Annotated in this window: 113 protein-coding genes (2 of these 113 only partly in view); 72 read left to right on the top strand and 41 right to left on the bottom strand. The window is 68.7% G+C overall.

All coding sequences use genetic code 11. The annotated features are described in order from the left end of the window. Both N177_RS02890 and N177_RS02895 read left to right on the top strand, forming a co-directional pair. Positions 1–851: the final stretch of a cation:proton antiporter domain-containing protein gene (locus N177_RS02890; RefSeq protein ID WP_023430728.1), read on the top strand. 871 nt of this gene lie to the left of the window's left edge; the window shows 851 of its 1722 coding nt (coding positions 872–1722); the start codon falls outside the window, past its left edge; the stop codon is at positions 849–851. A 175-nt stretch (positions 852–1026) separates the two neighbouring features. Next, entirely contained in the window at positions 1027–2013 is a 987-nt protein-coding gene (locus tag N177_RS02895; protein ID WP_023430729.1) for a DUF808 domain-containing protein, read from the top strand. Here the strand turns inward: N177_RS02895 and N177_RS02900 are convergent. Both N177_RS02900 and N177_RS02905 read right to left on the bottom strand, forming a co-directional pair. Continuing rightward, positions 2008–3858 (bottom strand): SLC13 family permease, encoded by a 1851-nt coding sequence (locus tag N177_RS02900; protein WP_023430730.1) that lies wholly within the window; start codon positions 3856–3858, stop codon positions 2008–2010. The genes N177_RS02895 and N177_RS02900 overlap by 6 nt on opposite strands. A gap of 175 nt (positions 3859–4033) precedes the next feature. Beyond that, a complete protein-coding gene (locus N177_RS02905; protein ID WP_023430731.1) occupies positions 4034–5161 on the bottom strand; it encodes a branched-chain amino acid ABC transporter substrate-binding protein in 1128 nt (375 codons plus the stop codon). Between the two features lie 309 nt (positions 5162–5470). On the opposite strand from N177_RS02905, the gene N177_RS02910 reads away from it, so the two are divergent. The 10 genes from N177_RS02910 (at position 5471) to N177_RS02955 (ending at position 14284) form a co-directional block, all read left to right on the top strand. Then, positions 5471–6388 carry a branched-chain amino acid ABC transporter permease gene (locus tag N177_RS02910; protein ID WP_023430732.1) on the top strand — a complete coding sequence of 306 codons (918 nt, stop codon included), beginning with the start codon at positions 5471–5473 and terminating at the stop codon, positions 6386–6388. 2 nt (positions 6389–6390) lie between these two features. Further along, positions 6391–7572 (top strand): branched-chain amino acid ABC transporter permease, encoded by a 1182-nt coding sequence (locus tag N177_RS02915; RefSeq protein WP_023430733.1) that lies wholly within the window; start codon positions 6391–6393, stop codon positions 7570–7572. Between the two features lies 1 nt (position 7573). After that, positions 7574–8368: an ABC transporter ATP-binding protein gene (locus N177_RS02920; RefSeq protein WP_040485033.1), complete on the top strand. Its 795-nt coding sequence runs from the start codon at positions 7574–7576 to the stop codon at positions 8366–8368. After that, on the top strand, positions 8361–9059 hold the full coding sequence (locus N177_RS02925; protein ID WP_023430735.1) for an ABC transporter ATP-binding protein: 699 nt from the start codon (positions 8361–8363) through the stop codon (positions 9057–9059). The genes N177_RS02920 and N177_RS02925 overlap by 8 nt, the downstream gene beginning before the upstream one ends. Positions 9060–9072: 13 nt before the next feature. Beyond that, positions 9073–10227, top strand: coding sequence for an acetylornithine deacetylase (gene argE, locus N177_RS02930; protein WP_023430736.1), 1155 nt, complete (start codon positions 9073–9075; stop codon positions 10225–10227). A 170-nt stretch (positions 10228–10397) separates the two neighbouring features. Beyond that, positions 10398–11696 (top strand): flavin-containing monooxygenase, encoded by a 1299-nt coding sequence (locus N177_RS02935; protein WP_051402222.1) that lies wholly within the window; start codon positions 10398–10400, stop codon positions 11694–11696. 45 nt (positions 11697–11741) lie between these two features. After that, positions 11742–12164: a RidA family protein gene (locus N177_RS02940; protein WP_023430738.1), complete on the top strand. Its 423-nt coding sequence runs from the start codon at positions 11742–11744 to the stop codon at positions 12162–12164. Next, on the top strand, positions 12161–12835 hold the full coding sequence (locus N177_RS02945; RefSeq protein WP_023430739.1) for a DUF1028 domain-containing protein: 675 nt from the start codon (positions 12161–12163) through the stop codon (positions 12833–12835). The genes N177_RS02940 and N177_RS02945 overlap by 4 nt, the downstream gene beginning before the upstream one ends. Before the next feature lie 48 nt (positions 12836–12883). Continuing rightward, entirely contained in the window at positions 12884–13828 is a 945-nt protein-coding gene (locus N177_RS02950) for a LysR family transcriptional regulator (protein WP_040485072.1), read from the top strand. A gap of 135 nt (positions 13829–13963) precedes the next feature. Further along, entirely contained in the window at positions 13964–14284 is a 321-nt protein-coding gene (locus tag N177_RS02955; RefSeq protein WP_023430741.1) for a DMT family transporter, read from the top strand. Positions 14285–14324: 40 nt separating this feature from the next. Here N177_RS02955 and N177_RS21270 read toward each other — a convergent pair whose 3' ends face one another. Both N177_RS21270 and N177_RS02965 read right to left on the bottom strand, forming a co-directional pair. After that, on the bottom strand, positions 14325–14603 hold the full coding sequence (locus tag N177_RS21270) for a DUF6894 family protein (protein ID WP_023430742.1): 279 nt from the start codon (positions 14601–14603) through the stop codon (positions 14325–14327). 161 nt (positions 14604–14764) lie between these two features. Continuing rightward, complete coding sequence (locus N177_RS02965; RefSeq protein ID WP_023430743.1) at positions 14765–15250, bottom strand: hypothetical protein; 486 nt, start codon at positions 15248–15250, stop codon at positions 14765–14767. Between the two features lie 162 nt (positions 15251–15412). Here N177_RS02965 and N177_RS02970 point away from each other — a divergent pair, with 162 nt between their 5' ends. Next, positions 15413–15784 carry a DUF6152 family protein gene (locus tag N177_RS02970; protein ID WP_023430744.1) on the top strand — a complete coding sequence of 124 codons (372 nt, stop codon included), beginning with the start codon at positions 15413–15415 and terminating at the stop codon, positions 15782–15784. 155 nt (positions 15785–15939) lie between these two features. Next, positions 15940–16362: a globin family protein gene (locus tag N177_RS02975; protein ID WP_023430745.1), complete on the top strand. Its 423-nt coding sequence runs from the start codon at positions 15940–15942 to the stop codon at positions 16360–16362. Positions 16363–16440: 78 nt separating this feature from the next. Here the strand turns inward: N177_RS02975 and N177_RS02980 are convergent, their stop codons facing one another. Continuing rightward, positions 16441–17652, bottom strand: coding sequence for an NADP-dependent isocitrate dehydrogenase (locus N177_RS02980; protein WP_023430746.1), 1212 nt, complete (start codon positions 17650–17652; stop codon positions 16441–16443). Positions 17653–17905: 253 nt separating this feature from the next. Here N177_RS02980 and N177_RS02985 point away from each other — a divergent pair, with 253 nt between their 5' ends. Both N177_RS02985 and murI read left to right on the top strand, forming a co-directional pair. Continuing rightward, a complete protein-coding gene (locus N177_RS02985) occupies positions 17906–18661 on the top strand; it encodes an RNA methyltransferase (RefSeq protein WP_023430747.1) in 756 nt (251 codons plus the stop codon). After that, the gene (murI, locus tag N177_RS02990; protein ID WP_023430748.1) at positions 18654–19475 is read left to right on the top strand and encodes a glutamate racemase; all 822 of its coding nucleotides are present in this window, start codon (positions 18654–18656) and stop codon (positions 19473–19475) included. The genes N177_RS02985 and murI overlap by 8 nt, the downstream gene beginning before the upstream one ends. On the opposite strand, the gene N177_RS02995 is transcribed toward murI, so the two are convergent. The 4 genes from N177_RS02995 to N177_RS03010 form a co-directional block, all read right to left on the bottom strand. Then, positions 19472–20323 (bottom strand): metal ABC transporter permease, encoded by an 852-nt coding sequence (locus N177_RS02995; protein WP_023430749.1) that lies wholly within the window; start codon positions 20321–20323, stop codon positions 19472–19474. The genes murI and N177_RS02995 overlap by 4 nt on opposite strands. After that, entirely contained in the window at positions 20320–21216 is an 897-nt protein-coding gene (locus tag N177_RS03000) for a metal ABC transporter permease (protein ID WP_023430750.1), read from the bottom strand. The genes N177_RS02995 and N177_RS03000 overlap by 4 nt, the downstream gene beginning before the upstream one ends. Next, complete coding sequence (locus N177_RS03005; protein WP_040485075.1) at positions 21213–22112, bottom strand: manganese/iron ABC transporter ATP-binding protein; 900 nt, start codon at positions 22110–22112, stop codon at positions 21213–21215. Before N177_RS03005 ends, N177_RS03000 begins: the two co-directional genes overlap by 4 nt. Positions 22113–22191: 79 nt before the next feature. Continuing rightward, positions 22192–23106, bottom strand: coding sequence for a metal ABC transporter substrate-binding protein (locus tag N177_RS03010; protein WP_023430752.1), 915 nt, complete (start codon positions 23104–23106; stop codon positions 22192–22194). Between the two features lie 185 nt (positions 23107–23291). On the opposite strand from N177_RS03010, the gene N177_RS03015 reads away from it, so the two are divergent. The 9 genes from N177_RS03015 to N177_RS03055 all read left to right on the top strand — a co-directional run bounded on the left by N177_RS03015 (position 23292) and on the right by N177_RS03055 (position 34921). Continuing rightward, the gene (locus N177_RS03015) at positions 23292–23723 is read left to right on the top strand and encodes a Fur family transcriptional regulator (RefSeq protein WP_023430753.1); all 432 of its coding nucleotides are present in this window, start codon (positions 23292–23294) and stop codon (positions 23721–23723) included. Positions 23724–23751: 28 nt separating this feature from the next. Continuing rightward, positions 23752–24108 (top strand): CidA/LrgA family protein, encoded by a 357-nt coding sequence (locus N177_RS03020; protein WP_023430754.1) that lies wholly within the window; start codon positions 23752–23754, stop codon positions 24106–24108. Beyond that, positions 24108–24833, top strand: a complete 726-nt coding sequence (locus N177_RS03025) for an LrgB family protein (RefSeq protein WP_023430755.1) — start codon at positions 24108–24110, stop codon at positions 24831–24833. Before N177_RS03020 ends, N177_RS03025 begins: the two co-directional genes overlap by 1 nt. Before the next feature lie 100 nt (positions 24834–24933). Continuing rightward, positions 24934–25335, top strand: coding sequence for a four-helix bundle copper-binding protein (locus N177_RS03030; RefSeq protein WP_023430756.1), 402 nt, complete (start codon positions 24934–24936; stop codon positions 25333–25335). 132 nt (positions 25336–25467) lie between these two features. Continuing rightward, positions 25468–26958, top strand: coding sequence for an efflux RND transporter periplasmic adaptor subunit (locus N177_RS03035; protein ID WP_023430757.1), 1491 nt, complete (start codon positions 25468–25470; stop codon positions 26956–26958). Beyond that, positions 26955–30113 (top strand): efflux RND transporter permease subunit, encoded by a 3159-nt coding sequence (locus N177_RS03040; protein ID WP_023430758.1) that lies wholly within the window; start codon positions 26955–26957, stop codon positions 30111–30113. The genes N177_RS03035 and N177_RS03040 overlap by 4 nt, the downstream gene beginning before the upstream one ends. Before the next feature lie 57 nt (positions 30114–30170). Beyond that, positions 30171–32453 (top strand): penicillin acylase family protein, encoded by a 2283-nt coding sequence (locus N177_RS03045; protein WP_023430759.1) that lies wholly within the window; start codon positions 30171–30173, stop codon positions 32451–32453. Between the two features lies 1 nt (position 32454). Next, positions 32455–33999 (top strand): GH3 family acyl-acid amido synthetase, encoded by a 1545-nt coding sequence (locus tag N177_RS03050; RefSeq protein WP_023430760.1) that lies wholly within the window; start codon positions 32455–32457, stop codon positions 33997–33999. A gap of 22 nt (positions 34000–34021) precedes the next feature. Continuing rightward, positions 34022–34921: a dienelactone hydrolase family protein gene (locus tag N177_RS03055; RefSeq protein ID WP_023430761.1), complete on the top strand. Its 900-nt coding sequence runs from the start codon at positions 34022–34024 to the stop codon at positions 34919–34921. Here the strand turns inward: N177_RS03055 and N177_RS03060 are convergent, their stop codons facing one another. From N177_RS03060 to N177_RS03085, 6 genes are all read right to left on the bottom strand, one after another. After that, positions 34922–35251, bottom strand: a complete 330-nt coding sequence (locus N177_RS03060) for a c-type cytochrome (protein ID WP_023430762.1) — start codon at positions 35249–35251, stop codon at positions 34922–34924. 53 nt (positions 35252–35304) lie between these two features. Further along, positions 35305–36561, bottom strand: coding sequence for a PQQ-dependent sugar dehydrogenase (locus N177_RS03065; protein ID WP_040485079.1), 1257 nt, complete (start codon positions 36559–36561; stop codon positions 35305–35307). Between the two features lie 207 nt (positions 36562–36768). Next, positions 36769–38337: a GMC family oxidoreductase gene (locus tag N177_RS03070; RefSeq protein WP_023430764.1), complete on the bottom strand. Its 1569-nt coding sequence runs from the start codon at positions 38335–38337 to the stop codon at positions 36769–36771. A gap of 104 nt (positions 38338–38441) precedes the next feature. After that, a complete protein-coding gene (locus N177_RS03075; RefSeq protein ID WP_023430765.1) occupies positions 38442–38975 on the bottom strand; it encodes a Tat (Twin-arginine translocation) pathway signal sequence domain protein in 534 nt (177 codons plus the stop codon). Between the two features lie 131 nt (positions 38976–39106). Continuing rightward, positions 39107–39502, bottom strand: a complete 396-nt coding sequence (locus N177_RS03080) for a VOC family protein (RefSeq protein WP_023430766.1) — start codon at positions 39500–39502, stop codon at positions 39107–39109. A 225-nt stretch (positions 39503–39727) separates the two neighbouring features. Continuing rightward, a complete protein-coding gene (locus N177_RS03085; protein ID WP_023430767.1) occupies positions 39728–40072 on the bottom strand; it encodes a ribbon-helix-helix domain-containing protein in 345 nt (114 codons plus the stop codon). A gap of 228 nt (positions 40073–40300) precedes the next feature. Between N177_RS03085 and N177_RS03090 the strand changes: the two genes are divergently transcribed. Continuing rightward, positions 40301–40939: a hypothetical protein gene (locus N177_RS03090; RefSeq protein WP_023430768.1), complete on the top strand. Its 639-nt coding sequence runs from the start codon at positions 40301–40303 to the stop codon at positions 40937–40939. Between the two features lie 25 nt (positions 40940–40964). On the opposite strand, the gene N177_RS03095 is transcribed toward N177_RS03090, so the two are convergent. Further along, positions 40965–42134, bottom strand: a complete 1170-nt coding sequence (locus tag N177_RS03095) for a CaiB/BaiF CoA transferase family protein (RefSeq protein ID WP_023430769.1) — start codon at positions 42132–42134, stop codon at positions 40965–40967. A 267-nt stretch (positions 42135–42401) separates the two neighbouring features. Here N177_RS03095 and N177_RS03100 point away from each other — a divergent pair, with 267 nt between their 5' ends. Next, positions 42402–43796, top strand: a complete 1395-nt coding sequence (locus N177_RS03100) for an ethanolamine ammonia-lyase subunit EutB (protein WP_023430770.1) — start codon at positions 42402–42404, stop codon at positions 43794–43796. Next, positions 43796–44533, top strand: coding sequence for an ethanolamine ammonia-lyase subunit EutC (gene eutC, locus N177_RS03105; protein ID WP_040485034.1), 738 nt, complete (start codon positions 43796–43798; stop codon positions 44531–44533). The genes N177_RS03100 and eutC overlap by 1 nt, the downstream gene beginning before the upstream one ends. A gap of 18 nt (positions 44534–44551) precedes the next feature. On the opposite strand, the gene N177_RS03110 is transcribed toward eutC, so the two are convergent. The 5 genes from N177_RS03110 to N177_RS03130 all read right to left on the bottom strand — a co-directional run bounded on the left by N177_RS03110 (position 44552) and on the right by N177_RS03130 (position 49164). Next, complete coding sequence (locus tag N177_RS03110) at positions 44552–45250, bottom strand: ABC transporter ATP-binding protein (protein ID WP_023430772.1); 699 nt, start codon at positions 45248–45250, stop codon at positions 44552–44554. Then, a complete protein-coding gene (locus tag N177_RS03115; protein WP_023430773.1) occupies positions 45250–46002 on the bottom strand; it encodes an ABC transporter ATP-binding protein in 753 nt (250 codons plus the stop codon). The genes N177_RS03110 and N177_RS03115 overlap by 1 nt, the downstream gene beginning before the upstream one ends. Continuing rightward, entirely contained in the window at positions 45999–46991 is a 993-nt protein-coding gene (locus N177_RS03120; protein ID WP_023430774.1) for a branched-chain amino acid ABC transporter permease, read from the bottom strand. Before N177_RS03120 ends, N177_RS03115 begins: the two co-directional genes overlap by 4 nt. An 8-nt stretch (positions 46992–46999) precedes the next feature. Next, positions 47000–47920: a branched-chain amino acid ABC transporter permease gene (locus tag N177_RS03125; protein WP_023430775.1), complete on the bottom strand. Its 921-nt coding sequence runs from the start codon at positions 47918–47920 to the stop codon at positions 47000–47002. A 74-nt stretch (positions 47921–47994) separates the two neighbouring features. Continuing rightward, complete coding sequence (locus tag N177_RS03130; RefSeq protein ID WP_023430776.1) at positions 47995–49164, bottom strand: ABC transporter substrate-binding protein; 1170 nt, start codon at positions 49162–49164, stop codon at positions 47995–47997. A gap of 194 nt (positions 49165–49358) precedes the next feature. On the opposite strand from N177_RS03130, the gene N177_RS03135 reads away from it, so the two are divergent. Beyond that, positions 49359–50195, top strand: a complete 837-nt coding sequence (locus N177_RS03135; RefSeq protein WP_023430777.1) for an alpha/beta hydrolase — start codon at positions 49359–49361, stop codon at positions 50193–50195. A gap of 17 nt (positions 50196–50212) precedes the next feature. Here the strand turns inward: N177_RS03135 and N177_RS03140 are convergent, their stop codons facing one another. Further along, positions 50213–51589, bottom strand: a complete 1377-nt coding sequence (locus tag N177_RS03140; RefSeq protein ID WP_023430778.1) for an aminotransferase-like domain-containing protein — start codon at positions 51587–51589, stop codon at positions 50213–50215. Between the two features lie 281 nt (positions 51590–51870). Here N177_RS03140 and N177_RS03145 point away from each other — a divergent pair, with 281 nt between their 5' ends. The 12 genes from N177_RS03145 (at position 51871) to N177_RS03200 (ending at position 63687) form a co-directional block, all read left to right on the top strand. After that, the gene (locus N177_RS03145; protein WP_023430779.1) at positions 51871–52191 is read left to right on the top strand and encodes an NIPSNAP family protein; all 321 of its coding nucleotides are present in this window, start codon (positions 51871–51873) and stop codon (positions 52189–52191) included. A gap of 58 nt (positions 52192–52249) precedes the next feature. Further along, positions 52250–53122, top strand: a complete 873-nt coding sequence (locus N177_RS03150) for an FAD binding domain-containing protein (protein ID WP_023430780.1) — start codon at positions 52250–52252, stop codon at positions 53120–53122. Then, positions 53119–53628 (top strand): (2Fe-2S)-binding protein, encoded by a 510-nt coding sequence (locus N177_RS03155; RefSeq protein WP_023430781.1) that lies wholly within the window; start codon positions 53119–53121, stop codon positions 53626–53628. Before N177_RS03150 ends, N177_RS03155 begins: the two co-directional genes overlap by 4 nt. Further along, a complete protein-coding gene (locus tag N177_RS03160) occupies positions 53625–56027 on the top strand; it encodes a xanthine dehydrogenase family protein molybdopterin-binding subunit (protein WP_023430782.1) in 2403 nt (800 codons plus the stop codon). The genes N177_RS03155 and N177_RS03160 overlap by 4 nt, the downstream gene beginning before the upstream one ends. Further along, positions 56024–57004 (top strand): amidohydrolase family protein, encoded by a 981-nt coding sequence (locus N177_RS03165; RefSeq protein WP_023430783.1) that lies wholly within the window; start codon positions 56024–56026, stop codon positions 57002–57004. Before N177_RS03160 ends, N177_RS03165 begins: the two co-directional genes overlap by 4 nt. A gap of 16 nt (positions 57005–57020) precedes the next feature. Continuing rightward, positions 57021–57488 (top strand): SRPBCC family protein, encoded by a 468-nt coding sequence (locus N177_RS03170; RefSeq protein ID WP_023430784.1) that lies wholly within the window; start codon positions 57021–57023, stop codon positions 57486–57488. Position 57489: 1 nt separating this feature from the next. Continuing rightward, the gene (locus tag N177_RS03175) at positions 57490–58302 is read left to right on the top strand and encodes an alpha/beta fold hydrolase (protein WP_023430785.1); all 813 of its coding nucleotides are present in this window, start codon (positions 57490–57492) and stop codon (positions 58300–58302) included. Beyond that, entirely contained in the window at positions 58295–58906 is a 612-nt protein-coding gene (locus tag N177_RS03180; RefSeq protein WP_023430786.1) for a UbiX family flavin prenyltransferase, read from the top strand. Before N177_RS03175 ends, N177_RS03180 begins: the two co-directional genes overlap by 8 nt. 30 nt (positions 58907–58936) lie before the next feature. Beyond that, the gene (locus N177_RS03185; RefSeq protein ID WP_023430787.1) at positions 58937–60580 is read left to right on the top strand and encodes a UbiD family decarboxylase; all 1644 of its coding nucleotides are present in this window, start codon (positions 58937–58939) and stop codon (positions 60578–60580) included. A gap of 101 nt (positions 60581–60681) precedes the next feature. Next, entirely contained in the window at positions 60682–61659 is a 978-nt protein-coding gene (locus N177_RS03190; protein ID WP_023430788.1) for a tripartite tricarboxylate transporter substrate binding protein, read from the top strand. A gap of 76 nt (positions 61660–61735) precedes the next feature. Continuing rightward, positions 61736–62176 (top strand): tripartite tricarboxylate transporter TctB family protein, encoded by a 441-nt coding sequence (locus N177_RS20430; RefSeq protein ID WP_023430789.1) that lies wholly within the window; start codon positions 61736–61738, stop codon positions 62174–62176. Continuing rightward, on the top strand, positions 62167–63687 hold the full coding sequence (locus N177_RS03200; protein ID WP_023430790.1) for a tripartite tricarboxylate transporter permease: 1521 nt from the start codon (positions 62167–62169) through the stop codon (positions 63685–63687). The genes N177_RS20430 and N177_RS03200 overlap by 10 nt, the downstream gene beginning before the upstream one ends. A gap of 7 nt (positions 63688–63694) precedes the next feature. On the opposite strand, the gene N177_RS03205 is transcribed toward N177_RS03200, so the two are convergent. Both N177_RS03205 and N177_RS03210 read right to left on the bottom strand, forming a co-directional pair. Further along, positions 63695–64198, bottom strand: coding sequence for a TIGR02444 family protein (locus tag N177_RS03205; protein WP_023430791.1), 504 nt, complete (start codon positions 64196–64198; stop codon positions 63695–63697). A gap of 17 nt (positions 64199–64215) precedes the next feature. Continuing rightward, a complete protein-coding gene (locus N177_RS03210; RefSeq protein ID WP_040485035.1) occupies positions 64216–65016 on the bottom strand; it encodes a sulfite exporter TauE/SafE family protein in 801 nt (266 codons plus the stop codon). Between the two features lie 326 nt (positions 65017–65342). Here N177_RS03210 and N177_RS03215 point away from each other — a divergent pair, with 326 nt between their 5' ends. From N177_RS03215 to N177_RS03245, 7 genes are all read left to right on the top strand, one after another. Further along, on the top strand, positions 65343–66332 hold the full coding sequence (locus tag N177_RS03215) for an ABC transporter substrate-binding protein (protein WP_023430793.1): 990 nt from the start codon (positions 65343–65345) through the stop codon (positions 66330–66332). Next, complete coding sequence (locus tag N177_RS03220; RefSeq protein ID WP_023430794.1) at positions 66329–67138, top strand: ABC transporter permease; 810 nt, start codon at positions 66329–66331, stop codon at positions 67136–67138. Before N177_RS03215 ends, N177_RS03220 begins: the two co-directional genes overlap by 4 nt. 26 nt (positions 67139–67164) lie before the next feature. Further along, positions 67165–67929: an ABC transporter ATP-binding protein gene (locus tag N177_RS03225; RefSeq protein ID WP_040485086.1), complete on the top strand. Its 765-nt coding sequence runs from the start codon at positions 67165–67167 to the stop codon at positions 67927–67929. A 161-nt stretch (positions 67930–68090) separates the two neighbouring features. Then, on the top strand, positions 68091–69782 hold the full coding sequence (locus N177_RS03230; protein WP_023430796.1) for an FAD-dependent oxidoreductase: 1692 nt from the start codon (positions 68091–68093) through the stop codon (positions 69780–69782). Positions 69783–69804: 22 nt separating this feature from the next. Continuing rightward, positions 69805–71589 carry a thiamine pyrophosphate-binding protein gene (locus N177_RS03235; protein ID WP_023430797.1) on the top strand — a complete coding sequence of 595 codons (1785 nt, stop codon included), beginning with the start codon at positions 69805–69807 and terminating at the stop codon, positions 71587–71589. Positions 71590–71624: 35 nt separating this feature from the next. After that, positions 71625–71993 (top strand): cupin domain-containing protein, encoded by a 369-nt coding sequence (locus N177_RS03240; protein WP_023430798.1) that lies wholly within the window; start codon positions 71625–71627, stop codon positions 71991–71993. Positions 71994–72055: 62 nt separating this feature from the next. Beyond that, positions 72056–72880 carry an IclR family transcriptional regulator gene (locus tag N177_RS03245; RefSeq protein WP_023430799.1) on the top strand — a complete coding sequence of 275 codons (825 nt, stop codon included), beginning with the start codon at positions 72056–72058 and terminating at the stop codon, positions 72878–72880. Here N177_RS03245 and N177_RS03250 read toward each other — a convergent pair whose 3' ends face one another. Beyond that, a complete protein-coding gene (locus N177_RS03250) occupies positions 72881–73852 on the bottom strand; it encodes a LysR substrate-binding domain-containing protein (protein WP_040485088.1) in 972 nt (323 codons plus the stop codon). It lies immediately after the preceding gene. 173 nt (positions 73853–74025) lie between these two features. On the opposite strand from N177_RS03250, the gene N177_RS03255 reads away from it, so the two are divergent. From N177_RS03255 to N177_RS03275, 5 genes are all read left to right on the top strand, one after another. Beyond that, the gene (locus N177_RS03255) at positions 74026–75297 is read left to right on the top strand and encodes an ABC transporter substrate-binding protein (RefSeq protein WP_023430801.1); all 1272 of its coding nucleotides are present in this window, start codon (positions 74026–74028) and stop codon (positions 75295–75297) included. A gap of 101 nt (positions 75298–75398) precedes the next feature. Continuing rightward, positions 75399–76277, top strand: a complete 879-nt coding sequence (locus N177_RS03260; RefSeq protein WP_023430802.1) for a branched-chain amino acid ABC transporter permease — start codon at positions 75399–75401, stop codon at positions 76275–76277. Then, the gene (locus N177_RS03265; protein WP_023430803.1) at positions 76274–78808 is read left to right on the top strand and encodes a branched-chain amino acid ABC transporter ATP-binding protein/permease; all 2535 of its coding nucleotides are present in this window, start codon (positions 76274–76276) and stop codon (positions 78806–78808) included. The genes N177_RS03260 and N177_RS03265 overlap by 4 nt, the downstream gene beginning before the upstream one ends. Before the next feature lie 21 nt (positions 78809–78829). Further along, the gene (locus N177_RS03270; protein ID WP_244444226.1) at positions 78830–80290 is read left to right on the top strand and encodes an aldehyde dehydrogenase family protein; all 1461 of its coding nucleotides are present in this window, start codon (positions 78830–78832) and stop codon (positions 80288–80290) included. A gap of 51 nt (positions 80291–80341) precedes the next feature. After that, the gene (locus N177_RS03275; RefSeq protein WP_023430805.1) at positions 80342–81058 is read left to right on the top strand and encodes an SDR family oxidoreductase; all 717 of its coding nucleotides are present in this window, start codon (positions 80342–80344) and stop codon (positions 81056–81058) included. A gap of 23 nt (positions 81059–81081) precedes the next feature. Here N177_RS03275 and aroQ read toward each other — a convergent pair whose 3' ends face one another. Next, on the bottom strand, positions 81082–81525 hold the full coding sequence (aroQ, locus tag N177_RS03280) for a type II 3-dehydroquinate dehydratase (protein WP_023430806.1): 444 nt from the start codon (positions 81523–81525) through the stop codon (positions 81082–81084). A gap of 179 nt (positions 81526–81704) precedes the next feature. Here aroQ and N177_RS03285 point away from each other — a divergent pair, with 179 nt between their 5' ends. Further along, on the top strand, positions 81705–82463 hold the full coding sequence (locus N177_RS03285; protein ID WP_023430807.1) for a transporter substrate-binding domain-containing protein: 759 nt from the start codon (positions 81705–81707) through the stop codon (positions 82461–82463). Positions 82464–82473: 10 nt separating this feature from the next. Here N177_RS03285 and N177_RS03290 read toward each other — a convergent pair whose 3' ends face one another. Next, positions 82474–83106, bottom strand: a complete 633-nt coding sequence (locus N177_RS03290) for a response regulator transcription factor (RefSeq protein ID WP_023430808.1) — start codon at positions 83104–83106, stop codon at positions 82474–82476. Next, a complete protein-coding gene (locus N177_RS03295; RefSeq protein WP_160170906.1) occupies positions 83103–84653 on the bottom strand; it encodes an ATP-binding protein in 1551 nt (516 codons plus the stop codon). The genes N177_RS03290 and N177_RS03295 overlap by 4 nt, the downstream gene beginning before the upstream one ends. A gap of 231 nt (positions 84654–84884) precedes the next feature. Here N177_RS03295 and N177_RS21545 point away from each other — a divergent pair, with 231 nt between their 5' ends. The 9 genes from N177_RS21545 (at position 84885) to N177_RS03340 (ending at position 92407) form a co-directional block, all read left to right on the top strand. Next, the gene (locus N177_RS21545; RefSeq protein WP_040485037.1) at positions 84885–85085 is read left to right on the top strand and encodes a hypothetical protein; all 201 of its coding nucleotides are present in this window, start codon (positions 84885–84887) and stop codon (positions 85083–85085) included. Between the two features lie 115 nt (positions 85086–85200). Then, positions 85201–88092 carry a monovalent cation/H+ antiporter subunit A gene (locus N177_RS03305; RefSeq protein WP_023430811.1) on the top strand — a complete coding sequence of 964 codons (2892 nt, stop codon included), beginning with the start codon at positions 85201–85203 and terminating at the stop codon, positions 88090–88092. Then, complete coding sequence (locus tag N177_RS03310; RefSeq protein WP_023430812.1) at positions 88092–88463, top strand: Na+/H+ antiporter subunit C; 372 nt, start codon at positions 88092–88094, stop codon at positions 88461–88463. Before N177_RS03305 ends, N177_RS03310 begins: the two co-directional genes overlap by 1 nt. After that, positions 88457–89995, top strand: a complete 1539-nt coding sequence (locus N177_RS03315; protein ID WP_023430813.1) for a monovalent cation/H+ antiporter subunit D — start codon at positions 88457–88459, stop codon at positions 89993–89995. The genes N177_RS03310 and N177_RS03315 overlap by 7 nt, the downstream gene beginning before the upstream one ends. A gap of 1 nt (position 89996) precedes the next feature. Next, positions 89997–90488, top strand: coding sequence for a Na+/H+ antiporter subunit E (locus tag N177_RS03320; protein WP_023430814.1), 492 nt, complete (start codon positions 89997–89999; stop codon positions 90486–90488). Next, complete coding sequence (locus N177_RS03325; protein ID WP_023430815.1) at positions 90485–90754, top strand: K+/H+ antiporter subunit F; 270 nt, start codon at positions 90485–90487, stop codon at positions 90752–90754. Before N177_RS03320 ends, N177_RS03325 begins: the two co-directional genes overlap by 4 nt. A 4-nt stretch (positions 90755–90758) precedes the next feature. Next, positions 90759–91115: a Na+/H+ antiporter subunit G gene (locus N177_RS03330; protein WP_023430816.1), complete on the top strand. Its 357-nt coding sequence runs from the start codon at positions 90759–90761 to the stop codon at positions 91113–91115. A 34-nt stretch (positions 91116–91149) separates the two neighbouring features. Then, the gene (gene pncA, locus N177_RS03335; protein WP_023430817.1) at positions 91150–91788 is read left to right on the top strand and encodes a bifunctional nicotinamidase/pyrazinamidase; all 639 of its coding nucleotides are present in this window, start codon (positions 91150–91152) and stop codon (positions 91786–91788) included. A 64-nt stretch (positions 91789–91852) separates the two neighbouring features. Next, positions 91853–92407, top strand: a complete 555-nt coding sequence (locus N177_RS03340) for a methylated-DNA--[protein]-cysteine S-methyltransferase (protein WP_023430818.1) — start codon at positions 91853–91855, stop codon at positions 92405–92407. Positions 92408–92411: 4 nt separating this feature from the next. Here the strand turns inward: N177_RS03340 and N177_RS03345 are convergent, their stop codons facing one another. Both N177_RS03345 and N177_RS03350 read right to left on the bottom strand, forming a co-directional pair. Continuing rightward, on the bottom strand, positions 92412–93251 hold the full coding sequence (locus N177_RS03345) for an aldo/keto reductase (RefSeq protein ID WP_023430819.1): 840 nt from the start codon (positions 93249–93251) through the stop codon (positions 92412–92414). Further along, entirely contained in the window at positions 93248–93934 is a 687-nt protein-coding gene (locus tag N177_RS03350; RefSeq protein ID WP_040485094.1) for an SDR family oxidoreductase, read from the bottom strand. The genes N177_RS03345 and N177_RS03350 overlap by 4 nt, the downstream gene beginning before the upstream one ends. A 565-nt stretch (positions 93935–94499) precedes the next feature. Between N177_RS03350 and N177_RS03355 the strand changes: the two genes are divergently transcribed. Next, positions 94500–95276 (top strand): outer membrane protein, encoded by a 777-nt coding sequence (locus tag N177_RS03355; protein WP_023430821.1) that lies wholly within the window; start codon positions 94500–94502, stop codon positions 95274–95276. Between the two features lie 108 nt (positions 95277–95384). Here N177_RS03355 and N177_RS03360 read toward each other — a convergent pair whose 3' ends face one another. From N177_RS03360 to N177_RS03380, 5 genes are all read right to left on the bottom strand, one after another. Then, positions 95385–95891 (bottom strand): SH3 domain-containing protein, encoded by a 507-nt coding sequence (locus N177_RS03360; RefSeq protein ID WP_023430822.1) that lies wholly within the window; start codon positions 95889–95891, stop codon positions 95385–95387. Positions 95892–96025: 134 nt separating this feature from the next. Next, positions 96026–96499: a DUF992 domain-containing protein gene (locus tag N177_RS03365; protein ID WP_023430823.1), complete on the bottom strand. Its 474-nt coding sequence runs from the start codon at positions 96497–96499 to the stop codon at positions 96026–96028. A 103-nt stretch (positions 96500–96602) separates the two neighbouring features. Then, positions 96603–97394, bottom strand: coding sequence for an SDR family NAD(P)-dependent oxidoreductase (locus N177_RS03370; RefSeq protein WP_023430824.1), 792 nt, complete (start codon positions 97392–97394; stop codon positions 96603–96605). 12 nt (positions 97395–97406) lie between these two features. After that, positions 97407–98609 (bottom strand): pyridoxal phosphate-dependent aminotransferase, encoded by a 1203-nt coding sequence (locus tag N177_RS03375; protein WP_023430825.1) that lies wholly within the window; start codon positions 98607–98609, stop codon positions 97407–97409. A gap of 366 nt (positions 98610–98975) precedes the next feature. Continuing rightward, the gene (locus N177_RS03380; protein WP_040485038.1) at positions 98976–99464 is read right to left on the bottom strand and encodes a YciE/YciF ferroxidase family protein; all 489 of its coding nucleotides are present in this window, start codon (positions 99462–99464) and stop codon (positions 98976–98978) included. A gap of 241 nt (positions 99465–99705) precedes the next feature. Here N177_RS03380 and N177_RS03385 point away from each other — a divergent pair, with 241 nt between their 5' ends. The 3 genes from N177_RS03385 (at position 99706) to N177_RS03390 (ending at position 100628) form a co-directional block, all read left to right on the top strand. Further along, entirely contained in the window at positions 99706–100035 is a 330-nt protein-coding gene (locus N177_RS03385; protein WP_023430827.1) for a hypothetical protein, read from the top strand. 8 nt (positions 100036–100043) lie between these two features. Then, the gene (locus N177_RS21550; protein WP_210163423.1) at positions 100044–100199 is read left to right on the top strand and encodes a hypothetical protein; all 156 of its coding nucleotides are present in this window, start codon (positions 100044–100046) and stop codon (positions 100197–100199) included. A 78-nt stretch (positions 100200–100277) separates the two neighbouring features. Beyond that, entirely contained in the window at positions 100278–100628 is a 351-nt protein-coding gene (locus tag N177_RS03390; protein ID WP_210163424.1) for a hypothetical protein, read from the top strand. Positions 100629–100633: 5 nt separating this feature from the next. Here the strand turns inward: N177_RS03390 and N177_RS03395 are convergent, their stop codons facing one another. Next, positions 100634–101230, bottom strand: coding sequence for a glutathione S-transferase (locus N177_RS03395; RefSeq protein WP_023430830.1), 597 nt, complete (start codon positions 101228–101230; stop codon positions 100634–100636). 137 nt (positions 101231–101367) lie between these two features. Between N177_RS03395 and N177_RS03400 the strand changes: the two genes are divergently transcribed. Then, positions 101368–102255 carry a DMT family transporter gene (locus tag N177_RS03400; RefSeq protein ID WP_023430831.1) on the top strand — a complete coding sequence of 296 codons (888 nt, stop codon included), beginning with the start codon at positions 101368–101370 and terminating at the stop codon, positions 102253–102255. Between the two features lie 145 nt (positions 102256–102400). Then, the gene (locus tag N177_RS03405; RefSeq protein ID WP_023430832.1) at positions 102401–104452 is read left to right on the top strand and encodes an elongation factor G; all 2052 of its coding nucleotides are present in this window, start codon (positions 102401–102403) and stop codon (positions 104450–104452) included. 329 nt (positions 104453–104781) lie between these two features. Here the strand turns inward: N177_RS03405 and N177_RS03410 are convergent, their stop codons facing one another. From N177_RS03410 to N177_RS03420, 3 genes are read right to left on the bottom strand one after another with little or no spacing between them, the layout of a single operon-like run. Continuing rightward, positions 104782–105675 carry a LysR family transcriptional regulator gene (locus tag N177_RS03410; protein WP_040485039.1) on the bottom strand — a complete coding sequence of 298 codons (894 nt, stop codon included), beginning with the start codon at positions 105673–105675 and terminating at the stop codon, positions 104782–104784. Between the two features lie 47 nt (positions 105676–105722). Next, positions 105723–106682 (bottom strand): thioredoxin-disulfide reductase, encoded by a 960-nt coding sequence (trxB, locus tag N177_RS03415; protein WP_023430834.1) that lies wholly within the window; start codon positions 106680–106682, stop codon positions 105723–105725. A 43-nt stretch (positions 106683–106725) separates the two neighbouring features. After that, complete coding sequence (locus N177_RS03420) at positions 106726–107679, bottom strand: mitochondrial fission ELM1 family protein (RefSeq protein ID WP_023430835.1); 954 nt, start codon at positions 107677–107679, stop codon at positions 106726–106728. A gap of 118 nt (positions 107680–107797) precedes the next feature. On the opposite strand from N177_RS03420, the gene N177_RS03425 reads away from it, so the two are divergent. Then, complete coding sequence (locus tag N177_RS03425) at positions 107798–108133, top strand: hypothetical protein (protein ID WP_023430836.1); 336 nt, start codon at positions 107798–107800, stop codon at positions 108131–108133. Between the two features lie 8 nt (positions 108134–108141). Here N177_RS03425 and N177_RS03430 read toward each other — a convergent pair whose 3' ends face one another. After that, complete coding sequence (locus tag N177_RS03430) at positions 108142–109047, bottom strand: DMT family transporter (RefSeq protein WP_023430837.1); 906 nt, start codon at positions 109045–109047, stop codon at positions 108142–108144. Further along, positions 109044–109955, bottom strand: coding sequence for a bifunctional helix-turn-helix transcriptional regulator/GNAT family N-acetyltransferase (locus N177_RS03435; protein ID WP_023430838.1), 912 nt, complete (start codon positions 109953–109955; stop codon positions 109044–109046). The genes N177_RS03430 and N177_RS03435 overlap by 4 nt, the downstream gene beginning before the upstream one ends. 158 nt (positions 109956–110113) lie before the next feature. Here N177_RS03435 and N177_RS03440 point away from each other — a divergent pair, with 158 nt between their 5' ends. Together N177_RS03440 and N177_RS03445 are read left to right on the top strand one after the other, a co-directional pair. Next, positions 110114–110578, top strand: coding sequence for an Lrp/AsnC family transcriptional regulator (locus N177_RS03440; protein WP_023430839.1), 465 nt, complete (start codon positions 110114–110116; stop codon positions 110576–110578). 21 nt (positions 110579–110599) lie between these two features. Beyond that, positions 110600–110853, top strand: the start of a protein-coding gene (locus N177_RS03445; protein ID WP_023430840.1) for a LysE family translocator. 391 nt of this gene lie beyond the right edge of the window; only the first 254 of its 645 coding nucleotides appear in the window; the start codon lies at positions 110600–110602; its stop codon lies beyond the right edge, outside the window.

The following is a 110853-nucleotide window of genomic DNA, read 5'->3' on the forward strand; positions in this document are numbered from 1 at the left end:
CGGTGGGCATGACGATCGACCTCGGCTTCGTGGTCGAGCATCTTCTGCCGATCGTCGCCTCGGTCGCCGTGATCCTCCTCGTCAAGGTCGCGGTGCTTTTCGGCGCGGCGCGGCTCTTCGCCGTGGGCCTCGCGGCATCGGCCGACACGGCGATCCTGCTGTCGCAGGCCGGCGAGTTCGGCTTCGTCGTCATCAGCCTCGCGCGCGGCAACGGGATCGTCGACATCGAGCTCGCGCAGTTCGTGTTCGTCGTCATCGGCGTCACGATGGCGCTGACGCCGCTTCTCGCCCGAGGAGGGTCGATGGTGGCCGCGCGGCTCGAGCCGCTCGACCACAAGGGCGACACGATCCAGGACCAGCTCTCGGAGCTCTCCGATCACGTCATTATCGGCGGGTTCGGCCGCGTCGGCCAGACGGTGGCGCGGCTCCTCGACGAGCAGAACGTGCCCTATGTCGCGCTCGACCAGGACGCCGTCACGGTGGGACGCCATCGCCGGGAGGGTCGTCTCGTCTTCTACGGAGATGCCGGCCGCCCGGAGATCCTCGACAGGGCCGGCGCCGAGAATGCCCGCGCCTTCGTGGTGACGCTCGACGATCCCGGGACCGCCGAGCGGATGGTGAAGGCGGCCCGCGAGAAGCGGCCGGAGGCCACCGTGTACGCCCGCGCCCGCGACGCCGCCCACGCGCAGGCGCTCGCGAGGCTCGGCGCGGTCAGCGCCATTCCCGAGACGGTCGAGGGCAGCCTGCAACTCGCCGGAGAGGTGCTCGTCGGCCTCGACATCCCGGACGACGTGGTCGGCCGCCAGATCGAGGCGGAGCGCGAGCGCGCGCGGTCGCTGATGGGCATCTGAGCGCCAGCGCCCGCTTCCGGAGCCGGAGCAGGAGGAACGGCAGCCCGCGGCTGCGTGTTCTTGCAGTTCGGGCTTCCGGATCTGGCGGAGCGACGGACATGGCGGGACGGACTGAAGCGGTGGCCGAGGCGGCGCGGACGCGATCAGCGACGCAGCGGGGAGGGGCCTTCCCGACATGAGCACGGGGCTTCTCGCTCTTCTCGACGACGTCGCGGGCATCGCCAAGGTGGCGGCCGCGTCGCTCGACGACATCGCCGGCCAGACGGTGAAGGCGGGCGCGAAGGCGGCGGGCGTGGTCGTCGACGACACCGCCGTCACGCCGCGGTACCTCGTCGGCTTCGCCGCCGAGCGCGAGCTGCCGATCGTCCGCCGCATCGCGATAGGCTCGCTGCGCAACAAGCTCGTCTTCCTCCTCCCGGCGGCCCTGGCGCTGAGCGCCTTCCTGCCGTGGCTCATCACGCCGCTTCTGATGATCGGCGGCATCTATCTCTGCTACGAGGGCGCGGAGAAGCTGCTCGAGGCGGTCCGGCCGCATGCGGCGCACGGGCACGAGAAGAGCACGGGGCAGGCGCCAGCCGACCCCAAGGCGCTGGAAGACCAGAAGGTCGCGGGTGCCATCCGCACCGATTTCATCCTGTCGGCCGAGGTGATGGCGATCGCCCTCGCATCCCTGCCGGAGGGTGCCTTCATCACGCAGGCCGTCGTCCTGGCGCTCGTGGGCATCGCCATCACGGCGCTGGTCTACGGCGCCGTCGCGCTGATCGTGAAGGCGGACGACGCGGGGCTCGCGATGGCGAATGGCAGTTTCGGCTCGCCGGGCCTGACGCGGGCATGGCGGGCGACCGGCCGCGGGATCGTGCGCTTCATGCCGGCCTTCATGAAGCTCCTCGCGGCGATCGGCACGGCGGCAATGCTCTGGGTCGGCGGCGGAATCGTCCTCCACGGGCTGGAGGAACTGGGCTTCCCGGCGCCCTACGACATCGTCCACCTTGCCGCCGAGGCGGCCGCGCATGCGCTCGCCGTGCTGCCCCACGTGGTCGAATGGCTCGTCGGCGCGTTCGGCGCCGGGGTCGCGGGCATCCTCATCGGCGGCGCCGTCATCCCGGTCGCGACCCTCGTTGGCGCAGCGTTCTCCGGGCCGGAGACCGAGCCCGGCCTATAGCGGCCACATGAGGAGCAGCATCGGGATGCTGACGGCCACGACGAGGATCTCGAGCGGCAGCCCGAGCCGCCAGTAATCGCCGAAGCGGAAGCCGCCGGGGCCGAGGATCAGCGTGTTGTTCTGGTGGCCGATCGGCGTGAGGAAGGCGCAGGACGCGCCGACGGCGACGGCCATCAGGAAGGAATCGGCGTCGACGCCGAGGGCCGAGGCGGTGCCGATCGCGATGGGGCACATGACGGCGGCGGTCGCGGCGTTGTTCATCACGTCGGAGAGGAACATCGTCACGACCAGGATCAGCGTCAGCCCCGCCACCGCATGGCCCTGCGCCACGGTTTCGAGCAGGAAGCGGGCGACGAGGTCCGCCGCGCCCGTCGATTCCATCGCGCCCGCGACCGGCATCAGCGCCGCGAGCAGCACGACGACGGGCCAGTCGATCGCGTCGTAGACGCGCCGGGGCGGCACGGTGGCGAAGGCCATCGACGCGAGCGCGCCCATGGAGAAGGAGACGGCGGCGGGGACGAGGCCCAGCGCGGCGCCGGCGACGGCGAGGACCATGATCGCCGTCGCGATCATCGCCTTGCGGGGATCCGGTATGCGCAGCTCCCGCTCGGCCAGCGGCACGCAGCCCGCGTCGGCCGCGAACTCGGCCAACTCCTCGGGAAGCCCCTGCATCAGCAGGAGGTCGCCCGGCGCGATCGTGAGGGTCCGCAGGCGCGTCATCTCCCGCACGCCCTTGCGGGATACGGCGAGGAGGTTCAGGCCGTAGCGCGTGCGCAGGTGCATGTCCCGCGCGGAGCGGCCGGCGATCGTCGCCTGGGGAAGAACGACGAGCTCCCTCAGCACCACCTCGTCAGCGACACCGTTGCGTTCCTTCGCCTTCTCCTCTCCAGCCTCCTCCGGATCGCGCTCCGTCCCGGTCGCCGCGTCCTCGTCGTCCTCCTCCCCGCGCTCCGCGGGCCTCTCGGCCTCGAGCTTCAGGTCGAAGGTCGAGAGAAGGTCGGGCAGGGCGTCGACATCGGCCTCGAGCACGAGGATGTCGCCGGCGGCCACCCGCCTCCGGCCATGCGGCGCGATCATCCGCACCTCGTTGCGCACGAGGCCGACGACCTGCGCCTGCGAATCCCCCAGCTCGGCCTCGACCTCGCGCAACGTCATGCCGACCGCCTTGCTCGCCTCGGAGACCCGGGCCTCCGTCAGGTAGGCGCCGGACTCGAAGCCCTCGTCCGCCTGCTTCCGGTTCGCCGGCACGAGCCGCCAGCCGAGTAGGACGATGAAGCCGATGCCGGCGACCGCGACGGCGAGGCCGACGGGGGTGAAGTCGAACATCGCGAAGCCCGAGGTCTCCGCCCGTGCGCGGAAGCCGGCGACGATCAGGTTCGGCGGCGTGCCGATCAGCGTCGTCATGCCGCCGAGGATCGTGCCGAAGGCGAGAGGCATCAGCACGCGCCCCGGCGCGATCCCGAGCCGCGCCGCGAGCTGCACGGCGACGGGCATCAGGAGCGCCATCGCGCCGACATTGTTCATGAAGCCCGACAGCGCCGCCCCGAGCCCGACGAGCGCGGCGAGGCTCACGGTGGGCCCGGCCTCCTTCGGCAGGGCGCGGCGGGCGATCGCATCGACCGCCCCGGTGTTCTGCAGCCCCTGGCTGAGCACCAGCACGCAGGCGACGGTGATGACGGCCGGATGCCCGAAGCCCGCGAACGCCGCGCCGGGATCGACAAGCCCCGCGACCACGCAGGCGAGGAGGGCGCCGAGCGCCACCATGTCGTGGCGCCACCGCCCCCAGAGGAACATCGCGACGGTGGCGAGGAGTATGGAGAGGATCAGGATCTGCTCGGTGCTCATCGCTGCTCTTGATCATCAAGCGCGGCGGCTGGCAAGCAGGGATCGCGCGGCTTTCCGGCCGAAAGAGCGGTCCGGAGCCCGGCGAGCGGCCGGGAAACGACGAAAAAGTGCCCCGCCGTGACGGGGCCCTCGAGGCAGTTGGAAGGGGTGGCCGGTCGCCGGCGCCTGTTCTCGTTCAGTGCTCCAGGGTCTCCCACTGGCCGTTCCGGACGACCCGGAGCTCGAGGTCGACCGGCAGCTTCGTCTGGCCGTTCTCGTCGAAGGAGGTGTGGCCCATGGCGCCGTCATACTCCATCGCCCGGATCGCCTCGCCGACGGCGGCGCGGTCGGTGCCGGCCTCTTCGATCGCCGCGATGATGATGTTGGCCGCGTCGTAGGCGTTCTTCGTGTACGTGCCGACCGGCTCGGCGAAGCCCGCAGCCGCGTAGGCCTCGTTCATCTCGACGAGCTTCTCGTTCTCCGTCTCCTTCATGATGCCGGAGATCGTGCCTTCCGCGGCATCGCCGGCGATCTTGATGAACTCGGGGTCGTGGAAGCCGTCGACGCCGATCATCGGCACGTCGAGGCCGACTTCCTTCATCTGCTGCCGCACCAGGCCCGCCTCTGTGACGACGCCGCCGAAATAGATGGCGTCGGGGTTGTCGCTCTTGATCTTCGTCAGGGTGGCGCGGAAGTCGGTGGTGCCGACCGGCGCGGTCTCGACCGAGGTGATCGTGCCGCCGGCTTCCTCGAAGGGCTTCCGGAACGCCGCGACGTTCGCCATGCCGTAGTCGCTCGTGTCGGAGACGATGGCGATGTTCTGGCCGATCTCCTCCGCGGCCCATGCGGCGAGCGGCTCGTTCGTGTTCACGAGGGTCGGCACGACGCGCGCGAGGAGCGGGTTGTTCGTCTCCGTGATCTTCGGGCTGATCGCGCCCCAGATCACGAAGGGAATGCCGGCGCGCGTGATGACCGGTGCCGTCGCGAGCGCCACGGGGCTGTTCCAGTGGCCGGTGACGGCGATGACGGCGGGATCGTTCGTCAGCTTCAGCGCGGCGGAAACGCCCGTCTGCGGGTTCGAGGCATCGTCCTGAATGACGCCTTCGATCTTGAAGCCCAGATCCTCACGCGCATTCGCCTGGTCGATGGCGAGCTGGAAGCCGTTGCGGGCCGTCAGGCCCTGCTGCGAGTTGCCGCCGCTCAGCGGTCCGATGAAGCCGATCTTCACCGTCTCCTGAGCGTCGGCGGCACCGGTGGCGACCACGGCGGCCAGTGCGATGGCCGCGACGCGTGCTCCGCGCCAGAAGCCCCTCTGGTTTCTCATTGACTTAAACTCCCTGGAAGGTGACGGCGCCCCCGCCGTCGTCAGGCCCGTGCACGGGCGGTGCGGAAGTCTGCGGCGGCAACCGGGCGAAGCAAAATCGGATATGCGGATGTTGCGCTTAGCTTTTCCTGAAGCGACGCGACGGCCACCTCGACCCTCCGCCTCAACACAACCGAGCCGAGGCATCGGAAAAAACGATTCAAAGCCGCAGCCGACGCCGTGCTTTAGCGTAGGAGCCCGGTCCCGAACCAGACGGCCGCGGCACAAGGCCCGGAACGGAGGAGGGACCCGGACCCATGGGGAGGGACGATGGCTGACCTGCTGCTTCAACAGCTGCTGAACTGGATCGTTCTGGGGAGTATCTACGCCCTGATCGCCGTGGGGTTCAGCCTCCTGTTCGGCGTCCTGAACATCATCCACTTCTCTCACGGCGACGTGTCGTTCGTCGCGCCCTTCGTGGCGCTCGGCGCGGTGCAGGTGATGGTGGCGAGCCTGCCCGTCGCGGCGACACCGGGCATCCTGCTCCTGTGCATCCTCCTGGCGCTCCTCCTCACCGGCATCCTCGGCGTCGTCCTGGAGGTGCTCGTCATCAGGCGGTTCCGGAACGCCCCGGCGATGATGGCGCTCGTCGCAACGGTGGCGCTCGGCATCGTGCTCCGCGAGCTCATCCGGCACCTCTACCCCAACGGCAGCAACCCGCATCCCTTCCCGCGCTTCGTCAGCGGCGAGATCGCGATCGGCGGCGTCAACGTCTCGCTCTTCGCCGTCGTCGCCGTCGTCTGCTCCGTCGCGGCGGTCGTCGGGCTCTTCGCGCTCCTCAACCACACGCGGCTCGGCCTTCATATCCGGGCGGTGTCGCAGGACCGGGACGCCGCGCGCCTGATGTCGATCAGCCCGACGCGCATATTCCGCGCCACCTTCTTCGTCGCCTCCGCGATCGGGGCGGTCGGCGCGGTCTTCTTCGCCGGCTACGCGAATCTCATCCGCTTCGACTTCAGCATCGACGTCGGCCTCATCGGCTTCTCCGCGGCCGTGCTCGGCGGCCTCGGCTCGATGGCGGGCGCGATCGTCGGCAGCCTCCTCATCGCCGGTCTCGACACCTTCGTGCAGGCGGTGGTGCCGAACGGCGCCTCCTACAGGCTCGTCTTCGTCTTCCTGCTCGTCATCGCCGTCCTCGTGTTCAAGCCTGCCGGCCTGTTCGGCCGCACGGTCGTCGAGAAGGTCTGATCATGAGCACGCAGTCGATCTCCACCGCCTCCGCGGGCGCCTTCTCCGTGTCGGGCCTCATGATCGTCGTGGCGAGCGAGCTCGCCGGCGCCGCCTTCCTGCGGGAGTTCCTGCTGGCCGAGGACTGGCGCTACGTGGTGGCGCTGCTCGCCGCCTTCGGCGTCGCGCTCGTCGTCATGCAGAGCGTGCCGGCGATCGAGCGGCGCATCGAGAACGCCTTCGCCGCGCAGCGCCGCGCGGCCACGATCGTCGCGGTGCTCCTCGTCTTCGCCTTCCCGTTCGCGCTCGGCGGAAACACCTACGCGCTCCATCTCTGCGTCATCGCGCAGCTCTATGCGGTGCTGGCGCTCGCCCTGAACTTCCAGCTCGGCAGCGCCAACATCCCGAACTTCGCCACCGGCGCCTCCTACGGCATCGGCGCCTACGCCTCGGCGCTCCTCGCGCTGAACTTCGGGGTCAGCTTCTGGCTCGCCCTGCCGGCGGCCGCGATCGTCGCGACCCTGTCGGGCTTCCTGCTCGGCCTGCCGTCGATGCGCACCCGCGACAGCTACCTCGCGCTCGTCACGATCGCCTTCGGCGTCGTCGTCCACCAGCTCCTGAACAATCTCGAGTTCACCGGCGGCCCGAACGGCCTCGTCGGCATCCCGGTGCCGGAGCTCTTCGGCCACTCCTTCGCCTCGCCGCTCGTGATCTTCGGCGTCCAGCTGCCCTCGCAGGCGAACTTCTACTACCTGTCCGCCGTGCTGGTCGCGATCTCGATCCTGTTCGCCGGCCGTCTTCACAATTCGCGCGTCGGCCTCGCCTGGAACGCGCTGCGCGCCGACGATCTCGCCGCCCGCTGCCAGGGCATCAACACAACCTGGTACAAGGTGCTGGCCTTCGCGGTCGACGCCTTCCTCGCGGGCTTCGCCGGCACGATCTACGCCTTCTACGTCGGCTACATCTCGCCCGACAACTTCACCTTCCTCGTCTCCGTCACGATCATGACGATGGTCATCGCCGGCGGCATGGACAACATCCTCGGCGTGATCGTCGGCGCCTTCCTGCTGACGCTCCTGCCCGAGAAGCTGCGCGCCTTCTCCGACTACCGGATCCTGTTCTTCGGCGTCACCGTCATCGCCTTCCTGATGATCCGTCCGCAGGGCATCTTCCCGCAGCGCCTGCGCCGCTACGGGGGGCACTGAGATGGAGGCTCCGGTCGTGCTGTCGGGCGAAGGCCTGACCATGCGCTTCGGCGGCATCGTCGCCATGGCGGAGGTGAGCTTCGAGCTCAGGCGGGGCGAGATCCTCGGCATCATCGGCCCGAACGGCGCCGGCAAGTCGACGCTCCTGAACATCGTCACCGGGATCTACCGCCCGAGCTCGGGCGAGGTGTGGCTCGAGGGCGAGCGGCTGAACGGCATCCCGTCGCACAGGATCGTGTCGCGCGGCATCGCGCGGACGTTTCAGTCGAGCCGCCTCTTCACCGACTTGAGCGTGCTCGACAACGTGATCATCGGCCGGCACTCCCGGACGAGGTCGGGCGTCTTCGACGCGATCTTCCGCCGCGGCCGCGCCGACCGGGAGCTCGCGGAATCGGCCGCCATCGCCGAGGAGCTTCTCAAGGGCGTCTCGCGCGACCTCTTCGACCAGCGCCACAGGGCGGCGGGCGAGCTGCCGCAGGCGGACCGGCGCCGCCTCGAGATCGCGCGGGCGCTGGCCAGCGAGCCGAAGGTCCTGCTTCTCGACGAGCCGTCCTCCGGCATGGACGACGCGGACACCGACGCGCTGATGGACGACATTCGCGCGATCTGCGCCGCGCGGCCGGAGCTGTCGATGATGATCATCGAGCACGACATGCGCCTCGTGGCGGCGCTGCCCCACCGCGTGATGGTGCTCGACTACGGGCAGAAGCTCGCCGACGGACCCTACGAGGAGATCCGCCGGATCCCGCGCGTCCAGGAGGCCTATCTCGGCAGGAAGGCGGCGCAGCATGCTTAAGCTCCAGAACGTCGACACGAATTACGGGGTCGTGGCGATGCTCCGCGACGTGTCGCTCGAGGTCATGCCGGGCGAGCTCGTCTGCATCCTGGGGCCGAACGGCGCCGGGAAGACGACGACCTTCCGGGCCATCTCCGGTCTCCTGCCGCTCGCGGGCGGCCGCATCGAGGTTCTCGGCCAGGACGTCGCGAAGGTCCGCACGGAGGCGCTGAGCGGGCTCGGGATCGGCTTCGTGCCGGAGGGCCGCCGCCTCTTCGGCGAGGTCTCCGTGCGCGACAACATCCGGCTCGGCTTCGAGGCGCAGAAGGGGCAGGGCCGCTTCGAGGACCGGCTCGACGAGATGCTCGCGCTGTTTCCCCGCGTCGGCGAGCGCATCTCGCAGCGCGCGGCGACCCTCTCGGGCGGCGAGCAGGCGATGGTGGCGCTGGCGCGCGCGCTCATCGGCTCGCCGAAGCTCATCGTGATGGACGAGCCGTCGCTCGGCCTCTCGCCGAAGCTGATCGACGACTATTTCGAGACCGTCGCCAGGATCAACAAGAACGGCACCACCGTGCTCCTGATCGAGCAGAACGCGGAGACGGCGCTGTCGATCGCCGACCGCGGGATCATGCTCGTGAAGGGCCGGGTCGTCGCCTCTGGCCAGGCGGCAGACCTCTTGAAGAGCGACGAGCTCAGCCACCTCTACCTCTGAGAGGCGACCGACCATGACGACGCGGACCCTCGAGCTTCTCGACCGGCTGATCGCGTTTCCGACCGTCAGCCGCGACCCCAATCGCGAGCTGATCGACTTCGTGGCGTCCTTCCTCGCCGAGCGCGGCATCTCAAGCGAGGTGATCGCCACGCCGGACGGGCGGAAGGCCAATCTCTTCGCGACGATCGGCCCGGGCAACATCCCGGGGGTCATGCTGTCGGGGCACACCGACGTCGTGCCGGTCGACGGCCAGGACTGGTCGAGCGAGCCGTTCCGGATGGACGTGCGCGACGGCCGGGCCTATGGCCGCGGCACCGCAGACATGAAGGGCTTCGTGGCCGCCGTGCTGGCCCTCGCCGAGCGCGCGGCGAGCGAGGATCTGAAGACGCCGCTCCACATCGCGCTCAGCCACGACGAGGAGATCGGTTGCGTCGGCGTCCGCTCCCTCGTCGAGAAGATGGCGGAGCGCCCGTTGCGGCCGCGCTTCTGCCTCGTCGGCGAGCCGACCTCGATGCGCGTTGCGCTCGGCCACAAGGGGAAACTCGGCGCGAGGGCCTGCGCGCACGGCGTGTCCGGCCACTCCGCGCTCGCCCCCAAGGCGCTGAACGCGATCCACCTCGCCTGCGACTTCGTCGGCCGGCTGCGCCTGCGGCAGGCCGAGCTCGCCGCCTCGGGCCGGCGCGACAACGACTACGACGTGCCGTACACGACGATCCATGTCGGCAAGATCGGCGGCGGCACCGCGCTGAACATCGTGCCGGAAAGCTCTTCGCTCGACTTCGAGATCCGCAACGTCGCCGGCGACGACGCCGAACAGATCCTCGCCCTCCTGCGCCGGGACGCCGACGAGATCGTGGCGCGCGAGGCCGACCGCTTCGAGCGGGCGGCGATCGACATCGAGACCTTCAACACCTATCCCGCGCTCGATACGGCCCCTGACGCCGAGGTCGTCGCCTTCGCGAAGGCGCTCGTCGAGGACGAGGGGCACTTCAAGGTGGCGTTCGGCACGGAGGGCGGGATCTTCCACCAGGACCTGTCGATCCCGACGGTGGTCTGCGGTCCGGGCTCGATGGACCAGGGCCACAAGGCGGACGAGTTCGTGGCGCTCGACCAGCTGGCCGCCGCCGACCGCATGATGGACCGGCTGCTCGACAAGCTCAGGGCCTGACGCCGTCGCTTTGGCCGGATCGAGGACGCTGCAGCAGCCCTCCGAAAGGCCGAAGCAGTGCTGATCGAAATCGTAATTTTCGCGGGCCGGGCGCTCCATTAGGCCGGTGGGTGAGGCTCACTCCCGAGGTGGGCGGCCTCGCGGCCGGTGAGACAAGGGACACGGGGGACATGCCAGTGGAAAAGATCGACACGCTCGTCGTCGGCGCCGGCCAGGCGGGCGTCGCGATGAGCGAGCATCTGACGAGAAACGGCGTTCCGCATCTCGTGCTCGAGCGGTCGAGGATCGCCGAGCGCTGGCGCACCGCGCGGTGGGACTCCCTCGTGGCGAACGGCCCCGCGTGGCACGACCGCTTTCCGGGGCTCGAGTTCGACGGCTTCGGACCCGACGAGTTCGTGCCGAAGGACAGGGTCGCGGATTACTTCGTCGCCTACGCCGAGCGGTTCGGCGCCCCGATCCGCTGCGGCGTCGAGGTGAAGAGCGTGCGCAGGCTCGAGGATCGGCCGGGCTTCAGGGTCGAGACCTCGGAGGGGACGATCGAGGCCGAGAGCGTCGTCGCCGCGACGGGCGCCTTCCAGAGCCCCGTCATCCCGCCGATCGTGCCGGAGGACGCGGGGATCGCGCAGCTTCATTCGAGCGCCTACCGCAACCCCGCGCAGCTGCCGGACGGGGCGGTGCTCGTCGTCGGCGCCGGGTCGTCGGGGGTGCAGATCGCCGACGAGCTCCTTCGCGCGGGACGGCAGGTCTATCTTTCGGTCGGCCCGCACGACCGCCCGCCGCGGTCGTACCGCAACCGCGACTTCGTCTGGTGGCTCGGCGTTCTCGGCAAATGGGACGTGCAGGCGCAGGCGCCGGGCACGGAGCACGTGACGATCGCCGTCAGCGGCGCCCATGGCGGCGAGACGATCGACTTCCGCCGCCTCGCCGAGCAGGGAATGACGCTCGTCGGCCGGACGGAAGCCTGCCGCGACGGCGTCCTGACCTTCGCGCCCGATCTCGCGGAGAACATAAGGCGGGGCGACGCGAATTACCTTGCGCTGCTCGACGAGGCCGACGCCTTCGTCGCGCGCAACGGCCTCGACCTGCCGGAGGAGCCCGGCGCCCGCGTCTTCACCGCCGATCCCGCCTGCGTCACGGATCCTGTCCGCGAGCTCGACCTGAAGCAGGCGGGCATCTCGACGATCATCTGGGCGACCGGCTTCACCTCCGATTACGGCTGGCTCGAGGTCGACGCGTTCGACGAGACCGGCCGCCCGAAGCACCAGCGCGGCGTCTCGTCGGAGGCCGGCATCTACTTCCTCGGCCTGCCGTGGCTGTCGGGCCGGGGGTCGAGCTTCATCTGGGGCGTCTGGCACGACGCGAAGTATCTCGCCGACCACATCGTGACGCGGCGCGGCTACATGGCCTACCGCCCCTCGGCGGGGGCGCGGGCGCAACCCGCCCCGCGCGACGCGCTCACCGGAACCTGAGCCGCAGCAATCCGTCCCGAACCCGAAAACCCGATGGAGTCCCAAGTGGCGCACACCCGCATCCGCAAGTTCAACACCAAGGAAACCTACCCCGAGCAGAACCTCGACAACGACCTCTGCCAGACGGTCGTGGCGAAGGGCAGCATGGTGTTCGTGCGCGGGCAGATCGGCCAGGACCTCGACACGAACGAGAGCGTCGCGATCGGCGACGCGGCGGGGCAGACCGAGCAGGCGATGGCCAACATCAAGATGCTGCTCGAGGAAGCCGGCGCAAAGCTCGAGCACGTCTGCAAGATCACGATCTACATCGTCGACCCGCGCTACCGCGAGCAGGTCTACCGCGTCGTCGGCAAGTGGCTGAAGGGCGTCTATCCCGTCTCGACCGGCATCGTCGTCTCCGCGCTCGCGAGGCCCGAATGGCTCGTCGAGGTCGACGCCATCGCCGTGATCCCGGAGGACGGAGAATGACATTCTCGATCGTCGCCCGCTGCGCCGGGACCGGCATGTTCGGCGTCGCCGTCTCGTCCTCCTCTCCGGCGGTCGCGGCGCGCTGCGCCTATGCGAGGGCGGGCGTCGGAGCGGTCGCGAGCCAGAACGTGACGGATCCCTCGCTCGGCACGCGGGCGCTCGACCTGATGGCGCTCGGCGCCGGCGCCGCGCAGGCGATCGAGGTGCTGCGAGGCTCCACGCCGCATATGGAGTTCCGGCAGGTTCTGGCCGTCGACGCCCACGGCGCCTCGGCGATCCACTCGGGCCCGCGCGCGCTCGGCACCTGGGCGGAGGCGAAGGGGCAGGACGTCGCCTGCGGCGGCAACCTCCTCGCAAACCCGGACGTGCCGCAGCGCATGGTGGAGGCGTTCCATGCCTCCTCAGGGCATCTCGGCGATCGCCTCGTCGAGGTGATGCGGGCGGCGCTCGAGGCGGGCGGCGAGGCCGGGCCGGTGCATTCCGCCGGCATGAAGCTCGTCGACAAGGTGTCGTGGCCGGTCGCCGATCTCCGTGTCGACTGGACGGACGACTGCCCGATCGAAGCCCTGGCCCGCCTCTGGGGGATATACAAGCCGCAGCTCGCCGACTATGTCACGCGGGCGCTCGACCCCTCCGCCGCGCCGAGCTACGGCGTTCCCGGCGACGAGTAAATCGATGCTATAGGGGGACGAAACAAGGTGCCGTCCCCCGAGGTGTCGATGCGCTTCACCCTGCGCCAGCTCGAGTATTTCATCGCCGCGGGCGAGGCCGGCAGCATCACGCTCGCCTCCGAGCGCATCCACATCTCCCAGCCCTCGATCTCGACGGCGATCTCGCATCTGGAGCAGGAGCTGAACGTCCAGCTCTTCATCCGCCACCACGCCCAGGGCCTGTCGCTGACGCCTGCCGGCCGCGATCTCCTGCGCGAGGCGAAGGCGCTCGTCTCCCAGGCGCAGAACCTCTACCTCAAGGCCTCCGAGGCGACCGACCAGGTGCGCGGCTCGCTGTCGCTCGGCTGCATGGTGACGCTCGCGCCGATGCTCGTGCCGGAGCTCACCCACTCCTTCACCTCGGCCTTTCCGGCGACCTCGATCCGGCACATGGAAGGCAACCACGAGGAGCTGTTCGACGGTCTGCGCCGCTCCGAGATCGACATCGCGATCTGCTACGACCTGCAGATCCCCGAGGACGTTTCCTTCACGCCGCTCGCCCAGCTGCCGCCGCACGTCCTGATGGGCGAGGCCGATCCGCTCGCCCGCCAGCCGTCGATCGCGCTCGCCGACATCGCGAAGAAGCCGATGATCCTGCTCGACCTGCCGATCAGCCGGGAATATTTCCTCGCGCTGTTCCTGAACGAGGGGCTCGAGCCGACGATCGCCGCCCGCTCGACGCACCAGGAGGTCGTGCGCACCATGGTCGCGAACGGCTACGGCTACTCGATCCTGAACGTCACGCCCCGCTCCGACCTCGCCCTCGACGGGCGCAAGCTCGTCCGCGTCCGGCTCTCCGGCAACCACCGGCCGATGACGATCGGCACCGCCGTCCTGAAATCGCTGCGGCAGTCGAAGCTCGTCTCCGCCTTCGACACGCATTGCCAGAGTTACGTGTCGAACTCCTACATACCCGGCATGGTCGCGCCGAGCTTCGCAGCGCGCCGGGTGTGATCGCCCGCTCAAGGCCGGCGCGGCGGGGTTGTCCCGCGCACGCCGCTCGATATATTCGCCCGTGCGAGGCCACGTCCTCCCCCGCATGAGGGTCAAGGTCCGGGACGGCCCGGCAGCCAACGACAGGAGGCCGCCGTGGCTTGGATCGTGCTCGTCGTCGCCGGATTGCTGGAGGTCGTCTGGGCCTTCTCCATGAAGCAGTCGGAGGGCTTCACCCGCCTCGCGCCCTCCCTCGTCACGCTCGTGGCGATGGCTGCGAGCTTCCTGCTTCTGGTCTGGTCGATGCGGGTGCTCCCGCTGGGCACCGCCTACACCGTGTGGACGGGAATCGGCGCCGTCGGAGCCTTCGTCGTCGGCATCGTCTGGCTCGGCGAGGGGGTGAGCGCGCTCAGGATCATGGCGGCGTTCCTGATCGTCGGCGGGCTCGTGCTGATGAAGCTGTCGAGCTCGGCCTGAGCGTGCCGGTGGCGGGCCGGAGGGGCAGCCGGCAGCGGCACTAGCTGGTCAGGGTGATCGCCTCCCGGTCGGAGGCGGCGGCCTCCTCGGTCTGTTCGATCTTGAGCTGAAAGCTGAGCGTCATCAGGAGCTCGTCGGCCTCGTTCGTCACGCGCATCTGCCATGGATGTCCCTCACAGACGTGGTCGCGGCAGACGATCAGGATCTCGGAGGCGCACTGCACCGCCTCCTGGCGGGCTTCCTCGAGGTCTTTGAGCTCCGTTCCCTCCGTGTCGCGGCGCGTCACGCCGTCGTGGACGTGAAAGAAGTAGCGCGGCATCCATCTCTCCACTCGTCGTCGGACCCAAGCCATGTGGTACGGCTGGGGAGAAGTGTCGGATTTCAGACATTGGACCAGGTGCTGCCGGCGCGACAGTGCGGAAGTGCAACGCGAGCCTTCCGTCCGGTGCCGAACGTCCTCGGCGCCGGCTTCCGCGAGGCTCACTGCAGGAAGCCGATCCAGCGACCCGCGACCACGGCGGAGGCCCAGACGGCGAGGGAGAGTGACACGGAGGCGGTGACGAGCGCGTGGCGTTCGCCGCCCCGCAGCACCACGAGCCAGTGCCGGGAGGCACGAAGGAGAAGCGCATTCGCGACGCCGAGCGCGACGAGGCCGAGCTTGATGAGAAACGCCGGGTTCTGTGCATATTCGGTCGGGCGCACCGTGAAGAGCAGGAACCCGCTCGCGCCCGCGAGCAGCACCCCCGCCATGGCCATCTGCGAGAGGGGCGGAGCGAGAGCCTCGATCGGGTAGGTCCGGAAGAGGCCGAGGACGCGCAGGTCGAGCGTCACGATCGCGCCGACGAGAATGCCGATCGAGAAGATGTGCGCCGCGTTCACGAGCGGATAGACGACGCTCGAGCGCCTGAGCGTGTCGGCCAGCCTCCAGTCGGCGATCTCTGCGAGAAGTCCCCAGAGTGCTTCCATGCGGGCCTCCCTGTCTCGAACGGTCGTCCGCGCCCCCCTCTTGCAGGACAGGAGAGGTTGATGGAAAGCCCGACCCTTGCCGCTCGCGCGAGCGTGAATTGAAAGAACGGCGCGTGCCGCCATGTCTCGTGGAGAAGATATTCGAACGGGAGAAGGTTCGCGATGAAGAGGGTGCTTTCGATGCTGACGGCCTGCGCCATGGGCGCCGCCGTCACTGCCGCGCCCGCGGCAGCCCACCACGGGTGGAACTGGACGACGGGCGAGAACCGGGAACTGACGGGGACGATCACGGGCGTGAGCCTCGGCAACCCCCATGGCACGCTCGAGGTCGAGGTCGACGGCGAGACATGGACGGTCGAGGTCGGCCAGCCCTGGCGCAACGAGCGGGCGGGCCTGCGCGAGGGCGACCTCGCCGAGGGCGTGGAGGCGACCTTCGTCGGCGAGGCGTCGAGCGACACGTCGGACAGACGGCTGAAGGTCGAGAGGCTGGTGATCGACGGCCAGACCTACGAGCTCTACCCCGGGCGGGACTGAGCGGGCGCTTACGTGCCCGCCGGGTGTCGAAACGCGGGTGAAACAGGCTCGAAACCAGAACGGTGCTTCGCGTGGTGCCGGCGACGTCGGCCGGAAACCGACATGTGAGACCTATCGGCTCCATCCAAGGTCGGCAATTCGAAGCGGAGGAGCCAATGACGCCCGGCGACATCGAACTCGTGAAGACGAGCTTTCAGGCCATCGTCCCGATGAAGGAGGCGGCGGCAGCCCTGTTCTACAAGCGGTTGTTCGAGATCGACCCCGCCCTCCGCGACCTCTTCCCCGCCGACATGGCCGGCCAGGGGCTCAAGCTGATGACGGCACTCGCCTTCGCGGTGCGGGGGCTCGAGCGGCCGCAGACGATCTTGCCGGTGCTCGAGGGCCTTGGTCGGCGCCACGCCTTCTACGGCGTCGAGGAGCGCGACTACGCGACGGTCGGGCAGGCGCTTGTCGAGACGCTGGACGCCGCGATGGGCGAGGAGTTCACGCCCGAGCTCCGCGCGGCATGGATCGCCGCCTACATGCTTCTGTCGGGCGCCATGATCGAGGCGGCGCGGCAGGCGAAGGTGGCCGCCTGAAGCCCGAGGGCCGCGCCTCGACGTGAGAAAGGGCGCGGTGGATGCCGCGCCCTTCGTCTCGTCGGGAGCCCCGGAAGCTCAGGACATCGCCTTCTGCAGGTTCTCATCGACCTTGTCGAGGAAACCGGTGGTCGTCAGCCACTTCTGGTCGGGGCCGACGAGGAGGGCGAGGTCCTTCGTCATGTAGCCGGCCTCGACCGTCTCGATGCAGACGCGCTCGAGCTTCGCAGAGAAGTCGGCGAGGGCCTGGTTGCCGTCGAGCTTCGCCCTGTGGGCGAGGCCGCGGGTCCACGCGAAGATCGAGGCGATCGAGTTCGTCGAGGTCTCGTGGCCCTGCTGGTGCTGGCGGTAGTGGCGCGTGACCGTGCCGTGGGCGGCCTCGGCCTCGACCGTCTTGCCGTCCGGCGTCATCAGCACGGACGTCATCAGGCCGAGCGAGCCGAAGCCCTGCGCCACCGTGTCGGACTGGACGTCGCCGTCGTAGTTCTTGCACGCCCACACGTAGCCGCCCGACCACTTCATCGCGGCCGCGACCATGTCGTCGATCAGGCGGTGCTCGTAGTGGATGCCCTTCTTCTCGAAGTCGGCCTTGAACTCGGCGTCGTAGATCTCCTGGAAGATGTTCCGGAAGCGGCCGTCATACTGCTTGAGGATCGTGTCCTTCGTGGAGAGGTAGACCGGGAAGCCGCGCGACAGGCCGTAGTTGAACGAGGCGCGGGCGAAGTCCTTGATCGACTCGTCGAGATTGTACATCGCCATCGCGACGCCGCCGCCCGGAGCCTTGAACACCTCGTGCTCGATCTCGGTGCCGTCCTCGCCGATGAACTTGATCGTCAGCGTGCCGGCGCCGGGGAAGTGGAAGTCGGTGGCGCGATACTGGTCGCCGAAGGCGTGGCGGCCGATGATGATCGGCTGCGTCCAGCCGGGCACGAGGCGGGGCACGTTCTTGCAGATGATCGGCTCGCGGAAGATCACGCCGCCGAGGATGTTGCGGATCGTGCCGTTCGGCGACCGCCACATCTTCTTCAGGTTGAACTCCTTCACGCGGCCCTCGTCCGGCGTGATGGTGGCGCACTTCACGCCGACGCCGTACTGCTTGATGGCGTTGGCCGCGTCGATCGTGATCTGATCGTCCGTCGCGTCGCGGGCCTCGACACCGAGGTCGTAGTACTTGAGGTCGATGTCCAGATAGGGGTGGATGAGCTTGTCCTTGATGAGCTGCCAGATGATGCGGGTCATCTCGTCGCCGTCGAGCTCGACGACGGGGTTCTCAACCTTGATCTTGGCCATGCGGCTTAACCTCTCCCGTGACGGATTTCTGCTGAAGAACGAAGGCCCCTTGGGCGGTCGGTCGCGCGGTCTATAACACCCGCCGGCTGCGGTGCAAAATGTAGCGCGAGTGGGTGGTTCGGACCCGTCGCCGCCGCGTCTCGGCGACATGACGGTGCCTCTGGCCGGGAAGTTCTGCTACCGCATGGGGAGCAGGTGGCGCCGCGCGCGAATCGCGCCCGGGAGGCCAACGAGACGGGAGGTTCTGAACACGGTGTCCGAGACGGAGCGCGTTGTCGTCATACTGGTCAAGCCGCAGCTCGGCGAGAACATCGGCATGGTGGCCCGTGCCATGGCGAATTTCGGCCTGACCGAGCTGCGCCTCGTCGAGCCGAGGGACGGCTGGCCGAGCGAGAAGGCGCGGGCGTCGGCCTCCGGCGCCGACTGGGTGATCGACGGCGCGCGGCTCTACGACACGGCCGAGGAGGCGGTCGCCGATCTCGGCATCGTCTACGCGACGACCGCCCGGCCGCGCGAGATGTCGAAGCCGATCCTGACCCCCCACGAGGCGGCGGTGGCGCTGTCGGACCGGCTGGCGAGCGGCGAGAAGGCGGGGCTCATGTTCGGCGGCGAGCGCTCCGGGCTCGACAACGACGACGTGGCCCTGTGCGACGCGATCATCCAGATCCCGACGAACCCCGACTTCGCCTCGCTGAACCTCGCCCAGTCCGTGCTGCTCCTCGGCTACGAGTTCTTCCGCCAGACGAACGAGCGCGGCGGCCGCCCGCGCAAGGCGGAGCTGCCGCCGGTCGCCGCGAAGGCCGACATGATGCGGCTCTTCGAGCACCTCGAGGGCGAGCTCGACGAGGCGGGATTTCTCTTCCCTCCGGAGAAGCGGCCTGTGATGGTGCGGAACCTGCGCACGATCTTCCTGAAGGCCGGGCTGACCGACCAGGAGGTGCGCAGCCTGCGCGGCGTGATCCGGGCGCTCTCGACGCGCCGGCAGGGCGGAGGGCAAGGGAATGGCTGACGCGGCGGCACCGCATATCGTCGTTTTCGACTCGGGGCTGGGCGGCCTGTCCGTGCTGAAGGCGATCCGCGCGGCACGGCCCGACCTGCGCATCACCTACCTCGCCGACACCGCCGGATTTCCCTACGGCAATCTGAGCGAGCCGCGGGTCGTGCGCCGCGTCGGCATGCTCATGGAGCGCACGATCGCGCAGGTCTCGCCGGATCTCGTGGTGATCGCCTGCAACACGGCCTCGACGCTCGTGCTGCCGTCCCTGAGGGCAGCCTACCCGATCCCGTTCGTCGGCACCGTCCCCGCGGTCAAGCCGGCGGCCGAGACGACGAGGAGCGGCCTCTTCTCGGTGCTCGCGACACCCGGGACCGTGAAGCGCGACTACACCCAGGCGCTGATCCACACCTTCGCCTTTCATCTCGACGTGACGCTCGTCGGCGCGGCGAAGCTCGCGGCGCTTGCCGAGGCGCACCTGCGCGGCGAGCGGGTGGACGACGCGGCGATCCTCCACGAGATCCGGCCGGCCTTCAAGGACAGGAAGGGGCGGAGGACCGACACGATCGTGCTCGCCTGCACGCACTATCCGCTGATCGCCGACAGGCTCGCGGCCGTCGCGCCGTGGGAGGTCACCTGGATCGATCCCGCGCCGGCCATCGCCCGCCGCGTCACGACGTTCCTGCCGCCGGCAAGGAGCGGCGGCATTGGCGGCGGCCGGGCCGTCTTCACCGCCGCGACGGAGCGCGAAGACGCCCTGCGGGAGATCCTCGCCCCGTTCGGCGTGAGCGAGATCGTGGTCGAGCCGCTGGTGCGCGAGGCGGTCTAGCCTGCCGGCACGGCCTCGCTCCGCGAGGCGAGCCGCGTCAGGTGGATCCGGCGCAGGAAGGCCGCGACGAAGATCGCGCTGAGAAGGAGAATGATCGTGGCCGCGGGAGAGCTGTCGAGGAAGAAGCTCGCATAGGTGCCGCCGAGCATCCCGGCGAGACAGACGAGAACCGCGACGACGAGCATGCGGCCGAAGCTGCGCACCGTGAGGAAGGCGATCGCACCCGGCGCGATCAGGAGCCCGACCGCCAGGATGAGGCCCGTGGACGTGAGCGTCGCGACGATCGTGAGCGAGAGGATCGACAAGAGGCCGTAGTGGAGGAGGGCGACGTTCAGCCCGCTCGCCTGCGCCTGGGCAGGGTCGAAGGCGTGGAGGAGAAGGTCCTTCCACTTCAGGAGCAGCAGGGCCGAGACGCCGAGCGAGATGAGCCCCGCCGTCCACAGATCCTGCGGTCCGACGCCCAGCATGTTGCCGAACAGCACGTGGTCGAGGTGCTCGTTCGTGTGGATCGAGGTGTAGAGGATGATGCCGATCCCGAACATGCCGGAGAAGACGACGCCCATCACCGTGTCCTGCTTCACCCGGCTGTTCTCGCTCAGATAGCCGGTGAGGAGCGCGCAGGTCATGCCGGCGCCGAACGCGCCGACGATCAGCGGCAGGCCGGTAATCCAGGCGAGCACGACGCCCGGCAGGATCGCGTGGCTGACCGCGTCGCCCATCAGCGCCCAGCCCTTCAGCACGAGGAAGCACGACAGGAGCGCCGTCGGCACCGCGACGATCGCCGCGATCAGGAACGCGTTCTGCATGAACGGGAACTGGAAGGGCAGGAGGAGCGTCTCGGCGCTCATTCCGCCGGCTCCCGTGCCACGAGCCCGTCGCCAGGGGCGGGCGTCCGCAGCGCCTCCGCGGCCTTGCGCCGCGCGGCGAGGAGGCCGTGCTTCGGCGCGAGGACGAAGACGACGAGGAAGATGATCGTCTGCAGCGTCACGATGATGCCGCCGGTCGCGCCGTCGAGGAAATAGCTCGCATAGGCGCCGACGAAGCTCGTGGCCGCGCCGATCGCGACCGACGTGACCAGGAGGCGGGGGAAGCGGTCGCAGAGCATGTAGGCGGTGGCGCCGGGCGTGACGACCATCGCGATGACGAGGAAGGCGCCGACCGTCTGCATCGCGGCGACGACGGCGGCCGAGAGGAGGACGAAGAACACGCCCTTGAGGAGGCCGGGTCTCAGGCCGATCGAGCGCGCGTGGCTCTCGTCGAAGAAGGTCACCATCAGGTCCTTCCACTTGAGGAGGAGGACCGCCAGCGACACGAAGCCGATGATCGCGAGCTGGAGCGTGTCCTCCGGCGTGATCGCCAGGATGTTGCCCATGGTGATCGTCTGGATCGAGACGGAGACCGGGTTCAGCGAGATCATGAACAGGCCGAGCCCGAAGAAGGCGGTGAAGATGAGCCCGATGATCACGTCGACCTTGAGGCCCGAGCGCTCGCTCAGGAAGAGCATGGCGACAGCCGCCAGGCCGCCGGCGACGAAGGCGCCGAGCGCGAAGGGCAGGCCGAGCATGTAGGCGCCGGCGACCCCCGGCACGACGGAGTGGGAGAGCGCGTCGCCGATGAGGCTCCAGCCCTTCAGCATGAGATAGGCGGAGAGGAAGGCGCAGACGCCGCCGACGAGGGCCGAGACCCACATCGCATTCGTCATGTAGCCGTAGCCGAACGGCTCGAGGAGCGTCGCGATCATTCCTGACTCCCCGCCGTCTGGGTGCGGTCGCCATAGCTGACGAAGGGACGCTCGTCGTCGGTCAGGATCGAGATCGCGCGGTCGTCGGCGCCATGATCCTCGTGCAGGTCGGCGCCGCCGAGCGTGAAGCGGCGCAGGACGCCGCCGAAGGCGCGCTCGAGATTGTCTCGCGTGAAGGTCGTCTCGGTCGGTCCGTAGGCGAGGACGGTGCCCTTCACGAGCACGGTGCGGTCGCAGAACTCGGGCACCGAGCCGAGATTGTGCGTCGACACCAGCATCACCCGGCCTTCCTCCCTCAGCTCGCGGAGGAGGGCGACGATCTGCTCCTCGGTCTTCACGTCGACGCCGGTGAAGGGCTCGTCGAGAAGGATGACCCGGCCGTCCTGTGCGAGCGCGCGCGCCAGGAAGACGCGCTTCCTCTGCCCGCCCGAGAGCTCGCCGATCTGGCGATGTCGGAACTCGCTCATGCCGACGCGGGCGAGGGCGGCGTCGACGGCCTCGCGGTCGGCGCGCGAGGGGCGGCGCAGGAAGCCCATGTGGCCGTAGCGACCCATCATCACGACGTCCTCGACGAGCACCGGGAAGGCCCAATCCACCTCCTCGGACTGCGGCACGTAGGCGACGAGGTTCTCGCGCAGGGCCTCCTTCACCGTCCGGCCGAGGAGCCTGATCTCGCCGCGGGCGGCGGGCACGAAGCCCATGATCGCCTTGAAGAGCGTCGACTTGCCGGCGCCGTTGACGCCGACGAGCGCCGTCACGGTGCCGCGCGGGATCTCGAAGCTCGCGTCGCGCAGCGCTGTCAGGCCGTTGCGGTAGGTCACCGTGACGTTGCGGACGAGGATGCCGCCGCCCTCGACCCCACTGGTCTTCGCGGCGCGAGGCCGCGATCCCGTCATGAGCACGTCGCTCTCCTTCTCGGCGCCGGAAGAGCCCGGCCCCAGGTGCGGCCCCGCGGGGCCTGTTCGTCCCGCCTCGTCAGTCCGCGGCCCCGGCCAGTCCGTCGGCCACGGTCTGCGACGTCACGCGCAGGAGGTCGAGATAGGTCGGAACGGGCCCGTCGGGTCCCGACAGGGAATCGACGTAGAGCTCGCCGCCATATCTCGCCCCAGTCTCGCGGGCGACCTGCTGGGCCGGCCGGGTGTTCACCGTGCTCTCGCAGAAGACGACCGGCACATCATGTTCCCTTACGCCGTCGATCACCGATCGGACCTGTTGCGGCGTTCCGACCTGGTCGGCGTTCATCGGCCAGAGATAGAGCTCCTTCAGGCCGAAATCGCGCGCGAGATAGGAAAACGCGCCCTCGCAGGTCACGAGCCAGCGCCTGTCTTCCGGGATGGCCCCGATCCGTTCGCGCAGGGGCTCGATCGTCGCGCGGATCTCCTCCTTGTAGGCCTCCGCGTTTGCCTCATAAGTCTGCGCGTGCTCGGGATCCTGCCCGGCCAGGGCGGCCGCGATGTTGTCGACATAGACCATCGCGTTGTCGAGCCCCATCCAGGCATGCGGGTTCGACTGGCCCTCATAGGCGCCCGCGGCGATCGGGATCGGCTCGATGCCGTCCGTCAGCGTCGCCGACGGCACGTCGCCCAGATTGGCGAGGAACTGCTCGAACCAGCGCTCGAGATTGAGTCCGTTCCAGAGGATGAGGTCGGCGCCCTGCGCCCGCACGATGTCCTGCGGGGTCGGCTCGTAGCCGTGGATCTCGGCGCCGGGTTTCGTCACCGACACGACTTCGGCCGCGTCTCCCGCCACGTTCCGAGCCATGTCCGCCAGCACCGTGAAGGTGGTGACGACCTTCAGCCTGTCCTGCGCGGCCGCGGGCTGGAACCCGCCGATCGCAAGGGCGCCTGAGAACAGCAGCGCCCCGAGGGTCGTCCTGCGGGTTCTGGTCATTCGCTCCGTCCCTTCGATCCTCGCGCCATTCAAGTCACCTTCACCTGTACCCGCGTCTGCGGCTTCAGTCAATGCAATTGCAAATCGTTTGCAATAACTGAGCTCAGTGCGAACTCGCGGGGGAAGGCACCGAAGTCGGCGGAATCGCGTCTTGCCCCACGCCTGCCGGCAAGTAGGGTGACCTCATGAGCGAGCAAGACACGAGCGACCGGGACTACGAGTCGGTGCTGCGCGATGCCGGCATGCGCATCACGAAGCCGCGCAAGACGATCCTAGAGATCCTGGCGGAGGGGGAGGACCACCCGGACGCGCTCGAGATCTTCAGGCGCGCCAACGCGCGCGACGCCTCGGTGTCCCTGTCGACCGTCTATCGCACGATGAAGGCGCTGCACGACTGCGGCGCCATTCACCGCCATGCCTTCGAGGGCGGCCCGGCGCGCTTCGAGCAGGCCGACGCGCCTCACCACGACCACATGATCGACGTCGACACGGGCGAGATCGTCGAGTTCCGCTCCGAGAAGATCGAGCGGCTGCAGGAAGAGATCGCCCGCGAGCTCGGCTACCACATCGTCTACCACCGGCTCGAGCTCTACGGGCGCAAGCGCAAGACGCGCTGAGCGGCCGGATCCGAAAGGCCACCGCCTCATGCTGCGCAGCTTCCTGGTCCTCGTCCTCTTCCAGTTTACGGGGGAGGCCCTGGCGATCTTCTTTCCTCTGCCCGTTCCGGGACCTGTTCTCGGGCTCGCGCTCCTCGCCGTGCTCGGAGCCGTCGTGCCGGGCCTGCTCGACGAGGTGGCGAAGGCGGCCGATATGCTCCTGGCGAACCTGTCGCTGCTCTTCGTCCCGGCCGGCGTCGGCATTCTCCAGCATCTCGATCTCCTGCGGGCGGAGATCGTGCCGCTCGTCGCGGTGCTCGTCCTGTCGACCGGCGTCACGCTCGCCGTCACAGCACTCGTCTTCGTCGGCGTCAGCCGACTGACGGGCCACGGGGAGGAGGCGTGATGCCGGTCGAGAGCGCGCAGACCTTCTGGGTCTTCCTCGCGACGTCGCCCCTCTTCTGGCTCGCGCTGACGCTTGCCGCCTATGTCGGGTCCGACGCGCTGTCGGCCAGGCTGGGGCGGCCGCCGCTCCTCAACCCGGTGCTTCTGTCGATCACGGCGGTCGGCGCGGTGCTCGTCGTCTCCGGGACGGACTACCCGACCTATTTCGAGGGAGCCCAGTTCGTGCACGTGCTCCTCGGTCCCGCGACGGTCTCGCTCGCGATACCCATCATCCGGTACCGGCGCGAGCTGAGACGGCTCTTCGTCCCCGTCTTCTGTGCGGTCGCTGCCGGCTCCCTGACGGGCATCGGCAGCGCCGTTCTCGTGGCGCGGGCCTTCGGCGGCAGCGAGCTTCTCCTGCACTCGGTGGCGCCCAAATCCGTGACGGCACCGATCGCGATGGGCATCGCCCGCGAGATCGGCGGACTGCCGGAGCTGACCGCGGTCGTGGTGATCCTGACCGGGATCACCGGCGCGGTGCTGGTGACGCCGCTGATGAACCTTCTCCGCGTGCGCGACTGGCGGGCGAGGGGCTTCGCCTCGGGCCTCGCGGGCCACGGCATCGGCACGGCGCGAGCTCTCCAGGTCAATGCGACGGCCGGCACCTATGCGGGGCTGGCTCTCGCCCTGAACGGCCTCTTCACGGCGCTCGTCGCACCGACGCTGCTCATGCTTCTCATGCGCTGAAGCGCCGGATCGCCTGTGGCGGACGAAACCCCGCTTCCGGTGGAACGGCGGCCCTTCCCACCCGTTTCCGCTTCGATCCCACGGACCACAGGAGCAGACCATGAACGCGCGCGAGATGATCGCCACCCATCCGGCCGTGAAGGGCAATGTGAACGCGGCCCTCGTCGCCTGCATCGACGATTGCTACGCCTGCGCCCAGACCTGCACAGCCTGCGCCGATGCGTGCCTCGGCGAGGAGATGGTCGACCAGCTGCGGCAGTGCATCCGCACCGATCTCGACTGCGCCGACGTCTGCGCCGCCACCGGGGCGGTGGCGACGCGGCGCACGGGCTCCGACGAGACGATCATCCGCGCCATGCTGGAAGCCTGCGCCACGGCATGTCGCACCTGCGCGGACGAATGCGGCAAGCACGCCTCCATGCACGAGCACTGCCGGATCTGTGCCGAGGCGTGCCGCCGCTGCGAGGAGAGCTGCCGCAAGGCGCTGGCCAGCATGGCCTGATCTGCGGCCCCTGGCCTCGTTCGGCCGCGCCGCCGAAAGCGGCCGGTCAACCATTCGCCACGACGGGCGTTCCGCCCTCACACGCCGGACGCACGCCCGGCGTGATACGCGTTTCCGGGAGAGCACTCCGAGATGGCCCGATCGCCCATCCTCATTGCCGGAATCGCGGTGGCCGCGCTCGGCGCCTGGCTCGCGTCGGGTCTCCTGAGGGAGGACGGATCGTCCGCGCCGGTCACCGCGGAGCGGACCGAGCCGCGGGCGCCGCTCGTCGAGGTCGTCACCTCGCAGGCCCGCCCGGTCAGCCGGCACATCGTCGCGCAGGGTGACGTCCTGGCGTTCCGGCGGGCTCCGGCGCGCACGCAGACCGAGGGACGGGTGGACGAGATCCTGGTCAGCCAGGGCGAGCGCGTGGAGATGCGCCAGCCGCTCCTGCGCCTGACGCTGGAGGGTCGCGGCAGCCGTCTGCGCGAGGCGCGGGCCCTGCTCGAGCAGCGCCAGCAGGACTACGACGCGGCCGCGACGCTGCTCGAGCAGGGCTACACGACGGCGCAGCGGGTGCGGGAATTGAGGACGCAGCTCGAGAGCGCGCGCGAGGAGGTGCGGCGCCTCGAGGAGGAGGTCGGCGACACCACCGTGAGGGCTCCTTTCGCGGGGGTCGTCGACGAGATCGGCGTCGAGGCGGGCGAGTATCTCGTGGCGAATGCCGAGGTCGCGACGCTCATCGACAACTCTCCCCTGCGCATCGTCGTGCGGGTGAACCAGCAGAACATCGCCCGCGTCGAGGTGGGGCGGCCGGCCCGCGTCTCGTATGCCACGGGCGCCGAGGAGCTGGGCCGCGTCTGCTTCGTCTCGGCGGCGGCGGATCCGGCCACGCGCACCTTCCGGGTCGAGATCCGGACCCCGAACGAGGGCAACGCCATCCCCTCCGGCATCAGCGCCGAGGCGCGCATCCCGACGGGGGAGACGAACGCCCATTTCGTCTCCCCCGCGATCCTCTCGCTCGGCACCGACGGCACGCTCGGCCTCAAGACGGTCGGCGAGGACGGCGCCGTCGCCTTCCACCCCGTGGAGGTCGTGCGGGCGCAGACGGACGGTATCTGGGTCTCCGGGCTGCCCGACGAGGCGCGCATCGTCACGATCGGCCAGGGCTTCGTGCAGGCTGGCGACGAGGTCCGCGTGTCGGAGGCGGATGAGAGCGGCTTCGCCGGCGCGGAGCCGGCGAGCGGCGCGGGCGATATTCCCGAGGAGGTTGGGCAGTCGATCTGCGAGCGCCGGCCGGCGCTGCCGGACGATCCCTCCGCCGAGCCGGTGGCGGCGGCCGACCCCGATCCGGCACCAGAGGGCCTCGATCCCGAGGAGGGGGCCGACGAGGGGGATGCCCCCCGCGACGGGGCCTCCGCGCCCGTCGATTCCGGCACGGTCGCGCGGGTGCAGCGCCTTCTGAACGGGCTCGGCTTCCAGGCCGGGCCGACGGACGGGCTGAGGGGCGACCAGACGCGCCAGGCCGTCCGCGCCTTTCAGGACCAGCAGGGCCTGCCCGCGACGGGCACGCTCGACCAGGCGACCGTCGAGCGCGTGATCGAGCTTGCGGAAGCGGCGGCGGACGCCGGGGACGACACGTGAACGGGATCATCGACTGGTCGTTCGGCCACACGCGCACCGTGCTGATGGCACTCGTTCTGCTCCTGCTCGCCGGGACGCTGTCCTACATAGCCATTCCGAAGGAATCCTCGCCCGAGATCGAGATCCCGACCTTCTACGTCTCGGTGACCTACGAAGGGATCTCGCCGGAGGACGCCGAGCGCCTGCTCGTGCGCCCGCTCGAGACGGAGCTGCAGTCGATCGCGGGGCTCGACCAGATGACGGGCGTCGCCGCCGAGGGCTACGCGAACATGCAGCTCGAGTTCCAGGCCGGCTTCGATGCCGACGCCGCGCTCGACGACGTGCGCGAGGCGGTCGACCGGGCCCAGGCGGACCTTCCCGCGGGCGCCGACGAGCCGATCGTGCGGGAGATCAACACGGCGCTCTTCCCGATCCTCACGGTGATCCTCTCGGGGCCGGTGCCGGAGCGCGCGCTGGTCGGGATCGCGCGCGAATTGCAGGACGGGATGGAGGCGCTGCCGGGGGTGCTCGAGGTCGATATCGGCGGCGATCGCGAGGAGGTCCTCGAAGTCCTGCTCGATCCCGCCGCGCTCGAGAGCTACGACATCTCCTTCGAGGAGCTCCTGAACCAGGTCCAGCGGAACAACCGCCTCGTCGCCGCCGGCGCGATCGACACGGGCGCGGGCCGGCTGACGCTCAAGGTGCCTGGCGTCATCGAGAACATGGACGACGTGATGGCGATCCCGGTGAAGGTGGACGGCGGCGCCGTCGTCACGCTTCGCGACATCGCCCTCGTGCGCAGCACCTTCCGCGACCCCACCGGGTTCGCGCGGATCGGCGGCCAGCCGGCGCTGTCGCTCGAGGTGAAGAAGCGCGTCGGCGCGAACATCATCGAGACGGTCGGCGCCGTGAAGGAGCTCGTCGGCGCGCAGCGGGAGGAATGGCCCGAGAGCGTCGACGTGACCTACCTGCAGGACCAGTCCGAGCAGGTGGAGACGACGCTGACGGACCTCCAGAACAACGTCCTCTCGGCGATCTTCCTCGTCATGGTGGTGATCGTGGCGACGCTCGGCGTTCGCAGCGCGATCCTGGTCGGGCTCGCGATCCCGGGTTCCTTCCTCGCCGGCATCGCGGTGCTGCACTTCATGGGCTTCACGATGAACATCGTCGTGCTCTTCAGCCTCATCCTCGTGGTGGGGATGCTCGTCGACGGTGCGATCGTGACCACCGAGCTCGCCGACCGGCGTCTCGCCGAGAATGTCGACCCGAAGCGCGCCTATGCCGAGGCGGCCAAGCGCATGGCGTGGCCGATCATCGCCTCGACGGCGACGACGCTGGCGGTTTTCCTGCCGCTCCTCTTCTGGACCGGCGTCGTCGGCGAGTTCATGAAGTTCCTGCCTATCACCGTGCTCGTCACGCTGACGGCGTCGCTCTTCATGGCCCTCGTCTTCGTGCCGGTGCTGGGCGGCGCGATCGGCCGGCGCAGCCCGTCGGCGGAAGATCAGCTCGCCTCCATCCGTGCGGCCGAGAGCGGCGACCTCGACGAGCTCCAGGGCTGGACGCGCGGCTACGTCAGGCTCCTGGGGCGCCTCGTCCGGAGGCCGCTCGTGACGCTGCTCGGGGCGCTCGTCCTCCTGGTGGGCTCCTATGTCGGGTACGGCTTCCTCGGCCGCGGCGTCGAGTTCTTTCCAGCCGTCGAGCCCGAGATGGCGCAGGTGGTGGTGACCTCCCGCGACAGCCTTTCTGTCTGGGAGAAGGACGCCCTCGTGGGGCGCGTCGAGGACCGGATCATGGGCGTGGAGGGGCTCGAATCCGTCTATGCCCGCACGATCGGCCAGACGGGGGTGTCGGAGCGGTCGGAGGACACGATCGGGGTCATCCAGCTCGACCTCGCGGACTGGGACGCGAGGCGGCCGGCCGCCCAGATCCTCGAGGAGGTTCGGCGGCGCACGGCCGACGTCGCGGGGGTCGACATACGGGTGCAGGAGCAGGAGGGCGGCCCTGCGCAGGGCAAGCCGATCCAGGTCAGGGTCGCGGCGCGGAATTCGGCCGATCTCGTGCCAGCCGCCGACGAGCTGCGCCGGCTCATGCAGGGTATCGGAGGCTTCGTCGACATCGAGGATTCAAGGCCGCTGCCGGGCGTCGAGTGGCGCCTCGAGGTCGACCGCGAGCAGGCCGCCCGCTACGGCGCCGACGTCACGACGCTCGGCCAGGCTGTGCAGATGCTGACGGCGGGGCTGCAGCTCGCGCAATACCGGCCGGAGACGGCGGACGAGGAGGTCGACATCCGGGTGCGCTTCCCCGCGGAACAGCGCAACCTGGAGCGCCTGGAGCAGCTGCAGCTGTCGACCGCTTCGGGCCTCGTGCCGATCTCGAACTTCGTCGAGCTGGTGCCGGCGCCGAAGACCGGCGTCATCACCCGCGTCGACGCCAGGCGGGTGATCACCGTGGAGGCCGACGTCGCGGAAGGGGAACTCGCGAGCCAGAAGACGGAGGCGCTGCGGGCGGCGGTCGCCGACGCCGGCCTGCCGGAGGGCGTCCAGGTGACCTTCGCCGGCCAGTCGGAGGATCAGGCCGAAGCGTCGACCTTCCTGGTAACGGCCTTCATGACGGCGATCCTGCTCATGCTCATGGCGCTCGTCACCCAGTTCAACAGCATTTTCCAGGCGCTGCTCGTCCTGTCGGCGATCGTGTTCTCGACGGCCGGCGTGCTTATCGGGCTCCTCGTCACCGGGCGTCCCTTCGGCGTGGTGATGGGCGGCATCGGCATCATCGCGCTTGCCGGCATCGTCGTGAACAACAACATCGTTCTGATCGACACGTTCAACGAGATGCGGGCCAAGGGCTGCGATGCGGTCGAGGCCGCGCTGCGTTCCGGTGCGCAGCGGCTGAGGCCGGTGCTCCTCACCTCCGTGACGACCGTTCTCGGCCTCATGCCGATGGTGTTCGGCATGAACATCGACCTGATCGGCCGCAACGTCGAGTTCGGCGCGCCCTCCACGCAGTATTGGATCGATCTGTCGACCGCGATTGCCGGCGGGCTGACCTTCGCGACGCTCCTCACGCTGCTTCTCACCCCGTGCATGCTCGTGCTCGGCAGCACGACACGCGAGAGGATTTCCCGCTGGCGCCGTCGGGGCGCCGGATCGCCGGCCGCCGCGGGGCGGGCATCGTGAGACCACGCGAGAAAGGCGGCGCGGGGAACATCATAAGCCTCGTCGCATTTGCCGAAGATGCCGACCGATAGCACCCGACCCGCCGCCAGATCCGGCGCCCCCGCCGGCACGACGAAGCTCTTCGGGGCCTTTCGGCTCGCGCTGCGCGCCTGGGGCGGCGCCCTGCGCACCGGCGCGCCCGAGCCGCTCGACCTGCAGGCGAGGCTCTCGATGGTCGCGGCGGACGGCGCGCCCGTCGAGAGCCCGGTCGTCATTCGCTGGAGCGACCAGCAGATCCCTTTCATCGAGGCCGAGAGCGACAGGGACCTCGCCGTCGCGCTCGGTATCGTGCACGCCCATCTACGGCTCGCGCAGATCGAGATGATGCGCCGGGTCGCGACCGGCCGGCTTTCCGAGACGATCGGCGCCGCGGCCTTTCCGCTCGACCAGGGGCTGCGGACGATCGACTTCATGTCGGCGGGCCGCCAGGCCGCGCGCGCTCTGTCTCCGGAGGCGGAGGCCTGGACGAGGGGCTTCCTCGACGGCCTGAACCACCAGATCGCGGCCGTGCGGAAACAGCCGCACGAGTTCGAGGTTCTCGGGATCGAGGCGGCGCCCTGGAGCTTCGAGGAGCTGATGGCCGTGACGCGCCTCGCCTCGACCGATTTCACCTGGCGGGTCTGGATGCAGCTCATGAAGCTGCGCGCGCGCTCCGACTGGAGCGATACGTGGGCACGGCTCATCGGGGAGGAGCTGCCCGAGCCGAGCCTCGCCGGCGGAGGCATCGCTGCCGCCGGGCTCGAGTTCTTCGGGCGGGGCGGCAGCAACGCCTACGCGGTGTCCGGCGCACGCACGGCCGGCGGCAAGCCGATCCTGGCCGGCGATCCGCATCTGCCGCTCCAGCTTCCGAACATGTGGCTGATCGCGGGCATGAAGTCGCCGACGCTCCATGCGGTCGGGATGATGGTGCCGGCCGTTCCGGTCCTGGGTCTCGGCCGGAACCGACACATCGCCTGGGGCGGCACGAACCTGCATGCGGCGAGCAGCGAACTGGTCGATCTCGGCCCCGAGCCGGCCGGGCTCACCTCGCGCACCGAACGCATCCGGGTGCGCTGGGGGCGCGACCACGAGATCGCGGTCCGCGACAGCCCGGTCGGCCCCGTCATCTCCGACGCGTCCGTTCTGCGCATGGGCCAGGGCAGGGCGGTGGCGCTGCACTGGATCGGCCACCGCGCGAGCGACGAGGTGAGCGCGCTCCTGAACGTCGCGCGTGCCCGCGACTGGCAGGGTTTCCTCGGTGCCCTCGACGGCTACGCCGTTCCCGGCCTCAACCTCGTCTACGCGGATGCGGACGGGCATATCGGGGAGGCGATGGCGGCGACCCTGCCGCGGCGGCCGCATGCGCGCGCCGACGACCTGATCTCACAGCCCGAGGCGCTCGATCACTGGCGCTCGCTCGCGACCACGCGCGGCCTTCCCCACAGGCTCGATCCCGAGGAAGGATACGTCGCCTCCGCCAACAACGCACCGCCCCGCTCGGACATCCAGATCAGCCGCTTCTTCTCGCCGGACGACCGCGTGAACCGGCTGCGCGAGTTGCTGGGACAGGCGGAGGGCCTGACGGTCGGCGGCATCATCCCGTTGCAGTGGGACGTCCTTTCGCCGCCGGCGCTTCGGCTGCGCGACCGTCTCCTGCCGATCCTCGTGGAGGCCCAGGGCGTCGACAACGCCTTCGCGAACGCGCTGCGGGGGTGGGACGGCCGCTACTCCGAGGACTCCGCCGGCGCGCTCGCCTTCGAGCTCCTGGTCTTCCACCTCGTGCGACGCCTTCACGAGGGGCAGGTGCGCGACGTCTACCTGGCGAGCTGGGATCCCTGGCCGCTGCTCCACCGGGACCTCGACACGATCCCGCGCGACAGGCTCGTGCCGGTCATGGCGGCTTCGGCCGGCGCGGCGGGCCGGCCCTTCCGCCGGCTGAGGATCTGGGGCAACGCCCACAGGCTTCGGCTCGGCCACGCCCTCTCGCGCCTGCCGCTCGTGGGCGGGCGGTATCTCGTCGAGGAGCGTCCCATCGGCGGAAGCAACGAGACGCTGATGAAGTCCCGGCACGGCTTCTCCGGTGGACGGCACACCGTCACGTTCGGCTCGCAGGCGCGGCACATCTTCGACATGGCCGACGAGGACGAGAACCACTTCGTGCTTCTCGGCGGCCAGGACGGCTGGCTCGGCTCGTCGACCTTCGCCGACCAGGCGCGCCTGTGGCGGGAGGGCCGTCACCTGCGGGTGCCGCTGCGCCCCGAGACGGTGCGGGCCGAGTTTCCGCACGTGACGGAGATCCGGCCGGCGGGGCCGGGAGGCTGAGATGCTCGACGCGACGCCCTTCCTGCGGCTCTACGCGCGGTGGCGCCTCACCCGCTTGTCGCGGATGGATCCGGTCGAGACGCAACGTCGCGTGCTCATGTCTCTCCTCGGCAAGGCAAAGGACACGCGGTTCGGGCGCGACCATGGCTTCGCCGACATCCGGTCGGTCGAAGCGTATCAGGCGGCGGTGCCGCTGAGGCGCTACGAGGATTTCTGGGATCGATACTGGCAACCGGTCTTCCCGCTGATCGAGAACGCCACCTGGCCGGGCCGCATCCCCTATCTCGCCGTGACGTCGGGCACCTCGAGCGGCCGCACGAAGTACATACCGGTCAGCCGCGAGATGGCACGGGCAAACAGCCGCGCCGGCATCGAGATGCTCGTCCACCATCTCGCCAACAGGCCGGAGAGCCGTGTCCTCGGCGGCAAGAACTTCATGCTCGGCGGCGCCGTCGACCTGAAGGACGAGGGACACGGCGTGATGAGCGGGGACCTCTCCGGCATCGCCCGCCGCGAGGTGCCGGCCTGGTCGAGGAACTACATCTTCCCGGATTACGAGATGGCGCGGGAGAGCGACTGGGAGCGCAAGATGGAGGCGATCGGCCGGGCATCCTTGAGCGAGCCGATCCGCACCATCGCCGGCACGCCGAGCTGGCTCCTCCTGTTCTTCGAGCGGCTCGAGGCGATGACCGGCAAGCGCCGCCTCGTCGACTTCTACCCCGAGCTCGAGCTCGTCTCGTACGGGGGGCTGAACTTCGCCCCTTATGCCAAGGTCTTCGGCGAGTGGCTCGAGGGCTCGAGGGCCGAGCTGCGCGAGGTCTATCCCGCAAGCGAGGGCTTCATCGCGGTCGCCGACCGCGCGCCGGGGCAGGGCATGCGGATGATGCTCGACAACGGCCTGTTCTTCGAGTTCGTGCCGATCGAGGAGCTCGACAGCGAGCACCCCACGCGTCACTGGATCGGCAGCGTCGAAGCCGGTCGCGAGTATGCCATCGCGCTGACGAGCAATGCCGGCGTCTGGTCCTACCTCGTCGGCGACACGGTGCGGCTCGTCGACCTCGCCCCGCCGCGCGTCCTCGTGACGGGCCGCACCTCCTACTTCCTGTCGGCCTTCGGCGAGCACCTCACGGGCGAGGAGATCGACACGTCGGTGCTCGAGGCGGCAGGAGAGGCGGCGCTCGAGGTGAACGAGTATTCGGTGGGAGCGAGGTTCCCCGACGCAGACGACGCGCGCGGCCGCCACGTCTTCGTCGTGGAGTTCCGCGGCGAGGGGCCGGACGACAGCAGGCTCCGGGCCTTCGCGCGGGCTCTCGACGGGAGCCTTTCCCGCCTCAACGAGGACTACGAGGCGCACCGGCAGGGCGACGTGGGGATGGCGGCGCCGGAGATCCTCTCGGTCGCGCCCGGCACCTTCGCCGACTGGATGCGCAGCAGGGGCAAGCTCGGCGGGCAGAACAAGGTGCCGCGGGTCATCAACGATCCGGAGCTTCTGTCGAGCCTCGTCCGTCTGGCGGAGACCCGGCTGCGCGGGCGCCTGCGGGCCTGACAGCCTCGGAAAGGACAGAAACGTGGAACGGCGGCTGATCCCCTCATGGAATGCGCTCCTCCTGCGCGACCTGGCGCGCGAGGAGAGGTCGGAGCCCTTCGACATCGAGGTCGAGCTCTACCTTCCGGACGACCTCTCCCGGCCCGTCCCGGGGGTCGTGGTGTCCGAGGGGCTCGGCGGCCTCACCGACAGACGGGAGCGGGGCTACGGCCGCAAGCTCGCCGCCGAAGGCTATGCCGTCTGCGTGATCGACAGCTTCGCCTCGCGTGGCGTGGAGGCGAACGGCGATCTCGTGCGCGCGCTGACCGTGACCGAGGCGATGATGCTCGGAGATGCCTTCGCGGGCTTGCGTTACCTCGCATCCCGGCCGGAGGTCGACTCCGGCCGCGTTGGGATCATCGGCTTCTCGTATGGCGGGATGATCGCCACGCTCACCGCCTACGAGCAACTGGCCCGGCTGTTTCTGGGGGAGGCGGGCCCCCGCTTCGCGACGCACCTTTCCTACTACGGCTGCAGCATCCCCCGCATGGTGGACCCGAGGACGACCGGCGCGCCGCTTCACCTGCTCCTCGGCGGGAACGACCGCAACGTGTCCGTTTCCCGCACGGCCAAGATCGCCGGCGATCTCAGGCGCGGGGGCTCGGAGGTTCAGATGAGCGTGTTCGACGGCGTCTATCACCAGTGGGACGGGGAGGATCTGAAGAAGCGTTTCGTACCGTTCAACCTCCGCCGCCTGCACATGAGCGTGACGCCCGACCACGAGGTCAAGGACGAGCGGACGGGTGCGGCCATGTCCGGCCGGCCGAGCCGCACGGCCATCATCGGCATGTGGACCGATCCGTCCGGCTACAGCATCCTGCGAGACGAGGAGACGACAAAGCGGACGGAGGAGATCCTGCTCGAGCGGCTGGGAGCGATGTGATCACTCCGGCATCTCGACCGTGATCTTCAGGCTCGAGTACCAGGCCGTCAGGTCGGCGATATCCTCCTCGCTCAACCCCTGCGCGATGATCGACATCTGTTCGTGCCGGCGTTCGCCGCTCTTGAAGGCGTGAAGCTGCGCCCTGAGGTAGATCGCGTTGTCGCCCGCCAGGTTCGGCACGTCGGGGTTGCGTCCGATGCCGTCGAGGCCGTGGCAGACGGCGCACATCTGGGCCTTCTGGCGGCCGGCCGCTGCGTCCTGCGCCTCGGCGGTCGTGGCCGCGAGCGCCACCAGCACGGCGAGACACGCCGCCATCGAAATTCTCTGCATGACTGTCTCCGGAGAGGGAAGGCCGCGGCAGGGGCGCCGCGGCCTCGATCGGGCTAGTTCTCGTACGAGATGCGGTAGACGGCGCCGGCGAGGTCGTCGGAGACGAGGATCGACCCGTCGGGAAGCTGTGCGACGTCGACCGGGCGCCCCAGGTACTCGCCGTTCTCGGTCTTCCAGCCTTCCGCGAAGGGCGTGGTCTCCCCGGCGCTGCCGTCCTCGTTGACGGGCGTGAACATCACGCGTGCTCCCACGGGCTCGGTTCGGTTCCACGAGCCGTGCTGCGCCGAGAAGATCCCGCCGCGGTACTTCTGGGGGAACATCCTGCCGGTGTAGAACATCATGCCGAGGTCGGCCGCGTGCGCGACCATCTCGACCTCGGGAAAGACGATGTCCGCCGGCGGCTCGGAATCCTTGTACTCGTCCGTGCGCGTCTGGCCGCCGCCATACCACGGGAAGCCGAAGTTCTGGCCGGGCCCGGTCGCGCGGTTGAGCTCGCCCGGCGGGATGTCGTCGCCCATCCCGTCGACCTGGTTGTCCGTGAACCAGAGCTCGCCGTTCGCCGGGTTGAAGTCCATGCCGACGGAGTTGCGGATGCCCCGCGCGTAGACCTCGCGGTTCGAGCCGTCGCGATCCATCCTTATGATGCCGCCGATGCCCGTCCTGTCGTATTTCGACATCTTCTCCTGCGCCGGCACGTTGAAGGGCTGGCCGAGCGAGATGTAGAGCTTGTTGTCCGGCCCGATGTCGCAGACCCGGGCGGTGTGGTTGAAGCTCTCCTCGTCCTGCGGGATGAGTTCGCCCTTCTTGACGACCTCCGCCACCGCGACGTCCGGGCTCTCGTAGAAGAACTCCGCCGCCGGGAAGACGAGCACGCGGTTCTGCTCGGCGATGAACAGGAAGCCGTCCCGCGAGAAGCAGACGCCGTTCGGGATCACGAAGTCGACGGAGGGCGCGAAGCGCTTCACCTCGTCGGCCAGGCGGTCCTTGTTGCGGTCGGTGATCGCCCAGACCTTGTCCTTGCGGGTGCCGACGAAGGTGACGATGCCCTGCGGCCCGACCGCGATGTGGCGCGCGTCCGGCACGACCGCGAAGAGCTCGATCTTGAAGCCTGCCGGCATCTTCACGTTCTCGAGGTTCTTGCGGATCTGGTCCGCGAAGGGCCCCGACTGCTCGACCGTCTCGAACTGCATCGACGTGCCGGTCGACTGGAAATTGCCGAGCTTCTCCATGTTGTCGCCGCCCTGCGCCAGCGCGTGCGGCGCAAGAAGAATGGCAGCCGCCGCAACGGACGACATCAGTGTTCTTCGCATCGTTTCCTCCCCTCGTTGCTCGGTCGTTGCCGAGATGATGAAGCTTATCATCATCCTGCCGTAGTGGAAGAGGATCGATGATTGCGCATCTGCGGAATGATGCTTGTCGCGGCGCAACAAGAACCATCCTCCGGCAGACATTCGTCCGCCGGAGTGACCGGTCCGGTAAGGCTGGCCGCCGCTGGTCGGGTCCGGCCGCGCCCCGCCTCAGATCTCTCCCTTCGCCATCCTGCCGGCGATGTGGTCGGCCTGGCGCAGGGCGAGGGCGACAATCGTCAGGGTCGGGTTCTCCGCCGCGCCGGTCGTGAATTGCGATCCGTCGGAAACGAAGAGGTTCGGCACGTCGTGCGCCTGGCCCCAGCGGTTCACGACGCCGTCCTCGGGGCTCTCGCTCATGCGGTTCGTGCCGAGATTGTGCGTCGAGGGGTAGGGCGGCGTGCGGATCGTGCGCACCGCGCCGACCGCCTCGTAGATCGCCGCCCCCTGCCGGTAGGCGTGCTCGCGCATCGCGTTGTCGTTCTCGTGATCGTCGAAATGGACGTTCGCGACGGGCATGCCGTACTCGTCCGTCTCCTCCGACAGCGTCACGCGGTTCTCGGCGCGCGGCATGTCCTCGCCGACGATCCAGAGCCCCGCCATGTTGCGGTACTCGTCCATCGCCGTCGAGAACTCGCGGCCCCACGTTCCGGGATCGAGGAAGGCCGCCATGAACGGCACGCCGATCGAGAGGGTCTCGAGCTCGTAGCCGCCGACGAAGCCGCGCGAGGGATCGTGGCGGGCCTCGTCCTGCACGATGCCGGCCATCGTCGTGCCGCGATACATGTGCACCGGCTTGTCGAACACCGCGTAGACGGAGCCGGTGGTGTGGCGCATGTAGTTGCGGCCGACCTGGCCCGAGCCGTTCGCGAGCCCGTCCGGGAACATCGAGGAGTGCGAGTTCAGGAGCAGGCGCGGGCTCTCGATCGAGTTGCCGGCGACGCAGACGATGCGCGCCTTCTGCCGCTGCTCGCGGCCCTCGGCGTCGGCGTAGACGACGCCGGTCACCTTGCCCGATGCGTCGTGCTCGATACGCAGGACCTGGCTGTCGGGCCTCACCTCGAGCTTGCCGGTGTCCTCGCCCTTCGGGATCTCGGCGACGAGGGTCGACCACTTCGCGCCCGACTTGCAGCCCTGGAAGCAGAAGCCGATCTGCATGCAGGAGGCGCGGTCGTCGCGGGGCTCGGAGTTGATGGCCATCCGGCCCGTGTGAACCTCCTTGTAGCCGATCTTCCTCGCGCCGGCCTCCAGCACCTTGAAGTTGTTGTTGCCGGGCAGGCCGGGAATTCCGTTCGTGCGGGTCACGCCCATCCGGTCCTCGGCCATGGCGTACCACGGCTCCATCTCGGAGAGGACTATCGGCCAGTCGAGAAGGGTCGCGCCCTCGATCTCGCCGTAATGCGTCCTCGTCTTGAACTCGTGCTCCTGGAAGCGCAGCGAGGCGCCCGCCCAGTGCACCGTCGAGCCGCCGACCGCCTTCACGATCCAGGCCGGCAGGTTCGGGAAGTCCCGCGAGACCCGCCAGTCGCCCGAGGTCGTGCGCTTGTCCTTCCAGGCGAGCTGGGAGAACGAATCCCACTCGTCGTTGATGAAGTCCCAGGTCTCGTGCCGGGACCCGGCTTCGAGGATCACCGTGTCGATGCCCTTCAGGGCGAGCTGGGTGCCGAGCGTGCCGCCGCCGGCGCCGGAGCCGATGATGACGACGACCCCGTCGTCGTCGAGGTCATAGGGTGCAGCCATGTCGTTTCCTCCCGGACCCGGGGTGCCTCCGACGTCCCGTCGCGGCGAGCGCGGGTCCAAACGCGTTGTTTTTCCGTTGTCGTCTGGCCGGCTTGGCGCCGGTCTCAGAGCCACGCGATGTCGTCGAAGCCGCGATCGATGTAGCCGCCCTTGTCGGCCGAGGCGCCCTCGTAGCCGAAGATCGGCCACAGCTCCTTCTGGTTGTAGAGCCCCACGACGAGGTTCGAGCGGACCTTCTGGAAGAACGGCTCGCCTTCGATCGCCTTCAGGAGCGCGACGCGCTCCTCTTCGGCCGGAACCTCGCCATAGGCCACGCCCGCCTTGTCGCGCGCCGCCTGGTCGAGCGCGGCGACGCCGTCCTCGAGGAGGGCGAGCTCGGCCTCCGAGGCGCGGGCGGCCTCGTCGAGGATGCCGACCGCCTTGGCGTAATAGGCATCCTCGATCTGGTCGTGGGGATAGATGTCGCGCGACATCTGGACGAGCGTCGCGAAGGTCTCGGGTTTCGTCGACCGGGGCATCTGCGCCCACGCCCGCCCGACGATCTGGCCGGACGGCATGACCGTCATGGCGAGCAGGCCGCCGCCCGCCTTCAGGAAGGTGCGCCGGCTCGGCGCCACCTGGGATATGTGTCTTGCCATGGGGTTTCCTCCTCCCACTGCGTGCGAAATCGTTCTTCTTATGTTCTTCTTCCGGCCCTGCCGTGGCCGGTCGTCATGCCGGGGCGCGGCGCGATCTGCGCGAGGGGCGCCGGCCCCGGCGTATCGTCATGTCACTTGAAGCGGCCCCGCCTCTCCAGCACCTCGATCTTGTAGCCGTCCGGGTCCTCGATGAAGAAGAACCGCCCAAGCGGCGTGCCCTGGTGGGCGATCTCCTTGATGTCCTTGGGGTTCAGGCCCTCAGCCTTCAGCCTCGCGTGCTCCTCTTCGAGGCTCTGGACGCTGAAGGCGAGGTGGCCGTAGCCGTTGCCGAGGTCGTAGGGCCCTTCCTGCCCCTTGTTCACCGTCAGCTCGAGCTCGTGCTCGGTCTCGGGGTTCGAGAGGTAGATCAGCGTGAAGCCGTCGAAGTCGTAGCGGTCCGCCACCTTCAGGCCGAAGGCGGTCTCGTAGAACTGCGTCGAGCGCTCCTCCTCGAGAACCCGGATCATCGTGTGGATGAGCTTGGCCACGTAGCTCCCTTCCTGCCGTTTGCGCATCTGTTCGGCGGGCATGCCGGAAAATGCCGGGAAGGAGAGGCGTGACGCGCAGGCATTCTACAGGCCTCCGATGCGCCTCTTCCCTGGCGTTCCGGCTGTGACCGCCAGTTCAGGACGAGGTTAGGCGAGGCGCAGAGGCAGCAGGTAGTATGATGTTACTGCGCGGACGCGGCCGGAGCGAGGAATGCCGTAATGCTCTCAGTTGGCGGCGCTGAGCGCCGGTTCCTTGCGGGGCTGCCCGGCGTGATGGCGCCCTTGAGGCTCCACCTCGATCGGGCGAGCGGGCTTGCGCTCGAGATGGACAAGGCAGGTGCAGCGGAGGAGCGAGGTGAAGTTGCGCACCTCGCCGTGAAGCTCGAGCACCTCGTCGTGCAGGGTCGAAAGGAACTTCGGCAACGTCATGCCCTGATCGGCCGCCAGATCCTCCAGCACCTGCCAGAAGGCGGCCTCGAGCCGGATGGACGTGGCGTGGCCCGACAGGCGGACGGAACGCGTCTCGCCCTCGTAGCGCTCATGCGCGATGCCGGCGAAGATGTGGCACATGACTGGTCGTCCTTCGTCGAACCTCGCCCCTCTCCAGTAAAGGTCGGGGCCGGGCCGAAGACAAGCCCGGAGAATCGTGGCGGGCATCGACCCGCGCCCCCTGGTCGAGGCCTGGCCCGCCGCCTGACGAAGCGCGCCGTCGGAGCCGCGGGGCTTGCCTTCCGGCTTTGCGGTCCGGTTTATTCGAGGCGGTAGCGTCAGCGTGGCGCGTGTGTCATCGGGTGCGTCATGCGACTGCTTTTATCAGGTGTCCTCTTCGCTCTCCTGCTCGCCGGCAGCGCTGCGGCCGACAACGGCGACAGCCGGTTCATGTTCGCGACCGAGGACCCGTTCGTCTCGGAAGGTGCCCCTGATCCCAACGGCATCCTTCTGTTCGGTGGCAGATACACCCTCGACGACATGGGAGAGTCCTTCCCCTGGAGCGGACCGACGCAGACGTCCGACTATTTCCTGGGCGGCGCGTTGGCGCGGGACATGGCCGAGCTTCCCGCAGGCTTCGTGCTGGGGGCCGAGGCCGGCCTCGCGGCGAGGTTCGGCTCCGCCCCCACGTCGATCGAGGTGTGGGGCGGCGCGAGGCTCAAGCATCACGGGCTGGTGGTCGGCGACGTGAACATCGCCCCCGCCGTGACGCTGGGGGTGAGCGCGACGACGAACCCGCTCGCGATCGAGAGCATCCGCGAGCGGTCCCGCCTGGGCAGCACGCAGGTGCTCGCCTACTTCACGCCCGAGATATCGCTGCGCCTGCGACAATATGAGAGGGCGGAGCTCGTCTACCGCCTGCAGCACAGGTCCGGTGCGTTCGGCCTGTTCGGCGGTGTCACGGAGGGTGCGAACGCGAACGCCCTCGGCGTGCGCTGGCGGTTCTGACGCGGGATCCGACGCTTATGAAGCGTCAGTCCGTGCAGGTCTCGCCGCTCCCGTCGGCGAGCGCCGACAGAACCTCGCCGGTGTGCTCGCCGAGGCGCGGCGGCGCGACGGGCGGACGCACCGGCGTGTCGGAGAAGCGAAGGGGCGAAGCGACGAGGCGGAGGTGCCCGTGCTTCTCGTCCGGCACCTCGACGACCATGCCGCGCTCGCGCATTTCGGGCGCCGCGAAGACCTCGGCTACGGAGCGCACCTGGCCGGCCGGCACGCCCGCGTCCTTCAGCGCGGCGATCCAGTGCAGCGTGGTCGCGCTCCGGAAGATCTCGGCGAGGACCGGCACGAGGATGTCGCGGTTCAGCACGCGGTCGCGGTTCCGCGCGTAACGCGCGTCCTCTGCGAGGTCCGGCCGGCCGATCACCTTCTCGCAGAGCGTGCGGAACTGGCCGTCATTGCCGACGGCGAGGGCGAAGGCGCCGTCGGCAGTCTCGAAGATCTGGTAGGGCACGATCGTCGGGTGCGCGTTGCCGAAGCGCTTGACGTCCTTGCCCGTGCCGAGATGGCCCGAGGCCTGGTTCGCGAGCACCGCGACCGCGCTGTCGAGGAGCGCGATGTCGAGATGCTGGCCGCGGCCCGTCTTCCCGCGCGCGATGAGCGCGGCGAGGATCGCCTGCGTCGCGTTCATGCCGGTGATGATGTCGGTGATGGCGACACCGACCTTCATCGGCGGCCCGTCGGGCTCGCCGGTGATCGCCATCAGGCCGCTCTCCGCCTGGATCGCGAAGTCGTAGCCGGCTTCCGCCGCACGCGGGCCCGTGCGGCCGTAGCCCGAGATCGAGCAGTAGACGAGACCGGGGTTGAGCTTCGACAGCTCCTCGTAGCCGAAGCCCAAACGGTCGAGCGCGCCGAGCCGGAAGTTCTCCACGAGCACGTCCGCCTCGCGCGCCATCTTCAGGATCGCCACCTTGCCCTTCGCCGACTTGAGGTCGATCGCCACCGACTTCTTCGAGCGGTTGCAGCACATGAAATAGGTCGATTCCCCGTCGATGTCGGGCGGGGTCCAGCTTCGCGTGTCGTCGCCCGAACCCGGCGCCTCGATCTTCCAGACCGCGGCCCCGAGATCGGCGAGCGTCTGGGTGCACCAGGGCCCGGCGAGGACGCGCGAGAGATCGAGAATCTTGATGCCGTCGAGCGGGTACATGGGAATCCTCGGTGCAGCAGAGCGGAGAGGTGCCCCCGTTCCGGCGGGCGGGAGGGCAACCGGCGTTAGCACCGCGCCGCCGACCGCGCAACGCGCCGTCGACCGGCCGATCCCGGCTCACCGGGGCCGAGCGGCTGCAATTGCGCGGCTCGATTTGTCGCGGCCTTGCCTGACCGCTTCGGGCGGGCAATGATGTTGCCTCATCCATGGGCATGGCGACCGATCGAGCAGATGGCGCCATGACCGATCGCGCAGACGAGGCGCCGCATGACCTCCTACAGCGCCGTCGCGGGCGGCCAGACCTTCCGTTTCGAGGACCTGAAGCACCTTCTCGCCGCAGCCTCCCCGCAGCGCTCGGGCGACGCGCTCGCCGGCCTCGCCGCGACGAGCGATGTCGAGCGGGTGGCGGCCCGCTACGCGCTGGCCGACCTGCCGCTGAAGACCTTCCTGAGCGAGGCGGTCGTTCCCTACGAGGACGACGAGGTGACGCGGCTGATCGTCGACCGGCACGACGCCGAGGCGTTCGCCCCGCTCGCCTCGATGACGGTCGGCGACTTCCGCGACTGGCTGCTCGCCAGGGAGACGGACGAGGTGGCGCTCTCGGCCGCGGCGCCGGGCCTGACGCCGGAGATGGCGGCTGCCGTCTCGAAGCTCATGCGCAACCAGGACCTGATCGCGGTGGCGCGGAAGGCCCGTGTCGTCACGGCCTTCCGCGACACGATCGGCCTGCCGGGCCGGCTCGCGACCCGGCTGCAGCCGAACCACCCGACCGACGATCCCAGGGGCATCGGCGTGTCGATCCTCGACGGGCTCCTGAAAGGCGCGGGCGACGCCGTCATTGGCATCAACCCGGCGACCGACAGCATAGAGAACGCCTCGCGGCTCCTGTGGATGCTCGACGAGTTGCGCCAGACCTACGACATCCCGACGCAGAGCTGCGTCCTGACCCACGTTACGAACGCGATCGCCATCATGGAGAACGGCGGTCCAATCGACCTCGTCTTCCAGTCGATCGCCGGCACGCAGAAGGCGAACGCGAGCTTCGGCGTCGACCTCGGCGTGCTGAAGGAGGCGCGCGACGCGGCACTTCAGCTGAAGCGCGGCACGGTCGGGCAGAACGTCATGTATTTCGAGACGGGGCAGGGCGCGGCGCTCTCGGCCGACGCCCATCACGGGATCGACCAGCAGACGGTCGAGGCGCGCGCCTATGCGGTGGCCCGCGAGTTTCAGCCCCTTCTCGTCAACACCGTCGTCGGCTTCATCGGGCCCGAGTATCTCTTCGACGGCAAGGAGATCATCCGCGCCGGCCTCGAGGACCATTTCTGCGGCAAGCTCCTCGGCCTGCCGATGGGCTGCGACGTCTGCTACACGAACCACGCCGAGGCCGACCAGGACGACATGGACACGATGATGACCGTGCTGACGACGGCGGGCGTCACCTTCCTCATCACCGTGCCCGGGGCCGACGACGTCATGCTGAGCTACCAGAGCCTGTCCTTCGAGGACATGCTCTACCTGCGCTCGACCTTCGGCGTGCGGCCGGCGCCGGAATTCGAGCGCTGGCTCGTCGAGATGGAGCTCCTGCACCCCGACGGCAGCCTCGCCGTGCCGGACCTGCGGACGAACAGGCTCGGCCGGCTGGCCGAGCTGGAGCCTCAGTGATGGCGGGCGAGGTCGATGTCTGGTCGAAGCTCCGGGCGCTGACGCCGGCTCGCGTCGCGCTCGACCGTTCCGGCGACGCGCCCTCTTTGCGCTCCGTGCTCGACTTCCAACTCGCCCACGCGCACGCTCGCGACGCGATCCACACCGCCTTCGACGCTGCTGCTATCGCGGAGGCCCTGAAGCCGCGCGAGACGCTTTCTGTCGAGAGCCGCGCCGGCGACCGCGCCACCTACCTGAAGCGTCCGGATCTCGGGCGACGGCTCTCCGAAGCGTCGGCGCCCCGGATCCCCCGCCTCGACTGCGACGTCGCCTTCGTCGTCGCGGACGGGCTGTCGGCGACGGGGGTCGAGAGCCACGCCGCGGCGGTCCTCGACGCGGTCATGCCGCTGATCCCCTCGCTCACCGTCGGCCCGGTCGTGATCGCGAGCCAGGCGCGCGTCGCCATCGCCGACGAGATCGGCGAGCGCATGGGCGCGAGGATCTCCGCCATCCTGATCGGCGAGCGCCCGGGCCTCTCGGTGTCCGACAGCCTCGGCATCTACGTCACGTACGGGCCGCGGATCGGCCGGAGCGATGCCGAGCGCAACTGCATCTCGAACATCCATGGCCATGGCCTCACGCCTCGGCGGGCGGCGGAGACGCTGGCGTGGCTCCTCCACCAGGCGCTCGACCGGGGCCTCAGCGGGGTCCGCCTCAAGGACGAGTCGGGCGGCGGGCCGCGGCTCGTCGGCGGCTGAACGCGGGCGGCATCCGCCTCAGACGTGGAGGTAGCGTTCCTTCACGCCCGGGTCGGCGGCGAGTTCCCTGCTCGTGCCGGTCCAGCGCACGACGCCCTTCTCGATCACCACGTGCCTGTCGGCGAGGGTCATCAGAGCGTCGACATTCTTGTCGATGACGAGGATCGCCTGCCGCTCGGAGCGCAGGGAGGAGAGACAGCGCCAGATCTCCTGGCGCAGGAGAGGGGCGAGCCCTTCCGTCGCCTCGTCGAGGATGAGGAGCTTGGGGTTCGTCATCAGCGCCCGGCCGATCGCCAGCATCTGCTGCTCGCCGCCCGAAAGCTGCGACCCGAGGTTGCGCCGACGCTCCTTGAGGCGCGGAAAGAGCGCGTAGACGGCCTCGAGCGTCCAGCGCGGCGCTCCGAAACGGGCCGCGGCCGTGGCGGTCAGGTTCTCCTCGACGGTGAGCGTCGGGAAGACCTGCCGGCCCTCCGGCACGAGGCCGATCCCGGCGGCCGCGATGGAGTGGGGATCGCGGGCGGTCACGTCCCGCCCCTCGAAGCGCACGCGGCCGCCACGCGGCTTCAGGAGCCCCATGATCGTCGAGACGGTCGTCGTCTTGCCCATGCCGTTGCGGCCGAGGAGGCTCACGACCTCGCCCTCGCCGACGGACAGCGAGACGTCGAACAGAACCTGGCTCTCGCCATAGGAGGCGGCGAGGTGGTCGACCTCGAGCATCAGGCGGCCTCGTCGCCGAGATAGGCCGCGCGCACCTCCGGCGAGGAGCGCACGACGGCCGGATCGCCGGACGCGATGACCCGGCCGTAGGAGAGCACCGTCACCCGGTCGGCAAGCGCGAAGACCGCGTCCATGTCGTGCTCGATGAGGACGATCGCGTAGCGCCCCTTGAGGCTCCTCAGGATCTCGATGACCTTGTTGGATTCCTCGTGGCCCATGCCGGCGAGCGGCTCGTCGAGAAGGAGGAGCCTCGGCTTCGTGGCGAGCGCGATGGCGATCTCGAGGGCGCGCTTTTCGCCGTGCGAGAGCGTGCCGGCCCCGAGGTCGGCGCGCGCGGCGAGCCCGACGAGGTCGAGCAGGCTCGCGGCCTCGTCGTTGAGCGCCTGCTCCCGGGAGGCGATCCCGAAGAAGCGGAAGCTCGAGCCGGAACGGCCCTGGACGGCGAGGGCGACGTTCTCGAGCGCCGTGAAGCCCGGCAGGATGGAGGTGATCTGGAAGGTGCGGGCGATGCCGCGGTGGACGCGGGCGTGCATCGGCAGACCCGTGATGTCCTCGCCGCCGAAGCGCACGGTGCCGCCGTCCGAGGCGAGGAGCCCGGACACCTGGTGGAGCAGCGTCGTCTTGCCGGCGCCGTTCGGGCCGATGATCGCGTGCAACTCGCCCGGCATCACCTGAAGCGACACGTCGTCGGTCACGCGCAGGGCGCCGAAGCTCTTGTTCAGGTTCTCGACGTCGAGGATCGCCTCGCTCATCTCCGCCTCCGCGTCACGGCGCCGAGGATGCCGCGCTCCATGAAGATCGCGACGAGGACGAGGAGCGGCCCGAAGACGATGCGCCAGTGCTCGGTGAAGCCGGCGAGCCATTCCTCGAGGAAGAGGAAGGCCGTCGCCCCGATGATCGCGCCGTGGAGCGTGCCGAGCCCGCCGAGGATCACCATGATCAGGAGCTCGCCCGAGCGCTGCCAGGCCATGTAGGCGGGGCTCACATACTCGGTGTGGTTGGCGAGCAGGAAGCCCGCGAGGCCGCAGATCATGCCCGAGACGACATAGGCGACGAGGCGGAAGCGGAACGGGTCGAAGCCGATCGCCTCCATCCGCACGGCATTCTCCTTCGCCCCGCGCAGGACGCGGCCGAAGCGGGAGACGACGAGGCAGCGGCAGATCGCGTAGCTCAGGATAAGCGCGCCGAGGCAGGCATAGTAGAAGGCGGTGGTATCGCCGAGGACCTTCGAGCCCGCGACCGTCGATCGCGTCCACAGCGTCATGCCGTCGTCGCCGCCATAGGCCGAGAGCGACGTCATCATGAAATAGGCCATCTGCGCGAAGGCCAGCGTGATCATGATGAAGTGCACGCCCTTCGTGCGCAGCGAGATCCAGCCGGTGAGGAACGCGAAGACCGCCGAGGCGAAGAGCGCCACCGGCAGTTGCAGGAACGCGTCGCCGGCCCCGTGCGAGGCGAGGATGCCGACGGCGTAGGCGCCGATGCCGAGGAAGGCTGCGTGGCCGAACGAGACGAGGCCGCCGAAGCCGAGGATCAGGTCGAGCGAGACGGCGGCGATCGCGAAGATCATGATGCGCACGACGATCGACAGGTAGAACGGGTCGAGCCCGGCATGGACGAGGAGCGGCGCCAGCGCGAAGGCGAGGAAGATCGCGGCCGGCACGAGGAGCGCGACCGTGCCGCGCAGGCGCGGCGTCGCCGGGACGTCGCTCGTCGAGGCGCTGGAGACGAGGTCGCTCACCGGCACTCCTATCGCGCGGCCGGGAAGAGGCCGGCGGGCCGGAAGAACAGGACCGCCGCCATCAGCACGTAGATCAGCATCGGCGCGATCGCCCGGCCGGTCTGGCTCGCCTCGGCGGGGGACATCACGAGCCTCAGGAGATCGCCGGAGAACGATCGGCCGAGCGTGTCGACGAGGCCGATCAGGAGCGCCGCCACGAAGGCGCCGCGGATCGAGCCGATCCCGCCGATCACGATCACGACGAAGGCGAGAATGAGGATCTGGTCGCCCATGCCCGGCTCGACCGACAGGATCGGCGCGATCATGATGCCGGCGAAGCCCGCGAGCATCGCGCCGAAGCCGAAGACGAGGGTGAAGAGCCGCCTGATGTCGACGCCCAGCGCAGAGACCATGCGAGGATGCGTCGCGCCGGCCCGCACGAGCATGCCCGCCCGCGTGTGGCTCACGAGGAAATAGAGCAGGACGGCGATCAGCAGTCCCGCGACGATGATCGCGATGCGGTAGACCGGGTAGAGAAGCCCAGGCATCAGGACGATCGAGCCCGACAGGATCTCCGGAACCGGAACGGACAGGGGCGCCGCGCCCCACAGGATGCGCACGGCCTCGTTCAGGAAGAGGATCACGCCGAAGGTCGCGAGAACCTGGGCGAGGTGGTCGCGGCCGTAGAGATGCCGGAAGACGAGGATTTCGAGCAGGAGGCCGAGGAGCAGCGCCGACGGCAGCGCGAGGGCGAGGCCGACGAAGAAGCTGCCCGTCATCGCGGTGAACCACGCCGCGAAATAGGCGCCGACCATGTACTGGACGCCGTGGGCGAGGTTGATGAAGTCCATGACGCCGAACACCAGCGTCAGGCCCGCCGCGATGAGGAAGAGCAGCACCCCGAGTTGCAGGCCGTTCAGCGTCTGAACGAGGACGAGCGTCAGCGACATCGGGCGCCTTCGGGAGGTTCGTTCGTGGTTCGCCCTCCGGCCGGGACCGGAGGGCGAGCGGGAACCGGCGAGCTTTACTCGCCCATCGTGCACTGGTCGGCGTAGTCGTCGACCGCGTCGTCGAACACCTTCTCGACGATGCGCGTCTCGAACTTGCCGTCGTCGCGCTGGGCGACCTGGACGAGGTAGAAGTCCTGCACGGGGAAGTGGTTCTTCCCGAACGAGAAGTCGCCGCGCAGGGAGGTGAACTCCGCCGTCTCGATCGCCTGCCGCAGCGCGTCCTTGTCCTGGAGATCGCCGTCCACGGCCGAGATCGCGGCGTCGAGCAAGAGCACCGTGTCGTAGGCGTGCATGGCGTAGGAGGCCGGCACCGCGTCGTAGGCGCCGATATAGCTCTCCACGAAATCCGCCGACTGCTCCATGTCCGGCGCCCAGTTCGAGCCGCCGTAGAGGCCGACCGCGGCATCCTGCTGCGCGGGAAGGGTCGATTCGTCGACCGTGAAGGCCGAGAGGAACGTGACGCCGTCGGCGAGGCCCGCCTGGCGGAACTGCTTCACGAGGTTCACGCCCATGCCGCCCGGCATGAAGGTGAAGAGCGCCTCGGGCTGAAGCGAGGCGATGCGGGCGAGTTCGGCGGAGAAGTCGAGCTGGCCGAGCGGCGTGTAGATCTCGTCGAGGATCTCGCCCTCGTAGTAGCGCTTGAAGCCGGCGACGGAATCCTTGCCCGCCTGATAGTTCGGCACGAGCAGGACGACGCTCGCGATGCCCGAATCCTGCGCGTACTTGCCGAGCACGGCGTGGTTCTGGTCGTTCTGGTAGGAGGTCGCGAAGAAGTAGGGGCTGCAGCCGGCGCCGGCGAGGTCGGAGGGGCCGGCGTTCGGGCTGACGAGGAAGGTCTCGGCGTCGGTGATCGGCTTGTAGATCGCCTGCGCGATGTTGGAGAAGATCGGCCCCACCACGAAGTCGACGTCCTCGCGCTGGACGAGTTCCTTTGCGCGGTTGACGGCGACGTCGGGCTTCTGCTCGTCGTCCATCACGACCAGTTCGGCGTCGAGCCCCCCGATCTTGTTGCCCATCTCCTTCAGGCCGAGCTCGAAGCCGTTCCTGAGCTGCTGTCCGAGCGCCGCGCCGGGGCCCGAGAGCGTGGTGATGATCCCGATCTTCACGCTCTCCTGGGCGTGCGCCGGGACGGCGATGGCCGCCAGCGCGGTCGCGGCGGCGAGAGTGGTCCTTAGTCCGGGCATCGTTCTGTCCCCCTGCTGCGCCCCTGGGCGTCTTTCTCGTTCCCGTGCCGGGTGCGCGTTCCGCGCGACCCGGCAGCAACTACATTAGTGTCAAGATTTCAAGCTTGAAAGGAAGTCGCTGCGGCTGCGCCGTGGCGCTGCGGACGCGTTTCGCGGCATGAGGTCGATGGCGAGCGGGACGACGAGGAGATCGGATGAGCGAGGCGATCGGGCACGAGGACAGTGTCTACCAGTACATGACGGGCCAGATCCGTCCCCACCACCCGGCCCTGATCGACGACTTCGTCGGGGAGAGCGCCCGTGTGCGGGACGAGCTCCCGGGCCCGCGCGACGTCCGCTACGGCCCGCACCCGCGGCAGGTCTTCGACCTCTTCCCGGCAGGCGAGGGGGCGCCGCTCCTGGCCTTCTTCCACGCCGGCTACTGGCAGTCGCGCGACAAGGATCAGTTCCAGTTCGTCGCGCGCCCGCTCGTCGCGGCCGGGCTGTCGGTCGCCACGGTGAACTACCCTCTCTGCCCCGACGTCACGCTTCCGGAGCTGACGGAAGCCGTGCGCGCCGCCGTCCCGGCTCTTCTGGAAGCCGTGGGGAGCCCCGGCCTCGTCGCGGCGGGTCATTCAGCCGGCGCCCATCTGGCGGTCGAGCTCGCGGCGACGGACTGGCAGGCGAGGGGGTTCGACCGCAACCCGGTGCACGGCGTGCTGGCCCTGAGCGGTGTCTACGACCTCGTGCCGCTCCTCGCCACGCCGCTCAACGACCGCCTGCGGCTCGACGAAGCCGGCGCGACGGCGGCCTCGCCGCTCGATCGGCTGCCGCCGGGCCTGCCGCCGGCGGTCTTCGCCGTGGGCGGGGCCGAGACGAAGGCGTTCCTGTCGCAGAGCGTGCGGATGCACGAGGCCTGGATCGAAGCGGGGGCCGAAAGCCGCTACATGATCGTCCCGGGCGCCGACCACATGAGCCTGCTCAAGCAGTTCGGCCCGCCCGATTCGCTCCTCACCTCGGCGGCCGTGACGCTGGCGGGGCCGAGGGACTGAGCCTGCGGAAGGCCCGCTCAGACCATCGACATCACCTCGACCTCGTCGAGGATCCGCCGGATCGTGCGTAGCGCGCTCTCGAGGTCGGCCTCGCTCTCCGGGCCGCCGAGGCACAGCCGCATGCCGTTGCCCATCGCGTCGAAGGGCTGCAGCGCGCTCGGCGAGACGATCGTCACGCCGGCGTGCGCGGCCTGCGACATCAGGCTCGTCGCCGTGCGGCCCGCCGGCATCTGCATCCACACGTGGAAGGCCGGCACGTCCGACATCACGTCGAGAACGCCGCCGAGAACGGCGCGGGCGAGATCCGTGCGCGCCTGTGCGGCCGCCCGCTTGCGCTCGACCTGCTGCTCGAGCCGTCCGTCGCGGATGAGGCGCGCCACGGCCTCCGCCATGATCGGGCTCGCCATCCACCCCGTGGAGCGGATCGCGTTGACGGAGCGGTCGCGGAAGGCCGGCGGCGCGATCATCGCCCCGATCCGCAGCCCGGGCGCGAGGCACTTGGCGAAGCTCATCACGTAGAAGCTGCGCTCCGGCAGGAACGAGGCGAGCGGCGCGACCGGCTCGCGGCACAGGAAGCCGTAGGCGTCGTCCTCCACGACGAAGGCCTCGTGACGCCGCACGATCTCGGCGATCTCCCGCCGCCGCGCCTCCGGCATCACCGAGCCCGTCGCCGTCTGCAGGGTCGGCGTGCAGTAGAGGACGCGCGCCCCCGTCTCGCGGAAGGCGTCGTCGAGCCGGTCGGGCATCAGCCCGTGTCGGTCCATCGTCACGCCGCGCAGGTTCACGCCCTCGAAGGCCGCGAGCGCCATCATGCCGGAATAGGTGAGGTTCTCGGCGATGACGGGGGTGCCGGGCCGCGCGAGCAACCGGACGGCGATCGAGATCGCGTGCTGCGCCCCGTGCGTGATGAAGACCGACCCCGCGTCGCACTCCATCGCGTGACGCGAGATCCAGTCGGCCACCGCCGCGCGATGCTCGGCGAGGCCCTGGTGGGGCAGGTAGCCGAGGAGGTCGTGCAGGCGCTCCGACCGCGAGACCTCCGAGAGCACCGCGGCGATCATCGCCTCCTCGCCCGTCGGCGGCGGGGCGTTGAGGGCCAGGTTGATGCGCCGGAAGCCGCCCGACGCGGCCTCGGTGACGCCGAGCTCCGGCGTCGGCCGCAGCACGAAGGTGCCCCGCCCGACCTCACCGGAGATCAGGCCGCGCCGCTCCGCCGCCGCATAGGCCTTCGACACGGTGCCCACGCTCAGGCCGAGCTTCGACGCCATCTCGCGATGGGTCGGCAGGCGCTGCCCGGGCGCGACGGCGCCGGTGGCGATATCGTTCTCGAGCGCGGCAACGATCTGAAGGTAGACCGGCCCCTCGCTGAACGGCAGATGGGGAAACCAGCTCATCGACGCTCCTCTCGGCCTTCCTCCCCAGTTATGACAATGTCTCGATTGTCGCAATCCCTTTGTACGGCGACGCATCCATGCCGTTGGAGGTCGTGATCTTGGCCTCGGTGATGATGCAATGGGATCCCTGTCTCCCTCGGAAGTGATGCAATTCGCCGGATACGAGGGCGGTCAGGTCAGGATTGGACCATTTTCAGTGGAACTTTGCTGTTGACCCACCGGATTGTCCGCCGCTATCGTCCCACGCAATCAAGAACCGACACCGACGGGAGGATGTCCGCATGATCTACGAGATGCGGGTCTACGAACATGCCGAGGGACGCGCGGACGCGGTGCGCGACCGGTTCGCCAGCGAGGTCGCCCCGCGCTTTCCCAAGCACAAGATCGACCTCGTGGGCGCCTTTATCGATCGTGACACGCAGCGCCTGACCTACATCACGCGCTTTGCGGACGAGGATGCGCGCAAGGCGGCGTGGGCCTCGTTCGGCGCCGATCCCGAGTGGCAGGCCGTGAAGAAGGCCTCCGAGGCCGACGGGCCGCTCGTGCTGAAGCAGGAGGCCCGCGTCCTGGCGCCGGCCATGCCGGGCCTGCCGATCGGCTGATGCCGGCGCTCCGCGCCTCTTCTTTCGCGCTCCGCTCAACACCCGAGGACGTCGCCCCGTGAAGCCAGCGCCGTTTTCCTACGTCCGACCATCGAGCCTCGACGAGGCCTGCGCCGCGCTCGCCTCCGAAGAGGATGCGCGCGTGCTGGCCGGCGGTCAGACGCTGATGCCGATGCTCGCGATGCGCCTGTCGCGCCCGACTCTACTCGTCGACATCACCCGCATCGCGGAGCTGATCGGCATCGAGGAGCAGGGCTCGTCGATCGTCGTCCGCGCCGCCACCGTGCAGGCCTATGCCCTGCGCTCCGAGCTCATCGCGCGGGAGGTGCCGCTGCTCGCCAAGGCGCTGCCGAATGTCGGCCACCCGCCGACGCGCAATCGCGGCACGGTCGGCGGCTCCGTCGCCCATGGCGACCCTTCCGCCGAGATCTCGCTCGCCGCGACGGTGCTCGAGGCCGGGATCGTGTTCCGCGACGGCGAGGACGAGACGAGTTTTCTCCCCGAGGAGTTCTTCATCGGCCCGACGGTGACGATGGCGCCGATGGGCGGCTGCCTGACCCGCATCGTCTTCCCGAAGAAGCCTTCGGGCCGCGTCGGCACGGGCTTCCACGAGGTCGCCTCCAGGCGCAGCGACTACGCCTTCGCCTCGGCCGCCGCACAGCTCGTCTTCGACGAGGACGGCACGTGCAGCGAGGCCCGGCTCGGCATCGGCAGCGTCGGCGACGTGCCGGTGAAGGTCGACGTCGACGGGCTCGTCGGCGGTGCCGCGGATGATGCCGCCATTCGCGATGTCGTCGCCGAGGCCCTCCGCGACCTCGAGGCCGTCGACGATCTCCATGCCACGGCGAGCTATCGCCGCCGCGCCGCCGCCGCCCTGGCCGAGCGTGCGCTGCGCGAGGCTCGCGACGAAGCCCTGGAAAGCCGCCCATGAAGACCGAACTCACCGTCAACGGCCGCGCTGTCACCGTCGACGTCGAGCCGAGAATGACGCTCCTCGACTGCCTGCGCGACGAACTGGATCTGAAGGGCACGCATGCCGGCTGCGAGCACGGCGTCTGCGGCGCCTGCACGGTCATGGTGGACGGCCGCGCCGTACGCTCCTGCCTCATGCTCGCGGTCCAGGGCGACGGGCTCGACATCCGCACGATCGAAGGGTTCGCGCCGGACGCGGGCGAGCTGAGCGTCGTGCAGGACGCGTTCTGCGAGACGCACGGCCTCCAGTGCGGCTACTGCACGCCCGGCATGATCGTCGCGGCGCACGCTCTCCTCAGCCACAACGACGAGCCGAGCGACGAGGAGATCCGCGACGCGATCTCCGGCAATATCTGCCGCTGCACCGGCTACGGGCAGATCGTCGAGGCGATCCGCCTCGCCGCGGAGCGCATGCGCCAGAGCAACACGCGCGCGTTCGAAGCCGAGGGAGGGGAATCCGCATGACCGAGCAACTGCGCCCCGGCCGCTTCGTCTCGGCGAACCGCCGCGTCCGCGAGGATCGCCGCTTCGTCGCCGGGAAGGGCCGTTTCGTCGCCGATCTCGACATTCCGGGCGTCGCCCACGTCGCGCTCGTGGCCTCGCAGCATCCCGCCGCCTTCATCGAGGAGATCGACGCGAGCGAGGCGCTGGCGATGCCGGGCGTCGTCGGCGTCCTGACGGGCGACGAACTCGCCGCCTCGACCGATCCCCTGATGAACGGGCTCGACACCCCGCATGTGCGCCGCTTCCCGCTCGCGGTGGGCCAGGTGCGCTATGCCGGCGAATGGGTCTGCGCCGTCGTGGCCGAGAGCCGGGCGCTGGCCGAGGACGCCGCGGAGAAGGTGAGGGTCCGCTACACGAAGCTCGGCTTCGTCCTGGACGCCGAGAAGGCGCTCCAGACCGACAGCACGCCGGTCCACCCCGCTCACGGCTCGAATGTGCTGCTCGACAAGACCTTCGTCTGGGGCGAGGTCGAGCGCGATTTCGAGAAGGCGGAGGAGCATCTCTCCTTCCGCGTCACCTGGGGGCGCAACTCGACCGTTCCGATCGAGACCTTCGGGGTGGTCGCCAAGTGGGACCCGTGGGAGCAGGTGCTCGACGTCTGGGCCTCGATCCAGATGCCGAAATATTCCGACCAGATCGCCAGGGCGCTGCGCATCCCCGGCAACGCCGTCCGCGTGCACTACGACGTCGATGTCGGCGGCAGCTACGGCGTGAAGCGCGGCATCAAGCACTCCGTCCTCGTCGCCTATCTCGCCCGCAAGTTCGGCCGGCCGATCAGGCTGATCGAGGACCGCATCGAGAACATGCGGGCAGGCGACGCCCACGGGCCGGAGCGCATCTTCGACGTCGACGTCGCCTTCGACCGTGACGGTCGGGTTCGCTCGATGAAGATGCGCGCGCTCGACAATGCCGGCGCCTATGCGGGCCGCGCGCCCTTCCAGCTCGGCAAGCCGATCGGCGCGATCGTCGGGCCCTATCTCATCGAGAGCGTGCAGTATCACGCGGTCTCCGTGACCACGAACAAGACGGTCGAGGAGGCGGTGCGCGGCTTCGGGCAGTCGCCGACGAACTACGCGATCGAGACGATGATGGACCGGGTCGCGGCCCATCTCGGCATCGACCGGATCGAGATCCGCCGCCGCAACTTCATCCGGCACGAGCAGTTCCCCTACACGATCCCGTCGGGCTCGACCTATGACAGCGGCGACTATCACGTGGTCGTCGACAAGGTGCTCGAGGCGGTCGACCTCCCCGCGCTCGAGGCCGAGCGCGACCGGCTGCGCGCCGAAGGCCTCTGCGCGGGAATCGGCGTCGCCGCCTGCCTCGAACCGTCGGGCGGCAACTCCTCGTTCGAGCCGCTGCTGAACGAGAAGAACCGCACCTCGACCTGGATGGAATCGTGCCGCGTCAATGTCGACGGGCTCGGCTTCGTCACCGCGACCGTGCACACGACCTCGTCGGGACAGGGGCACGAGACGCTCGTCTCGACCGTGGTGGGCGAGGTGCTGGAGATCGATCCCGACAAGATCCGTGTCGTGCGGCCGGATTCGCTCGGCAGCCTGCCCGGCAACTCGCCCGTCGGCAGCCGCATGGCGATCATGCTCGGCGGCGCCGCGGCGAAGGCCGCGGAGGACCTCAAGGGCCAGATCATGCGCATCGCCGCGCATGCGCTGAAGGTCTCGGAGGCGAGCCTCGTCTACCGCGAAGGCACGATCGAGGGGCCGGACGGGCTGAAACTGCAGTGGAGCGATATCGTCGATATCGCCCACAGGCGCTTCCACGACCTGCCGCCCGGCGTCGCCCCCGGCCTGACGGCGACGCACATCCTGCAGGTGCCGACGGGGCGCGAGCTGCCGAAGGAAGGCCGGGCGCAGATGTATCCGTGCCACTCCTTCGAGTTCCACGTTGTGCTCGTCGCCTTCGATCCCGTGCTCGCGAAGCCGGAGATCCGTCGCTACGTCATCGGCCACGACTGCGGCACCGTCATCAACCCGCACATCGTGAAGGGCATGACGCTCGGCGGTATCGCCCACGGCATCGGGGCGGCGCTCCTGGAGGAGTTCGCCTATGACGAGGGCGGGCAGCTGATGACGCAGAGCTTCCTCGACTACCTCATGCCCTCGTCGCACGAGGTGCCCGCCGTCGAGATCGTGAAGCACGTCACGCCGTCGCCCTACACGGTGTTCGGCCAGAAGGGCTCGGGCGAGAGCGGCTATCTCGGCGCCCCGGCAGCGATCTCCGGCGCGATGCACGACGCCGTGCGCGCCTGGGGCATCACCTTCGACAAGCTGCCGATCCGCATGAGCACGGTGAGCGACAAGATCGCCGCCGCTCGGGAACACGACAGGAAGACCGCATGATCATCGACTGCCACGCCCATCTCGTCCCGCCGTCTCTCCTTCAGGCGCTGCGCGACCGCGCTGGTGACTTCCCCTCCGTGAGGATGAAGGACGAGGGCGACAGCCTGTCCTTCGCCTTCGCCGGCAACAAGCCGACGCGGCCGGTCGCGAAGGGGCTGACGGATGTCGGCAAGCGCCTGTCGTGGATGGACGAGAACGGCATCGACCGACAGGTCGTCGGCGGCTGGCTCGACATGATGGGCAACGAGCTGCCGGCGGAAGAGGGCGCGGCCTGGAACCGCGTCACCAACGAGCACCTGTGGCAGGCCGGCCAGGAGAGCGGCGGCCGCATCGTCCCGCTCGCCACCGTTCCGCTGCAGGACGGAAGGCTGGCGGCCGAGGTGCTGCGCGAGGCCCACGCGACGGGCTTCCGCGGCGCGATGATCGGCACCCAGCCGAACGGCCGCGGCGGCGTGCTCGACGATCCCGCCCTCGAGCCGTTCTGGCAGGCGGCGCACGAGCTCGGCTCGGCGATCTTCATCCATCCCGTCTTCGACGCCGGCGACGACCGCGTGAACGACTACGGCATGGCGAACGCGGTCGGCCGCATCACGGACTCGCTCATCTCGGTCGTGCGCATCATCTATTCCGGCCACGTCGAGAGATATTCGGGCGCGAAGATCGTGATCGGCATCGGCGGCGCGGCGCTGCCCTACGTGGTCGGCCGGCTGCGCCGGAACTACAGCCTCCACACCGACACGCTCGCCGATCCGGACAAGGCGCTGTCGCTCCTCTGGTACGACACGCTGCTGCACGATGCCGGCGCGCTCCAGATGCTCCTGAATACGGTCGGCCACGAGCGCGTCATGCTCGGCTCCGACATGCCGTTCCCGATCGGCGACCCGAAGCCGCGCGAGATCCTCGACCAGGCGGGTGTCTCCGGCGAGGTTCGCGACGTGATCGAGAGCGGCGCCGCGCAGCGCCTCCTGGGGCTCTGAGGGAAGGAGAGCAGAGATGAAGCTCGACATCAGGGGCGAGGAAGAGATCGCCGCCACGCAGGCTGAGCTCTGGGACGCGCTGAACGATCCGGAGGTGCTGACGAAGTGCATCCCCGGTTGCAGGTCGATGACCGAACTCGACCCCGACCACTACAAGGTGGAGATGCAGCTCAAGGTCGCCGCCGTCGGCGGCTCGTTCGAGGGCGAGATCGCCCTGAAGGACAAGGAGCCGCCGACGACCTGCCGCATCACCGTGTCGGGCGCGGGCTCGCTCGGCACCGGCACGGGCGAGGCGCAGTTCACCCTCGTGCCGAAGGACGAGGCGACGACGACGCTGCAATATGCCGGAGAGGGCGAGGTCGGCGGGCTGGTGGCCGGCGTCGGCCAGCGCATCCTCGGCAGCGTGTCGAAGCACCTCATCAAGCAGTTCTTCACGGCCCTGCGGAAGCACTTCGCCGAGAAGACCGAGACGGCGGGGGCCTGACATGGACGGCGTGGCAGCGGCGCAGGACCGTTTCGTAAAGACCCCGGCCGGCGGCCGCATCCGGTTCGTCACGTCGGGCGAGGGGGCCGGCGTCCCCGTCGTCTTCCTGAACTCGCTGGCGGCCGACCTGTCGATGTGGGACGGCGTCGTCGCGCGGCTCGGCGATCGACGCACGTTGCGGCTCGACGCGCGGGGCCACGGCCGCTCGGACGTCGTCGAGGGCACGAGCACGATCGCCGATCTCGGCCGCGACGCGCTGGCAGTGATGGACGCGGCCGGCATCGAGCGCGCCGTCATCTGCGGCCTGTCGCTCGGGGGACTGACGGCGATGTGGATCGCCGGCCATGCGCCGGAGCGGGTCGCGGGGCTCGTGCTCGCGAACACGGCGGTGAACTTCCCGCCGGCGCAGATGTGGCACGATCGCGCCGCCGCTGCGCGGGAGCAGGGCTTCGAGCCGCTCGTGCAGCCGACGCTCGAGCGCTGGCTCACGGAGGAGTTCCGCGCGCGGCATCCGGAGGCCGCGGAGGCGGTCCGCGCGATGATCGCTTCGACGCCCGCCGAGGGCTATGCCGCCGCGTGCGGCGTGCTCGCGGAGGCCGACACGACGGAGGAGCTGTCGGGCTACGATGGCCCGGTGCTCGTCATGACGGGCGACCGGGACCAGTCGACTCCGGCCGCGCGCGCCGAGGAGATGAAGGCGCTGAACGAGGGCGCCGAGCTCCTGATTCTCAAGGGCGCCCATCTCTCCTCCGTCGAGGCGGCGGACGCGTTCGCGGCGCAGCTCATGGGCTTCTGCGAGAGGATCGATGGCTGAGCCGAAGCGCGTCATCGTCGGCATCACGGGCGCCTCGGGCACGATCCTCGGCGTCAGGCTGCTCGAGCTTCTACGCCCGATCGACGGCGTCGAGACGCATCTCGTGATGTCGCCGGCGGCCGTCCGCACCCTCGGCATCGAGACGGATTATTCGCTCGACCAGGTCCGGGCGCTCGCCGACGTGACGCACTCCTTCCGCGACATCGGCGCGAGCGTGGCGTCGGGCTCGTTCAGGAGCGAGGGCATGATCGTCGCGCCCTGCTCCGTCCGCACGCTGAGCTCGGTCGCCACCTGCATGAGCAACGACCTGATCGCGCGCACCGCCGACGTGTGCCTGAAGGAGCGGCGGCGCCTCGTCCTCCTGTTCCGCGAGACGCCCCTGCACGCGGGCCACATCGCGGCGATGGACCAGGCGACCCGCAACGGCGCCATCGTGATGCCGGCCGTGATCGGCCTCTACTACAAGCCGCAGAGCGTGATGGAGATCGTCGACCATCTCTGCGGCCGCGCGCTCGACCTCCTCGGCATCGACGCGGGCGTCGTGCGCCGCTGGCAGGGAACGGGCCAGAACGAGAAGAACGGGGAGGAGCCGGGCGACCTCTGAGACCGCCCGGCCGAACCAGGAGAGAATGGCATGAACGACCGCGCCACCACCACCTACCGCGACCTGCACGATCACATCGCCGAGCTCGAGCGCCGCGACCTCCTCGTGCGCGTCGACCGCGAGATCGACAAGGACGCGGAGATGCACCCGCTGGTGCGCTGGCAGTTCGTCGGCGGCCTGAAGGAGGAGGAGCGGAAGGCCTTCCTCTTCACGAACATCCGCGACGGCAAGGGCCGCAAGTACGACATCCCCGTCATCGTCGGCGGCCTCGCCGCGAACAAGGCGATCTACGCGACCGGCATGGGCTGCGACGTCTCCGAGATCCAGGCGAAGTGGGACCAGGCGATCGCCCACCCGATCCCGCCGCGCGAGGTCGAGGCGGCGCCCTGCCACGAGATCGTCGAGACCGGCGAGATCCTGTCCCGCGAAGGCCACGGCATCGACATCCTGCCGATCCCCGTCTCGACGCCGGGCTTCGACAGCGCGCCCACGCTGTCCGCGACGAACGTCATCACGAAGGATCCCGAGTCGGGCATCCAGAACATGGGCACCTATCGCTGCGCGCTGAAGGCGCCCGATCGCCTCGCGGTGCGCATGGCGACCCGCGTCGGCGGCGCCGGCGGCTACCAGCACTACCTCAAGCACCAGGCACGCGGCGACGGCGAGATGCCGGTGGCGATCGTGCTCGGCTGCCCGCCCTACGTCGCCTTCATGGGGCCGCAGAAGCTGCCGCTCGACCTCGACGAGTTCGACGTCGCGGGCGGGCTCGCCGGCGCGCCGATCAACGTCGTGAAGGCGAAGACGGTCGACCTGATGGTGCCGGCCGAAGCCGAGATCGTCATCGAGGGCTATATCGACACGACGAAGGTCGAGCCCGAGGGGCCGTTCGGCGAGAGCCACGGCCACGTCGCCCTCGAGGAGTACAACATGCCGATGCGCGTGACGGCGGTGACGCGCCGGCGCGACGCAGTCGTCCCCTCCTATATCAGCCAGGTCGCTCCGTCGGAATCGAGCGTCATCAAGCGCGTCGCCTACGAGCCGCTGTTCCTGCGCCACCTGCGCGACACGATGTCGATCAAGGGCGTGAAGAAGGTCTCGCTGCACGAGCCGCTGACCGGCCTCCTGCGCGTGACGGTGGTGACGGTCGCCGACGGGACGCCGCCGACGGAGATCTGGCGCGCCCTCTACGGCGCAGCCTTCTTCAAGGGCGACTGCGGCAAGATCTGCATCGCGGTCAACGACGACATCGACGTCGACAGCCCGGACGCGATCCTCTGGGCGATGGCCTACCGGACGAACCCGATCAAGGACATGCAGACCCTGCCGCACCGCGGGCAGGGCCACGGGCCGAAGCGCGAGCACAAGGGCGAGGAGGATTCGACGCTGCTCGTCGACGCCACGATGAAGTCGCCCATGCCGCCACTGGCACTCCCGACGCAGGAGTACATGGAGCGCGCGAAGGGCATCTGGGAGGAGATGGGCCTGCCCCGTCTCGTGCCGCAGTCGCCCTGGCACGGCTACTCGCTCGGCGCCTGGCACCCCTATTGGGACGCCTCCGCCGCCCGCGCGGCCGCCGGCGACTATCTCGAGAACGGACGGATCAGCCTCGGCCAGCAGCAGCCGGGACTGAAGCCCGAATCCCGGTTCAACCCGGAGACGGGCGAACCGGAGTGAGCCGCCAGCCGCGGCCGGCGAGCGTGCCGGGGCGGCGACGGAGAGGCCGCCTGGCAGGGCGGCGTACGAAGAACAAGCAGAACCCAGTGGAGGAACGTCACATGACCACGAGACGACAGGCTCTCACCTTCGGCGCGGCCGCGCTCGCCGTCGCGCTCGCCGCGCCCGGCGTCGCCACGGCGCAGGACTATCCGACGAAGCCGATCCAGATGATCGTGCCATTCGGCCAGGGCGGCGCGACCGACCAGGTGGCGCGGCTGATGGCGCCGGTGCTCGAGCAGGAGCTCGGCAAGCAGGTGATCATCGTGAACCAGCCGGGCGCCGGCGGCGCCGTCGGACTTGCGAACCTCACCCGCGCGCGTCCGGACGGCTATACGATCGCCATCGGCTCCGACTCCACCCTCGCGGCGCGGCCGATGATGTCCGACACGGGTTACGACGCGTCGAGCTTCGAGATGATCGCGCGCATCGTCGAGATCCCCTCGGGCATCGCCGTGCGGGCGGACAGCGAGTACCAGACGCTGAACGACCTCGTCGAGGCGGCGAAGACCGAGCAGCTCACCTATTCCGGTTCCGGCGTCGCTTCGGGGCCGCATCTCGCCGCGGCGGTGTTCCTCGCGGAAGCCGGAGTCGACGCGACCTTCGTGAACTCGAACTCGAACCAGGAAGGGCTCGTGAAGCTCCTGTCCGGCGAGGTCGACTTCCTGACGGGTGGCGGCTCGAACTTCCCCGCGCTCTTCGACGAGAGCGGCAACAGCGACATCCGCGTGCTCGGCCTCGCCGCCGAGGAGCGCTGGCCGTACATGCCTGATGTGCCGACCTTCAAGGAGCAGGGTTACGACTACCTGCGCTCGCAGTGGTTCGGCATGGTCGCGCCGGCGGGCACGCCCGACGAGGCGGTGCAGAAGCTCGCTTCGGCCGTCGAGACGCTGGTCGAGAGCGAGGAGTTCAAGGCGCGGCTCGAGGAGTTCTACTTCAACCCCGCGTATCAGGGTCCCGACGAGATGCGGGCGCAGATCGAGGAGGAGGCCCAGAGCATGCGGCCGGTCCTCGAGAAGCTCGACCTCTTGAAGAAGTGACGCGAGCGGGGAGGCGGCGCCCGGCGCCGCTTCCTCCGCCTGCCGCCTGCGGCGCCGAACCGGGGGAGACTGCCTGATGGGCAAGATGAACGACGAGACTGTGCCGGGCCTCGCCCTCCTGGTGCTGGCGGCGGCCGTGACGTGGCTGTCGCTCGACATGGGCACCGGGGCGGCAGGGGCGACGCTCAAGCCGAACTTCTTTCCGCTGATCTGCGCCGCGGGCATCGCCATCTGCGGCCTCGTGCTCTTCGTGCGCGGCGTGATGAAGGGCGAGGGGCGCCTGCCGAGCCTTGTCGACCGGCGCTTCGCGATCGTGGCGGGCCTCCTCGTCGTCTACTACTGGTGGTTCCAGTCGATCGACTTCCGCGTCGGCGCCTGGGTCTTCGCCCTCGTCACGATGCTGGCCTTCGGCATCCGCAGCATCAGGCTGCTCGCCGCCTATCCCGTCATCCTCACCGCCGTCCTCTACTTCGGCTTCACGGACGGCTTCGGCGTGGTGCTCCCGTCATGGAACTGATCAGCTCGGCCGACTTCGTGGACGCGCTCGCCCTGGTCGCGAATCCCTGGGCGATCTTCTTCGTCTTCGTCGGCGCCGTCATCGGCATGATCTTCGGAGCTGCGCCCGGCCTGACGGCGCCCTCCGCGATCGCGCTCTTCCTGCCCGTCACCTATGCGATGGGCCCCACCTCGTCGATGGCGCTGCTCCTCGGCATCTACTGCTCGGGCTATTTCTCGGGCTCGATTCCGGCGATCCTGATCAACACGCCGGGCACGCCCAGCGCCGCCGCGACCGCGCTCGACGGCTTCGCGATGGCGCGGGCCGGCGACGGCGACCGGGCGCTGCAGACCGCGATCATCTGCTCCTTCGTGGGTGGTCTGTTCTCGCTCGCCCTTCTCGCGACGATCGCGCCGATGCTCGCCAGGGTGGCCTTGAGCTTCACCTCTGTCGAGTATTTCTCCTTCGCGCTGATCGGCCTCGTCTGCGTCGCCGGCATCTCGCAGGGCTCGATGATCAAGGGGCTGGCCGCGGCGCTGATCGGCGTCCTCGTCTCGACCGTCGGCCTCGATCCCGTCAGCGGCGTCGGCCGCTTCATCTTCGGGGAGCCGAACCTGATGGGCGGCATCTCGCAGATCAGCGCCCTCATCGGGCTCTTCGCGATCGCCCAGATGCTGCTCCTGTCGAAGACCGGCATCGAGGATGCGGCCATCCTGCCGACCCAGCGGGTCGTGCCGACCTGGGAGATCCTGCGCGATCTCGGGCGCAACAAGTGGCTCGCCTTCAAGTCGGCGGTGATCGGCAGCATGATCGGCGTCCTGCCCGGCACCGGTCCCGCCATCGCCTCCTGGGTCAGCTATTCCGACGCGCTGCGCACGGCGAAGCCGGGCGACCGGTTCGGCAAGGGCGAGGTGAAGGGCGTCATCGCCTGCGAGGTGTCGAACAACGCCGTCACCGGCGGCGCGCTCGTGCCGCTCCTGACGCTCGGGATCCCGGGCGATCCGGTCACCGCGATCCTGATCGGCGCGCTGATGATCCAGGGGGTGCACACCGGCCCATTCCTGATCGCGCAGAACGGATCGCTCTTCGTCTCGATCCTCCTGCTTCTGTTCATGTCGAATATTTTCATGGTCGTGCTCGGCCTGTCCGGCCGGCGGCTCGCCGCGAAGATGCTGACGATCCCGCCCGGCATCATGGTGCCGACGATCTGCCTGATGGCGGCGGCGGGCGCGTTCTCGATCGCCAACAACGCCTTCGACCTGCGCCTCGTCCTGATCTTCGGCATCCTCGGCTACCTCCTGATCCGTTTCGGCTTTCCGACCGCGCCGGCGGTGCTCGGCATCGTGCTGGGGCCGATCCTCGAGCAGAATCTGAGGAACGCGCTGACCGTCAGCCACATGGACGTCACGGTTTTCCTGACCCGGCCGGTGAGCGCGGTCAGCCTCGCCGTGACGGCCTTCCTCCTTTACCTCTGGCTCGGGCCCCGCAAGCGGGCGGAGGAACGCGCCGAGGAACAGGGCGGCACGAGCTGAAGCCGGGTCAGTCAGGCCGCGCGATCTCCATCAGCCGCGCGGAGAGGCGCCGGTATTCCGGGGCCTCTCCGTCGGCGCCGATCAGTGACGCATAGGCGCGGAGATTGCGCTTCGCCGCCTCCGCGACGCCGGCGCGGCGGTCGGTCGGCGGCGCGAGGGTCTCGAGGAAGAGCTGCTGCATCTTCTCGGACCTCAGCTCCACACGCTTGATCTCGTTCCTGAAGCTCTCCTGGCGCTCCGGATCGAGCGGGTAGGGGCGGGGCTTGAGCCGTCGCCGGATCGCCCGCAGCGGTCGCACGACCTCCTCGCGCCAGGCCGCGACCTCGCTGTCGATCGTCGCGATCCCCTCCCGGGAGAGGCAGTCCCCGTTCGAGGCGCGGTGCAGGAGGTAGAGCACGACGTTCACGTCCGCGCCGTCGCGGTCCTGCACCGTCAGGCAGTCCGCCTGCACCTCCGGCGCATCGTAGAAGCGCAGCGAGAAACGCCAGAAGGCGCTGTCGTCTTCGGCCACGTCTGCCTCCGCTGTCTTTACGTTACGATGTCCGAGAGCCCCCGCCACATCAGGAGCCCCGCCGTCAGGCAGAGTACGAGGAGAACCAGCCGGTCGAACAGGACCGGGTTCATGTGCCTCCCTATCCTGTTGCCGATGTAGAGGCCGACGGCGGAGGTGGGGATCGCGAACAGGCCGTAGATCAGGTTCGTGCCGCTGAGGAAGCCCGCCCAGCCGAGCAGCGGCACCTGCATGGAGGCGTAGAGCAGGAACATCGCCCCTGTCGCGAAGATGAACTCGGGCCGTTCGAGCTTCATGGAGTGGAAATAGGTGATGCCGATCGGGGCCGAGATGCCCGTCGCCCCGTGCAGGAGACCCGAGCCGAGCCCGATCGCGGGTGCGAGGCGCCGGCCGGTGCCGCGCGACATGATGAAGTCCGGGTGCATCGCGCGCAGCACGAGGTAGATCATCACGACGCTCGCGAGCCCGATCTCGAGAAGCGTGGAGGGGGCGGTCGCGAGGAACACGGTGCCGGCCAGCAGCCCGAGGCTGCCGGTGATCAGGAACGGCGAGAGGAAGGGCAGGGTGCGTCCGCTCTTCCGGAACTGCCAGCACTGCCATCCGTTCGCCGCGGCCACCGGAAGCGCGACGATGGCCACCGCCTGGGGCAGGCCGATGAACAGGGTGAGCACGGGGATCGCGATCATCGGCATGCCGAGGCCGATCACGCCCTTGATGATCGAGCCGGCTAGCAGAAGGCCGACGACGAGGGCCAGGATCATCGGCAGGCCCTCCAGCCGGAAGCCGCTCGGGCGGCCCTTGCGGAAGTTATGTGACAATTCCTGGATCGAGGCAGGTCCACGTCGCGGGCACTCCGTCGCGAGGGCGAAGAGGAGACTGGGTATGCGGAAGCTGCAGGAGGCAGGAGGCGGGGCCGGGTGTCAATAGAAGATTGTCCCATTCGAGCGGCCTATTGAACCACGATTGACATAGAAATCCCGTTGACATGCGTCAGGAGCCTCAATACCGTCTTGTGTCAATTCGGAGCCCCGGGACACGGCAGGTCTCTGGCTCCTGGACGGCCACCGGCCGCCCTCACCTCGCGCAAATGCGTGGCTGCAGGGCGTCCCGGAAGGAACAGAAACCATCTGGGAGGACGAACGGCATGACACGCACCGTATTCTGGAAAGGCGCGCTGCTGGCTGCTGCGAGCCTGATGGCCGCATCGGCCGCACAGGCGCAGGAGAGCCTCGAGAAGCTCTCCGTCGTCGTCTTCGGCCCGCCCTCGCTCGGCGCCTTCCTGCCGCCCGTGATCAAGGCGCAGGAGTTCGACCATGCCCATGGCCTCGACATCGAGTTCGCCGAGCGCACGCCGGACGCCTACGCCGCCCAGTTCAACTCCGGCGAGTTCCAGGTCGGTGGCAGCGCCGCGCTCCTGACGGTCGGTCTCGCCGAGGCGCGTGGCGTCGAGGCGACCTATCTCTTCAACCTGTTCGACTTCTGGGGCGCCGTCGTCACCTCGCGCGACGACGTGCAGTCGCTCGCCGACCTTCAGGGCAAGAACCTCGCGGCCGCCACCGGCACGACGAACTACAAGATGTTCAACTGGCTCGCGAACCAGCAGGGGGTCGACCTCTCGGGCGTCGAGGTCATCAACACCGCTCCCCCGGGCCTCGTGGGCTACGCGATGGCGGACCGTGCGGCGGCAGTCCAGCTCTGGGAGCCGGCCTACACATCGCTCGCCTCGCAGAACCCCGACATCCGCACCCTCGACCTGAACATCAAGGGCGCCTGGCAGGAGTTCGCGGGCACCGAGAACATTCCCTATCTCGGCGTCGCCGCGCACCGCTCCTGGATCGAGCAGAACGGCGCGCTCGTCGAGAAGCTCTACGACGCCTATTCGGACGCCGCGAAGTGGGTGGCGGAGAATCCCGACGAGGCGGCGGCCGTGATCGCCGGCGCCAACGCCACCGACGACGTGCGGAAGAACTATGCCGACCTCATCCGCAACAACGACCGGCTCGGCATGAACGTGCAGTGGGCGGCCGACGTCCGCGAGGAGATCGGGAAGGTCTACGAGGCGGGCATGGCAGTCGACTTCCTGCCGGAGATGCCGACCGACGCGACGATCTACGAGGGCGGGCCGGCGCAATGAGCGTTCAGGACCCGAGCCTCGTCCCGTTCCCGAGCCCGGGATCGCTGGTCGCCCGGAGAGTGCTCCGGGCGGTCATGCCCTTCGTGGTGATCGCCGCGGCTTGGCAGGTGGCATCGCAGTTCTTTCCGGGCTACCTCTTCCCCTCTCTCGTCGACGTGTTCTGGCGGGTTCTCGAGATCTTCACGAGCTGGTCGGCGTTCTCGAACGTGCTCGCGACGGCAATGCGCATCCTCGGAGGCCTCGCCGGCGCGTTCGTCATCGGCGCCGTGCTTGGATTCATGATCGTTCAGTCCAAGATGATCGACCGGTTCCTGTCGCCGATCCTGATCTTCTTCCAGGGCATCCCTGCTTTGTCCTGGGTCGTCTTCGCGATCATCTGGTTCCACGGCACCGAGTTCCGCATCCTCTTCATCATGATCGTCACCACCCTCCCGGCCTTCACCTTCCAGGTCGTCGGGGCGCTGAGGGGGATGTCGAAGGATCTCCTGGAGATGGTGATGAGCTTCCGGCCGAAGCGCATGAAGTTCTACAAGGTCATGGTGCTGCCCTCCGTGCTGCCCGAGATCCTGACGGCCTGGAAGGTCAATCTCGGCAATGCGAGCCGCGTCGTCGTGGTCGCGGAACTCGTCGGCTCGTCGGGCGGCGTCGGTTACCAGCTCCTGCAGCAGCAGCAGCTCTTCGACATGACGGGCGCTCTCGCCTGGACGCTCCAGCTCGTCTTCTTCGTGCTCCTGTTCCAGTGGATCCTCACGCTCATCGAAACCGCCGCCTTCCGCTACCGTGCCGTCTCGGAGAGGAACCTGTGATCGCTCCCGTGAAGAAGGCTGACGCCATGACCGCGCCCGAGATCGCCGAGGAAGCCGAAATCCGCTTCGAGAACGTGTCGAAGCACTTCGGCAATCCCGCCGCGCCCTTCGTCGCGGTCGACGAGCTCGATCTCGAGATCGACAAGGGCCAGATGGTCGCGCTTCTCGGCAAGACCGGCTGCGGCAAGTCGACGATGTTCAACATGATCGCGGGCCTCTCCGCGCCGACCTCGGGCAGGGTCACCCTCATGGGCCACGACCCGTTCAAGGAGTTCGACTGGTTCCGCGGCAAGATCGCCATCGTCTTCCAGAACGACAGGCTCCTGCCGTGGCGAACCGCGGTCAAGAACGTCGAGCTCGGGCTCGAGATGCTCGAGACGACGAAGGAGGAGCGCCGGGAGCGGGCGATCTACTGGCTGCACAAGCTGGGGCTCGCCGGCCACGAGGACGATTACCCGCACGCGCTCTCGGGCGGCATGCGGCAGCGCGTCTCCATCGCCCGCGCCTTCGCGACGAACGCCGAGCTGCTCCTGTGCGACGAGCCGTTCTCGGCGCTCGACGAGATCACCTCGAAGCGCCTGCGCATGGAGTTCGCGAGGCTCGTGCGGGAGAACGGCAAGACGGCCGTCTTCATCACGCACTCGATCAACGAGGCCTTCGACATCGGCGACCGTATCGTCGTCCTGAAGCGGCCGGCGCAGATCGCCCATGACATCCGCCTCGACGCCGCCACCTCGGATGAGGAGAAGGAAGCGATACGCCGCATGATCCACGACTCGCTGTCGCAGTAGCTACGGCGTCCCGAGCGGGTCCTGCCCGCCGCATCTTGCGGCATTGTCGGAAGCCGTTTGACATTGCGGAAATTTCCGCGTTTCTCTGTGGGCCGTGAAGGCGGCCGACGGAGAGCCGCCGCCTGCCGGTCGACCGCCGGCGAAGAGGGGGCGCCAGCGCGATGCAGTCGGAAGGGGACACGGTCGAGGCGGATCTCGTCGTCCTCGGCAGCGGCGTGTCCGGCCTCACGGCCGCCTTGACCGCGGCGCTCGCCGGGCTCCGCGTCGTCGTTCTCGAGCATCTCGACGTGATCGGCGGCACGAGCGCCCGGTCGTCCGGCACGGTCTGGATCCCGGACAACCACTATGCGCGCGCGCGTGGCCTCGACGGAGACGGGGCCGCCGCCGAAGCCTATCTGGATGCGCTCCTGGCCGATCGCGGCGCACCGGAAATGTGGCGGGCCTTCCTGGAGGCCGGGCCGCGCATGCTGCGTGACCTCGAGACTCGGGCCGGCCTCGGCTTCCGCCCCTTCATGACCGCCGCAGACTATCGGCAGGACTGTCCCGGCGCGGCGCCTGGCGGGCGGGCGCTCGAGCCGCTGGCATTCGACGGGCGCCTGCTCGGCAAGGACTTCTCCCGGCTCGGCCGACCGCTGCCCGAGCTCATGCTGTTCGGCGGGATGATGGTGACGCGCGCCGAGGCCGCGGAGCTCCTCCAGGCCGACCGATCGCCGCGCGCGGCGATGCTCGTCGCGCGTCTCGTCGCGCGCTATCTGCGTGATCGTCTGCGCTATGGCCGCGGCACGCGCCTCGTGCTCGGCAACGCCTTGGTCGCCCGTCTCCTCAAGACGTGCCTCAACGCGGGGGTCGAGATCCGCGTGAACGTGGCGACGGAGCGGCTCGTGCTGGAGAAGGGGTGGGTCGTGGGCGTCGCCGCCCGTGCCCATGGCAGGCGCCTTGCCTTCCGTGTCGCACGCGGTGTCGTTATGGCGGGCGGAGGCTTTCCGGCCAACGCCGGGTGGCGAGTGCGCGAACTGCCTGCGCCGGTTGCCGAGCACACGCCGGCCTCGCCTGGCGCCGACGGCTCCACGATGGCGCTGGCGCTCGAGGCAGGAGCCGCTCTCGGCTCTTCCGGTCTCGACAACGCGCTCTGGTTCCCGAGCTCGATCGCCAAGCGGCCTGACGGCACGACGGCCGTCTATCCGCACATTGTCCTTGATCGGCCGAAGCCGGGGCTAGTCGCCGTAGATGCGAGCGGTCGGCGCTTCGTGAACGAGGCCGTCTCCTACCACGAGTTCGTGCGCGGCATGTACCGGGCGAACGCCGTTCCGGCCTGGCTCGTCTGCGACCGTGAGTTCATCCGCAAATACGGCCTCGGCCTGATCCGCCCGCGCACGCCCTCGCTGAGGAAGCATGTCGAGAGCGGTTACCTGACGGAGGCCGGCAGTATCGCCGAACTCGCGGATCGGATCGGGGTCCCGGCGGCTGACCTCGAGACGACGATCGCACGCTTCAACGGCTTCGCCGCGACGGGCAGGGACGAGGACTTCCACCGCGGCGAGACGATCTACGACCGCGGCAATGGAGATGCGGCCCACCGACCCAATCCGAGCCTGGGACCGATCGAGCGGGCGCCTTTTTATGCGGTGGCGGTCTGGCCGACGCCGCTCGGCACGAGCCGCGGCCTCGTGGCCGACGCGCAGGCGCGCGTGCTCGACGGCGAGGGCCGGCCGATCCCCGGCCTCTTCGTCTGCGGCAACGACATGCATTCGGTCTTCGGCGGCGAGTATCCGGGCGCGGGCGCGCAGCTGGGGCAGGGGATGACATTCGGCTGGATCGCGGCGCGCACCGCGGCCGGCATCGACGAGGCCTGAGAGGGAAGGGGACGCGACGGCAATGGTGAAGAAGAAGGGCGGCGACCTGATCGCCGAGTTCCTGGTCAAGGAGAAGATCCCGTATGTCTTCGGGATCTGCGGCCACGGCAATGTCGGCCTCCTCGATTCGCTCTACGACGTGCGCGACGAGGTAAAGCTCGTCTCGCCGCGCCACGAGCAGACGGCGGCGCACATGGCGGACGGCTTCTTCCGCGTGAGCCACACGCCGGCCGCCACACTGACGTCCACGGGGCCGGGCTCGGCGAACCTCATCATGGGCCTCGCCGTGGCGCAGACGGATTCGTCGGCCGTCTTCTCGATCACCGCGAACGTGCCGACCTCGCAGTTCAACCGGGGCCCGTTCCAGGAGCTGAACCAGCACCACCAGGCCGACTTCAACAACGTTATAAAGCCCGTGGTGAAGCGTTCCTTCCAGCCGACGCGGGTCGAGATGCTGCCGCTCGCCATGCGGCAGGCCGCGACCACGATGACGACGGGACGGCCGGGGCCCGTGAATCTCGACGTTCCCTACAATCTCTTCATGGAAGAGGCCGAGGTGAAGGAGGAGCCCGCCTGGAACGGCTATCTCAGCCGTCGCAGCGGCGCGAGCGAGGACGACGTGTCGAAGACCGTCGACTTGTTGCTGGCGGCGGAGCGGCCGGTGCTCTTCGTCGGCCACGGGGTGACGCTGTCGGAGGCGGGCGAGGAGCTGACGGTCCTGTCCCACCGCCTGTCCATTCCGGTGATATCCTCACCGAACGGCATGGGCACGATCGACATGCGCGACGAGCTGTCGCTCGGGTTCATCGGCCGCAACGGCGCCTATGCCGCGAACCAGGCAGGCCGCCACGCCGATCTCGTGCTCGCGATCGGCGCCCGCTTCGACGACCGCTCGGCCTCCTCTTGGAAGCCCGGCTATTCCTGGAACTTCCCGGCGACGAAGCTCGTCCATGTCGACGTCGACCACGCCGAGCTCGGTCGCAACTACGCGCCGGACATGGCGATCCTCGCAGACGCGAAGGCCTTCATGCGGCAGGTCCTGCACGAGCTCGAACGGCGCGGCATCGACAACGCGCCGAGGCTTCAGCCTTGGCGCCACGAGATCGCCGGCTGGCGAAGGGAGTGGGAGCACTTCATCCGTCCGGGCTTCGAGGCCCACCAGACGCCAATACGGCCCGAGCGGATTGTCGCCGACTGCCGGAAGGTCCTGCCGGACGACGCGATCATCACCCTCGACTCGGGCATCCACCACAACTGGTTCATGCAGTTCTGGGAGGCGCGAAGGCCTCAGACCATGCTCAACACCTGGGGCTATTCCGGCATGGGCTTCGGACCGAGCTCAGCGCTCGGAGCGAAGCTCGCGGCTCCGGAGCGGCCGGTCGTGTCGATCTGCGGCGACGGCGGCTTCACCATGGTGCCGCACGTGCTCTGCACGGCGGTCGAGTACGACATCCCCGTCGTCTGGGTCGTCTGGAACAACTTTGCATGGGGGGCGATCCGCGACCTGCAATACGCCTATTTCGACGGCCGCGAGTACGGAACGGGCTTTTATCAGGGGCCTAATCGCGAGCCCTACAACCCCGACTTCGCGATGTGGGCGAAGGCGGCCGGGGTTGCCTCCTGGACTGTGACGCGGTCGCAGGACTTCGCGAGCGTGCTCGAAGAGGCAGTGACGTCGAACAGGCCGGCCCTGATCGACGTCCATGTCGACGCCAACATCCGACCGCCCGCAACCGGCGCATGGGAACTGCCGCCGATCCCGCCCAAGGAGCCCGTCTTCGGCGGTCCCTGGATCCCCGGTGCCTGAAGCCCTGATCAATCCGAACGCGAACGAGGACAATCATGAGCGAGACATACGAAGCGAGCGTGCGGAACATCGCCGAGGAGCCCTGGCAGCAGTTCCCCGACCATTTCGGCGGAGCCCTGTCGAAGGCGCTGGTGCACCCGGAGACGGTAGGCTCGAGGCAGATCGACTACCGGATCTCGACCTACCAGCCGATGGCCTATGTCGCCCGGCACGCCCACGAGGTGCAGGAGCAGGTCTACCACGTGCTAGAGGGCGAAGGGCTGATGGAGATCGGCGACGAGCGCCGCGTGGTGCGCAGGAACGACGTCATCTTTCTGCCGCCGGGCGTGCCGCACATGATCCAGAACACCGGCCTCGGCGACCTGACCTTCATCGTGGTGACGACCCCGGTGAAGGACGAATAGTATCGCCCGACGAGGGAGGTGGCGGCCGGCTGCCTCCCGCTCGGCAACGAGGGATGGAACGCTTGGCGCGCACGGCGACGCAGACGAAGGCGAAGGAGGCGGGCGCTCCGCGCGAGCGGGGCGGCGTACAGTCGCTCGAGCGGGCCGCGTCGATTCTCGATGTGGTCGCCCGGCACCGCGACGGCGCGAGCCTCGCCCAGCTGAGCGTGGAGACGGGCCTCCATTCCAGCACCGCCTTCCACCTCCTGAAGACGCTGGTGGCGCTCGGCTTCGTCGCCCAGGTGCCGGAGAGCAAGCGCTACCGGGTCGGGAGCCGGCTCTTCGGCCTGGCCGCCGGGGCGCTCGACGAGACGACGCTCCTGTCGCTCGCAAGCCCCGTGCTCGAGCGACTGAGCACGGCGACCGGGGAGGCCTCGCACCTCGCCATCAGGTCGCGGCACGAGATCGTCGTGGTCGCCCGGATGGCCGCGACGGGGCTTCTCCAGATGTCGGACCGCACCGGCTCGTCGCGCCCCGCGCATGCCACCGCCATCGGGAAGACACTCCTCGCCGCCATGCCGGATGCCGATCTCGACCGCCTCCTCGCCACGCTGCCGCTGCCAGCCTTCACGCCCAGCACGATCACCGACCCGGTCGAACTCCGCCGGGAGATCGACCGGGTGCGCGAGCGGGGCATCGCCCACGACGACGGTGAACTCGACCGCGACGTGCGCTGCATCGCGCTTCCGGTGCACGACTTCGCGGGCCGCGTAGCCGCGGCGATCGGCATCTCGGCACCGGTCTGGCGCCTGTCGATAGAGATGCTCGAGGAGAAGGTCGACCATCTGCGGAGCGCGGCGCAGGAACTGTCCGGGCTCATCGGCGGGGACAGCTCAGCACACCCCTGATCAGGCCGGTGCGGCTTCCCTCCCGCGTGCGGACGTGACGATCGCTTCAAAGCCCGGCCACGTCTTCGATTCCACGAGTTCCCGAGCTGTTTCCTTGATCTCGCTCGCGACCACCGCCGCGGCCGTCGTCAGGCGGTCGGGGGGAAGGGAGTAGAGAAAGTTGCGGCGCCGGAAATGGGCGTCCGAGATCGACAGCGATCGCCACGAGCGCCCCCGCGCACCTTCCTGCATGACGGCGCCCATCGGCTTTATAGTCGCCCCGATTTCGTTGTAGACGCAGTTCATCAAGAGGGCGAGGCTGTCGATCTCCGCGACCACGTTGGTGGACAGACTGCGGCTGGCGAACTCGGCCGCGATGCGCTGCCTGAGGCCGTGCGAACCCGTCGGCAGGATCAGCGGAATGGCCGAAGCCTCGGCAATGGTGATCGAGGTCAGCCCCTTCCGAACGAAGCGGCTGTGCTCCGGCACCATCAGGAACAATTCCTCCACCAGCAGCGGCTCGGTGCTGAGGTCGGGCGACACGTCGTCGCCGAACAACACCGAGAGGTCGAGCTGTCCGAGCCGCATGAGCTGGCCGATATGGCCACTCATGCCCTCCACGACGTTCAGAAGGATGCTGGGGTAGCGCTCGCGGATGCGCTGCACGAGGGTTAGGCCGATCGCGGCGACGGTCGTCGCCGGCAGCCCGACCGTCACCATGCCCTGAACCTCGCCCGCCTGGCTGCGCGCGATCGTGACCGCCTGGTCGAGCTGGCGCAGCAGGAAGCGCGCGTGGTGGTAGAGGGCGAGCCCGTTTTCGGTCGGCCGCACCCCCTTCGACGAGCGGAGGAGCAGGGGCTTGCCGACCAGATCCTCGAGCTTTGAAAGTTGCTGGCTCAGAGCGGGCTGCGCAACGTGGAGCTGTCGCGATGCCTTGGAGAGGCTGCCGCATTCGATGATCTGCACGAAGTAGCGGAGCTGGCGGATATCCATCATGCCGTTAGGAAAGCGCAGCTCGGGGTATATGTCCAGCTTATGCCCATGCTCGCAAATCCTTACTTCCGCTTATCGCCAGCGGGGAGTACCTTCTTCATGCACAGCCCCGGGACTGTCGGCAGCTCGATCGCGGGGAACAAAGAACGATGGCTGCTCGAGGGAGGAAGATGATGAACAAGAGTGTCACCACGCCTCTGCGGCAGGCGGGGCCGCCGAGCCGTAGAACCATCCTCAAGACTGGCGCCGGCCTGGCCGCGACGGCCGCATTCGGCTTTCCGGGAATCCTGCGCGCCCAGTCGGATGTCATCCAGATCGGGCACCTCGCCCCGATGACCGGCTTCCTCGGTGCGCTCGGCGACTATGCGGTGCTCGGCATCCAGATGGCGGCAGAAGAGATCAACGCGGCCGGCGGCGTTACGGGCCGCGAGATCCGCGTCTCCTCGGAGGACTCCATCAACCCGGATACCGGCGCCACCAAGGCGCAGCGTATGATCGAGCGCGACGGGGCGCAGGTGCTGCTCGGCGAGATCAGCTCGGCCACGGCGCTCGCCATCTCGCAGGTCGCCGCCCGCAACAAGAAGCTCTTCATCGCCACGGGGCCGCGCTCCGACACGTTGCGCGGCTCGAGCTGCAACCGCTACCTCTTCTGCAGCGACATCCCGAACACGGTGATGGTCAACGCCGTCGGCAGCGCGCTGAAGCGCGACGAAATGGTCGACGGCAAGAAGTTCTACACGCTGACGGCCGACTACGTGTTCGGCCACGACCTCCTGCGCGCGGCGAAGGCTTTCTTCGACGCGAACGGGGGCGAGCTGATCGGTGACGAGCTGATCGCCACCGACGTCACGGATTTCAGTCCGTTCCTGCTGAAGATCCGGCAGGCGCAGCCCGACGTCGTCTGCGCCAACCTCGCCGGCAACCAGGTGACGAACCTGATGAAGCAATACGCCGAGTTCGGCCTGCCGTTCCCGATCGTGGGCTTCAACCTGAACACGGCAGACGCCTGGGCGGCCGGCCCCGGCAACCTGTCGGGCACCTGGCCTACCGTCTGGTACCACACGCTCGAGGTGCCGGGCTCGCAGAAGTTCGTCGAGGACTTCACGGCGAAGTACGGCAAGCTGCCGGAGAACCATGCCTGGATCGAGTACATCTCGCTCAAGATGCTCGCCCAGGCGATGGAGGAGACGCAGTCGACCGACAGCGAGAAGATAATCGACTATTTCGAGAGCGGCGCGAAGTTTGACATACTGAAGGCTCGCGAGGCCTACTTCCGCGGCTGGGACCACCAGCTCATCCAGGAGGCCTATCCGTTCACGGTGAAGCCCGAGAGCGAAATGGCCGACGAGCAGGACATGCTCGTCCTCGGCGAGGCCGTGCCCGCTCCCGACCAGGATCTCGAGTCGATCTACCCGAGCGCGGAGCAGAACCCCTGCCAGCTCTGAGGGAGTGACCCAGCGGGAGGCTATCCGCCTCCCGCCTCCACACGGTGGTCCAGGGTGCCGCATCGACGGCTCCGGCCGACCTTGAACCCAACGGAACAGGCATGCAGTTCGTCTTCCTGCTCGAGCAGGTCGTCAACGGCCTCGTGCTCGGGGGCTACTACCTGCTGATCGCGCTCGGCCTGTCGCTGATCTTCAGCGTCGGTGGCATCGTGAACCTGGCGCACGGCGCGTTCTACGCACTAGGCGCCTATATCGCCGTGACGTTGGGCAACCATATCGGCTTCGGTCCCGCCACGGCGATCTCCCCGGTGCTCGTGGCGCTCATCGGGATTGCCTTCGAGCGCTTCATTCTGCGCCGGTTCTACCAGCAGGACCCGATCCTGAGCCTGCTCGTCACCTTTGGTCTGGCGATGGTGGCTGAGCAGCTCATCCGCATCGTCTGGGGAGCGCCGCCTCTGTCCGTCTCGATCCCGGGCGCCCTGCGCGGGCCCGTCATCGTGGGCCCGTTCCTGTTCTCGCAATACCGCCTGATGATGCTCGCGATCGTCGCCCTCGTGCTCGTCGGACTGTGGCTTCTCCTGCAGAAGACCTCGTTCGGTCGCGTCGTTCGTGCGGGTATCCAGCGGCCGGACATGGTGGCCGCGCTCGGCATCAGGCTGCAGCCCTACATGACGGCGGTCGTGATGCTCGGTGTCGGCATGGCTGCTCTCGGCGGCGCGCTCTTCGCACCGATCACGATCGTCCATCCCGCAATGGGCGCCGAGATCATCACCGTCGCCTTCGTCGTCGTCATCATCGGCGGGCTCGGCAGCTTCTGGGGCGTCGTGCTCGCGGCGCTGCTCGTCGGCGTCGTGCGCGGCGTGACGATCCACTTCGTGCCGGCCGCGGGCGAGGCCTCGATGTACGTGCTGATGTTCCTCGTGCTCCTTCTGCGTCCGCGCGGCCTGCTCGGCGAGCCGATCGAGAAGTTCGAACAATGATCGCAAGCGCGCCTGCTAAATACCGGCCGCTCCTCGTCGCGGCGATCGGTCTCGTCGTCCTACCCTTCGCGACGCAGTCGATCGGGTTGACGGTCAACACGGCGTCCGTCCTCGTGATCCTGGCGATGGCGGCCCTCGGCCTCAACATACTGATCGGCTACACCGGCCTCGTCTCGTTCGGCCACGGCGCCTTCTTCGGCATCGGAGCCTACGGGGCGGCGCTGGCGCAGAAGCACTGGCTGCCGGACCAGATCCTTCTTCCGCTCCTCCTCGGGACACTGCTCACGGCGGCGGTCGCCCTGCCGATCGGGCTGTTGATCCTACGGAGGCGCGGCGTCTACTTCGCCCTGATGACGCTCGCGCTCTCCGCGCTCGCCTACACGATCGCCTTCCGCTGGACGGCGGTGACGGGCGGCGAGGACGGCCTCGGCGGGCTGACGCGCGGCTCGATCGGCCCGATCCACCTGGACGACGCCCGCGCCTACTACATCTTCGTCGCGCTCATCGGCTTCGCCGTGCTCTTCGGCATCCTGCGGGTCCTGCGCTCGCCGTTCGGGCACGTGCTGGTGGCGATCCGCGAGAACCAGGCGCGGGCGATCTTCCAGGGCTATCCGGTGCAGCGCTACAAGCTCGCCGCCTTCGTCCTGTCGGCCGCGATAACCGGCCTCGCCGGCGGGCTGTCCGGCTTCCAGCACTACATCGTCTCCGCCGAGGCGACCTCGGTCGAGATGTCGGGCGAGCTTCTGGCGATGGTCGTCATCGGCGGCATGCACAACATCCTCGGCCCGGCGCTGGGCGTCGTCTTCTTCATCCTGTTCCGCGAGCTGTTCTCGATCTGGACGGGCGACTGGCTCCTCTGGTTCGGCCTGATCTTCGTCGCCTTCATCATGTTCTCGCCGGAAGGGCTCGTCGGCGCCTGGAAGCAGGCGACCAGGCGCTGGCGCCAGGAGCCGCAGGAAAGCGCGGCGATGAGCCGGCGGAAGATCTACGAGGGGCTGTCCCTTCCCTCCTTCCTGACCCCCCAGAGGCGCGAAGGCAGGGTGCTCGAGGCCGACGCGATCTCGAAGAACTTCGGCGGGATCAGGGCCGTGTCAAGTGCCAGTCTGACGATGGACGCGGGCGAGATCCACGCGCTGATCGGTCCGAACGGCGCCGGCAAGACGACCTTCTTCAACCTCGTCTCGGGGGCATATGCGCCGACGAGCGGCACGGTGCGCCTGCACGGCCGGGAGATCCACGGTCTGCCGACGCACGAGATCTGCCAGCAGGGGCTCGCGCGCTCGTTCCAGATCACGAATCTCTTCAAGAACCTGACGATCTACGAGAACCTGCGCCTGTCGGCCCAGGCCCGCCACTCCGGCCGATTCGACGCCTGGCGCGACATCGACGCCTATCCGGAGCTTCACCAGGACACGCGCGAGCTCGTGCGCTTCCTCGGGCTCGAGGGGATCGAGGACATCAAGGGCGGCGACCTCTCCTATGGCGGCCAGCGTCTCGTCGACCTCGGCATCGCGCTCGCCTCGCGGCCGCAGATCCTGCTGCTCGACGAGCCGCTCGCCGGCCTCGCGGCGGCCGAGCGCGAGCGCGTGTCGCACCTCGTGAAGACGGTCGCCTCGAACATCCCCGTGCTCATCGTCGAGCACGACATCGACCGGGTCCTCGGCTTCTCCCACCGTGTCACGGTGATGAACGACGGGCAGGTGCTCGTGACGGGAAGCCCGGAGGAGATCCGCTCCGACAAGAGGGTGCAGGAGATCTACACGGGGACCGGCACGCCCGCCGTCACCGGTCGCGCCCCGGCGGGCTCGGAGCCCCGGAAGGTGCTGCTCGCGGTCGAGGGGGTCAACACCTTCTACGGCAAGAGCCACATCATCAACGACGCGTCGCTTCAGGTCCGGAAGGGCGAGATCGTCGCGCTTCTCGGCCGCAACGGCGCGGGCAAGTCGACTTTCCTCAAGACGGTCGCCGGACTGGTGCCGGCCGCCTCCGGCAGCGTCACGTTCGATGGCGGAGAGATCGTCGGCAAGCAGGCGCCGGACATCGCGCGCATGGGCCTTTCCTACGTGCCACAGGGCAGGGGCATCTTCGCCGGCATGACCGTCGCGGAGAATCTGAGCCTCGGTCGTCTCGCCCGCGCAACCGGCGGCGCGACCGGCGTCGTGTGGAGCCAGGAGAAGATCCTCGACATGTTCCCGCGCCTCGCCGAGCGGCGCGACACCTATGCCGACTTCCTCTCGGGCGGCGAGCAGCAGATGCTCGCAGTCGCCCGGGCGCTGTCCGGAGACACCCGACTCCTGCTCCTCGATGAACCCTTCGAGGGCCTCGCGCCGACGGTCGTGGAGGAGCTGTTCACCGTGTTCGACCGGCTCCGCAAGGAGGTCTCGATCCTCATCGTCGAGCACAATCTCGACCTCGTGCTCGCCCTGGCGGACCGCGTCTTCGCGCTCGAGCGTGGCGCGGTGTTCCACGAGGGCCCGGCGGCCGCACTCCTCGACGATCTCGAATACCGGAAGGAAATCCTGTGGCTCTAAACAGCTTCGTGGGGTCGTGACGTGACCGGGATCAGCTTGAAGGCGGGCGACCGTGTGAGCCCCGAGGGCGACTACCAGCTTCTCCTCGACGGGGCGTGGTGGGACGGCGAGGGCGAGACCGTCGAGGTGCTCGACAAATATCGGCTCGAGCCCTTTGCCACCGTGAGGTCCGCCAGCCACGCACAGGTGACGGCGATGGTGGACGCCGCGTGCGCTGCCTTCCGCCGCGGCGCCCCCGTCGCCTACGAGCGGGGCGCGGTGCTGGAACGCGCGGCCGCCCTCGTGGAGGAGAGGCGCACGCTCTTCGTGCGGGCGATGCAGGCGGAGGCCGGCTTCACCTTCACCGACGCGAACGGCGAGGTCTCGCGCTGCGTGCAAACGCTCAAGCTCTCGGGCGAGGAGGCCAGGCGTCTCGCCGGCGACATCGTGCCCTTGGAGGGTGCGCCGGGGCAGGCGGGCCGCTTCGCCTTCACGTTGCGCGTGCCGCTCGGCGTGGTGGCGGCCATCACCCCGTTCAACTCGCCGCTCAACACCGTGGCGCACAAGGTCGGTCCGGCCTTCGCCGCCGGCAACGCGGTCGTCCTCAAGCCGTCTTCGCTGACGCCGGTCACGGCCTGCCTGCTCGCGGAGTCGCTCGTCGATGCGGGTCTGCCGCAGGGCTTCCTGTCGGTCCTGCACGGCCCGGGCGGCGTGGCGCGTCACCTGATCGCCGACGAGCGCGTGAGCTTCTTCGCCTTCACCGGGAGCACCGAGGTGGGCCTGAGCATTCAGCGGGCGGCGGGCCTGCGACGCACGCAGATGGAGCTCGGCTCGATCGCTTTCTCGATCGTGTGCGACGACGCCGATCTCGAGCGCGCGCTGCCGAAGATCGTCGGCGCCGGCTACCGCAAGGCCGGGCAGGTCTGCACCTCTGTGCAGATGCTGCTCGTGCACGACAAGGTGTTGGCCGAGATGCGCGACCGGCTCGTGCCGCTCGTCGAGGCGCTGCTATACGGAGATCCCCATGTGGAGGGCACGTCGGTCGGCCCGCTGATCAGCGAGAGGGAGGCGGCGCGCGTCGAAGCGTGGATCGGAGAGGCGATGGCCGGAGGCACCACGCGCCTCGTCGGTGGTGCACGCGACCGCGCCGTCGTCCCGCCGACACTCCTGGCCGACATCGCCCCCTCGATGCGGGTCGGCTGCGCAGAGGTGTTCGGCCCGGTCGTGAGCCTCGCGTCGTTCGACACGCTCGACGAGGCGATCGATCGGGTGAACGCGACCCCCTATGGGCTCGCCACGGGCATCTTCACGAACCGGCTCGGCGATGCGTTCCGTGCTGCGCGCCAGCTCCAGGTCGGCGGCGTCCACGTCAACGAGACGTCGAGCTCGCGCGTCGACATGATGCCTTATGGCGGCTCGAAGGACTCGGGCTTCGGGCGGGAGGGGCCGCGCTATGCCATCCACGAGATGACAGAGGAGCGGGTGGTCTCGGTCACCGTCTGACTGCGCCCCGCGCCAAGATTCCAGAACGAACGGGAACACCAGGAAGCGAACATGAGCAAGAAAACGGCCCTCGTCTTCGGCGGCTCGCGCGGCATCGGCGCGGCAACGGTGACGGCGCTTGCAGCCGACGGCTTCGACGTCGCCTGCACCTATGTCAGCAGCAAGCCCGAGGCCGCCGCCACGGGCGCGCGGGTGGAGGCCTACCAGGTCGACATCTGCAAGCCGAACGAGGTCGCAGACGTCTTCCAGCGCTTCGAGGCGGATTTCGGCAGCCGGCCGGACTGCGTGGTCGCGAATGCCGGGATCAACGTGCCGCCGGGGCCGATCGGCCAGTTCGACCCGGAGAGCTTCCGGCGGCTGGTCGAGGTGAACATCGTCGGCGCCTTCAACATCCTCCACGAGGCGGCGAACCGGGTGTCGGACGGCGGCACGATCATCGCGCTCACGACCTCGCTCGTGCGACACGCGGCGCCGGGCATCGGCGCCTACAGCGCGACGAAGGCCGCCGTCGAGTGCCTGGTGCGTTCGATGGCGAAGGAGCTCGCCGGACGCGGGGTGCGGGTCAATGCCGTCGCGCCGGGGCCGGTCGACACCGATCTCTTCCGCGCCGGCAAGAACGAGGAGGCGTTGAAGCGCTCGGCCTCGATGAGCCCGTTCAACCGGGTCGGCCGTCCCGAGGAGATCGCCGCGGTGATCGCCTTCCTGGCGTCGGAGAAGGCGTCGTGGGTGCACGGCCAGATCGTGCAGCCGAATGGCGGCCTGATCTGAGCCCGGTCGGCCTGTCGCCTCGGCTAATCGGCCCCGATCAGCGCCGCGACCCGCTGCAGGGCGAGCAGGTAGCCCTGCGTGCCGCAGCCGGCGATCACGCCGTCGGCCCTGAGCGACACGTAGGAGTGGTGCCGGAAGGTCTCGCGCTTGTGGACGTTCGAGATGTGCACCTCGATCACCGGCCCGTCGAAGGCGTTCAGCGCATCAAGGATCGCGACGGAGGTGTGGGTGAAAGCGGCGGGGTTCATGATGATGCCGGCCGCGTCCTCGCGCGCCTGGTGGATCCAGCCGATGATCTCGTGCTCGGCGTTCGACTGGTGAAACCGGATCTCGACGCCTGCCGCGGCACCCGCCTGGCGGCAGGCGGCCTCGACGTCGGCGAGCGTCTCGCTTCCATAGATCTCGGGCTGGCGCTTCCCCAGCAGGTTCAGGTTCGGCCCGTTGATGACGTAGACGGTCTTCGACACGCGGTTTCCCCGGCGGCTAGAGTTAGCGATGACGCTGCGGCCGGTTCCTTATAGCGGGCCGACGCTCACCTGGGCGAGCCCCGGGATCGACGCGTGATCCGCTCTCGACGCGCCGCAGCTCGCGGCTTAAGCAGGAGCGGCGGGGGACTCCCGTGAAGGACAATGAGGAAAGACAAGCGATGTCAGGGACCGGGCTCGGCGATCTCGAGCGCCAGCAATTCGCGCCGCACGGGAAGATGCGGATCGGGATCGCCTTCGGGAAGTCGATCTCGGGCGTCTGGACGATGCCCGATCCCGAGACGGGAGAGCCGGTGGGCATCACCGTGGACCTGGGTGCCGAGCTCGCCCGCTGGCTCGGCCTGCCGTTCGAGTATGTGAAGCTCGCGAGCTCGGGCGAGATCATCGAGACCGCGAACCAGGACCGCTGGGACGTCGCCTTCACCCCCGTCGACGCCGACCGCAAGAAGGTCGTCGACTTCACCACCGACTATTATCTCGGCGACAGCACCTATCTCGTTCATGCCGACTCGCCGTTCCGGTCCGTGAAGGACGTCGACCTCGAGGGCGTGCGCGTGCTCGGGGTGGAGAACACCGCGACCATCCGCAGCGCCCGCCGCACGCTGATGAACACCACGGCCGAGGGCCTGAACTCGCTCGAGGACGCGATCGAGCGCTTCCGCCGCCGTGATGCCGACGCGCTGGCGCTGGGCCGCGAATCGCTGATGGGCATCGCGAGGTCGCTTCCGGACACGCGCATCCTCGACGACCATTTCCATGCGACCGGCACCGCGCTCGCCATGGCCAAGGGCAAGGCCGAGGCGCTCGAGCTCGCCACGCAGTTCATCGAGGAGGCCAAGCGAGACGGCCTGATCGAGAAGATCGTGCTGAGCCACGGCCTCTCGGCGAGCAGCGTCGCGCCTTCGGGCTCGCGGAGCTGACGGGCGGCGGTCAGCGGGCGGGCGTCGGCTCGCCCGCCTCGGGCTGCACGAGCTCCTCGAGCGCGATGCTCTGGCGCACGAGCTCGGGGAGCGTCTTCACGCCCATCTTCTCGAAGACCCAGGCTCGGTAGGTCTCGACGGTGCGGATGCTGATCTCGAGCCGGGCGGCGACTTCCTTGTTCGCGCAGCCGGACACGACGAGCCACATCACCTCCTTCTGCCGTTCGGACAGGCTGTCGTAGCGCTGCTTGAGATCCGACAGCTCGCTCGCCCGCACGGCGGAGCGCTGCCCCGCCTCTAGGGCAGCCGTGACGGCGGCGAGGAGGCGCTCCTCTTCGAACGGCTTCTCGATGAAGTCGAAGGCTCCCGCCTTCAGGGCGCGCACGGCCAGCTCCACGTCGCCGTGCGCCGTGAGAAGGATGATGGGCCGGGGATCACCTTCCGCCTTGAGAAGCCTGACGAGCTCGAGCCCGTTGAGCTCGGGCATCCTGAGGTCGCTCACGACGCAGCCTCCCGTGACGGGGGCCTTCAGGAAGGCGACCGCGCTCGCGTGGCGGTTCACCGAAAGGCCCTTCGTCTCGAACAGGGTTCCCACGGCATCGAGCACGCCGGGGTCGTCGTCGATGAGCGATACGGTGTTCATTCTCGTGACTTCTCGGGTTGGGCGGCGAGACGGAGCCGGACGGTCGCGCCGGAGACGTCGCTCTCGATCAGGAGCGATCCGCCATGCGTCTCGGCAACGGAGCGTGCGATCGACAGGCCGATACCCGTTCCCTCGGGTTTCGTCGAGACGAGGGGCGTAATCCCCGAGGCGGCAAAGTCCTCGGGAAAACCCGGCCCGGTGTCTCGTACCGCAATCTCGACCGTCTGCGGATCGGGCACGGTGACGCGGATCAGGATCGTGCCACGGGCGCCGTCGGAGTCGATGGCGTCGAGGGCGTTGTCGACGAGGTTATAGAGAGCCTGCTTCACCTGGGCCGGGTCGCAGGTGACGGTGCGGGCCTCGGGCGCGACCTCGATCGCCAGAGACACATGGCCGAGGCGGTCGACCAGAAGGTCGCGCACCTCGACGATGAGCTTCTCCATCTCGACGGGGCAGGGGCGGGCGATCTCCTGGCGCACGAGCTCGCGCGTGGAACGGATGATCGAGCTCGCGCGGTCGCATTCCGACCTGATGCGCAGGACCGCATTCATCGCATCGTCCTTGCGTTCCGCCGCGAGAGCGTCCCGCGCAAGGCCGGCGTAGGTTCTGATCGAGGTGATGGGCTGGTTCACCTCGTGGGCGATCGCGGTGGCGACTTCGCCGACCGAGCGCATGCGCAGGGCGCGACCGAGCGCCAGCTGCTGCTGGCGCAGCCGGGAGGCGGCGATGCGCTGCTGGTCGATGAGGCTGCCGAAGACGAGGCCCGTTCCGGCGAGGGAGATCATCAGCATCTGGAACGAGACGAGCTCGAGGAGCAGCCCTCCCCGGAGATGCACCGCGACGATCAGCCCCACCTGGACGACAAAGAGCGCGGCGACGGCGCCGACGATGCCGCTTCTGAACGAGCACCACAGGAGCGGCAGGAACAGAAGGTAGAAGAGCTGGTACTCCCGTGCATGGGGAACGGCGAAAATGGCCGCGAAGGCCGCCGCGATCGCGAGGCCCTGAGGGAGAATCTCCCACGTCATGAGCGGCCGCCACTGCCGCGTCAGGACGATCAGCGTCGCGGGAAAGAAGATGAGAATGCCGATCAGGTCGCCGACGAAGAAGTACAGGAACGCCTCGAGGATCTCGCCGCCGCGGAGGATATCCGCGAGTCCGAGTACGAGGATGTAGCTGAAGGCCGCCAAAGCGCTTCCCCCGACCGCGAGGAGCATGAGGCGGATCGTCGCGCCCGGGCTCTGGAGCCGGGGGCTGAGCTTCAGTACGTGGCGAGCCACGAGGCCGGCCACGAGGTAGCTTCCGCCGAACAGCAGCCCCTCGACGAGATGGATCGGCACGGGCACCGTGCCCCCGCGCACGAGCACCCCCGCCAGAACCGGCGAGACGATGACGACCGGCGCGTGCCGCCATCCGCCGAGGAAGACGAGCGCGACCGCCAGGCCGGCCGTGGGGTTCCAAGGCGTGATTGCGAGCCCCCGATAGGACTCGATGAAGCTCACATAGTCGAGCGCCACATAGGCGACGACCCACAGCGGCCATGCCACGAACACGTTCTGTGCGGTGTCCCGATCCAGCTCCAGGCGGTTTTCCGAGGGGCTTATCGGCTGTTCCGGAGGGCTTCGCACTACAGTGTTTCCACGGAGGGGTTTTATCCGAGGTAACATAACCGACGGAGTCCCCCCAGCTTGTTCCCCGCGGCCACCGCATTGAATCTCCACCGGAAAGTTCGCGGCGGAAGTCGCGGACGCCGGAACCGGCTTGAGAGGTGTCTGGCGATGGTGTCTCGAGGGAAGGGCGCAGCCCGACCTTATGGGGGCGAGCGAGAGTTCGAGCGGGTGCAGGCGGTCGAGCAACGTGATGGGGCGTTGCGGTCGGCCAGGCGTATGCTCCTGTCGTTCGTAGCGGAGCTCGAGCGGAACTGGGGCCTGTCCATGGCCCTGATGCTGGGCGCCTTCATCGTCCTGTCCGTCCTTTAGCCGGCGCCGCAACAAGACCAGAGGAAACGGAAGAGCGTCCCGCGGGGGAGGCAGGGCGGCGACCGTCGCTACCACCCCGGCTCCCCGGGCCGGGGCGTTCCAGCATGGAACGGTGATGATCGCTGCACTGGTTGCCCTCATTCCGACGCTTGGGGCATTCGTCCCGGTCCTGAGCGACCGTGCCGGCCGCAACATCTGTTCCATTTCGACCGGCCTGATAAGCCTGACGGCCTTCGTGCTTCTCATGACGCTCGCGCCTGGGGTGATCTCCGGCGAGGAGGTCGGCTTCCGCGCGGCTTGGATCCCCGAACTCGGCCTGAACTTCTCCTTCTTCGTCGACGGGCTGGGACTGTTCTTCGCCTCTCTCATCCTGCTGATGGGCCTCCTCGTCATCCTGTACGCGAGGTTCTATCTCGCGAGCGCGGATCCGATGGGGCGGTTCTACGCATTCCTGCTCCTGTTCCAGGGGGCGATGCTCGGAATCGTCCTCAGCGACAACATCATCCTCATGCTGGTCTTCTGGGAGCTCACCAGCCTGAGCTCCTTCCTGCTGATCGGTTACTGGAACCACCTGCCTGAATCCCGGCAGGGTGCGCGCATGTCGCTGATCGTCACCGGTGGCGGCGGTCTTGCCCTGATCGGTGGCATGCTCATGCTCGGCAGCGTCGCCGGCACATACGAGCTGAGCGAGATCATCCAGCGCCGCGACGTGGTCGTCTCCTCGCCGCTCTTCGTGCCGATGCTCGGGCTGATCCTGATCGGCGCCTTCACGAAGTCGGCGCAGTTTCCCTTCCATTTCTGGCTGCCGCACGCCATGGCGGCGCCGACGCCGGTCTCGGCCTACCTGCACTCCGCGACCATGGTGAAGGCCGGCATCTTCCTTCTCGCACGGCTGTGGCCGGTCTTCGCGGGAACGGAGATGTGGTTCCTGGTCGTCTCTCTGGCAGGCCTGACGACGATGGTGGTCGGGGCGTGGATCGCGATCTTCCGCGACGACCTGAAGGCGCTGCTCGCCTACTCGACCGTGAGCCATCTCGGGCTGATCACGATGCTGCTCGGCCTGGGGACTCGGATGGCGGCGGTGACCGCGGTGCTGCACATCCTCAACCACGCGACCTTCAAGGCCGCTCTCTTCATGAGCGCCGGCATCGTCGACCACGAGACCCACACGCGCAGCATCGCCAAGCTCGGCGGCTTGCGGAAACTGATGCCGATCACCGCGACGCTGGCGATCATCGCCTCGCTCGCGATGGCGGGCATCCCGCTCTTCAACGGCTTCGTGTCGAAGGAGATGATGCTCGAGGAGGCCAGTCACACCGTCTATGGCGGGATGCCCTGGCTGTTCCCGCTGCTGGCGACCCTCGGGGCGCTATTCTCGGTGGCCTACTCGGCACGTCTTCTCCATGCCACCTTCTTCGGCGAGACGCGGTTCCCCGACGCGAAGCACCCGCCGCACGACCCGCCCCTCGGCATGTGGCTGCCCGTGGCCATACTGGTCGTGCCCGTCATCGTCTTCGGCCTCGTGCCGGGCCTGGCGGAGCCGATCGTCAGGCTGACCGCGGCGGCCGTCATCAACGGCGAACTGCCCAACTTCTACCTCTCGCTCTGGCACGGGGTGACGCCGGCGCTCGTGATGAGCATCATCGCGGTGGCGGGCGGCCTATTGCTGCTGGCGGCGTATGGGCCGATCGAGCAGATGCGGCAGGCGGCGCCGCGACCCGAGGCGAAGCCGGCCTTCGAGCGGACCGTACGGGCGGGCGCGGCCGGCGCGTCGGGCCTGACGACGTTCCTGCACAACAACGACCTGTCGCGCTACATGTTCGTGATCGTGCTTGCCGTCGCGGGCCTGGGCGCGGCTGCGTTCTTCAACACGACGCACGGCGGCGGGACGGCCGACATGCTTGGAATGAGCCTGCCGGCGATGGTCGGTTGGCTCGCCCTGCTCACCGCCTGCGGCGTCGCCGTGGTCCGTCACCACGACAGGCTGCTCATGCTGATCGTGACGGCCATCGCCGGCCTCGTCGTGTCGCTCGTCTTCCTGCAGTTCTCGGCGCCCGATCTGGCGCTGACGCAGATCTCGGTCGAGGTGGTGGCGACCATTCTCATGCTGCTCGCCCTCAACCTCCTGCCGAAATCCACCCCGCATGAGACGAGCGCGGGCTTGAGGGCCGGTCACGGCGTCACCGCGCTCTTCTCCGGAGTGGCTGTCGGCGCTCTCGCCCTCTCCGTCCTCACGCGCGGCTACCAGACGATATCCGACTACCACATCGCTCAGGCAAAGCCCGGCGGTGGCGGCACGAACGTCGTGAACGTCATCCTCGTCGATTTCCGTGGCTACGACACCTACGGCGAGATCATCGTGCTCGGCATCGCCGCTCTCGTCATCTTCGCCCTTCTGGACCTCGGCCCGAAGGCACGTCAGGCCGCCGGCGCGATGGCGCGGCCGCTCTCGTCACGGAGCGGCGAGCCGCACCCGATCATGCTGGTGGTGGTCACGCGCGTGCTCCTGCCTCTGGCGCTGACCGTCGGCATCTTCATCTTCCTGCGCGGCCACAACATGCCCGGCGGAGGGTTCATCTCCGGCATCGTCGTCGCGATCGCCTTCATCATGCAGTATGTCGCGAGCGGTTACGCCTGGGCGCACGACCGTCGTCGTCTCGACGGCCAGCTTATGATCTCCGCGGGGATCCTGATCGCCGGCGCGACGGGGGTCGCCTCCTGGCTCTTCGGATCGCCGTTCCTCACCAGCACCTACGACTATTTCCACATCCCGCTCATCGGCGAGGTGGAGCTCGCCTCGGCGCTGGCCTTCGATCTCGGCGTCTTCCTCGTGGTCGTCGGTACCGTCCTCCTGAGCCTGTCCACCATTTCCCGCGCCGAGGCGATCGGCGACGAGATGGAGCAGGCCGGAACGCTGCCGAAGCCCGCGCTAGGTCCGGAACCGGCGGCTTCGCAACCCGCAGCGCCCGCCCCTTTCGCGCGTGAACGGCAGAAGGAGCCTGTCTGATGGAGCTTCTCGTCGCCTCCGGCATCGGCTTTCTCACCGCGACCGGAATCTACCTCATGATGCGCCGGAGGACGCTGCCGATCGTGGTGGGGCTCACCTTCCTGTCCTACGGGGTCAACCTGTTCCTGTTCACGATGGGCCGCCTGACGATCGGCGCGCCCCCGATCTACGAGGGCAGCAACATCCTCTACGCCGATCCGCTGCCCCAGGCCCTGGTGCTGACCGCGATCGTCATCTCCTTCGGCATGACCGCGCTGATCGTCGTGCTTGCGCTCCGCAGCTTCCTCGATACCGGATCCGATGCGGCGGCCATCGGCCCGGAGGACATGGTGCGTGACTTCGGCCCCGAGCCCCGAGGCAACGAATGGTGAACCACTGGATCATCCTGCCGGTCATCCTGCCGGCCCTGACCGCGGCGGTGCTCGTGCTGATGCGCCACGCGGGCCTCGGCGCGCAGCGCTGGGTGTCGGTGGGAGTGACGGCGTTCCTCGTCGGGAACGCGCTCTATCTGTGGAGCCTGGCCGCCGGCGGGCCAGAGGCCTATTTCCTCGGCGACTGGCCGGCGCCCTTCGGCATCGTGCTCGTGCTCGACCGCCTGTCGGCGCTGATGCTCGTCGTGACGTCGGTGATCGCGCTGGCGGCGCTTCTCTATGCCGTGATCGGCTGGGACGCCCGTGGGCAGCATTTCCACGCGCTCTTCCAGTTCCAGCTTCTCGGCATAAACGGGGCGTTCCTCACGGGCGACCTGTTCAACCTCTTCGTCTTCTTCGAGATCCTGCTGATCGCCTCATACGGGCTCGTGCTGCACGGTGGCGGGGCCTGGCGCATGAAGTCCGGCTTCCAGTACGTCGCGATCAATCTCGTCGCGTCCACCGTCTTCCTGTTCGGGGTCGGCCTGATCTACGGGGTGACGGGCACGCTCAACATGGCGGACCTCGCCGTCCGGGTGTCCCAGCTGCCGCCCGAGAACCACGCGCTCCTCAGCGTCGGATCTCTCCTTCTCTTCTCCGTCTTCGCGATGAAGTGCGCGCTCGCCCCGTTCCACTGGTGGCTGCCGACGACGTATTCAGCGACCTCGGCCCCGGCCGTGGCGCTGTTCGCGGTGCTCACCAAGGTGGGCGCCTATGCGATCATCCGCGTCCACACGCTCGTCTTCGCTTCTGGCGTCGCGGGCGTGTCGGATCTCCTGCAGCAGCTTCTGCTGCCCGCGGCGGCGCTGACGCTGATCGTCGGCTCGATCGGGGTTCTCGCGAGCAAGTCGATGCTCCAGCTCGCGTCGTTCTCGATCGTCGCGTCGATGGGCACGCTGCTGATCGCCGGCGCGGGCATCGAGGAGCGGCAGATCGCGGCCGCGCTCTATTATCTGCTCCATAGCTGCCTCGTCGGCGCCGTCCTGTTCCTGATCGTCGACATCGTCGCGGCCGGCCGGGGCACGACGATCGACCGGCTGGTGCCGGAGGCGGCGACGCCGCGCAACCTGCTTCTCGCCGCCCTGTTCTTCGGCGCGGCCATCGCCATGGTCGGCATGCCGCCGCTGTCGGGCTTCGTCGGCAAGGTGGCGATCCTCAGCTCGATCCGCGAGAACGGAGCCGGCTTTGCGGGCTGGGCGGTGATCCTCGGCACGAGCCTGCTCCTGCTCGTGGGCTATCTGCGGGCGGGCAGCACATTGTTCTGGAAGGCACCCGCCGTCGCCGCCCTGGCTGCGGAGCCGTCGAAGGCCAGGCCGGTCGGGGCTGCTCCGATCGCCATCGTCGCGACGCTCCTCGTGTTCACCGGCGCGCTGACCGTGCTCGGCGGGCCGGTGATGGACGCGATGACAGCCACGGCGCGGGAGCTCCTCGACCAGGGCCGCTATATCGGCGCGGTGCTGCCGGAAACCGATCTCGCCATGCAGGAGCCGTGAGATGACCGCCACCATTCTCCCACATCCTCTGCTGAGCCTTGCCGTCTTCGTCGTGTGGATCCTGCTGTCGAACCACGTCTCGGTCGGCGTGTTCGTCCTGGCGGCGGTCATCGCCGTGGCGGTGCCGAGCATGACTGCCGTCTACTGGCCCGGCCGCCCGTCGGTCAGACGGCCCATGGTGATCCTCGAATACGCGGCGATCGTCCTCTACGACATCGTGGTGTCGAACATCGAGGTCGCGAAGCTCGTCCTGTTCCGTCGCGGCGACAGCCTGAACTCGACGTTCATCACGGTCCCGCTCGACCTGGAGTCTCCCGAGGCCGTGACGGTCCTCGCCGGCACGATCACCATGACGCCTGGGACGCTCACCGCCGACTACGACCACGAGGGCCACACGCTCATGGTCCACTGCCTGAACCTCAAGGACGAGGCGGAGGCGGTGGCCCAGATCAAGCAACGCTACGAAAGTCGCCTGCTAAGGATCTTCCAGTGATCTTCTATGCTTCCGTCTTCGCGGCCGTCGCCGTTTCCATCGCCAGCCTGCTCACGCTCTACCGGCTGCTGATAGGGCCGCACGTGACCGACCGGATCCTCGCGCTCGACACGCTGACGATCAACGCCATCGCGCTGATCATGCTGGCGGGGATCTTCTGGGAAACCACGACCTTCTTCGAGGCCGCGATGCTCTTCGCGATGGTCGGTTTCGTGGCGACCGTCGCATTCTGCAAGTACATCGTGCGCGGCAACGTGATGGAGTGAGCGGATGTACCTGATCGCGGATATCGTCATCAGCATCGTTCTCGTGATCGGCGGGTTCTTCATCTTCGTCGGCTCTTTCGGCCTTGCGAAGTTGCCGGACACGATGCGACGTCTTCACGGGCCCACGAAAGCGACGACCCTCGGGGTGGGGAGCATCCTGATCGCCTCGATGCTCTACTTCCTGATCGGGCAGGGTAACCTGTCGTTCCACGAGCTCCTGGTCACGATCTTCCTCTTCCTGACGGCGCCCGTTTCGGCCAACGTCATCGCGAAGGCGTATCTGCGCAAGAACGGCGACGGGAAGAGCGACGCGGATGCGGAACGGAGGACGCCGGCCGAGAAGGCCGCTCCGGTCCGCTGAGCCTGCCGTGTCGATCTGAGGAGGTGCGTCTGCGATGACGGGAGCCCGGCAGATCGGACCGACCGACGTTCTGCTCGCGGTCGACGTTCAGAACGACTTCTGCAGCGGCGGCGCTCTCGCCGTTCCGGGTGGCGAGGACGTGGTGGCGCCGGTCAACGCGCTGCTCGCGCGATTCTCAAATGCGGTTCTGACGCAGGACTGGCACCCGGCGGGGCACTCCTCCTTCGCCTCCTCGCACGCGGGACGGCGGCCCTACGAAACGGTCGAGGCGGAGTACGGGCAGCAGGTCCTGTGGCCCGACCACTGCGTCCGGGGCACGCGAGGCGCGGCCTTCCATCCCGCGCTCGAGGTCGACAGGGCTCAGCTCATCCTGCGCAAGGGCTTCCACCCGAAGATCGATTCCTACTCCGCCTTCTACGAGAACGACCGCACGACGCCGACGGGCCTCTCGGCCTACCTGCGCGAGCGCGGACTTTCGCGGATCGTCATCTGCGGTCTCGCCACCGATTTCTGCGTCGCGTGGTCGGCACTCGACGCCCGCCGGCACGGCTTCGACGTGCTGATCGTCACCGATGCCTGCCGAGCGATCGACCTCGATGGCTCGCTCGCTGCCGCCATGGGCGAGATGAACGAGGCGGGCGTGCAACCGGTGGCGAGCCACGATCTGGTCTGACGGAGCCGGCCGCAGTCTCTGCGAAGGGGCATCGCTGCCGCGCGTGCCGTGATACGCTTCGATCATGGACGGCATCCGCTTCACGCCATTCGCGACTTCGATCGGCACCTGCGCCGTCGCCTGGCGAGGGGAGCGGCTCGTCGCGGTGCAACTTCCCGAGCGCGACGAGGACGAGACGGTCCGTCGGATCCGGCGCCGGCATCCCGGTGCCGCCCCTGGCGAGCCTGGGCCGATGGGGCAGGCCGCCATCGGGGGAATCGTCGCGCTCCTCGCCGGGGAGGCGAGGGATCTGGGCAGCATCGATCTCGACATGGATCACCTGCCGGAGTTCGACCGCTGCGTCTACGAGGTGGCCCGGAGGATTCCGCCGGGCACGACCATGACCTACGGGGCCGTGGCGCAACGTTGCGGCCGCGCCGTCGCGGCGCAGGCAGTCGGCCGGTCGCTCGGCCGCAATCCCTTTCCGATCATCGTGCCCTGCCACCGCGTGCTGGCTGCCGGCGGGCGCATCGGCGGGTTCTCGGCGAATGGCGGGATCGACACGAAGCGGCGGATCCTCGCGATCGAGAGCGCGCATGCGATGGGCCCGCCGACGCTCTTCGATTGTCTGACCTCCTGAGGAATCACAGCATCGGCAGGTGGCGGGGCTTTCGCCCGAGGGGAAAGGCCTCCTCGATGCGGCCGATCTCCGTCTCGTCGAGGACGAGACGTCCCGCCGCCGCGTTCTCCGCCACGTGGCCAGCCGCCGAGGCCTTCGGGATGGCGAAGTGACCGGGCCGGCGCGTGAGAAAGGCGAGCGCCACCTGGCGCGGCGTGGCGTCGTGAGCCTGCGCGATGTCGGCGAGGGTGCGCCCGCCGGCCGAGCCCGGCTCCGGAAAGTCGTCGTGGCCGAAGGGCGAGTAGGCCACGAGGGCGACGCCGTTCCTCTCGCACCAGCCGGACACCTCGTGCTCGATGGCCCGCTCCCCCAGGTGGTAGAGCACCTGGTTGCAGGCTATCCGTTCCTTTCCGGCGATCTCCTCCAGTTCATCGAGGTCGTCGACGTCGAAGTTGCTGACTCCCCAGGACAGGATCTTGCCTGCTTCCAAGAGGCTCTCCATCGCCTCGACGGTCTCCGCGAGCGGGATGCTGCCTCGCCAGTGAAGGAGGTAGCAGTCGAGCCTGTCCGTGCCGAGGCGGCGCAGCGAACGCTCGCATGCGGCGGGCGCGCCGCTGCGCGAGGCATTCGAGGGCAGAACCTTCGAGACGAGGAACACCTCGTCGCGGCGCCCGGCGATGGCTTCGCCGACGAGTGGTTCTGCCTCGCCGTACATCTCCGCGGTATCGATATGGGTCGCACCGAGATCGATCCCGTGCCTCAGGGCGGCGACCGCTGTCCGCCGGTCCGCCTCGTCGAGAAACCACGTGCCCTGGCCGATGACGGACACTGCGCGCGTGGCGGCACCGAAGCTCTGGGTTCTCATCGCTCGCTCTTCTCAGGGGTGGGGAGGACGAGTATCTCCGACACGTCCACGTGGCGAGGCTGGCTCACCGCATAGATGACGGCGCGCGCGACGTCCTCCGGTCGCAGCGCGTGCGGCTTGGCCTCTTCGAAGAAGGGCGTGTCGACCATGCCGGGCTCTATGAGTGTCATCCGGACGCCGGTTCCGGACAACTCTTCCCGCAGATTGTAGCCGAGGCCGGTCACCGCCCATTTCGTGGCGCCGTAGAGCGAGCCGCTGAGCGGCATGCGTCCTGCCCGGGAGCCCGTGAGGAGGATATGTCCTTCGGCGCGCCGCAATTCCGGCAGGCACACCTTCGCCGTGAGGGCGCAGCCATAGACATTCGTCATGAGCATGTCGCGCCAGTTCTCCGGGTCACCGTGCTCTACCCCGGCTCCCGTCGAGCCGATACCGGCATTCGCGAAGGCGACGTCGACCGTTCCGAACCGCTGCAGTGCCGCCTCCACCATGGCCCGCTGGTCCTCGAGACTGGCGACATCGCAGCCCACAGCGATCGCGCGGGAAGTGCCGATCTCCGAGACGAGCCCATCGAGCTTCTCGCGCGAGCGAGCCGCGAGGACGAGGTCATAGCCGGCCTCGGCGGCGGCCCGCGCCGTGGCCGCTCCGATCCCGCTCGACGCGCCGGTGATGAGAAATGTCGGCATGAAGGCCTCCATGGAGTTGATCCATCGGCGGGAGGTGTCGCCGCCGATGGCGGAATCAAGCCGGTCGCAGAAAGGGTCGCCTCGGGATGGATTGTGGCCGGCGCCGTTCCGCCCTCACCGTGCGGATGGGACACGGGGGCGTGCCAAGGATGAGGAAACTCCAGATGGACGGGCCGATCTGCTTCTTCGCCAAGTGGTCGGCCCACCTTGTTGTGGCGGCGCGGCATGAAGCGGCCGAATATCTCAAGTGTGCAGATTATCGTAAACGGTCTAGTCGGCGAAATTAACCGATCCAAAATGCCCGGATACGAATGTATAACTCCTGAGGCGGAAAGATATCGCGCCGAACTCGCCCGCCCTTCTGCAAACATCTGATGTGCCCTTGCTGCAACGCCCTTTGGCAAAGGGCCCCGCGCTGCTTTTTCGCCATCTTTCAGCCGGCACCCGAGGGCATAGATTGGCGTTGAGGAGCTGCCACGAGTTCTGGCGGCCCTGTGCATCGCGTCACCGCGACACCGGCTCGCTGTGGCGGGATGATGCAACGCAATGTGAGAAGGGTTACCACATGAAGCGCACGACTCTGCTGAAGGCTTCCGTCGCCGCCGCAGCGATGATCACTGCTTCGGGCGCGGCCATGGCGGCCGACGCGCCGATCTACGACAAGGGCCCCGTGGCAGCGCCGATCGCCGCAGCACCTGCGCCGCTCTGGAGCTGGACGGGCTTCTACGCCGGTCTCAACGCCGGCTACGGCTGGGGCGGCGTGAAGACCGACGAGGGCGACATCTTCGACTCCGGCACCCGCTTCGACATCGACGCCGATGGCGCCATCGTCGGTGGCCAGATCGGTTACAATTGGCAGATGGACAGCTTCGTCTTCGGTGTGGAGACGGATCTGCAGTGGGCCGACCTGAGCACCTCGCGCAGCGGCGACGTCTTCTTCGACGACGACGACATCGCTGACGGCACGTATCGCTTCGGCGCCGAGATGAACTGGTTCGGCACCACGCGTATCCGCGCCGGTTACGCCATGGACCGCTTCCTGGTGTACGCGACGGGTGGTATCGCCTACGGCGACGCCGATGTCGGCTTCACCTATGACGGCGACGTCGAGGACGTCCGGTTCGGCCGCGACGACAAGACCCGTATCGGCTACGCCGTCGGCGGCGGTGTCGAGGGTGCGATCACCGACAACCTGACGGCGAAGGTCGAGTACCTGTACGTCGATCTCGGCAGCCAGGACTATGACCTGCGCTTTCCGGACGGCGACGAGTTCACGACGATCTCCAACGAGACCGACTTCGACGCCCACATCGTTCGCGCCGGTCTGAACTACAAGTTCTGATCCCGGCCGATCGCGATCAACGGGCCGCGCAATGCGCGGCCCGTTTTCGTGAGCAATGAAAGAGCCCGCGCCACCTCGTGGCGCGGGCTCTTTGCCTTTTCAGGGACCTCAGTTGCCGTAGCGCTGCCGTTCCCAACGATGGCGGTCCATCGGGGAGATCCGCCTGTGCTCGTAGCCCCGGCGCCAATGATGCCGGGGAGGGCGATGACGCCATTCCCGGTGATGGTAGTGGCGCGGCCGGTAATGGCGGTGACGATAGTACCGCCGATCGTTGGAGATGATCGCGCCGGCGACACCGAGGCCGATGATGCCGGCCGCTGCGGCGCCCGGCGAGATGCCGCCACGGCTGCTCGCGCGGTAGCCGCTCGTCGAGAGGTAGCGCCCGGACACCCATCCGCGACGTCCGGCATAGGCGGTGTCGCACCAGCTGCCGCTGCAGCCGTAGATCTCGACGGGGGCACCACGTGGAATGGTGAGGATGCGATGGTAGCGCGTGCTCGGTCCCGTCCGCATGTTGACGTCGCCGGTCGCGTAGCCGCTCGCGGCGCTTGCCGGGGACGGGGCCCCGAGGAAGGCCGCCAGGGCAATGGCGGCGACTGGTATCCATTTGAGCATGTCATGAACCTCCGCTGTCTTCGGCGGAAGTATCGCCGATTGCCGAAGGTTCCATCACATCGGCGTGCCAACGCAAGAAGGCCCGGGCCGATACCCGGGCCTTCTGCGCTCGTGTTCAGCCGGGGCGGCTCGGATCACATGGCCGGGACGAGCTCGATCGACGTCAGGCCCGCCGCGATGTTGAGGCCGGACTGCGCCTGGATGCTCAGGGGCTGCAGCACGATGGACTCCGAGTTGCCGCCGATCAGGGCGTTCGCGCCGATGCCGACCCCGGCGGTCGCCTCGGCGGAGATGCCGTCATAGGTGCCGCGAAGCGTGTCCGGAGGCACGTCCGTGGTCGGTGCCAGGACGCCCCACACGATGACGCTGTCGGCCGTCGCGCCGATGTCGACGCCGAACTTGCGGATGTTGCCGGTGTAGGCCTGTGTGAGGCCGGTGTTGCTCTCGTAGATGCAGTTGAGCTGCTTGGTCGACCCGAAGATGAACCCGGTGCCGCCGGCGACGTCGCAGCGGAGGACGCCCGCCTCGACGCGCTCCTGTGCCTGGGACGGTGCGGCCGCCAGCACGCCCGATGCCAGGGCGATTGCGGCCAGAATGCTTCGTGTCATGTCGACGCTCCAGATGGTGCAAGAAGGGCTGCCGACCGGCTGTCGCTGCAACGTGCCGGTCTGCTCCCTCACAACGCGAAGAAGAGCCGGCAGGTTCGAGGGATCAGCTGCGGATGCGGTTCAGCCGCTCCGAAAGGCGGGCTGTGAGCGACCGGGGGGCGGCTCCCAGAAGCGATGCGCCGAGGCGGGTGGAAAAGCCGGGAACGCAGACGGTCTGGCGGCGCCGATAGGCGGCATAGCCCTGGCGGGCCACTTCGGCCGCGGTGAGCATCGGCATGTGCCGCGCCATCCGCGGCAGCCGCATCCCCGAGCGCTCCTGAAAGCCGGTGGGCACGGGGCCGGGGCAGAGCGCCGTCGCCGAGGCTCCCGATGCGGCGTGCTCCCGGGCGAGCGCCTCGGTGAACGAAAGGACGTAGGCCTTGCTCGCATAGTAGGAGGCCATGAAGGGGCCCGGCAGATAGGCCGCGAGCGAGGCGACGTTCAAGACGCCGCCGCGCCCCTCCACGATGCCCGGCAGGAAGCGGTGCGTGAGCTCCGTCAACGCGCGGACGTTGAGGTCGACGAGGCCCATCTCCTCGTCGAGGGAATGGGCGCCGAAGGGGCCGGTGAGGCCGTATCCGGCGTTGTTCACGAGATGGTGGACCTGCAGGCCTTCCGCTCGGGTCCACTCCAGGAGTTCGGCCGGCGCCTCACGACGACCCAGATCGAGCGGCAGCACGGAGACCCGCACCCCCCAGCGGCCGGCGACGTCATCGGCGACAAGGTCAAGCCGCTCCTCCGAGCGGGCGGTGAGGGCGAGGTCGTGGCCATGCGCCGCAAAGGCGCGGGCCAACTCCGCGCCGATGCCGCCCGACGCGCCGGTGACGAGGGCGAGGCCTTTTCCGCCACCGGTCATCGCGCCCTCCGCCTAGCGCAGCCCGCCGCAGAAGCGCTGAATGCGGCTGCAGGCATCCTCCAGCACTTCGTAGGACGTGGCGTAGGAGATGCGGAAAAACGGGGCGAGACCGAACGCCGAGCCTTGAACGACAGCCACACCCTCTTCCTCGAGCAGCGCCGTCACGAAGTCCTCGTCCGACTCCAGCTTGCGGCCCCCCGCGCTCGTCTTCCCGAGGGTCCCCGCGCAGGAGGGATAGACGTAGAAGGCGCCCTCCGGCGTCGGGCACTCGATGCCGCGCGCCTGATTGAGCATGGAGACGACGAGGTCGCGGCGCTCCTTGAAGCGCTCGTTGTTCCTGGCGATGAACTCCTGCGGCCCGTCGAGAGCCTCGACCGCCGCGTATTGCGAGATGGAGCAGGGGTTGGAGGTCGACTGCGACTGGATCGTGCCCATCGCCTTGATGAGCGGCGCCGGGCCTCCGGCATAGCCGATCCGCCAGCCGGTCATGCAGTAGGCCTTCGAGACGCCGTTCACCGTCAGCGTGCGCTCGTAGAGCGCGGGCTCGACCTGCGCAACGGTGGTGAACTCGAAGTCGTCGTAGACGAGGTGCTCGTACATGTCGTCCGTCATCACCCACACATGGGGGTGGCGCAGGAGCACCTCCGTCAGCGCCTTGATCTCCTGCCGCGTGTAGGCGGCACCGCTCGGGTTGGAGGGCGAGTTGAAGATGATCCACTTCGTCCTGTCGGTGATTGCCTCGTCGAGGGCTTCGGGCGTGATCTTGTAGCCTTGCGCAGCTGTCGTCGCGATCTCGACCGGCGTGCCGCCGGCCAGGGCGACCATGTCGGGATAGCTGACCCAGTAGGGGGCGGGAACGAGCACCTCGTCGCCCGGGTTCAGGGTCGCCATCAGCGCGTTGTAGAGGACCTGCTTTCCGCCGGTCCCGACGGTGATCTGCTGGGGCGTGTAGTCGAGCCCGTTCTCGCGCTTGAACTTTCGCGAGATCGCTGCCTTGAGCTCGGGAATGCCGTCGACGGCCGTGTACTTCGTGAAGCCATCCTGGATGGCCCGGATGGCCGCGTCCTTGATGTTCTGGGGCGTGTCGAAATCTGGCTCGCCCGCGCCGAGGCCGATCACGTCGCGACCGGCCGCTTTCAGCTCGCGCGCCTTGTTGGTGACCGCGATCGTGGCAGAGGGCTGAATGCGTGAAAGGGAATCGGCGAGAAAGCCCATGATGGCTCCTGAAGCGAGGACGAAAGGCGCCGAACCCTATGCCGCGGCCCTCGCGCGTTCAAGACGCCAAAAAAGCCGAGTCGCATCCCCGGTCGAAAAGGGCCGGGGCTGGTGAGCCCCGGCCAAGTCGGCACCGTCGATTTGAGTCGACCGGTACCACCCCTAAGAGTAGAGGCGCAGTGTGCGCCCTCGGACTTCTGCGCGTGCCGGAGGTGAACGATCCGGCTCGCCAAACCGGCCGCGGGATCCCGCGCGGACGGCTAATCTCGTCGCCACTATAGGCGCCATAGGGCACCGCTGCACCGAAAGTTTCAACCGTGGGTACAAAGCCGAACGGACGGTTGCATCGGGTGGTGTCCCCGGCGATCACGCCGCCTTCTTGTTGAGCGAGCTCTCGGCGAGCTTGGACAGGAGCTCGTCGGCGTGGTTCTCCTCGTCGAGCGTCTGCTTGAGGAGCGTCGCCGCCTTGTCGTGGCCGAGCTGCTTTGCCCAGGCGATGAGCGTGCCGTAGCGCGAGATCTCGTAGTGCTCGACGGCCTGCGCTGCGGCGATCATGCCGGCGTCGAGGGTGTTCTTGTCCTCGGCCTCGTTCATGATCTCCTTGCCTTCCTCGAGGATGCCGTGGATCGCGTCGCAGTACTCGCCACGGGCGCGCTTGCCAACCATCTCGAACACCTGCTCGAGACGCTCGATCTGGCCCTCGGTCTCGTCCCTGTGCTCTTCGAATGCCTTGCGCAGGTCGTCGCTCTCGGCCTTCTTGGCCATCTTCGGCAAGGTCCGCAGGATCTGCTTCTCGGCATGATACATGTCCTTCAGGAAATGAAGGAAAAGATCGTCCAGCGATTTCATAGCCATGTCGCGCCCTTCTCGGGTTCGAGCCGCGCCGGTCTCGGAGTGCCGGATCAAGCGTCCGCTCCCCGCCGGCCTTCCGGCTGAGAACGGAACTGCCGGGAGGCCGGTTCCGGTCGCCGCACGCCCGATGAGCCGTGGAACTGCCACAATTTTTCCCTTCATTCGCATGGCACCGGGCACGCCGTCGCCGCATTGGGACGGTCTCCTCCGAAGACGAAGCAGTGGCGAACGCGGAGGCATGCGGATGGAACGCAGCTCGAAGAAGCCGGCAGCCCTGGGGCGCGCGCTGCGTGTCCTCGCCCTCACGCTCGTCCTCTCGACACTGCCTCCGCTGCAGCTTCTCCCTCAAGCGGATGCCGGTGAGCCCGGTCCTGCGCGGCTTTGGACGATCGACTACGCGAACGCGGCCGCCCTCCAGCGCCTAGACGTCGTCTCACTCCGTGCTGCCGTCCCTGCCGTCACCGACCCGGCGAGCCAGAAGATCCACCTCGGCCTCGTGCTCATTCTCCTGGCGGTATCGGGCGCCGGCACACTGAAGCTGTGGCATGGCGCGGTCCGCGGGATCGGCCGGTGACCGCGGTGATGCGGAAGCGGAGCCTGCGGCTGGCGTTCCTGGTCTTCGGGGTGATCGCGGTCCTCGGCGTGCTGCTGGTGATCGACGGCCTGCGCCTGCGATTCGAGCAGCAGACGCCGCCCGCCGGCGTGGTCGCCGGCGCCTCCCGAGGTGCGGAGCCATAATCGCGTCAAAGATTCTGTCCCCCCTCGTCGCAATCGCGGCTCTGCCTTGCCGCAGAGTCGTGGAGTCATGACGGGATGATGACCGTCGCTCCCGCCCCCGTTCCCTATGTGCTGCGATTGCTCCCGACGCTCCTGCTCCTGCTGGCATGGATGACGGTCAGCTCGCCTTGCGGCGCGCAGGACCAACAATCCGCCGGTGCGGGCGACGCCGATCCGGCGCAGACCGCCAGCGTGTTCCTGCCGCGTCCCGAGGTCGGGATGGCCGCCGGCCGCGCCGCCACGGCCGACATCACCGCATTCACGAGCCGAGAGGTCCTCTTCGGCCTGTTCGTGCTGATCGTCGGGTTTGCCGCCCTTCTGGTTCTCCTGCCCTCGGGCATCAAGCCGCACCGTGGCGGGCGCCGAGGGCAGCGCGATCTCTTCAGGTAGAGCCCTCAGCTCGGAGCGGACTGCGGGAAGGCCGGCAGCCGCTGCGGAAAGGCCTCGAGCCACTGGACGAGCCCCGGGCGGCCGTCCCTCCAGCTCCGTCCCTGTCGGAAGTCGAGATATTCGAGCGCGCAGGCGAGCGTGATGGTGCCGATATCGATGTCGTCGCCCGGCAGGTTACGCTCCAGCGCGTCGAGCGCGCGCTCGATCTTCCCCGCCTGGCGGTCGAGCCACGGTTGGTGCGCCTTCTCCTCCGGCCTGAAGCGGCCCTCGTAGACCTGCAGGATGGCGGCATCCAGGATGCCGTCGGCCAGGGCCTGGAGCGTGAGCGCCGCGAAGCGCCGCTGTCCCTGCGGAATGATCTTGCCGCCGCCGGCGAGATGGTCGAGATATTCCACGATCACGCGGGAATCGAACAGGGTGGTGCCGTCCTCCAGCACGAGGACCGGGATCTTGCCGAGCGGGTTCTGCGTGCGGAGATTGTCCTCGGGGTCGCTCGTGTCCGCCTGCACGACCTCGATGCGGTCGGCGAGGCCGAGATGGGCGGCGGCCACCTTCACCTTGCGGCCGAAGGGGGAGGCGGGCGAAGAGCGCAGCGTGAGCATGTCGTGCCTGTCCGGGATGTTCGAGGAGGCTTCGTGGAGCAGGGGAGAGTAGTTATCTCCTGCGGCGCCGCAAGCCCCGCCGCCGCACCGGACAAGCCCGTGTTGCCGTTGCCGCAGGGCCGGGCTAGAGCCTGCGGATGACACGCGTCCGCGCCAACCTCCTCCTCCTCGTTGCAGCCTTCATCTGGGGAAACGCCTTCGTCGCCCAGGCGACGGCGATGGACAAGATGGGCCCCTACGCCTTCGTGGGGGTCCGGTTCCTGCTCTCTGCGATCGCCGTCCTGCCCTTCGCTCTCCTCGAGCGCCGCCGCGGCGACACGCCCCTGTCGGCTGCGGACAGGTGGCTGATCCTCCTCATCGGGATCGTCTTCCTTCTGGGGAACGTGCTGCAGCAGGTCGGCATCAAGCACACGACCGTGACGAATGCCGGGTTCCTCACGGGCCTCTACGTCGTGATGGTGCCGTTCATGGCGTGGGCGGCCTTCCGAATGCCGCCGAACCCGATCGTCTGGCCGGCCGCCATGCTCTCGATCTTCGGAACGTTCCTCCTCGGCGGGGGCGGGTTCGATCCGCCGGGGCCGGGAGACCTGCTCGTCGTCTCGAGCGCGGTCCTGTGGGCGGTGCACGTGACGGCGGTGGGGGTGGCGGTGATGCGCACGAGCCGGCCGCTCCTGATCTCGGTGGCGCAGTTCGCTCTGTGCGGGATCCTGTCGCTTGCCGCAGGTATCTGGCTTGAGCCTCTCTCGATGGCCGCCGTCGTGGCGGCGCTGCCGGAGCTTCTCTATGCGGGCCTCGTGTCCGGCGGGATCGGCTTCACGCTGCAGGTGATCGCGCAGCGCTGGGCGCCGCCCGCCGACGCCGCCGTGATCCTCTCCGCGGAAGCCCTGTTCGCGGCGCTGGCAGGAGGTGTTCTTCTCGGTGAGCGCCTGGGCCTCGTCGGCTGGTCCGGCGCGGCCTCGATCTTCTGCGCAATCCTGATCGTGCAGCTCGTGCCCCTCATGCGCCTGCGCGCCTCCGCACCCTGACGACGCGGCGATGTGACTCCGCGTCAATCGTCTTGCGCCCGGAACGAATGGCTGAAACCATATTGTCCCACTAAGGCTTGGGGCGGACCGCCCACGGACCTTCCGCGGCAACAACGTCCGCTCCCATCAGACGGGAGGATGCGACATGCCGGGACCACAGGAGGGCGGCGCAGGCGGTAGATGCATCGCCATCGTCGGCCCCTATCTCAGCGGCAAGACGAGCCTGCTCGAAGCCATACTCGAACGCTGCGGGGCCATTCCGCGTGCGGGGCGCGTCGGTGACCGGAACATGGTCGGCGACGCCTCGCAGGAGGCTCGCGAGCACGGCATGAGCGTCGAGGCGAACGTTGCCACCGTGGAGTTTCTCGGCGATCGCTACACCTTCATCGACTGCCCCGGCTCCGTCGAGTTCCTGAACGAGGCCCGGGCCGTCCTGCCCGCCGTCGACGCGGCGATCGTCGTGGCGGAGGCCGACGAGAAGAAGGCGCCGGCGCTGCAGCTCATCCTGAAGGAGCTCGAGGATCTGGGCGTGCCGCGGCTCGTCTTCCTCAACAAGATCGACAAGGCCGACGCGGCCCTGCGCGAGGTGCTCGAGTGGCTGCAGCCGGCGTCCGCCGCGCCCCTCGTGCTCCGGCAGCTGCCGATCTGGGAGAAGGGCATCGTCACCGGCTTCGTCGACCTGGCGCTGCAGCGGGCCTTCGTCTACCGGGAACATGCGCCGAGCGAGGTCATAGAGTTCTCCGACGAGACGAGCGAGCTCACGAGCGAGGCCCGTTTCACGATGCTGGAGAGGCTGGCCGACTACGACGACGAGCTCATGGAGCAGCTCCTCGGCGACGTCGAGCCGCCGCGCGACCAGGTGTTCGACGGGCTCGCCACCGATTTCCGGGAGGGCCTGATCGTTCCGCTCTTCCTGGGCGCCGCGGAGCGGGCGAACGGGGTGCTGCGGCTTCTGAAGGCGCTGCGGCACGAAGCGCCTGGGATCCGCGAGACCAGGGCGCGTCTCGGCTCGGCGGAGACGGGCGGTGCGGCGGCACAGGTCGTGAAGACCTTCCACACCTCCCATGGCGGCAAGCTCTCGGTCGTGCGGGTTCTCGAGGGCGAGATCGCGGACGGTGCCATCGTCCGCACGGAGGACGGGCGCGACGAGCGGGTTTCCGGCGTGTTCGATCTCCAGGGACAGGAGCCGCGGAAGCGCGGTCCGGCGATGGCCGGCGAGACGGTGGGGCTGGGGCGTCTCGAGAGCGTGCGCACGGGCGACACCCTCGGCGTGGGCTGCGTGCCGCTTCAACTTCTGTCGCTCGCCCCGCCGCAGCCGGTCCTCTGGCGGTCGCTCTCGGTCGCGGACCGCAAGGACGAGGTGAAGCTGACGGCGGCGCTCGCGAAGCTCGTGGACGAGGATCCCTCGCTCGTGCTCAACCACGACCAGGCTTCGGGGGAGCTGCAGCTCGGCGGACAGGGGGAGATGCATGTGCGGGTGGCGCTGGAGCGTCTCGCGCGCAAATTCGGCCTGACGGTCGAGGTGCAGCTGCCCCGGCCCGGCTACCGAGAGACGATCCGCAAGGCCGTGAAGCACCGGGCCCGCCACAAGAAGCAGACCGGCGGCCACGGACAGTTCGCCGATGTCGTCGTCGAGATCGCCCCGCTGGCGAGGGGCGCGGGGTTCACCTTCGGGGAGCGCATCACGGGTGGAGCCGTGCCGAAGCAGTACATCCCCTCCGTGGAGGCGGGGATTCGCGATCACCTGTCGTGCGGCCCGCTCGGATTTCCGGTCGTCGACCTGTCGGCGACGCTGCTCGACGGTTCCTACCATCCCGTCGACTCCTCCGACATGGCGTTCCGCGCCGCGGGGCGGCTGGCGGCCGCGGAGGCTCTCGCCGAGGCGGCTCCCGTGCTGCTCGAGCCGGTGATGGCGGTCGAGGTGGTGGTACCGAGCGACTGCACGTCGCGGGTGACGGCGATGGTGGCGCAGAGGCGCGGTCAGATCCTGGGCTTCGACGCGCGGCCCGGGTGGCCGGGCTGGGATGTGGTGCGGGCGCGGATCCCCGAGGCTGAGATGCGCGATCTCATCGTCGAGTTGCGCTCGGCCAGCGCGGGCGTCGGCAGCTACACCGCCTGCTTCGACCATCTGGCGGAGCTCTCCGGAAAGCTTGCGGAGCAGGTGATCGAGACGCGCCGAGCGCAGGCAGCGGCCTGAGGCACGGGCAAAAAAAGGGCCGGATTGCCAAGGCAATCCGGCCAATTGAGTCGATCAGCCTGCATGGGGTACAGGCGATCGCCTTCCAGAGGGGAACAGCTGACCGCACCTTCGAGCGACCTGGGAGGAGAAACGGCCGCCCGTCGTTGCCAACAGCTTGTGCGCTATGTGCCTATTCCTGCGGCACTGCACAACCAGGGCGTCTGCATGTCAGTCATGAGCGTCCGGCATGGCACGATCGGGAGACGAACATCGGTAGGCCAAACCAGCGGGTTTGGCGGCGCTCTTCGCGTTCGGGTGGAGCCACGCTCACGGGATCGTGAGCGCTGTCAGAACTTCCAGCCCTTCGCCTTGGCGATCACGAAATCCTTGAACACGGCCACCCGCGCCGAATCCTTCATCTCCTCCGGGAAGACGAAGAAGGTGTCGAAGGCCGGGATCTGCGAATCCGGGAAAAGCTGGACGAGGTTGTTCTCCGACTCGATGAGGTAGTCGGGCAGGACGGCGATGCCGATCGAGTTCTGCACCGCCCGCCGGATGCCGTGGATCGTGTTGATGCGCATGATCGGGAGGCGCGGATTGCCGGGCGGGCGTCCGGCGGTCTCGAGCCAGTTGTTCGAGGCGCGGAAATAGGACGGGGCAGGGTCGCCGAAGGTGATGATCCTATGGTGGTCGAGATCGGCGAGGTCGCGCGGGCTGCCGTGCCGCTTCAGGTATTCCGGGGAGGCATAGACGTGGAAATGGACGGTGAAGAGCTTGCGCTGGATGAGGTCCGGCTGCTGCGGCTGGCGCAGGCGGATGGCGACGTCCGCCTCGCGCATCGAGATGTCGAGCTCCTCGTCGTTGAGGATGAGATTGAGGCGGATATCGGGATAGAGCTCGGTGAATTCGCGCAGCCGCGGCGTCAGCCAGCTCGTGCCGAGCCCGAGCGTCGTCGTCACGCGCAGATCGCCGTTCGGCTTCTCGCGCGAATCGGTGAGCCTCGTCCGCACCGACTCGAGCTGCATGAACATCTCGTGGGCCGTCCGGTAGAGGAGCTCGCCCTGCTCGGTGAGGATCAGGCCGCGGGCGTGACGATGAAAGAGCGGCACCCCGACGTCGAGCTCGAGGGCGCTGACCTGCCGGCTGACCGCCGACTGGCTCAGGCCCAGCTGATCGCCCGCATGGGTGAAGCTCCCCGCGTCAGCGGCGGCATGGAATATGCGCAGCTTGTCCCAATCCATGTGCTGGCGTTGTCCCCCCATGCCGCCTCTCATCGCTTATCGGCGGGTCATTCCGCCGCGGCGCGCGTGACCGCGGCCGCCAGGTACCGCTCCGCATCCAGAGCGGCCATGCACCCCATCCCGGCCGCCGTGACGGCCTGGCGATAGGTTTCGTCCGTCACGTCACCGGCGGCGAAGACGCCGGGCACGCTCGTCGCCGTCGAGCCCGGCTCGGTCACGATGTACCCACTCGGTCGCATCTCGACATGGCCGCGGAAGATCTCCGTGGAGGGCGCGTGGCCGATCGCGATGAAGACGCCGTCGACGTCGAGCTCGCGCACGGCGCCGGTCTCGACGTTGCGGATCCGCGCGCCGTTCACGCCCGGAGGTTGCGTGCTGCCGAGGACCTCGTCGAGCACGCTGTTCCAGACGACTTCGACCTTCGGATGGGCCAGCAGGCGGTCCTGCAGGATCCGCTCGGCGCGGAAAGAGTCGCGGCGATGAACGACCGTCACCTTGGACGCGAAATTCGTGAGGAACAAGGCTTCCTCGACGGCGGTGTTGCCGCCGCCGACGACGAGGACGGGCTTCTGGCGGTAGAAGAATCCGTCGCACGTGGCGCAGGCGGAGACGCCGAAGCCCTTGAAGCGCTCCTCCGTCTCGAGGCCGAGCCAGCGGGCCTGGGCGCCCGTCGCGATGATGACCGCGTCGGCGGTGTACTCGTCGCCGCCGTCGCCCTTCAGCCAGAACGGCCGGCGCGTGAAGTCGACGTCGACGATGTAGTCCCGCACGATCTCCGTGCCGACATGCTTCGCCTGTGCCTCCATCTGCTCCATCAGCCAGGGGCCCTGGATCGGGTCGGCGAAGCCCGGGTAGTTCTCGACGTCGGTCGTGATGGTGAGCTGTCCGCCGGGCTGCAGCCCCTGGATGAGGACCGGCTCCAGCATGGCGCGTGCGGCATAGACGGCGGCCGTGTAGCCGGCCGGCCCCGAGCCGACGATGACGACCTTCGAGTGACGCGTGGGCATGTCATTGCCTCCGGTAGAGGTGTGTCGGGTCCGATCGCCGGCTCTAGCGCTGCGCCAGGCGCGCGCGCACGGCGTCCGCGACGATTTGGTTGGCATCTAACGGAGGGTAGCTCCAGCGATCAAGGCCGCCGTCGAACCATCGCATGGCTCCGTGAGCCACCATGCCCGCGTGAAAGCGCGCGAACTTGGCCGAGCCCCCGGGCAAATTGTAGGCATAGAGGGGCTTTCCGGTGAAGGCGGCCTCGCCCAGCATGTTCGCGGAGTCGCAGGTGACGACGAAAGCGTCCGCCAGCGCGACGAACCCGAAGAGCGGGTTCTCGGGACCCGACGTCCAGACGAAGGCAGGCTGGTCGGAGATGGCGGCCGACAGCCGAGCCATGGACTCGGCTCCCGTGCGCCGGGAGGCGGTGACGAGGAGGCTTCCGCCGGTCTCCCTCGCGAGCCGCGCGAGATCGCGGCCCAGCGCCTCTCCTTCGTCAGGACCGAACCGATAGGCGCCGCTCGTCCCGCCCACCAGGACGACGATGCGGGGCGCGGGCAGGTGCGCGAGGCGTGGGCGCCAGGCGGCGGCGGCTTCGTCGAGCCGCTCCCGCGTCATGCGGTGCGGTGCCGTGAGCGTCGTCACGACGTTCTCGCCCCGCAGCCGGTCGTGCTCGGGCACCCACACGAGGTCGAAATGGCGCGGCGAAATGCCGGGGCTCTGGAGCACGATCGTGAAGCTCCGCCCGCCGGAGCGCCGCCTGAGGGCGCGGGCGTAGGGTATCGTCTGGCGGCTCGACGCTATGGCGATGCCGGGCCAGGGCGGACGGAACTCCGGATGCGGTTGCGGCGGCCCCCATGGGGCGAGAAGCCGGTGCAGGCCGCGCGGCGCGACCGTGAGGATCCTCGGCACCAGGCCCAGCGTCTCAGCGAGGCCGAGAGACTGCACGTCGTGGCCGGCCTTCCCGGCCGAGATGACCCAAGCGTCACGCTCCGGAGCTGCAACGCGCTCCGTCATCGGACCGCCGGTCCACCTGCTGCCCAAGATCCTGCCGCCGGCTTTAGGGCTCCCGCTTGCTCGGATGGGGCGCGGCTGGTACTCAGCTTCATCTTCAACACCGGACTGGGGAAACTGAATGTCATCTCGTGGTGCGCTCCTCGCCGCCGCAACGCTCGCGCTCGGCCTCGCCACGGCCGACGGCGCACATGCCGAGGATCTGGTCTTCATGCTCGACAACCAGTCGTCCTACGACGTCGTCGAGTTCTACGCCTCCCCCTATAACGTGGACGACTGGGAGGAGGACATCCTCGGGCGCGACATCCTCGCGTCGGGCGAGGCGACGCGGGTGACGATCGCCGACGGAGGCGCGCAGTGCGAGTACGACCTCCGGATCGTCTTCGAGGACGGCGACGCCGTCGAGGACATGGAGGTCAATCTCTGCGAGACGGGCAGCTACACCGTCGAGGACTGACCGCCGCATCAAGGGGGCGGCACGGTGCTCCTCTTCTGCCCGAGGCAGAGGAGGAGCGCCGCGAAGACGAGAGCGAAGCCCTGGAAGACCGCGGCGCGCAGCTGCGTGTCGAGCAGCCAGGCCGAGACGAGCGCGGCGACGAGCGGGCTGGTCGAGGTCAGGAGCGTCGTCTGGGTCGGCGCCGCGTGCTTGAGTGCGAAGAGCCAGAGCAGGAAGCCGGCGCCGCTCGAGATCCCGACATAGGCGACCGCGACGAGGGTCGCGGCGGACAGGACGCCCGGGGCCAGCGCCCAGGTCTCGCCGATCGCCAGCGGCAGGAGGGCGCAGGCCGCGGACACCATTGCGACCGTACCGACCTGGACCGTGGGATAGCGCCTCAGATAGGGGCCGAAGAGCACGGAGCAGGTGGCCACCGTCAGCGTCGCGACGAGGACGCAGGCGATCCCGACCACCTCGTGCGCGAGCCCCTCGCCAGCCTGCGCCAGGTCGGCGGAGAAGGCGAGGGCGACGCCGGCGACGGCCAGCATGCCCGCCACACCCAGTCGCAGCGACATCCGCTCTGCGCCGAGCAGGGCCGCGGCCAGCATCGTCACGAGGGGCAGCGTCGCGAAGGCGACCGCCACACGGTCGGGGCTGATGAAGACGAGGCCGAGATTGAGGAAGACCGCAAGGAGCGCAAACTGGCCGATGCCGAGGAGGAGCAGTGGGCCCTTGTCTGTGGGCGCGATGACGGTGCGCGCGGAAGCGAGATAGGCCGGGATGAGGCAGAGCGCCGCCAGGCCGTAGCGCAGGAACCCGAGCGCCATCGGGCCCAGCTCGTCGAGCGCGATGCGCGTGGCGACGAGCGTCGACCCGATCTGAACGCCCGTGAAGAGCGCGGCGAGTTGCGCGAGCCGGACGAGCGGCAGCCTCAAAGCTCGAGCTCCCAGGTCTCGCCGACGAGATCGTGACCGAAGGAATGGTGCGGCTCGCTTGCCACCATCCGGAAGCCCAGCCGCTCGTACAGGCTTCGCGCGGCGGTGAGGCAATCGTTCGTCCACAGCACGATGCGGCGGTAGCCGAGCGCGCGGGCGTCGGCGATCACGGTCTCCACGAGGCGTCTTCCGAGGCCCGTTCCGCGCGCCCAGGATTCCACGAACAGGAGGCGAAGCTTCGCCGTCTCCTCGTCCTGCCTGACGAGGAACACCGAGCCCGCCGGCTCGCCGTCGACCTCGCCGATCAGCACGCGCTCCCGGCGGGGGTCGTGGGCCTTGTCGAACTCCGCGACGATATCAGCCACGAGCGCCTCGAAGCTCGAGTCCCAGCCATACTCCTCGGCGTAGATCGCACCGTGCCGCGACACGACCCAGCCGAGGTCGCCCGGCCGTGGCGGGCGCAGCACGATGGCGCGGGGGCGCCCCGAGGGCGGCGTCATCAGCCGCTCGACGCGCCGCATCGCCTCGCGCAGGGCCCGCTCGTCGGCCGGGCCGAGATGTGACAGCTCGCGGCGAAGCTGGTCGCGCGACGCCTCCTCCAGCGCCGCCATCTCGTCCACTCCGGCGTCGGTCAGGCGGAGGTGGAGCCTGCGCCCCTCGGCTTCCTCCTTGCGGATCAGGCGCTGGCGCTCGAGCCCGCGCAGCATCCGGCTGAGCTGCCCGGGATCCGTGGCGAGCGTGCGGGCCAGGTCCGCGGCGGTGACGTCGGCGCCGTGCGCGATCTCGTAGAGCACGCGCACCTGGGCGAGCGAGAAACGGCTCTTCAGGATGCCGTCGCCCAGGACCTCGATCTTGCGGGTGTAGAAGCGGCTGAAGCTGCGCACCGCCTCGATGGTCTCGTCATGCATGGGCGCCTCCATGACGACACTATCAATACAGGTGTTGACTTTGACAAGACACCTTCCTGCCTATCAAGAGGGCAGGGCGCCGTTCGATGCCGTATTGTTCAGGGTCTGCTGAGCCTTTAGGAACGTCGCCTTGAGACATGCCGGTGGAGAGGCCGAACTTGCACGCCAAACTGGATCAGATCGATTGGCAGATCCTGCGCGAGCTCCAGGGCGACGGGCGCATCACGAATGTCGAGCTGGCCCGCCGGGTGGGGATCTCGGCGCCGCCCTGCCTCCGGCGTGTCCGGTCGCTCGAGGAGGCGGGCATCATCAAGGCCTACCGGGCGCGGCTCGACGAAAAGGCTCTCGGATACTCCGTCACAGCCTTCGCAATGGTCAGCCTCGCGAGCCAGGCCGACGCCGATCTGATCCTCTTCGAGGAGCAGGTGAGCGGCTGGCCCCTCGTCCGCGAATGCTACATCCTGTCCGGCGAGGTCGACTTCCTGCTGAAGTGCGTGGCGAGGGACCTCGAGGACTTCCAGGCCTTCGTGTTCGAGCTCACGAAGGCGCGGAACGTCAAGAGCGTGCGCACCACGCTCACGATCCGCCAGATCAAGGACGAGGCCGGCGTCCCGCTCGCCTGAGCGCCGGTAGAGAGGGTCGCGATGGAGTTCCTGCCGTCCTTGCCCGTGCTCGCCGCGTATGTGGCGGCGGTGCTCGTGCTCACGATCACGCCGGGCCCCGACATGACGCTGTTCCTCGGCAAGGCGGTGACGTCGGGACGCGCGGCGGGCTTCGCCGCGATGCTGGGGGCGAGCTCCGGCATCTTCATCCACACGCTTCTGGTCGCCGCAGGTCTCTCGGCGCTTCTTGCCGCCAGCGCGGTCGGGTTCACGGTCCTCAAAGTGGTCGGAGCAGG

It is taken from the genome of Lutibaculum baratangense AMV1, assembly GCF_000496075.1.
In the GTDB taxonomy this organism is placed as follows: domain Bacteria; phylum Pseudomonadota; class Alphaproteobacteria; order Rhizobiales; family Tepidamorphaceae; genus Lutibaculum; species Lutibaculum baratangense.

Bases quoted from the DNA above. Each gene is read 5' to 3' on its own strand.
- N177_RS02945 (WP_023430739.1), top strand. From the start codon at position 12,161: ATGACATTCTCGATCGTCGCCCGCTGCGCCGGGACCGGCATGTTCGGC.
- N177_RS03370 (WP_023430824.1), bottom strand. From the start codon at position 97,394: ATGACCGGTGGCGGAAAAGGCCTCGCCCTCGTCACCGGCGCGTCGGGC.
- N177_RS03240 (WP_023430798.1), top strand. From the start codon at position 71,625: ATGAGCGAGACATACGAAGCGAGCGTGCGGAACATCGCCGAGGAGCCC.
- N177_RS03110 (WP_023430772.1), bottom strand. From the start codon at position 45,250: ATGCTCGAGGTCGACCACCTCGCCGCCTCCTATGGCGAGAGCCAGGTT.
- N177_RS03250 (WP_040485088.1), bottom strand. From the start codon at position 73,852: ATGGATATCCGCCAGCTCCGCTACTTCGTGCAGATCATCGAATGCGGC.
- N177_RS03360 (WP_023430822.1), bottom strand. From the start codon at position 95,891: ATGCTCAAATGGATACCAGTCGCCGCCATTGCCCTGGCGGCCTTCCTC.
- N177_RS03065 (WP_040485079.1), bottom strand. From the start codon at position 36,561: ATGCGAAGAACACTGATGTCGTCCGTTGCGGCGGCTGCCATTCTTCTT.
- N177_RS02910 (WP_023430732.1), top strand. From the start codon at position 5,471: ATGGCTGACCTGCTGCTTCAACAGCTGCTGAACTGGATCGTTCTGGGG.
- N177_RS02935 (WP_051402222.1), top strand. From the start codon at position 10,398: ATGCCAGTGGAAAAGATCGACACGCTCGTCGTCGGCGCCGGCCAGGCG.
- N177_RS03365 (WP_023430823.1), bottom strand. From the start codon at position 96,499: ATGACACGAAGCATTCTGGCCGCAATCGCCCTGGCATCGGGCGTGCTG.
- N177_RS03310 (WP_023430812.1), top strand. From the start codon at position 88,092: ATGGAGCTTCTCGTCGCCTCCGGCATCGGCTTTCTCACCGCGACCGGA.
- N177_RS03215 (WP_023430793.1), top strand. From the start codon at position 65,343: ATGACACGCACCGTATTCTGGAAAGGCGCGCTGCTGGCTGCTGCGAGC.
- N177_RS20430 (WP_023430789.1), top strand. From the start codon at position 61,736: ATGGGCAAGATGAACGACGAGACTGTGCCGGGCCTCGCCCTCCTGGTG.
- N177_RS03285 (WP_023430807.1), top strand. From the start codon at position 81,705: ATGTCAGGGACCGGGCTCGGCGATCTCGAGCGCCAGCAATTCGCGCCG.
- argE (WP_023430736.1), top strand. From the start codon at position 9,073: ATGACGACGCGGACCCTCGAGCTTCTCGACCGGCTGATCGCGTTTCCG.
- N177_RS03400 (WP_023430831.1), top strand. From the start codon at position 101,368: ATGACACGCGTCCGCGCCAACCTCCTCCTCCTCGTTGCAGCCTTCATC.
- N177_RS03390 (WP_210163424.1), top strand. From the start codon at position 100,278: ATGACCGTCGCTCCCGCCCCCGTTCCCTATGTGCTGCGATTGCTCCCG.
- pncA (WP_023430817.1), top strand. From the start codon at position 91,150: ATGACGGGAGCCCGGCAGATCGGACCGACCGACGTTCTGCTCGCGGTC.
- N177_RS03305 (WP_023430811.1), top strand. From the start codon at position 85,201: ATGATCGCTGCACTGGTTGCCCTCATTCCGACGCTTGGGGCATTCGTC.
- N177_RS03375 (WP_023430825.1), bottom strand. From the start codon at position 98,609: ATGGGCTTTCTCGCCGATTCCCTTTCACGCATTCAGCCCTCTGCCACG.
- N177_RS03385 (WP_023430827.1), top strand. From the start codon at position 99,706: ATGGAACGCAGCTCGAAGAAGCCGGCAGCCCTGGGGCGCGCGCTGCGT.
- N177_RS02920 (WP_040485033.1), top strand. From the start codon at position 7,574: ATGGAGGCTCCGGTCGTGCTGTCGGGCGAAGGCCTGACCATGCGCTTC.
- N177_RS03200 (WP_023430790.1), top strand. From the start codon at position 62,167: ATGGAACTGATCAGCTCGGCCGACTTCGTGGACGCGCTCGCCCTGGTC.
- murI (WP_023430748.1), top strand. From the start codon at position 18,654: ATGGCTGACGCGGCGGCACCGCATATCGTCGTTTTCGACTCGGGGCTG.
- N177_RS03025 (WP_023430755.1), top strand. From the start codon at position 24,108: ATGCCGGTCGAGAGCGCGCAGACCTTCTGGGTCTTCCTCGCGACGTCG.
- N177_RS03425 (WP_023430836.1), top strand. From the start codon at position 107,798: ATGTCATCTCGTGGTGCGCTCCTCGCCGCCGCAACGCTCGCGCTCGGC.
- N177_RS03060 (WP_023430762.1), bottom strand. From the start codon at position 35,251: ATGCAGAGAATTTCGATGGCGGCGTGTCTCGCCGTGCTGGTGGCGCTC.
- N177_RS03145 (WP_023430779.1), top strand. From the start codon at position 51,871: ATGATCTACGAGATGCGGGTCTACGAACATGCCGAGGGACGCGCGGAC.
- N177_RS03345 (WP_023430819.1), bottom strand. From the start codon at position 93,251: ATGAGAACCCAGAGCTTCGGTGCCGCCACGCGCGCAGTGTCCGTCATC.
- N177_RS03255 (WP_023430801.1), top strand. From the start codon at position 74,026: ATGAACAAGAGTGTCACCACGCCTCTGCGGCAGGCGGGGCCGCCGAGC.
- N177_RS03030 (WP_023430756.1), top strand. From the start codon at position 24,934: ATGAACGCGCGCGAGATGATCGCCACCCATCCGGCCGTGAAGGGCAAT.
- N177_RS03435 (WP_023430838.1), bottom strand. From the start codon at position 109,955: ATGCATGACGAGACCATCGAGGCGGTGCGCAGCTTCAGCCGCTTCTAC.
- N177_RS02965 (WP_023430743.1), bottom strand. From the start codon at position 15,250: ATGGAAGCACTCTGGGGACTTCTCGCAGAGATCGCCGACTGGAGGCTG.
- N177_RS02980 (WP_023430746.1), bottom strand. From the start codon at position 17,652: ATGGCCAAGATCAAGGTTGAGAACCCCGTCGTCGAGCTCGACGGCGAC.
- N177_RS03420 (WP_023430835.1), bottom strand. From the start codon at position 107,679: ATGACGGAGCGCGTTGCAGCTCCGGAGCGTGACGCTTGGGTCATCTCG.
- N177_RS03220 (WP_023430794.1), top strand. From the start codon at position 66,329: ATGAGCGTTCAGGACCCGAGCCTCGTCCCGTTCCCGAGCCCGGGATCG.
- N177_RS03190 (WP_023430788.1), top strand. From the start codon at position 60,682: ATGACCACGAGACGACAGGCTCTCACCTTCGGCGCGGCCGCGCTCGCC.
- N177_RS03340 (WP_023430818.1), top strand. From the start codon at position 91,853: ATGGACGGCATCCGCTTCACGCCATTCGCGACTTCGATCGGCACCTGC.
- N177_RS03115 (WP_023430773.1), bottom strand. From the start codon at position 46,002: ATGAGCGAGGCGATCCTCGACGTCGAGAACCTGAACAAGAGCTTCGGC.
- N177_RS03085 (WP_023430767.1), bottom strand. From the start codon at position 40,072: ATGTGCCACATCTTCGCCGGCATCGCGCATGAGCGCTACGAGGGCGAG.
- N177_RS03045 (WP_023430759.1), top strand. From the start codon at position 30,171: ATGCCGACCGATAGCACCCGACCCGCCGCCAGATCCGGCGCCCCCGCC.
- N177_RS02915 (WP_023430733.1), top strand. From the start codon at position 6,391: ATGAGCACGCAGTCGATCTCCACCGCCTCCGCGGGCGCCTTCTCCGTG.
- N177_RS03260 (WP_023430802.1), top strand. From the start codon at position 75,399: ATGCAGTTCGTCTTCCTGCTCGAGCAGGTCGTCAACGGCCTCGTGCTC.
- N177_RS03015 (WP_023430753.1), top strand. From the start codon at position 23,292: ATGAGCGAGCAAGACACGAGCGACCGGGACTACGAGTCGGTGCTGCGC.
- N177_RS03135 (WP_023430777.1), top strand. From the start codon at position 49,359: ATGAGCGAGGCGATCGGGCACGAGGACAGTGTCTACCAGTACATGACG.
- N177_RS03405 (WP_023430832.1), top strand. From the start codon at position 102,401: ATGCCGGGACCACAGGAGGGCGGCGCAGGCGGTAGATGCATCGCCATC.
- N177_RS03100 (WP_023430770.1), top strand. From the start codon at position 42,402: ATGACCTCCTACAGCGCCGTCGCGGGCGGCCAGACCTTCCGTTTCGAG.
- N177_RS03165 (WP_023430783.1), top strand. From the start codon at position 56,024: ATGATCATCGACTGCCACGCCCATCTCGTCCCGCCGTCTCTCCTTCAG.
- N177_RS02925 (WP_023430735.1), top strand. From the start codon at position 8,361: ATGCTTAAGCTCCAGAACGTCGACACGAATTACGGGGTCGTGGCGATG.
- N177_RS21270 (WP_023430742.1), bottom strand. From the start codon at position 14,603: ATGCCGCGCTACTTCTTTCACGTCCACGACGGCGTGACGCGCCGCGAC.
- N177_RS02970 (WP_023430744.1), top strand. From the start codon at position 15,413: ATGAAGAGGGTGCTTTCGATGCTGACGGCCTGCGCCATGGGCGCCGCC.
- N177_RS02995 (WP_023430749.1), bottom strand. From the start codon at position 20,323: ATGAGCGCCGAGACGCTCCTCCTGCCCTTCCAGTTCCCGTTCATGCAG.
- N177_RS21545 (WP_040485037.1), top strand. From the start codon at position 84,885: ATGGTGTCTCGAGGGAAGGGCGCAGCCCGACCTTATGGGGGCGAGCGA.
- N177_RS03265 (WP_023430803.1), top strand. From the start codon at position 76,274: ATGATCGCAAGCGCGCCTGCTAAATACCGGCCGCTCCTCGTCGCGGCG.
- N177_RS03020 (WP_023430754.1), top strand. From the start codon at position 23,752: ATGCTGCGCAGCTTCCTGGTCCTCGTCCTCTTCCAGTTTACGGGGGAG.
- N177_RS03230 (WP_023430796.1), top strand. From the start codon at position 68,091: ATGCAGTCGGAAGGGGACACGGTCGAGGCGGATCTCGTCGTCCTCGGC.
- N177_RS03185 (WP_023430787.1), top strand. From the start codon at position 58,937: ATGAACGACCGCGCCACCACCACCTACCGCGACCTGCACGATCACATC.
- N177_RS03225 (WP_040485086.1), top strand. From the start codon at position 67,165: ATGACCGCGCCCGAGATCGCCGAGGAAGCCGAAATCCGCTTCGAGAAC.
- N177_RS03050 (WP_023430760.1), top strand. From the start codon at position 32,455: ATGCTCGACGCGACGCCCTTCCTGCGGCTCTACGCGCGGTGGCGCCTC.
- N177_RS03175 (WP_023430785.1), top strand. From the start codon at position 57,490: ATGGACGGCGTGGCAGCGGCGCAGGACCGTTTCGTAAAGACCCCGGCC.
- N177_RS03095 (WP_023430769.1), bottom strand. From the start codon at position 42,134: ATGTACCCGCTCGACGGCATCAAGATTCTCGATCTCTCGCGCGTCCTC.
- N177_RS03090 (WP_023430768.1), top strand. From the start codon at position 40,301: ATGCGACTGCTTTTATCAGGTGTCCTCTTCGCTCTCCTGCTCGCCGGC.
- N177_RS03005 (WP_040485075.1), bottom strand. From the start codon at position 22,112: ATGACGGGATCGCGGCCTCGCGCCGCGAAGACCAGTGGGGTCGAGGGC.
- N177_RS03000 (WP_023430750.1), bottom strand. From the start codon at position 21,216: ATGATCGCGACGCTCCTCGAGCCGTTCGGCTACGGCTACATGACGAAT.
- N177_RS03010 (WP_023430752.1), bottom strand. From the start codon at position 23,106: ATGACCAGAACCCGCAGGACGACCCTCGGGGCGCTGCTGTTCTCAGGC.
- N177_RS03350 (WP_040485094.1), bottom strand. From the start codon at position 93,934: ATGCCGACATTTCTCATCACCGGCGCGTCGAGCGGGATCGGAGCGGCC.
- eutC (WP_040485034.1), top strand. From the start codon at position 43,796: ATGGCGGGCGAGGTCGATGTCTGGTCGAAGCTCCGGGCGCTGACGCCG.
- N177_RS03170 (WP_023430784.1), top strand. From the start codon at position 57,021: ATGAAGCTCGACATCAGGGGCGAGGAAGAGATCGCCGCCACGCAGGCT.
- N177_RS02895 (WP_023430729.1), top strand. From the start codon at position 1,027: ATGAGCACGGGGCTTCTCGCTCTTCTCGACGACGTCGCGGGCATCGCC.
- N177_RS03290 (WP_023430808.1), bottom strand. From the start codon at position 83,106: ATGAACACCGTATCGCTCATCGACGACGACCCCGGCGTGCTCGATGCC.
- N177_RS21550 (WP_210163423.1), top strand. From the start codon at position 100,044: ATGCGGAAGCGGAGCCTGCGGCTGGCGTTCCTGGTCTTCGGGGTGATC.
- N177_RS02975 (WP_023430745.1), top strand. From the start codon at position 15,940: ATGACGCCCGGCGACATCGAACTCGTGAAGACGAGCTTTCAGGCCATC.
- N177_RS02905 (WP_023430731.1), bottom strand. From the start codon at position 5,161: ATGAGAAACCAGAGGGGCTTCTGGCGCGGAGCACGCGTCGCGGCCATC.
- N177_RS03140 (WP_023430778.1), bottom strand. From the start codon at position 51,589: ATGAGCTGGTTTCCCCATCTGCCGTTCAGCGAGGGGCCGGTCTACCTT.
- trxB (WP_023430834.1), bottom strand. From the start codon at position 106,682: ATGCCCACGCGTCACTCGAAGGTCGTCATCGTCGGCTCGGGGCCGGCC.
- N177_RS03180 (WP_023430786.1), top strand. From the start codon at position 58,295: ATGGCTGAGCCGAAGCGCGTCATCGTCGGCATCACGGGCGCCTCGGGC.
- N177_RS03070 (WP_023430764.1), bottom strand. From the start codon at position 38,337: ATGGCTGCACCCTATGACCTCGACGACGACGGGGTCGTCGTCATCATC.
- N177_RS03125 (WP_023430775.1), bottom strand. From the start codon at position 47,920: ATGTCGCTGACGCTCGTCCTCGTTCAGACGCTGAACGGCCTGCAACTC.
- N177_RS03075 (WP_023430765.1), bottom strand. From the start codon at position 38,975: ATGGCAAGACACATATCCCAGGTGGCGCCGAGCCGGCGCACCTTCCTG.
- N177_RS03410 (WP_040485039.1), bottom strand. From the start codon at position 105,675: ATGGATTGGGACAAGCTGCGCATATTCCATGCCGCCGCTGACGCGGGG.
- N177_RS03160 (WP_023430782.1), top strand. From the start codon at position 53,625: ATGACCGAGCAACTGCGCCCCGGCCGCTTCGTCTCGGCGAACCGCCGC.
- N177_RS03275 (WP_023430805.1), top strand. From the start codon at position 80,342: ATGAGCAAGAAAACGGCCCTCGTCTTCGGCGGCTCGCGCGGCATCGGC.
- N177_RS03395 (WP_023430830.1), bottom strand. From the start codon at position 101,230: ATGCTCACGCTGCGCTCTTCGCCCGCCTCCCCCTTCGGCCGCAAGGTG.
- N177_RS02900 (WP_023430730.1), bottom strand. From the start codon at position 3,858: ATGAGCACCGAGCAGATCCTGATCCTCTCCATACTCCTCGCCACCGTC.
- N177_RS03320 (WP_023430814.1), top strand. From the start codon at position 89,997: ATGACCGCCACCATTCTCCCACATCCTCTGCTGAGCCTTGCCGTCTTC.
- N177_RS02950 (WP_040485072.1), top strand. From the start codon at position 12,884: ATGCGCTTCACCCTGCGCCAGCTCGAGTATTTCATCGCCGCGGGCGAG.
- N177_RS03355 (WP_023430821.1), top strand. From the start codon at position 94,500: ATGAAGCGCACGACTCTGCTGAAGGCTTCCGTCGCCGCCGCAGCGATG.
- N177_RS03380 (WP_040485038.1), bottom strand. From the start codon at position 99,464: ATGGCTATGAAATCGCTGGACGATCTTTTCCTTCATTTCCTGAAGGAC.
- N177_RS03235 (WP_023430797.1), top strand. From the start codon at position 69,805: ATGGTGAAGAAGAAGGGCGGCGACCTGATCGCCGAGTTCCTGGTCAAG.
- N177_RS03130 (WP_023430776.1), bottom strand. From the start codon at position 49,164: ATGCCCGGACTAAGGACCACTCTCGCCGCCGCGACCGCGCTGGCGGCC.
- N177_RS03315 (WP_023430813.1), top strand. From the start codon at position 88,457: ATGGTGAACCACTGGATCATCCTGCCGGTCATCCTGCCGGCCCTGACC.
- N177_RS03330 (WP_023430816.1), top strand. From the start codon at position 90,759: ATGTACCTGATCGCGGATATCGTCATCAGCATCGTTCTCGTGATCGGC.
- N177_RS03155 (WP_023430781.1), top strand. From the start codon at position 53,119: ATGAAGACCGAACTCACCGTCAACGGCCGCGCTGTCACCGTCGACGTC.
- N177_RS03035 (WP_023430757.1), top strand. From the start codon at position 25,468: ATGGCCCGATCGCCCATCCTCATTGCCGGAATCGCGGTGGCCGCGCTC.